The following is a 115,343-nucleotide window of genomic DNA, read 5'->3' as shown; positions in this document are numbered from 1 at the left end:
GCCCCAGCCCGGTTACGGTTTCCCGCCGCAGGCCCCGCACCTGCCCGCGCAGGGTGCCCCGCTCCCTCCGCAGATCCCCCAGCAGCCGGCCCGGGCCACGCCCAACCTGCCCGCTCCGGCCGCTCCGCACCAGCAGCCGCAGCCGCAGCAACAGCAACAGCAACAGCAACAGCCCGAGGCGTACCAGCCCCAGCAGCCCGCCCCCCAGGCCCCGCCCGTCGATCCGCGTACCGGCGCCGCCTGGCCCACGCCGGTGACCCATGACCAGCGTGAGCGTTCCGTGCCGGGCGCTCCGCTCGGCTACACGGCCGCGGTCGAGCTCTCCTCCGACCGGCTGGTCCGGGGCAAGCAGAAGGCGAAGAGCAGCCGCAACCCCTCCGGTGCCTCCCGATTCAAGCTGGGCGGCAAGAAGGAGGAGATCGAGCGGCAGCGCAAGCTGGAGCTGATCCGCACCCCGGTGCTGTCCTGCTACCGGATCGCGGTCATCAGCCTCAAGGGCGGCGTCGGCAAGACCACGACGACGACCGCGCTCGGCTCGACCCTGGCCACCGAGCGGCAGGACAAGATCCTCGCCATCGACGCCAACCCGGACGCCGGTACGCTCGGCCGCCGGGTGCGCCGTGAGACCGGGGCCACCATCCGCGACCTGGTCCAGGCGATCCCGTACCTCAACTCGTACATGGACATCCGCCGCTTCACCTCGCAGGCCTCCTCCGGTCTGGAGATCATCGCCAACGACGTGGACCCGGCGGTCTCCACGACGTTCAACGACGAGGACTACCGCCGGGCGATCGGCGTCCTGGGCAAGCAGTACCCAATCATCCTCACCGACTCGGGCACCGGTCTGCTCTACAGCGCGATGCGCGGCGTGCTGGACCTCGCCGACCAGCTGATCATCATCTCGACGCCGTCCGTCGACGGCGCGTCCAGCGCGTCCACCACGCTGGACTGGCTGTCGGCGCACGGCTACGCGGATCTGGTGCAGCGTTCGCTCACCGTCATCTCCGGTGTCCGCGAGACCGGAAAGATGATCAAGGTCGACGACATCGTCCAGCACTTCGAGACGCGCTGCCGCGGTGTGGTGGTCGTGCCGTTCGACGAACACCTGTCGGCGGGCGCCGAGGTCGACCTGGACATGATGCGCCCGAAGACGCGCGAGGCGTACTTCAACCTCTCCGCGCTCGTCGCCGAGGACTTCCAGCGGGCCCAGCAGCAGCAGGGGCTGTGGACGGCGGAGGGCAGCAACCCGCCGCCGCAGTTCGCCCCTCCGATGCCCGGACAACAGCAGTACACACCTCAGCAGCAGCCGTACCCGGGGCAGCCGCAGCCCGGACAGCCCCAGCAGCCGTACCCGCCGCAGCCGCAGCCCGGACAGCCGCAGCACCCCCAACAGCCGTATCCGCAGCAGCCGTACGGAGGACAACCGCCGTACGGGGGACAGCAGCCGTACGGCGGCCAGCAGCCTCCGCAGCAGCAGGGCGCGGCGCCGCAGCAGCCCTATCCGCCGCACCCCGGTCCGGGTGCGCAGCAGAACGGCTGGCAGCAGTCACCGCCCTCCCAGGCGCAGTCGGGCGCGAACCCGGCCGGACCGGCTCCGAGGGCCCCGCACGCCGATGGCCAGGCACATCAGCCCGGACAGCCGGAACTGCAAGGTCCCGTTCCGCCGGCAGGCCGGCAGCAGTACCCTCCGCAGCCGCCGCCGGCGCCTCAGCAGTAAGGCAGTAGAGGTCTAAACCAATGAGGGCTCGCACCGTTCCCACGGTGCGGGCCCTTCTTGTATTCCCGCAGACCACACGCGGTTTGGTGGACCGTTGACGTGACTCGACCGGCGCTGATAAACCTTCGCTTCACCAGCTGGCGAACCAGAGATCTGCCCGCCTTCACCGTGCGAGTCAAGACGCGAGGTCTACGTCCTATGGTCACAAGATTCCCCCCACGCTCTCCCCGCACACGGGGCCGCGTGCGCATCCTCCTTGCCTCCGGGGCCGCCGCGTTGGCGCTGGCCGCCGGATCGGTCGTCCCCGGCAACCCGGTCGGTCCCGCCGCGCAGGAGGCACAGGCGGCCGACGGGAAGTCGACGCTCACGGTCGCGGTCGCGCAGAGTGTCGACTCCCTGAGCCCGTTCCTCGCGCAGCGGCTGGTGTCCACTAGCATCCACCGGCTGATGTACGACTACCTCACCAACTACGACGCCAAGGACAGCCACACGATCCCCGCGCTCGCCACCGAGTGGGAGGCCTCGGCGGACAAGCTGACGTGGACGTACACCATCCGGGACGACTCGAAGTGGTCGGACGGCGAGAAGGCGACCGCCGAGGACGCGGCGTGGACCTTCAACAAGATGATGACCGACGAGGCCGCCGCCACGTCGAACGGCAGTTTCGTCGGCAACTTCAAGACGGTGACCGCGCCGAGTCCGGACAAGCTGGTCATAGAGCTGAAGCAGCCTCAGGCCACGATGACGGCGCTGGATGTGCCCATCGTTCCCAAGCACGTCTGGGAGAAGGTCGGCGACTTCTCGAAGTTCAACAACGACACGAAGTTCCCGATCGTCGGCAACGGGCCGTTCATCCTGACGGACTACAAGGTCGACAGCTATGTGAAGCTGAAGGCCAACAAGGACTTCTGGCGGGGCGCTCCCAAGTTCGACGAGCTCGTCTTCCGGTACTACAAGGACCAGGACGCAGCCGTCGCCGCCCTCCGAAAGGGTGAAGTTTCCTTCGTGGCCGGCAGCCCGAGCCTGACGCCCGCGCAGGCCGCGTCGCTGAAGACCGCCGAGAACATCAAGGTGAACGATGCCCCCGGCCGGCGCTTCTACGCACTGGCCACCAACCCCGGCGCGCAGACCAAGGACGGCAAGAAGTTCGGCGACGGACATCCGGCGCTCCTGGACCAGAAGGTCCGTCAGGCGCTCTTCATGAGCGTCGACCGCACGACCATCATCGACAAGGTCTTCCAGGGCCACGCCATAGAGGGCGAGGGCTACATCCCGCCCCGCTACGGCTCGTACTTCTGGAAGCCGACGGCCGAACAGAAACTCGCCTACGACCCGGCGAAGGCCGGTGCGCTCCTCGACCAGGCGGGCTACAAGAAGAACGGCGCGGGCAAGCGGGCCGGCAAGGACGGCAAGCCGCTCGACTTCCGCATCCTGTGCCACGCCACGGACCCGAACGACAAGGCGATCGGCAAGTACCTCCAGGAGTGGTGGGGCGACCTCGGGGTCGGCCTGAAGGTCGACTGCCGGGACAACGTCTCCGACCCCTGGTACGCGGGTGAGTACGACCTCGCCTTCGACGGCTGGTCCGTCAACCCGGACCCCGACTTCGTGATGTCGATCCACACCTGCGCCGCGCTCCCGTCCAAGGCGAAGGAGTCGGCGGCGACCGACAACTTCATCTGCGACAAGCAGTACGACGCGCTGTACGCGAAGCAGCTCGCGGAGTACGACCCCGCCAAACGGGCTGACCTCGTCAAGCAGATGGAGTCGCGGCTGTACGACACGGGGTACATGAATGTCATGGCGTACCCGAATGCTGTCGAGGCCTACCGCACCGACCAGATCAAGTCCATCACGACGATGCCCTCCGATGCGGGGAACATCTTCGGCCAGGACGGTTACTGGAGCTGGTGGTCGGCGGTCCCGGCCTCCGGTGCGTCGGGCGGTTCGTCCGGCGACAGCGGCAGCTCCACCGGAGTCCTCATCGGTGTCGGAATCGCCGTAGTCGTCCTCGCCGGTGGCGGGCTGCTGTTCGCCATGCGTCGTCGTTCCACCGCGGAAGACCGTGAATAGTCCATGAGCACAGAAAGCACTCCCGCGCTCCTGAAGAGCGCGGCGGGCGTGGACACTGTGCAGGCCGACGGCCCGGCTCCGGCCGGGCCGTCGGCCCGCAGTCCGCGTGCCCGCAGCACGACCGCCTATCTCCGTTATGCGGCGGGCAAGCTGGCCGGTGCGGCCGTCTCGCTGTTCGCCGTGCTCGTCACCAGCTTCTTCCTCTTCCGGATGATCCCCGGCGACCCGGTCAAGCAGATGACGGGTGGCCGGCAGGTCTCCACCGAGCAGATCGCCGCGATGCGCCGGGAATTCGGGCTGGACCTGCCGCTCTGGCAGCAGTTCACCCAGTACTGCGGCAAGGCCCTGACCGGGGACTTCGGCACGTCCTACCAGTTCCGCGCACCCGTCATGGACAAGATCTCCGAGGCGCTGCCCGCGACGCTGCTGCTCACCGGTACCGCCTTCGTGATCTACACGGCGATCGGCATCTGGCTGGGTGCCAGGTCCGCCTGGCGCAACGGCTCGGCCGGGGACCGCTTCCACACGGCCTTCGCCCTGACGCTGTACTCGGTGCCGTCGTTCTGGCTCGGCCTGCTCCTGATCGTCACCCTGTCGGTGGGCATCGGCCCGATCCCGGGTCTCTTCCCGACGGGCGGCATGGAATCGGGCAACTCCAGCGGCTTCGGCTACGTCCTCGACGTCGCCCACCACCTGGTCCTGCCGGTCGTCACCCTCGTCGCCGTCGAGTACGCGCGCACCCTGCTGGTGATGCGCTCCTCGCTGCTCGACGAGATGGGCAGCGACTACCTGACGACGGCACGGGCGAAGGGGCTGCGCGACGACCTCGTACGCCGCCGTCATGCCGTACCGAACGCGATGCTGCCGACGGTGACGCTGCTCTTCGTCAACCTGGGCCACACCGTCGCGGGAGCGATCCTGGTGGAGACGGTGTTCTCCTGGCCCGGCCTCGGCGGGCTCTTCTACCAGGCCCTGAGCGTGCCCGACCTGCCACTGGTGCAGGCGCTGTTCTTCGTCTTCGCCGCTGCGGTGATCCTGATGAACACGCTCGCCGATGTGATCTATCCGCTCCTCGATCCCCGGGTGGGCCGATGACGACCACGACCGACGCGGTGAAGACCATCAGCCCGCGTGCCCTCACCCGGGCCCGGAGGCGTCATGCCGCCGCCCGCTTCTGGCGTGAGTACCGCAGCCACCGGGCCGGCCTCGCCGGCCTTGCCGTGCTCGCGCTGATCGCCCTGATCGCGTTGTTCGCCCCGCTGCTGGTGGGAGCGGACTCGCAGAGCGTCACCCAGGCGCCGGGCGGTCCAATGGAGTCGCCAAGCGCCGAATTCCCGCTCGGAACCGACCAGTTCGGCCGCAGCCTGCTGGCCCTGCTCGTGTGGGGGACGCGGGTCTCGCTGACCGTCGGCCTGCTCGCCGCGTTCCTCACGGTGGCCATCGGGACCGTGGTGGGCATCACGGCGGGTCACTTCAAGGGCTGGTACGGGAACGTCGTCATGCGGGTCACCGACTGGTTCCTCGTGATGCCGACCCTGGTGCTGGCCATCGCGCTGGCCACGGTGCTCTCGCGGTCCGTCTGGACGACGGTCCTCGCCATCGGCGTGACGACCTGGCCGACGACGGCGCGGCTGGTCCGTGCGCAGACGCTGTCCGTGGAGTCACGTCCGTACATCGAGCGCTCCAAGGCGCTCGGCGGGGGCCACGGCCACATCATGTCCCGGCATGTGCTGCCCAATGTGATGCCCCTGGTGCTCGCCCAGACCACGCTGGTGATCTCCATGGCCATCCTCACCGAGGCGACCCTCGCCTTCCTCGGGCTCGGCGATCCGACGATCGTCTCCTGGGGCGGGCTGCTCCAGGACGCCCGTGAGGCCGGGGCGGTCAGCTCCGGCAACTGGTGGTACCTCGCTCCGCCCGGACTCGCCATCGCTGTCGTCGCCCTCGCGTTCACGCTGTGCGGCCGCACGATCGAGTCCGTGCTCAACCCCAAGCTGGGGGTGACCCGTTGACCGCTGTGAAGACAGAGACAGTTAAGGAACCGGAGACCCGGCAGCCGTTGCTCGACGTCAGGAACCTCCACATCACCTACGGCGCGGGAGACTCCGCCGTCCCCGCCGTACGGGGCGTCGATCTGCGGGTCGAGGCGGGCCAGAAGCTCGGTATCGCCGGGGAGTCCGGCTGCGGGAAGTCGACGCTGGCGCTCGCGCTGCTGCGGCTGCTGCCCGCGACCGCGACCCTCAGCGGCCAGATCCTGCTGGACGGTGAGGACGTCCTCACCATGAAGTGGGGCCGGCTGCGCGCGGTGCGCTGGGCGGGGGCGTCGATCGTCTTCCAGGGCGCGATGCACTCGCTGAACGCCGTGCACCGGATCGGGGACCAGATCGCCGAGCCGATCCTGCTGCACAAGAAGGCCACCCCGGCCGCCGCGCACAAGCGGGCGGGCGAACTGCTGGAACAGGTGGGGCTTCCCGCCGCGCGGGCCGACGCCTATCCCCACGAGCTGTCCGGCGGGCAGCGCCAGCGCGTGATGATCGCCATGGCGCTGGCCTGCGACCCGCGGCTGATCATCGCCGACGAGCCGACCACCGCGCTCGACGTGATGATCCAGGCCCAGATCCTGCGGCTGATCGAGCAGCTCGTCGCCGACCAGGACCTCGGGCTCATCATGATCAGCCATGACCTGGCGGTGCTCTCCGACACCTGCGACCGCCTGTCGGTGATGTACGCGGGCCGGATCGTCGAGGAGGGTCCCGCCAAACAGGTGTACGAGAACGCCAGGCACCCGTACGGCAACGCGCTGTCGGCCGCCTTCCCCCGGATCGGCGACCTCACGTCCCGGCACGCTCCGCGCGGTCTGCCGGGCGACCCGCCGGACCCGTCGGCGCTGCCGTCCGGCTGTACGTTCCATCCGCGCTGCCCCGTGGCACTGGACTCCTGCGCCACCGAGGAACAGGAGCTGCGGCCTGCCGGTGAGGACCGGCGGGCGGCCTGCGTGCTGATGGACCCGGATGCCGTCACGACGCCCCGGCCGCATGGCGGCGACACGGCAAGGAGCACCACATGACCGCCACTCCCCCGGCCCCCCTGCTCAGCGCGGAGGCCCTGAGGGTCGCCTTCCCCGGACGGCGCGGGGCGGCGACGGCGCGTGCCGTCGACGGCGTCGACCTCGACATCCGGCCCGGCGAGATCGTCGCCCTGGTCGGCGAGTCCGGCTGCGGCAAGACGACGCTCGCCCGCTCCCTGCTGGGCCTGGTGCCCGCCACGTCCGGCCGGGTCACGTTCGGCGGCAAGCCGCTCGACTACTCGGGGCGGGCCCTCAAGGCGTACCGCAAGCGGGTGCAGCTGGTGCTGCAGGACCCCAGCGGCTCCCTCAACCCCCGGCACACGGTGTACGACGCGGTGGCGGAGGGCCTGCGCATCCACGGGTACACGGGCGACGAGCGGACCGCGGTGGCGGGGGCGCTGGCGCGGGCGGGGCTGCGGCCCCCTGAGCGGTTCTTCCTGCGGTATCCGCACGAGCTGTCCGGCGGTCAGCGCCAGCGCGTGGTGATCGCGGGCGCACTGGTCCTGGAGCCCGAGCTCATCGTCGCGGACGAGCCGGTGGCGTCGCTGGACGCGTCGGTGCGCGGCGAGATCCTGGCCCTGCTGCTGCGGCTGCGCGACGAGCTGGGCCTGTCTGCGCTGGTGGTCACGCACGACCTGGGGCTGGCGTGGAACATCGCGGACCGGGTGGCGGTGATGTATCTGGGCCGGATCGTCGAGACGGGTGACGTGGAGCAGATCCTCACGGCACCCCGGCACCCGTACACGCAGGCGCTGCTGTCCGTGCTGCCGGAGGCGGAGGGCGACCCGGTGATCCTGACCGGGGAGCCGCCGGACCCGTCGAAGGTGCCGTCGGGCTGCCGTTTCCATGCCCGCTGCCAGGTCCTCGCGTCGGGCGAGGCGGAACGCGCGGGGGTGGCGGACGCGTGCCGCACGAAGGACCTGCCGGTGCTGGAGGGCGGGGGCCGGACGCAGGTGGCCTGCCACTGGGCGGCGGCGAAGCCCGAACCTGCTTCGGCCGGGGGCTGAGTCCGGCCGGCGGCCGGAGCCGTGCCGAGCGGGCGGGGCTGCCCCGATCCGTGCTCAGGGACGGTGGTGGATCGTTCCGGTCAGTTCGGCCAGCGGGCGGCCCGTACCGCCCCAGCGGTGCTGGATGATCTCGGCGGCGATGGAGACGGCCGTCTCCTCGGGCGTACGGGCGCCGAGGTCGAGGCCCACGGGTGAGGCGAGGCGGGCCAGTCCCGCCTCGTCCACCCCGGCGTCGCGGAGCCGTTGGATCCGGTCCTGGTGGGTGCGCCTGCTGCCCATCGCACCGATGTACGCGGCGGGCGTGCGCAGCGCCGTGGCCAGCAGCGGCACGTCGAACTTCGGGTCGTGCGTCAGCACGCAGATGACCGTGCGGGCGTCCACCGCGGTCGACTCCAGGTAGGTGTGCGGCCACGCGCAGACCACCTCGTCGGCCGTGGGGAAGCGCTCCCGGGTGGCGAAGGCCGGCCGTGCGTCGCAGACCGTCACCCGGTAGCCGAGGAAGGAACCGATGCGTGCCGTGGCCGCCGCGTGGTCGATGGCCCCGAAGACGAGCATGCGGGGTGCCGGGGCGTACGTCTGGACGAAGACGGTGACGTCCTGCATCCGGCGTTCGCCGTGCGGGCCGTACCGCTGGACTCCGGTGGCTCCCTGGGCGAGGAGCCCGCGCGCGTCGTCGGTGACGGCGGCGTCGAGCCCTTCGTCGCCGAGCGAGCCGGTGGCCCGGTCGGCCAGGACCGTCCGCGCGGCGCCCGCGGGTGCCGTTCCGGAGACGACGGTCGCGACCGCCACCGGCTCCCCGCGTGCGATCGTGTCGACAAGCCCGCGCAGCCGGTCGCGGCCGTCCGCCGTGGTGTACGGCCGCACCAGGACGTCGATCGTGCCGCCGCAGGTCAGTCCGACCCCGAAGGCCTCGTCGTCGCTGATGCCGTACGTCCGCAGCAGCGGGACACCCGTGGCGAGCGCCTCGGTGGCGGCCTCGTACACATCGCTCTCGACGCACCCCCCGGAGACGCTGCCCGCCACCGTCCCGTCGGCGGAGACCGCCATCACGGCACCGGGCGCACGCGGTGCGCTGCCCCGGACCGCCACGACCGTGGCCAGGGCGAAGGGCGTACCGGCGTCGTGCCAGGCGCGCAGTTCCGACAGCAGTTCACGCACGGCGGACGACCTCCCGGCTCGACGGTCCTCCTCCGACGATGCCCCGGGGCGCCGCCGGGCGCACCGCGGGGAGCGTCAGGCCGGGTCGTACGCGGCGATCAGCTCGCCGCACCGCTTCACGTCGGCGGCCATCGCCACGAGCAGGTCGTCGATCGAGTCGAACTTCAGCATGCCGCGTACGTACGCGAGGAAGTCGACCGCGACGTGCAGCCCGTACAGGTCGAGGCCGACACGGTCGATCGCGTACGCCTCCACCGTCCGCTCCGTGCCGTCGAACTGCGGGTTCGTGCCGACGGAGATCGCGGCGGGCATGGCCTCGCCGTTCACGGTCAGCCAGCCCGCGTAGACCCCGTCGGCGGGGATCGCGGTGTGCGGGAGGGTCTCCACGTTCGCCGTCGGGAAGCCGAGCTCGCGGCCGCGCTGCGCGCCGCGCACCACGATGCCCTCCACCCGGTGCGGGCGGCCGAGGATCTCGGCGGCTCCCGCCACGTCGCCTTCGGCGATCAGCCGGCGGGTGAGGGTGGAGGAGAACGGCTCGCCGCCGCCCGCGTCCCCGCTCACGAAGAGGTCGATGACCTCGACGCGGTAGTCGTACGTCGCGCCGAGCTCGGCCAGCAGCGCGACGTTGCCCGCCGCCCGGTGCCCGAAGCGGAAGTTCGGGCCCTCGATGACCAGTTGTGCGTGCAGCTTGTCGACGAGGACCTTCGCGATGAAGTCGGCGGGCGCCAGCTTCGAGAACTCGGCCGTGAACGGCAGGATCAGCACCGCGTCCACGCCCAGGTCCGCCATCAGCTCGGCACGCCGGTGGTGCGGGGCGAGCAGCGGCGGGTGGGTGCCGGGGCGCACGACCTCGCTGGGGTGCGGGGCGAAGGTGACGGCCACGGAGGGAACCCCGAGCTCACGCGCCCGCTCGACGGCCCGGCCGATGATCAGCTGGTGCCCGCGGTGCACTCCGTCGTAGGAACCGATGGTGACGACGCTGCGACCCCAGTCCTCGGGGATGTCCTCCAAGCCGCGCCAGCACTGCACTGTGACCGCTCCTCGCCCGAACCTGTGTACGTGTGTATGTCCATTACGCAGGTCTAAGACTGCCATGCTCACGTCCTGCCGCCTGCATCGGCATCGGCAACCCGGACTGTGATCTGTCCATCGTTTCCATCGTCCGTCGGGCGCCGGGGCCCACGACGGCCGCCCACTCCTGTGGGGCGTCGTCGAGCCAGCCGGTGACGAGCGCCGCGAATCCGGGCACGTCACGGGCGAGTTCGACCAGCCCGCGGTCGAAGCGGGCGGCGCCTTCGGTCGTGCGTGCGAGGAGCATCCCGGTACGGTGCACCAGCGCCCTCGTGCGGACCTCGGGGCGCCGTCCGGAGCCCCCCGCGGCGGCCCGGAGCAGCGCGCAGAGCACCTCGGGGTCCCTGCCGGTGTCCTGCTCGAAGTCCAGCAGTACCTCCAGCAGCTCGGCCCGCAGCGGGCGCGAGGCCGCGCTCCCCGGGGCGGCGAGCACCCGGGCCAGGGCGGCGCGTACCGGCGGCGGCGCGGGTCGGTCCCGCAGCAGCCCGGTCACCAGGGGCAGCAGCAGCGCGCGGGCGGCCGGGCTGTGCTCCAGCCGCAGCTCGACGTACGCGGCGGCCTGCGCCCCGTCCGCGGGGTGGCTGTCGATGTACTGCCGTACGAGGCCGGGGGCGTGCAGGGCGAGGGCGGGGGTGTCCAACCCCGCCAGCGTCCGCAGTACGTCGTCGGCGGCCTCCCCGGGCAGCGAGAGCCTGGCCCCCAGGGCGGCGATCACCGGCTCCGGGAACTCCGGGAGCACCTCGGCCAGCAGGGCCACGGGCAGTCTGGGGTCCCCGGCGGCGAAGACCCGCAGGGCCTGGGGCAGGTAGCGGCCCCGGGTCCTCGGGTCGCGTACGAGGAGTGTGAGCGCCGGGGCGTGCAGGACGGTGTCGTCGGGCCGGGCCAGCAGGACGAGCGCGGAGCCGCGCAGCAGGGCGCGGTCGGTCTCCGTGATCGCGAGGCCCGCGGTGAGTGTGGCGTGGAGCGCGGCGGCGGCGCGCCGTTCGGGGCGCTCCTCGTCGCGTGCCCACCGGTCGACGGCCCGGCAGAGCGCGGAGGGCTCCTCCTCGGCGAGCGCGGTGAGGAGTTCGGCGGCGCGCGGGTGGCCGGAGTCGACGAGCGCCTCGGTCAGGTCGTCGACGGCGAGGTCGCGGCGGGCGTACAGGAGGGCCTGTGCGGCGGCGGCCACGGTGAGCCGCATCCGCCCGCCGTCGCCGACGGGCTGCGGGCTCGCGTCGGCGGTCAGCGGGGTCTCGTCGGTGAACCATCGGCAGAGCAGCGGCTGCACGGTCCGCGGGTGGACGGTGAGGCGCCGGGCCACGGCGTCCAGATACCGCTCGCCCCCGTCGGCCCGCGCGAAGGCTTCGGGGCGCGGGGCGCCGTCGGAGTGTGCATAGCCCCCGGAGTGTGGAGAACCCCCGGGCCCCGGGGAACCGCCAGGCCCCGGAGATCCCCCGGGCCCCGGAGAACCTTCATGGCGCGGAGAACCCTCGGTGCGCGAAGTGCCGACCGCGCCTGCGGAGCCTTCGGCGCGCGGGGCGCCGTCGGCGGGCACGAGCCTGCGGAGCAGGTCGATCCGGTCGTCCTCGGGCAGCCGGATCCGCCGCCAGAACCACGGCCCGAACACGGCGTACGGCCCGAGCCCCGCCGGTCCGCCACCGGCCCGGGAACGCCGGGTGATCCGTCCGGTGAGCACCCGCAGCACCCCGAGGTACGGCCGTGCGTCGGGGACCCGCAGGAGGCTCTCCCGCAGCAGATGGGACGCCCACCACGAGGCGTCGGCGGGCCGGACCGCCGTACCGGCGTCCTCCGCCGCGGGCAGCCGGTCCATCGCCTCGATGAGGTCGGCCATCCGGTGGGCCGGCGCGGCCGTTCCCTGGCGACGCTCCAGCAGGAGCATCGCCTGGATGACCGGGCCGATGCGGTGACGCGGGACGGGGAGGTTGCGGGGTTCCGCCTCCGGATCCTCCGGCGGGGCGACCGACCGCAGCGCCCCCACGCCCCGGGAAGGCCCGGAAGGCCCGGCGGGCACGAGTGCGCTCTCCGTGTGCCAGCGGTGCACCAGGGAACGCAGCGCGGCGTCGAGGTCCAGGTGCGCGCCCTGGAGCCAGTCGCCCAACTCCTCGTGGGCGAAGCGGTATCCGGCGCCCGCCGGGGCCAGCAGTCCCTCGGTGAGGACGGCGGGTGCCCACCCCGTGCGCCAGGGGAAGATCTCCTCGAACGTGGCCCGGTCCAGCTCTCCCTGGCCCGGCCCGAGGCAGCGCCGGGCCGCCTCGTGGACCTGGCCCGCCACCTTGGCCGCGAGCCTGCGGACCGCGGTGCCCCGGAGCCGGGGCTCGGCCTCCGCCCCGATACGGACGGCGATCCGGACGCACGCCAGGTCCAGGTGGGCGGCGAAGACCTCCTCCGTGCCGGGCCTGCCCGGCACGTCGGGCGGCAGCGCCGCCCGCACCTCGGCGAGCAGCCGCAGGGTGAGCGGATGCCGGTCGTGGCCCGGGGCGATGGCGTCCGGCGGAATGCCGTACCGCTGCCTGGCCCGCTCGGCCTGGTCCGCGGTCAGGTCGCCCAGCCGGACGGCAGGCGGCAGACCCCGGGCGGGCCGTTCAGGGTGGTGCAGGGCGTCCGAGGCGTAGAGCGCGCCGGCGGTCTCCCAGTGCTCCGGGCGGCAGGCGACGACCATCCGCGCCCCGTGCGCGCGCAGCCACGCGGCCGTTCCCCGGGTCCATTCGGCGAGCCGGTGGGCCAGCAGCGGCGGCATCTCCTCGGGGCCGTCCACGACGACGAGCAGCGGGTTCCCGGACGCGGCGGCGAGGCGGGCCACCCGCTCAGGGGTGGCCGTCGTCATGTCGCCCCGGGCCCCGGCCGCGGTGACGATCCGCCCGGAGCCCCGGAGCGCACGCGTCATCGCGTCGGCGACCGAGGTGTCGCCGGCGTGCAGATCGGCGCCGCGCAGCCAGAGCGTGAGCGCCGGCACCGGCCCGCCGGCCCGGCGGCCGGCCAGCGCGGCCAGTTCGGTGGTACGGCCCGTCCCCGGACCTCCGACGAGGCCCAGAACGGGCCCCGTACCGGTCTCGAAAGCGGTGAACTCCGCTCCGACGTGCGGGCGTTCGACCGCTTCCACGCTTCCCTGCCGGCCCGTGTGGCCGAGCGAGGTCGCGGTCAGCTGGAGGGCACCCGCGAGGTTGAGGTCGCAGCCGTATCCGGGGACCCCGCCCGCGTTGCGGCGCAGCAGTTCGGCGAGCGGACCTTCGGCACCCCGGCCGTGCTCCCGGCCGACGAGCGGCACCGCGAGCCCCGCCGCCTCGTGACCGGCCGTGAGCGCGGTGGAGAGCACACCCAGGACGGCCCCGGTGCGTGGGTCCGTCACCGGCCCGCCGACGGCCGCCCCACCCGACCGGAGCGCGTCGCGTCCGTCCGTGCCGAGGGCGAGTTCCAGCACCTCGCCCATCGGGTGGCTGCGCCCGCCCTCCGCGTACGTCGCCGGGGTAGTGCCGAGCACCCGCGCCTCCCGCCAGCCGTGGGCGGCGATCCGCACGTAGGTGCCCGTCCCGACCCGGTCGCGTACGGCGATGGGCAGCGGCTCCGCACCGAGGACCTCGGGCCCTCCGGTGCGCAGCAGGGCGAGCCCCAGACCGGGCAGCGCGGTGATGTCGTCGGGCCCGACCGGGCAGGTACGGCCGTCCGCCGCGTGCAGCACCAGGGCCGTGGCGGAACCGACGGCCTGATGGCTGGTGACGACCGTCCCGCGGTCGTCCGCGACGAATCCGGTCCCTCGCGGCCGGCCGGCCTGATCGCAGATTTTTACCAGTTCCGACCGGTCCCCGCTACCCATGGTCCGACGGTAGATCCCGGGTGGTCGGTACGAGAAGCGCGAGAGGCCGAAGCGCCCCCCTCACACCCCTCCGTCACTCCGAGCGCCCGTCCATCGGGGTGAATCCGCGGCAACCCGTGGACAGGAATGGTCGCGGGAGGGGGATCGTGGAGCGGGCACCGGGGGGTCTGCCCGCTCCACGATGGACCGGCCCTCTCAGAGGGTGGTCCTCAGGCGAAGACGGCGAGGCTCCTGGCCTTGCCCTTCTGCTCCTCGACAAGTACCAGGAAGGTCCCGTCTGGTCCGAAGACCCCGACCGGCCCCGGCGGATACGCCGGCATGTCGACCCGAACACCGTTGAGCAGCAGCTTGGCGCGCTTCTCGTCGACGTCCCAGCGGGGGAACGCCGAGGCCGCGGCCTCGGCCACCGGCATCACGGTCAGCTCCTGCTGGTGCTGCTCCAGCGTCCGGGCGGCGTCGATCCCGTACGGGCCGACCCGGGTGCGCCGCAGCGCGGTCAGGTGCCCGCCGACGCCGAGTCCGGCGCCGAGGTCGCGGGCCAGGGCGCGGATGTACGTGCCCGAGGAGCAGACGACGGAGACGACCAGGTCGACGACGGGGGTGCCGTCCTCGGCGACCGCCTCGCGGACGTCGTAGACGCGGAAGGACGAGATGGTCACCGGACGGGCCGGAATCTCGAACTCCTCGCCGCCGCGCACCCGGGCGTACGACCGCTTGCCGTCGATCTTGATGGCGCTGACCTTCGACGGCACCTGCATGATCGGGCCGCTCAGCGCGGCCACCCCGGCGTCGATGCCCTCACGGGTGACGCCCGAGGCGTCGGTGGACGAGGTGATCTCGCCCTCGGCGTCGTCGGTGACGGTGTCCTGGCCGAGCCGGATCGTACCGAGGTACTCCTTCTCGGTCAGGGCGAGGTGACCGAGCAGCTTGGTCGCCCTCTCGACGCCGAGCACCAGGACACCGGTCGCCATCGGGTCCAGCGTGCCGGCGTGGCCGACCCGCCGGGTCCGGGCGATGCCGCGCATCTTGGCCACGACGTCATGCGAAGTGAAGCCGGACGGCTTGTCGACGATGACAAGTCCGTCCGGCGTTTTGTTCTGCGTCATGCGGAAGGTGAACCCTCGCCGTTCTCGTCCTCGTCCTCCGGCTTGCGGTACGGGTCCGCGTCACCGGCGTACGTGGCGCCCGAGGAGGCCTCGCGGACCTTGGCGTCCGAGGCCCGTGCCCGGTCGAGGAGGTCCTCGATCGCCTTGGCGTTGTCCGGCAGGGCGTCCGCCACGAAGGCGAGGGTCGGGGTGAACTTCGTCCCCGCCGCCGCGCCGACCGCCGAGCGCAGGATGCCCTTGGCGCTCTCCAGCCCGGCCGCCGCGGACGCCCGCTCCTCGTCGTCGCCGTAGACCGTGTAGAAGACCGTGGCCTCCCGCAGGTCGCCGGTGACCCGGGTGTCCGTGATGGTCACATGCGTGCCCAGACGCGGGTCCTTGATACCGCGCTGCAGTTTCTCGGCGACCACCACCTGGATGAGGTCTGCCAGCTTCTTTGCCCGCGCGTTGTCGGCCACTGGTCCGTCTCCTTCTTGAACGTGCTCAGTCTTCTTCGTCGTTGTGCAGCCGCCGCCGTACGGACAGCAGCTCCACCTCCGGCCGGCCGGCGATCATCCGCTCGCACCGGTCGAGTACGTCTGTGAGGTGCCCGGTGTCCCCGGAGACCACGGCAAGACCGATCCGGGCCCTGCGGTGGAGATCCTGGTCGCCCGTCTCCGCGACGCTCACCCCGAACCTGCGGTGGATCTCGGCGACGATCGGGCGGACGATGGAGCGTTTCTCCTTCAACGACCGTACGTCGCCGAGGAGCAGATCGAAGGACAGTGTCCCCACATACATGTATGTCCGGATGTCCCGCCGGTTCGGGTTCGGGGGCTGTGGCCGGTGCCGGGGCGCCCCCGGACCGGCACAGCCACGCCCCGCCGTCACTCGGCGGGAACACCCGAACCGTACACGGAACGGCCGGGGCCGATCGACGGAAATACGACCCGTCGACCGGCCCCGACCGTGCAGGAGAGTCCGGGGGTCACCCCCCGGGGTTCCCCGTGGATCAGCCTCGCGGCTTCTCGCGCATCTCGTACGTCGCGATGACGTCGTCGATCTTGATGTCGTTGAAGTTTCCGAGGTTGATACCGCCCTCGAAGCCTTCGCGGATCTCGGTGACGTCGTCCTTGAAGCGGCGCAGACCGGAGATGTTGAGGTTCTCCGCGATGACCTTGCCGTCGCGGAGCAGGCGCGCCTTGGTGTTGCGCTTGACCTCGCCGGACCGGACCAGCACACCGGCGATGTTGCCCAGCTTGGACGAGCGGAAGATCTCGCGGATCTCCGCCGTACCGAGCTCGACCTCTTCGTACTCCGGCTTGAGCATGCCCTTGAGGGCCGCTTCGATCTCTTCGATCGCCTGGTAGATGACCGAGTAGTACCGGACGTCCACACCTTCGCGGTCGGCCATCTGCGCGGCACGCCCTGCGGCGCGCACGTTGAAGCCGATCACGATGGCGTCGGAGCCGGTCGCCAGGTCGATGTCCGACTCGGTGACCGCACCCACACCGCGGTGCAGGACCCGGATGTCGACCTCTTCACCGACGTCGAGCTGGAGCAGCGAGGACTCGAGAGCCTCCACCGAACCGGACGCGTCGCCCTTGATGATGAGGTTGAGCTCCTGGACCAGACCGGCCTTGAGCGCCTCGTCCAGGTTCTCCAGGGAGAACCGGACACCCTTGCGGGCGAAGTTGGCGTTGCGCTCACGAGCGGCACGCTTCTCGGCGATCTGACGGGCCGTACGGTCCTCGTCGACGACCAGGAAGTTGTCGCCGGCACCCGGGACGTTGGTGAGACCGAGCACGAGGACGGGGGTCGAGGGACCCGCTTCCTCGACGTTCTCGCCCTTGTCGTCGAGCATCGCGCGGACTCGGCCGTACGCGTCGCCGACCACCATCGTGTCGCCGACCCGCAGCGTGCCTCGCTGGACCAGGACGGTCGCGACGGCACCGCGGCCGCGGTCGAGGTGGGACTCGATCGCAATACCCTGCGCGTCCTGCTCCGGGTTGGCCCGCAGGTCGAGCGAGGCGTCGGCGGTGAGGACGACGGCCTCCAGAAGAGCCTCGATGTTGAGGCCCTGCTTGGCGGAGATGTCGACGAACATCGTGTCGCCGCCGTACTCCTCGGCCACCAGACCGAACTCGGTGAGCTGACCGCGCACCTTGGTCGGGTCCGCACCCTCGACGTCGATCTTGTTGACCGCGACCACGATCGGCACGTCGGCCGCCTTGGCGTGGTTCAGCGCCTCGATCGTCTGGGGCATCACACCGTCGTTCGCCGCCACCACGAGGATCGCGATGTCGGTGGACTTCGCACCACGTGCACGCATGGCGGTGAACGCCTCGTGACCCGGGGTGTCGATGAAGGTGATCCGGCGGTCCTCGCCGTTGACCTCGGCGCCGACCTGGTACGCACCGATGTGCTGCGTGATGCCGCCGGCCTCGCCCGCGATGACGTTCGTCTTGCGGATCGCGTCCAGCAGTCGGGTCTTACCGTGGTCGACGTGACCCATGACGGTCACGACCGGCGGACGGGAGACCAGGGCCTCTTCGCCGCCCTCGTCCTCGCCGAACTCGATGTCGAAGGACTCGAGCAGCTCGCGGTCCTCCTCCTCGGGGCTGACGATCTCCAGGACGAAGTTCATTTCGTCCGCGAGCATCTTCAGCGTCTCGTCGGAGACGGACTGCGTGGCAGTGACCATCTCGCCGAGGTTCATCATCACGCCGACGAGCGACGCCGGGTTGGCGTTGATCTTCTCGGCGAAGTCGGTGAGGGAAGCACCGCGCGACAGCCGGACAGCCTGTCCGTTGCCACGGGGCAGCATGACGCCGCCCACCGACGGGGCCTGCATGGCCTCGTACTCCTGGCGCCTCTGCCTCTTCGACTTGCGGCCACGACGCGCGGGACCGCCGGGACGGCCGAACGCACCCTGTGTGCCACCACGGGCACCCGGGCCGCCGGGACGTCCACCGAAGCCGGGACGACCGCCGAAGCCGCCGCCGCCACCGGGACGGCCTGCGCCGCCACCGCCACCGGGACCACCGGGACGGCCTGCGAAACCGCCGCCACCGCCACCGGGACCGGCCGGACGGCCTGCGAAGCCGCCGCCACCGGGACGACCGCCGCCGCCACCGCCGGGACGGCCTGCGCCGCCACCGCCGCCGGGACCACGGCCACCGCCACCGGGGCCACCGCCGGGACGCGGACCCGCAGCGGGACGCTGCGGCATCATGCCCGGGTTCGGACGGTTACCCGAGGGGGCACCTGCGCCGCCGCCGGGACGCGGGGACTGCGGACGGGGCATGCCGCCCGGGGACGGACGTGCGCCACCCTGACCCTGCGGGCGCGGGGCGCCGCCGGGACCACCCTGGGGGCGCGGGGCGCCGGGGCGCTCCTGACCGCCGCCGGGGCGCGGGGCACCGCCGGGACGGGGCGCCTGGGGGCGCGCCATGCCGGTGGAGCCGCCGGAGGTGAAGGGGTTGTTACCGGGGCGGGGACCCGCCGGACGTGCGCCGCCGGGGCGCGGTGCGCCCTGGCCTGCGGGACGTGCCGGACGGTCGCCGCCACGCTCGCCGCCACGACCGCCGTCACGCTCGCCGCCACGGCCACCGTCACGCTCGCCACCGCGGCCACCGTCACGCTGACCGCCGGCCGGAGCCGGACGGGCGGGGCGGGGACCCGGGGTGGCACCCGCGGGACGCGGGGCCTGGGGCTGCTGGGGTGCGGCCGGCTGAGCCGGTGCCGGAGCCGAGAACTCGGCGGCGGGCACCGGAGTGACCGGAGCGGGCTTGGGAGCCGGCTTCGGACCCGGACGCGGGCCTGCGGACGGCGCGGAGGGCGCCGCGGGGGTGCTGCTCTCAGGAGCCTCGGCGGCGGCCGGCTTGGGGGCCGGGGCGCCGGGCTTCGGGGCAGCGGGACGTGCCGCAGCGGCCGGGGAGGGCGCTGCGGGCTTCGAGGGGGCGGCCTTGCGGGGCGCGCCAGGCTTTGCAGCGGACTTGCCGGCGTTTCCACCGGGACCCTGCAGTGCGTCAGTCAACTTGCGTACGACCGGCGCCTCGATGGTCGAGGACGCCGAACGGACGAATTCACCGAGTTCTTGGAGCTTGGCCATGACGACCTTGCTCTCAACCCCGAACTCCTTGGCGAGTTCGTATACCCGGACCTTAGCCACTTCGCTCCTTTTAGGTCCGGGTTACCGCCGGACCGTCGCTACTTCATGGGCGTACTCATCGCGTACTCATCGAGTGCTCATCGCAATCTCGACCTACTTCCAACTCGCGAGGTACCTGACCGCACGGGGACCCGTGCCGTTCACTTTTCTTGCGGTGTCACCCGCTCGACGAACCGCTGCAGTGCCGCGGAATCGAACGGCCCCTTGGCCTTGAAGGCCCGGGGGAATGCCCGGCGGCGGACCGCCAGGTCGAGACAGACAGAGACCGGGTGCACATACGCACCCCGGCCGGGCAGCGTACCGCGTGGATCAGGGACGACTTCTCCCCCGTCCACCACGATGCGCAGCAGCTCGCTCTTGGCCGCCCGCTCCCGGCATCCCACACAGGTTCGTTCGGGGCAAGCGCGGGCGTGCGTCCGGCCAGACACGTTTAAGTCTACCTCCCCGCACCGACCTCACCCCTTTGGGGCAAGAATCGAACGGATGTTGTCGTGATCTCAGCGGCATGACGCCTCGATCTATTCCTTCGGGCACCCCGGAGGAACCGCCGGAGCGGGCCCTTCGGACGTCCGTGTCTCAGCCGCGCTCGGACCGCTCCCGGGCGCGCTCGGCGCGCTCACGGTCGGCGATGTCGCGCTCCTCACCGGTCTCGGTGTCCGGCCGGATGTCGATCCGCCAGCCGGTGAGCCGGGCGGCGAGGCGGGCGTTCTGGCCCTCCTTGCCGATCGCCAGCGACAGCTGGTAGTCGGGCACCGTCACCCGTGCGGAGCGGGTCCCGAGGTCCACGACCTCGACCTCGCTCACCCGTGCGGGTGACAGGGCGTTGGCGACCATCTCGGCCGGGTCGTCCGACCAGTCCACGATGTCGATCTTCTCACCGTGCAGCTCGGCCATGACGTTGCGCACACGGCTGCCCATCGGGCCGATGCAGGCGCCCTTGGGGTTCAGGCCGGCCCGGGTGGAGCGTACGGCGATCTTGGTGCGGTGGCCGGCCTCGCGGGCGATGGCCTCGATGACGACCGATCCGTCCGCGATCTCCGGGACCTCCAGCGCGAAGAGCTTCTTCACGAGGTTGGGGTGGGTGCGCGAGAGCGTCACGGACGGACCGCGCACACCCTTGGCCACCCGTACGACGTAGGTGCGCAGCCGCAGGCCGTGGGTGTACTCCTCGCCCGGCACCTGCTCCTGCACGGGCAGGATCGCTTCCAGCTTGCCGATGTCGACGAGGACGTTCTTCGGGTCCTTGCCCTGCTGGACGAGGCCCGTGACGACGTCGCCCTCGTGTCCGGCGTACTCACCGAACGTCCTGTCGTCCTCGGCGTCGCGCAGCCGCTGCAGGATGACCTGCTTGGCGGTGGTAGCGGCGATACGGCCGAAGCCGGACGGGGTGTCGTCGAACTCCTTGGGCTCCTGGCCCTCCTCAAGATCGGCCGGGTCCTCCTTCGCCCACACCACGACGTGGCCGCCGGCGTCCAGCTCGACGCGCGCCCGGCGGTGACTGCCCTCGGTGCGGTGGTACGCGATGAGGAGGGCCGACTCGATCGCCCCGACGAGCACGTCGAAGGGGATCTCCTTGTCCTGCGCCAAGCCCTTCAAAAGCTTCACATCGATGTCCACGGCTACGCCTCCTCTTCCTTCTTGTCCTTGCGGTTGAATTCGATCTCCACGCGCGCCTTGGCGATCTCGTCGAAGACGACACGGCGCGACGTGGGCCTGCGGCCCTTGACGCCCGGCACCTCCAGGTCGATTCCCTCGTCGTCGACGGCGAGGATGCGGACCACCAGCTCGTCGGCCGGTTCCCCGGTGTGCAGGCTCAGCTTCACCAGTCGGCCGATGGCGCGTACGTAGTGGCGGTGCTCGGTCAACGGGCGGTCGGCGCCCGGAGAGCTCACTTCGAGGACGTACTCGTCGTCGCCCATCGCGTCTGTCTCGTCGAGGGTCTCGGAGATCGTGCGGCTCAGCTCGGCGCAGGTGTCGAGCTCCACGCCGTCCTCGGAGTCGACGATGACCCGCAGCACCCTCCGGCGGCCCGCCCGGGACACCTCGATCTCTTCGAGATCCAGGTCCTTGGCGCTGACGAGCGGTTCGAGCAGCCCGCGCAGCCTCTCGCTCTGGGTGGTGCTCATCCGGGTGACTCCTCGGCCGCGTGTGCTGTTGTGGGGATCGTCGCGTGTCAGGTCAAAGGGTATCCGGTCCGCAGGGGTGTTGCCGTCCGCCTCCCGCCGGACCGCGGGTACGCTCAGCCGCGGTGATCATTTCGGGACAGGATCTGTCAGAAACCAGATCGAAGGAGACAAGTGCGGCGCACGGGGACGACGCGCAGGAACGCGCTCACCAGCACGGGAGCGGTCGCCCTGGGCGCGGTACTGACAGGGTGCGGTAGCGGCGAGGGGTCGGGAACGGCACGCCTCGGGTCCGGCTCCACCGGCGCACGGACCGCCTCGCTGCGTGCCGAGACGGCGCTGCGGACGGCCGCCGCCCGCGCCAGCACCGCACTGCTCACCCGGTACGAGCAGGTGGCGGCCCTCCATCCGACGACGGCGGCCGGACTCGCGCCGCTCGGGGCCGCCGTGCGCGAACACGCCTCGGCGCTCTCCGGGAGCGTGGCGAAGAAGCCCGCCCCCGCGGACCCGAAGGCCGCCGCACCCCCGGCTCCGCCCGCGGACCCGAAGGCCGCCCTGAAGGAACTGGCTGCCGAGGAGCGGCGGGTGGCCGACGAACGCGCCAGGACCCTGGTGAAGGCCGGACCCGAGCTGGCCCGGCTGCTGGCCTCGGTCGCCGCCGCCGGAGCGGTCCACGCGTACCTGCTGACCGAGCTGGCCAAGGAGACCTCGTCATGACCGACGGTACCGGGCAGGACGACGGCAAGGGCCCGCTGACGGCCGCGCAGGCGGCGCTGGCCGCGGAGCACGCCGCGGTGTACGGCTACGGGGTACTGGGCGGCCGTCTGGAGGGCGGCCGGCGCACCGACGCGAAGACGGCCCATGACGCGCACCGGGCCCGCCGTGACGCGCTGGTACGGACCGTCCGTGACCTGGGCGGTACGCCGGTGGCGGCGGACGCCGCGTACGCTCTGCCGTTCGCGGTGCCGGACCCGTCGGCCGCGCTGCGGCTCGCCGCCGTGCTGGAGGACCGGGTCGCGGGCGTCTACTCCGATCTCGTACGGGCTGCCGAGGGGCCGCTGCGGCGGGAGGCAGCGGGCGCGCTCCGGGAGGCCGCCGTGCGCGCGGTTCGCTGGCGCGGCACCGGCGTAGCCTTTCCGGGGCTCGCCGAGAAGGCCGCGGCAGATCCGTCGGACGGAACGGCGGAGGCAGGCGCCACGGGCGCCACGGGCTGAAGCAGGATCGGAAAGGGAACAAGGCACGTATGGGTTTCGAACCGCCGCAGCGTCTGGTGCGAGCGCTCGGCGAGACGTGCGGGGACGCCGCCGCGGCCGACTGGCTCGGGCGGCTCCCCGCACTCACCGGCGAGGCGCTGTCCGCCGAGGGGGTCACCCTCGACCGGGTGGTCGCCCCGGGCGGACGCAGCAGCCTCGTCCTGCTGGTGACCCGGCCGGACGGCACGGCGGCCGTCCTGAAGATCGCCCCGCCCGCCGCCGCGCCCGCCCCGGAGCGGGCGGCGCTCGCCCACTGGAACGGCTGGGGTGCGGTGGAGCTGCTGGCCCCCGCGCCCACCGGCGGCTCGCTGCTGCTGGAGCGGCTGCACCACGAGGTGTCCCTGCGTTCCCTCCCCGAGGCGAAGGCCCTGCTGGAGGCCTCGGGCACACTGCGGCGGCTGTGGGTCGAGCCGCCGGCCGGTCACTCCTTCGAGACGGTCGCCGAGCGGACCGCCCGGCGGACGGAGCCGATGCGGGAGGCCGCGGCGGCGGACCCGGAGCTCGGACCACTGGTGTCCTCGGCGCTGGAGGCCCGTGAGGAGTTGGTCGCGCACTCCCCCGAACTCCTGCTGCTGCACGGCAACTTCCGGCAGAGCAAGGTGCTCTCGGGCGAGCGTGCTCCGTGGCTGGCGGTCGGTCCGGAGCCGCTGGTGGGTGAGCGCGCCTACGACCTGGCCAGGCTGGTGCGCGACCGGGTCGAGGATCTGATCGCTTCGCCGGGCGGCGCGGCGACGGCACGGCGCCGGGTCAAGAAGCTGGCGGACGCGCTGGAGGTGGACCAGTCACGCCTGCGGGGCTGGACGCTGTTCCGGGCCGTGGAGTCCGGCACGCGTGCGCTGTCCGTGGGCCGCAGACAGGACGGGGAGCTGGCACTGGAGTTCGCCGGCTGGCTGTAGCACGGCCGCCGGGAGGCCGTGGCACGGGACGCGGCGGCTGCGGCACGACGCGTGGTGTGTGCGGCACGACGCGCAAAGGGGCCCCCACGGCTGTGGGGGCCCCTTTGCGTTTCCGCCGGGTGCGGGTCAGCTCCGCGCGGTCAGGCGGGCGATCGCCTCGTCGACGGTGAGCTCCTCGCGCTCGCCCGTACGCCGGTCCTTCAGTTCCAGGACGCCCTCGGCCGAACGGCGGCCGGCGACGAGGATCTGCGGGACGCCGATGAGCTCGGAGTCGGTGAACTTCACGCCGGGCGAGATGCCCGGGCGGTCGTCGACCAGGACACGGACGCCCGCGGATCCGAGCTTCTCGGAGACGTCGAGGGCCAGTTCGGTCTGGAGCGCCTTGCCCGCGGCGACGACGTGGACGTCGGCGGGCCCGATCTCACGGGGCCAGCACAGGCCCTTGTCGTCGGCGGTCTGCTCGGCGAGGGCGGCCACCGCACGGGAGACACCGATGCCGTACGAGCCCATCGTGACGCGGACGGGCTTGCCCTGCTGGCCGAGGACGTCGAGGGAGAAGATGTCGGCGTACTTGCGGCCGAGCTGGAAGATGTGGCCGATCTCGATGGCGCGGTCCACCCGCAGGCCGGTCCCGCAGTTGGGGCAGGGGTCGCCCGGCTGGACGACGACCACGTCGAGCTGGTCGTCGACCTCGAAGTCACGGCCCGCGACGACGTTCTTCGCGTGCTTGCCCTCCTTGTTGGCACCCGTGATCCAGGCGGTGCCGGGGGCGATGCGGGGGTCCGCGATGTAGCGGACCTTCTCCAGGCCCTGCGGGCCGACGTAGCCGCGCACCAGGTCGGGGCGGCCCACGAAGTCCTCGGCGGTGACGAGCTCGACGACGGCGGGGGCGAGGTGCTCGCCGAGCTTGCCGAGGTCGACCTCGCGGTCACCGGGCACGCCCACGGCCACGATCTCGCCGTCGACCTTGACCAGGAGGTTCTTCAGGGTTTCGGAGGCCAGGACGCCGAGGTGGGCGGCCAGCGTCTCGATGGTCGGGGTGTCGGGGGTGTCCAGCTCCTCGACGGGGCCCACCACGGAACCGTCGGCGGGGGCGGCCTTGAAGGTCACGGCCTCCGTGTTGGCGGCGTAGTCGCAGTTCGGGCAGTCGACGAAGGTGTCCTCGCCGGCCGGGGCGGGCGCCAGGAACTCCTCGGACGCCGAGCCGCCCATGGCACCGGAGACGGCGGAGACGATGCGGTGGTCGAGGCCGAGGCGCTCGAAGATCCGGATGTAGGCGGCGCGGTGCGCCTGGTACGCCTCGACGAGCCCCTCGTCGGTGGTGTCGAAGGAGTACGAGTCCTTCATCTGGAACTCACGGCCGCGCAGCACTCCGGCGCGGGGGCGGGCCTCGTCGCGGTACTTGGTCTGGATCTGGTAGAGGATCACGGGCAGGTCCTTGTAGGACGAGCACATGTCCTTGACGACCTGGGTGAAGATCTCCTCGTGGGTCGGGCCGAGGAGGTATTCGGAGCCCTTGCGGTCCTTGAGCCGGAACAGCAGGTCGCCGTACTCGTCGTACCGGCCGCTCGCCTCGTACGGCTCCTTGGGGAGCAGTGCGGGCAGCAGGACCTCCTGGCCGCCGATGGCGTCCATCTCCTCGCGGACGACGCGGGTGATGTTCTCCAGGACCTTCTTGCCGAGCGGGAGCCAGGTCCAGATACCGGCTGCGGTGCGACGTACGTATCCGGCCCGGACGAGGAGCTTGTGGTTGAGCGTCTCGGCGTCCGCCGGGTCGTCGCGCAGTGTCTTGATCATCAATCGGGACATGCGCTGGACCTGGGCCATGATGAACTCCTGCTCGGAAGGGTGGTGGGCCCGAGGTTAGCCGTGTGCCCCGCGCGGGCGGAAATCGATTCGTTCAGGGGCGGCGCAGCGGAAGGGGCGCGCCCATCACCGCGTAGGGCATGGGAGCGCTGGGGAAGAGCACCTGCCGGGCCAGGTCCTGGTAGCCGAGGGCGCGGTAGAGACCCCGGGCGGGGCTCTCCGTGTCGATGGCGGAGAGGATCGAGCGGGGCTGTCCGACGGCGTCCGTGATGGTGGTGATCAGGCTGCGGCCGATGCCGCGCTGCTGGAACTCCGGGTGGACGTGGAGTTCGGTGATCACGAACGAGTCGTCGAGCCACCGCTCGGAACCGGTGGCGCGCAGGTACGGCTCGACGACGGTGGACCACCAGTGGGCGCGGTTGTTCGGCAGGCCGTAGACGAATCCGACGAGCCGCCCGTCAGGGGTCGTGGCACCGAGTGCGCGGGCCTGCGGGTGGTCGAGGTGCCGGAGCACGATATGGCGGCGTACGTCGATCTCGTCCTGGGAGAGGCCGAAGGCGACGGCCTGCACCGCCAGGGCCTCGTCGACGTGCGCGACGAGGTCGAGCGGTCCGACCACGATGTCGGGGGCCCCGGAGCCCCGGGGGGATGCGGGGGTTGCTGCTGCCATGCCGGAACCCTACTGGCCGGGCCGCCCGGTCAGAACAGCACGCTCATGAACGCACCGGTCTCGCGGAAGCCGACGCGGCTGTAGGCCCTGCGTGCGGCGGTGTTGTAGTCGTTGACGTACAGGCTGACGACCGGTGCCACATCGGCCAGCGCGTAGCGCAGGACGGCTGCCATTCCCGTCTCGGAGAGGCCACGGCCGCGGAATTCGGGGGCGACCCAGACGCCCTGGATCTGGCAGGCCCGGGGGGTGGCCGCGCCGATCTCCGCCTTGAAGACGACCTTGCCGTCCTCGATCCGGGCGAAGGAGCGGCCGGTGCCGATCAGCTCGGCGACCCTCGCCTGGTAGAGGAGCCCGCCGTCACCGGCGAGCGGGGAGATGCCGACCTCCTCGGTGAACATGGCCACGCACGCCGGCATGAGCACCTCCACCTCGTCCTTGCGGATGCGGCGGACGAGGGGGTCGGGCGCGACCTCGGCGGAAGGGCTCTCGGTGACCATGAGCGGCTGGTTGGGCCGGACCTCGCGGGCGGGCCCCCAGCTCGGTTCGAGGAGCCGCCACAGCTGGGCGGTGGGACCGGCGGGGCCGACGATGGACGAGCAGCGGCGTCCGGCCCGCCGGGCACGGTCGGCGAAGGCCCGGACGGCATCGGGGGTGGCGCAGATGGGTACGAGATTGGCGCCGGAGTAGCAGAGCGAGCGCAGTCGGCCGTCGGCGTACCAGCCCCACATCTCGCCGCCGAGACGCCAGGGATCAAGGCCCGCGACCTGGACGCGGGACATCACGAACGCGTTGTCCACGGGTTCGCTCTCGAGGATCGCGAGCGCGGCGGGGAGCTCGCTCGGGTCGAGGACCCGGGTGGTGGTCTGCGTCAACACTGGGGGGCCTCACCATATGGTCTGCTGATTTCCGCACTGTACCCAACAAGGCTGAGAGGCGCCGCCCGCACGGGATGCGGGTGGGCGGCCGGCCGCGGACACGGCTGTGCCCCGCAGGGCGGGCCCTGCGGGGCACGGTGTCGGGTGGGGTCAGCCCGCGATGGAGACCTGGGGCTCGCCGGAGGCGATGCCGTCCTTCTCCATCTGCTCGGCGATCTTCATGGCTTCCTCGATGAGGGTCTCCACGATCTTCGACTCCGGGACGGTCTTGATGACCTCGCCCTTCACGAAGATCTGGCCCTTGCCGTTGCCGGACGCGACGCCCAGGTCCGCCTCACGGGCCTCGCCGGGGCCGTTCACGACGCAGCCCATCACGGCGACCCGCAGCGGGACCTCCATGCCCTCCAGTCCCGCACTGACCTGGTCGGCCAGCTTGTACACGTCCACCTGCGCGCGCCCGCACGACGGGCACGACACGATCTCCAGACGCCGCTGCTTCAGGTTCAGCGCCTCGAGGATCTGCAGACCGACCTTGACCTCCTCCGCCGGAGGGGCCGACAGCGAGACGCGGATCGTGTCCCCGATCCCCTCGGAGAGCAGCGCGCCGAACGCCACGGCGGACTTGATCGTCCCCTGGAACGCGGGGCCGGCCTCCGTCACACCCAGGTGCAGCGGGTAGTCGGACTGCGCGGCCAGCTGACGGTAGGCGTTCACCATCACGACCGGGTCGTTGTGCTTCACCGAGATCTTGATGTCCCGGAAGCCGTGCTCCTCGAACAGCGACGCCTCCCACAGCGCCGACTCCACCAGGGCCTCCGGCGTCGCCTTGCCGTACTTCTTCAGCAGTCGCGCGTCCAGGGAGCCGGCGTTCACGCCGATGCGGATCGGCGTCCCCGCGTCACCGGCCGCCTTCGCGATCTCCTTGACCTTGTCGTCGAACTGCTTGATGTTGCCCGGGTTCACCCGGACCGCCGCGCACCCCGCGTCGATCGCGGCGAACACGTACTTCGGCTGGAAATGGATGTCCGCGATCACCGGGATCTGCGACTTGCGGGCGATCGTCGACAGCGCGTCCGCGTCGTCCTGGGTCGGGCACGCCACCCGCACGATCTGACAGCCGGACGCCGTCAGCTCCGCGATCTGCTGCAGCGTCGCGCCGATGTCCGACGTACGTGTCGTCGTCATCGACTGCACCGAGACCGGTGCGTCCCCGCCGACCGCCACCGACCCGACCTGGATCTGACGGCTGACCCGTCGTTCGGCGAGCTTGGTCGGAACGGCCGGCATTCCGAGAGAAATCGCAGTCATGCGCTGTGCATCCCCAAGGTGTGGATCGAGGTCCCGAGAACGGCGGGCTCCAGGCTTCGAGGTTACGGCACCGGACGTATACCGGGCGCACCCCGTCGGCAAGTCACCCCGGCGGTGAGTGGCCGGACAGCATCTGTATGTCCGGCCGCCACCCGTGGGACACGAGAGGTATCAGGTGATCTTGACGGGGTTCACGATGTCGGCGACCAGCACCAGCAGCGTGAAGCAGATGAAGATCCCGGCGACGACATAGGCGACCGGCATCAGCTTGGCCACGTCGAACGGTCCGGGGTCGGGGCGCTTGAACACCCGGGCGATGTTGCGGCGCAGGGATTCCCAGAGCGCGCCGGCGATGTGCCCGCCGTCCAGCGGCAGCAGGGGCAGCATGTTGAAGAGGAACAGCGAGAGGTTGAAGCCGGCCAGCAGGAACAGCATCATCGCGATCTGGTTCTGCGCGGGGATGTCGAGGTTCATCACCTCGCCGCCGATCCTGGCCGCGCCGACCACACCGACCGGGGAGTCGTCGGCGCGCTCGCCGTCGCTGAAGGCGGCATTCCACAGGTCGGGGATCTTGGACGGCAGCGCGATGATCGAATCGACGCCGTTCTCGATCATGTCGCCCATGCGGACGACCGAGTCGCCGAAGGAGAGCGGCAGGATCTCCGTGTCGGCGGCGAAGCCGAGGTAGCCGGCGGTGATGTATTGGTCGGGGACGACCTGGCCGTCGGCGTCCTTCTTCGCGACGGCGTTCTTCCTCAGCACGGCGTTCAGGGTCTGTTCCCTGCCGTCGCGCTCCACGGTGATGGTGGCCGGGCCGACGGTCTGCCGGATCCGGTCCGAGAGGGTCGCCCAGTCGTCGATCTTCCGGCCGTCGAAGGCGACGATCTTGTCGCCCTCCTGCAGTCCGGCCGCCTTGGCGGGCGAGACCGGGTCGGAGGCCTTGCAGGTGTCGCGGTTCTCGCTCTGCGCGATCACGCACTGCTGGACGCCGGCGACCTCGGTGGTCTGGGTCTGGAAGCCGAAGGTCATGGCCACGCCCATGAAGATCGCGACGGCCAGGACCAGGTTCATGAACGGTCCGGCGAACATCACGATCACGCGCTTCCACGGCTTGCGCGTGTAGAAGAGTCTGCTCTCGTCGCCCGGCTGGAGCTCCTCGAAGGCTGCGGACCTGGCGTCCTCGATCATGCCTCGCCAGGGGGAGGTGGAGCGCGCCTCGAGCCGTCCGTCGGCTCCCGGCGGGAACATGCCGATCATCCGGATGTAGCCGCCCGCGGGGATGGCCTTGATGCCGTACTCGGTGTCGCCCTTCTTGCGCGACCAGACCGTCGGGCCGAAGCCGACCATGTACTGCGGCACCCGGATGCCGAAGAGCTTGGCGGTCGAGAGGTGGCCCAGCTCGTGCCACGCGATCGAGAACAGCAGGCCCACGGCGAAGATGGCGATCCCCAGGGTCGTCATCAGAATCGTCGTCATACTCATGCGCGCGCCTCCGCTGTCGCTTCCGCCGAGAGTTTCCTGGCCCGGGACCGGGCCCAGGTCTCCGCTTCGAGGACGTCCGCGACCCTCAGTGAAGTTCCCGTGGCGGGGGTGCCGTGTTCGGCCACCACAGCTGTGACCGTATCCATGATTCCGTTGAAGGGCAGCCGTCCCGCCAGGAACGCGTCCACGCACTCCTCGTTCGCGGCGTTGAACACCGCGGGTGCCGTGCCGCCGAGCGTGCCCACGTGCCGGGCGAGCCCGACGGACGGGAACGCCTCGGTGTCCAGCGGGAAGAACTCCCAGCTGGAGGCCTTCGTCCAGTCGAAGGCGGGGGCCGCGTCGGGGACGCGCTCGGGCCAGCCGAGCCCGATGGCGATCGGGCCGCGCATGTCGGGCGGGGTGGCCTGGGCGAGGGTGGAACCGTCGGTGAACTCCACCATCGAGTGAACGTACGACTGGGGGTGGACGACGACCTCGATCCGGTCGAACGGAATGTCGTAGAGAAGATGCGCCTCGATGACCTCCAGTCCCTTGTTGACCAGGGTCGCCGAGTTGACGGTGATGACCGGGCCCATGGCCCAGGTCGGGTGCGCCAGGGCCTGCTCGCGGGTGACGTCGGCCAGCTCGCTCCGGGTCCGGCCGCGGAACGGCCCGCCGGACGCGGTCACGACGAGCTTGCGCACGTCGGCGCGCTTTCCGGCGGCGAGGGCCTGGAAGAGCGCGGCGTGCTCGGAGTCGACCGGGATGATCTGGCCGGGGGCCGCGAGTGCCTTCACCAGCGGTCCGCCGACGATCAGCGACTCCTTGTTGGCGAGGGCGAGCGTGCGGCCCGCCTCCAGCGCGGCGAGCGTGGGGGCCAGGCCGATCGAACCGGTGATCCCGTTGAGCACGGTGTGGCAGTCGCTCGCGGCGAGTTCCGTGGCGGCGTCGGGCCCGGCCAGGATCTCGGGCAGCGGCTCCGCGGTGCCGTACCGCGCGCTCAGGGCCTCGCGCAGCGCGGGCACCTTGTCCTCGGCGGCGACCGCGACCGTACGCACCCGCAGCTGACGCGCCTGCTCTGCGAGGAGCTCGACCCGGCCGCCCGCGGCGGACAGCGCCGTGACACGGAAGCGGTCGGGGTTGCGCAGCACCAGGTCGATGGCCTGGGTGCCGATGGACCCGGTGGAGCCGAGGATCACAAGGTCCCGGCGTCCGTCCGCGGCGTCGAATACGAGATGCGGATCGGCGAGGGGTACGGGGCTGTCGCTCATGCCCCCCATTGTTGCCGCATCGGCTGTGCGCTCCGACAGTGCGTCCCCGTCGGCGCGTGGCTCAGGCCCGTGTCGCACGGAATTTCCTCCACTGGGCGGCCATGACGTCCTGCGGGACCCCGCCGATGTCCTTCGTGCCCAGGATCTCGGCGCGGAAGGCGAGCGTGGTCGAACCGGAGCGCACGACGGTGAGGTACTCGTACAGCCTGAGCTTCCCCTTCACGTCGAGGACGGTGAAGCGGTACGCCTTCGCCTCGTCGGCCTCGTCCGCGAAGGCGGGCAGTGCGGTGGGTTCGGCCTTCTCGTACGTGGCCCGCGCGACGGCCCGCTCCTCGGTCAGGCCTCCGGCGCACTCCCGGCCTGCCCGGTCGAGGGCGGGCTCCTGCTCCCGGACGTGCAGGAGGTCGAGGTCCCGGTGCTCGCGGGTCTCCTCGCCGAGCAGGGCGTCGATGCCCCAGCCTCCGGCGATCACCACGTCGGCTCCGGCCCGTCGGAGCACGGACAGGATGGCCAGGACATCGTTCCGGGGCATCATGGGCGCAGGGTAGGTGCCGCCGCCGTCCGGTCGCACGGCGTTTTCCCGTCAGCCGGAGAACTCCGCGAACGCCTCGTGGAATCCGGGGAACGTCTTGCGTACGCAGCCGGGGTCGTCGTAGCTCATTCCTGGTGCGCGCAGTCCGGCGACCGCGAACGACATCACGATGCGGTGGTCGCCGTGGGTGGCGATCTCGACGGGGCGGGGCGTGCCGGGGTGGATCTCGATCCAGTCGTGCCCGGTGTGCACGGTGATGCCCATCCGCCGCAGGTTCGACGCGCAGGCCTCCAGCCGGTCGCACTCCTTGACCCGGGTGTTGGCCACGTCCTCGATGCGTACGGGTGAGGTGGCGTACGGGGCGATCGCGGCGAGGGTGGGCATCGTGTCGGAGATGTCACGCATGTTGACGGTGAGGCCGCGGAGGGATCCGGTGGACCGGACCGTCGTCGCGTCGGCCGTGGTGCGCACCTCGGCGCCCATGCGGCGAAGGACGTCGGTGAAGCGCAGGTCGCCCTGGAGCGCGTCCGTGCCGAGGCCGGGGACGGTGACCTCGCGGCCGGTGAGGGCCGCCGCGGCGAAGAAGTAGCTCGCGGTGGACGCGTCGGGCTCGACGGCGTACGTGGTGGCGCGGTAGCCGCCCGGAGGGACGGTGAAGGTGTTCCCCTCCCGGACGACCTCGACACCGAAACTGCGCATCATCGAAAGGGTGATCTCGATGTACGGGGCCGACACGAGCTCCGTGACGTCGATCCGGAGCCCTTCGGCGGTGAGCGGTCCGAGCATGAGCAGGGCGGTGAGGTACTGGGACGACTCCCCCGCGTCCAGGGTCAGTTCGCCGCCCTTGACGCCGGACGCCTCGATCCGCAGCGGGTGGTGGCCCTCCGCGCCCTCGTGGCGCAGGTCGACGCCGAGGGTCCGCAGGGCCTCGGTGAGCGGGGCGAGGGGGCGCCGGCGCATCTGCGCGGAGGCGTCGAAGCGGTACGAGCCGGTGGCCGCGGCGGCCACGAGCGTCGGCAGGAAGCGTGCGGTGGTGGCCCCGTCGCGGCAGTGGACCTCGGCGTCGGTGACGGCGGGACCGGAGGGGCGGCCCTCGATGTGCCAGCGGTCCGGCTCGCGCGTCACCTCGTATCCGAGGCGGGTCAGCCCTTCGGTGAATCCCTCGGTGTCGTCCGAGTGCAGGGGCCTCAGGAGGGTGGTGGTGCCGTTCGCGGCGGCGGCCAGGAACAGGGCGCGGGCGGTGACGGACTTGGAGCCGGGGATGTTGGTTATGGTCACGGGCACACATCTTGCCGTGCGGCGGGCGCACCCGCGGGGCGAATCCGGGCAGTGGACGCGCCCCGCGGGGATGCCGGTTCAGCGGATGGGGCGGTGGACGTTCTCCCCGGTGGCCGGGCCGGGGGTGGCGTCGGCGATCCAGGGGCCGTCGCCGCTGGGGTCGATGACGCCGTCCTCCAGCCAGGTGTACGTACCGGAGAGGACTCCGTCGACCACCCGCCGGTCGATGTCGTCGGTGTTGGACCAGAGCCGGTTGAAGAGCTCCTCCACCCGGATGCGGGACTGCCGGCAGAACACATCGGCGAGCTGGTACGCCTCGCGGCCGTGGTCGTCGTTGACCCGCAGGTGTTCGGCGCGGACGCAGGCGGCGCTCATCGCGAAGAGTTCGGCGCCGATGTCGACGATCCGGCCGAGGAAGCCCTGCTTGGTCTCCATGCGGCCCTGCCAGCGGGACATCGCGTAGAAGGTCGAGCGGGCCAGCTTGCGGGCTGAACGTTCGACGAACCGGAGGTGGGTGGAGAGGTCGGGGTGGCCCTGGATGCGGAACTCGGCGTACGCGCCGGGGAGCTGGCCGGGTCCGCCGACCAGCTTGGGGAGCCAGCGTGCGTAGAACCCGGCAGCGTTGGCGCCCGCCCTCGCCTTGTCGGAGAACGGCTTGTCGGGGTCGATGATGTCCCCGGCCACCTTGAGGTGGGCGTCGACGGCCTCGCGGGCGATCAGCAGGTGCATGATCTCCGTGGAGCCCTCGAAGATCCGGTTGATCCGCATGTCGCGGAGCATCTGCTCGGCGGGGACGGCGCGTTCACCGCGGGCGGCGAGCGAGGCGGCGGTCTCGAAGCCTCGTCCGCCGCGGATCTGGACCAGCTCGTCGGAGATGAGCCAGCCCATCTCGGAGCCGTACAGCTTGGCCAGGGCGGCCTCGATGCGGATGTCGTTGCGGTTCTCGTCGGCCATCTGCGAGGAGAGGTCGACGACGGCCTCCAGGGCGAAGGTGGTGGCGGCGATGAAGGAGATCTTCGCGCCGACCGCCTCGTGGCGGGCGACCGCCCTGCCCCACTGCTCGCGGACCGCCGACCATTCGCGGGCGATCTTCAGGGACCACTTCCCGACGCCGACACACATGGCGGGCAGCGAGAGGCGGCCGGTGTTGAGCGTGGTGAGGGCGATCTTGAGACCTGCGCCCTCGGGTCCGATCCGGTTGCCGGCCGGCACCCGGACCCTGTGGAAGCGGGTCACCCCGTTCTCGATGCCCCGCAGCCCCATGAAGGCGTTGCGGTGCTCCACGGTGATGCCCGGGGAGTCCGCCTCGACGACGAAGGCCGTGATGCCGCCCTTGTGGCCCTCGGACCGCGGGACGCGGGCCATGACGACGAGCAGGTCGGCGACGACGCCGTTGGTCGTCCAGAGCTTCACCCCGTCCAGGACGTAGTCGTCGCCCTCGGGGACGGCCGAGGTCGCGAGCCTGGCCGGGTCGGAGCCGACATCGGGTTCGGTGAGGAGGAAGGCAGAGATGTCCGTGCGGGCCAGACGGGGCAGGAAGGCGTCCTTCTGCTCCTGGGTGCCGAACATCTTCAGCGGCTGCGGTACGCCGATGGACTGGTGGGCGGAGAGCAGCGCGCCGAGCGAGGGGCTGGCCGAACCGACCAGGGCCAGCGCCTTGTTGTAGTAGACCTGGGTCAGCCCCAGGCCTCCGTACTTGGTCTCGATCTTCATGCCGAGGGCACCGAGTTCCTTGAGGCCGTTGACGACCTCGTCGGGAATCCTGGCCTCGCGCTCGATGAGCGCCCCGTCGATGCGGGTCTCGCAGAATTCGCGCAGCCGGGCGAGGTAGGCCTCGCCTCGCCGTACGTCGTCGGCGGGTGGCGCGGGGTGCGGGTGGATCAGGTCGAGCCGGAAGCGTCCGAGGAAGAGTTCCTTCGCGAAGCTCGGCTTGCGCCAGTCCTGTTCGCGGGCGGCCTCGGCCACCTGCCGTGCTTCACGCTCGGTGACCTTGGGAGCCTGAGGGGTGTCGGATGGGGCGGACATGAGGAGCTCACCTCGCCGCGAGTCGGGGTAGGGGTCTGGCCGTACGCGTGCCGATCGGTACCACTCGTCCGTATCTACCCGATCCGCGTCGGCCCCACCACCGTGCGGCGGAACCGCTCCGCCGGTCGGGCGACCTCGTCGGAATCCGAGGCCGCCCACGGCCGGGCGAATCGTGGGTGGTCTCCCCGGGATGTGACTCGGTCGAAGACGTACGTGGTGCCCAGGATCGCCGCGTGCTCCAGCACATCCTCCAGGGGATCATCGATCTGCCCGGTCTGGATGAGACCCACCCGGGGCGCGTTGTGCGAATTGGTGTGCGTCTCGTCGGCGTGGGCAGACCCGGCGGACAGTCCGGCGGCCATCAGCGCGGTGCAGCACCCGATGGTTCCTCGGAGCAGCGACCGCGTCCGGTGTGACTTCATGTGGTGTGATGCCCTCTGGACCGACCACGACGTCCAGGCGCACACCACAGGAACCAAGCACCTGCACCACCCGCTCGTCGGCGACCTCACCCTCGACTACGTCGTCCTCGCCGCCGAGGACGACCCCGAGCAGAGCCTCGCCAGCTACTCCCCCGAACCCGCCTCAGCCTCCGCCGAAGCACTCGGCATACTCGCCAGCTGGACCAGCACATCCAACACCGCGCCCGCTCCGGAACAGACCCACAACCCGCCCAACTGATCTCTTGACGATGGTCGTAGGGCCAGGTGGCCAGAGCCGTGGGGCCGTCGCAAGACGGCCCTGCGTGAACGTTCGAGGGCTGCCCGCCCGAGTTCACGGGTAGACCGCACGAGACCGGTTGCAATGCCGGTCCTAGACGGATGGCCGTCTCCCCGGCCGCCGCGAGGCGACCGGGCGACAGACCCCGGCGTACAGCCCGACTCGTCTGCCGCTCAGGTCTTCCTGGCCGTATGAGATGGACGTAACGGTCCGGAAGTTCCCGAGCCTCCACGTCAGGGATGACGCCGACCACCCGCGCTCCTGTCGAGCTCACCGTCACCCCTCTCAGTCTGCGGGGGCGGCTCTGTCCGCCTCGCTGAGCGGCATCACAGGATCCACGACAGAGCCCGTGCCGCAACTCGGCTGGCTCTTTGCGGAGTTGTACGAGTTCGGCCGCTCGGCGGTGGTGAGCAGTCGAGCCGGCTGCCGCGGTCGGCCTCGGCCTGGCGGACCCGTAGCCGCAGTGCTGCCTTGTGGACACCGAGCTCCCGGGCCACCTCGGCGACCGGGCGTCCAGAGATCTGTACTTCACGGACGGTTCCCAGCGTGCGCCGGGTGTGGGGTTTCCGCCATGTCGGAATCTCGCCATGCATGAGTCGATCGCAGGCGACGTCAATTGGGCGAGAGTACGGCAGGACCCACCCTCACTGTTCACCCAGGAGTTACGCATGTCCGATCACCGTGGCGGCCTCCGCCCGGTCAGCGCCCTTGCCGCTCTGGTCTTGTTCGCCGCCCTCCCGACGCTCGGGACCGAGGCCGCTAGAGCCGACGACCCGCCCCCCGCCGTCGCCACGACACCCGAAGGCCAGGCGCGGACCATCACGCTCGTCACCGGCGACGCGGTCACGGCGCACGTCACTGCCAACGGCCGCCTGGCCGACGCACGCCTGCGGGACGCCTCAGGACAGGACGCCCTGTTCACGACGTTCACCGACGCCGGAGGCACCTACGTCTTCCCGGCCGGGATCGAGGCCCAGATCGACGCCGGCACGGTGGACCGCGACCTGTTCAACATCACCAAGCTGCTCGCCGACGGGTACGGGGACGACAGCAGCGAAACCCTGCCCGTGATCGTCACCTACCCGACCCCGCAAGAGGCTGAGAAGCTTGCGAAGGACGCACCGGCCGGAGCCGACGTCACCTCGCAGCTTTCCGTCATCCAGGGCGCGGCCGTTCGGGTCCGCAAGGGCCACGCCGCCGGTGTCTGGCGCTCCATAGCCCCGGCGGGCACGCCGCTGGCTGCGCAGAACGGCACCACCTCGACGCCGTCGGTCCAGCGCCTGCCGGCTGCCCGGATCTGGCTGGACGACGTCGTGCACTCCTCCGACAAGGGTGGCGACACCCTCAGCCCGACGGTGCCGCGCACCGGCGCCGACGTCGCCCACCAGCTCGGCTACGACGGCTCCGGCGTGAGAGTTGCTGTCCTCGACACGGGCTACGACACCGGTCACCCGGACTTCGCCGGCCGCGTGGTCGCCGAGCGCAGCTTCATCGGTGGGCAGGGCGTCATGGACCGCCACGGCCACGGGACTCACACGGCCTCGACACTCGCCGGGACGGGTGCCGCATCGCAGGGCACGTACGCGGGGATGGCGCCAGGCACTGACCTGCTCATCGGCAAGGTGCTCGACAACGCGGGCGCGGGGTACACCTCCGGGATCATCCAGGGGATGCAGTGGGCCGTCGACAACGGTGCGAAGGTGGTGTCGATGTCACTCGGCGCCGTCGGCGCCGCGTGCGAGGGCCCCAGCGTCGATGCCGTCCAAGCGCTCAGCGACCAGGCGCTCTTCGTGATCGCGGCCGGCAACTCCGGCCTGCCCGGCTCGGTGTCGACGCCGGGGTGTGCACCCGCCGCGCTCACCGTCGGCGCCGTGGACCGGCACAACGACACGGCGTCCTTCACCTCGCGCGGCCCGGTTTTCGGCGGCACCGCCGCCAAGCCGGACATCGCGTCGCAGGGCGTCGACGTGGTCGCCGCCCGCGCCGGCGGCCGGGGCGACCTGGCATACGTCTCCTACTCGGGCACCTCGATGGCGACCCCGCACGTCGCGGGCGGCGCGGCGCTCGTGCTCGACGCCCGGCCCGACCTCACCCCGGCGGAGGTCAAGAAGGTGCTCACCTCTTCGGCCGACGACACCGGCGCGGACGTGCTGGAGCAGGGAGCCGGCCCGATGGACGTGGGTCGCGCCGTCACCCAGCAGGTGGTCGCGCAGCCCAACCTGCAACTTGGCGAGTTCTCCTACCCGCAGAAGTCGCTCCCCGTCACGGAGGCATCGGCCACCTTCACCAACCTCGGCAGCACGCCCGTCAAGCTGAAGCTCCGGGTCGAGGAGCTCGTCGGTGGGGACGGCGCGACCCCCGTGCCCGACGCGATGGTCCTGCCGGTCGAGAGCCGGCTGACGGTGGGCGGCGGCCAGGACGCCCCCGTCAAGCTGCGGATCGACCCCCGGCTGCCGGTCAAGGATGTCGCCTACGGCACGGTCACCGGCCGACTGGTCGGCACCGCAGAGGGTGTCCAGGTCGAGGTGCCGTTCACTCTTCACCTCGAGGAGCCGTCCGCGGACGTGACCGTCGTCGGCATCGACAGGTTCGGCAACCCAGCGGCCTCACCGTCCACGTGGGACCTCATAGACCCGGTCCGCGGCCAGGCGAAGCACCTCGGGTTCGGCGCCAAGGGCACCGTCACCACGCGGTTGCCGCTCGGCAGGTACACGATCGCCTCGGATGTCATGACACGTGACGAGCCCACCAATGCCAGCGGTGTGACGTCGCTGGCGTTCCTCGCCCGGCACAACCTCAAGATCGACGGCGACACGACGATCACCCTCGACGCGCGCGACGCGCGCCGGCCGAGGTGGCGGACGGACCGGCCCAGTCAGTCGTTCGGGTACACAGTCGGCTACACCTACGACCTGACCGGCAACGGCATCATGCAGTCGAGCTTCGCCACCGCTCCGTCGTACGTCGACGCCGTCTACACCGACTCGGAGGGGCCGCAGGACGACCGGTTCACGTCCGGTCTGACGACCCGCGCGTACGCACCCCGGGCGACGGTCTCCACCCAGGCCGGACCGTTCGACTACTGGTCGGTGGCGCAGACTCCGCCGCTGCACGGTCAGGGCGAGGCGCCACTCGTCGCGGTCGACTGGGCCACGGTCCTCGACCAGGACCTGACCGGGAAGGTCGCACTCGTCGCGGCCAAGGGGTCGTGGCCGGTCAACAGGATTGCCCAGGACGCCGCCCGGGTGGGCGCGGTCGCGGTGATCGTCCACTACCCGGACATCGTCGGCAAGGTGACTCCGACGGGAGGCACCGGGGCACCGATCCCCGTCATCAGCGTCCGCTCCGACGAGGGCGCACGGTTGGCAGCCGCGGTCGCCGCCGGCCCGGAGGTACTGCGCTGGTCCGGAGAGCAGCCGGAGACGAGCCCGTACGTCTACAACCTCGCGTGGCTCACGAGCGGCACGGTGGCTGCGGGAGTCAAGCAGGTGAACGACAGTGACCTGTCCGCCCAGCGGGCCGGCTACTACACCCAGGGCGACAGCCGCACCCTCTCGACCGACATGCGGTTCAAGATCCCCGGAATGTCGAGCTCGCTGTACGCAGCCGGCAGCACCGTCGGGGTCCTCGCACCCGCCGAGCGAACCGACTACTTCACCGCGGATCCCGATGTCGCCTGGACCAGCATCGTGGCGCCCGCAGTCTTCAACGCCGGTGGGGCTTTCGACGGCCCGCGGACCCGGACCGCCGGCCAGGAGACGACGACCTGGTACAAGGTGCCCAGTGGGATGTCTCTGTCGACCGCCGGCACCTCACTGTTCCGACGCGACACCAACCGACTGCTGGTGAGCGTCCCGTGGTTCGCCGACGCCGGCGGGCACGACGCCCTCGGCGCCTCCCCGGACAGCCGCCTCCTGAACGTCAACGTCGACGGGAAGCCGGCCACGTACGAGAACGGGGCGATCTCCCTGCCCGATGACGAGGCCACCATCACGGCCCGGGCGGCCTGGCAGCGGCCGGTCGACCAGGGTGCCATCCGTTGGTCGATCGGGATCGCCCAGGAGACGGCATGGACGTTCCGCACCAGCGCTGCGCGCCAGGGGGCACAGGACGCCCCGGTGCCCGTTCTCGATCTGCCGCTCCAGCTGACCAACACCGTCTCCGGTGGCACCGCCGTACCGATCCGGCTCTCGGCCGTCACCGACGCATCCAGCGGAAAGCCCGTCCCGATCACCCGGACGAAGGTCATGTTCGCAGCCGGATCGCAGAGCTCGGTGGCGGGAATCCCCGCCGGCGACTGGACCGAGCTGTCGGTCACCGGCACCGGCACGCAGAAGATCGCCACCGTGCCCGGGGTGCCGGCAAGCAGTGGCTATGTCCATCTGAAGGTGGAGCTCACGACCGCTGACGGCGCCACCGTCACCCAGACGTTGGTCCGCGCCTACGGTCTGGACTGAGCGATACGAGGAGCAGCCCCGGACTCGTATCCCGCGGTGCTCGAGTACACCCGCCACGAGTGGCGGACTACTGAGCGTGCTCCTTGACCGTCAGCGTTCTGTGACGTCGAACCTGTTCCTTGCTTCGGCACGGGCCGCGACTCCGGCAGGGCGGTGGGCACGCGCCGGGCGTCTGAGGCTGCGGCTGCCCTGCGGGAGACGAACAGGACCGGCCGGAGCCCCCGCACCGTGGGCTCCGGCCGGTCCGTTCCCCGTCCGGGCTACAGGGCCAGGCCGGTGAGGACGAGCACCCGCTCGTAGGTGTAGTCGTCCATCGCGTACCGCACGCCCTCACGGCCCACGCCGGACTGCTTGACGCCGCCGTACGGCATCTGGTCGGCGCGGTACGAGGGGACGTCGCCGATGACCACGCCGCCGACCTCCAGGGCGCGGTGGGCGCGGAACGCGGTCTGCAGGTCGTGGGTGAAGACGCCCGCCTGCAGCCCGTAGTCGGAGGCGTTGACGGCGGTGAAGGCCTCGGCCTCACCGTCGGTCCGCTGCACGGACAGGACCGGGCCGAAGACCTCTTCGCAGGCGATCCTGGAGTCGGCGGGGAGGTCGGTGAGGACGGTCGGGGCGTAGGTGGCCCCGTCGCGCTTGCCGCCGGTGAGCAGTGCCGCTCCTGCCGCCACGGCCTCGTCGACCCAGGACTCGACACGGCGGGCCGCGTTCTCGTCGACCAGCGGGCCGACATCGGTGGCCGCGTCGGAGGGGTCGCCGGTCACCAGCGCCTCGACGGCCGCGACGATCTTCGGGACGAGCCGGTCGTAGACCGAGGTGTCGGCGATGACGCGCTGCACCGAGATGCAGGACTGGCCGCCCTGGTAGTTGGAGAACGTCGCGATGCGGGTCGCGGCCCAGTCGAGGTCCTGTTCGGAGGCGTAGTCGGCGAGGACGACGGCCGCGCCGTTGCCGCCGAGCTCCAGGGTGCAGTGCTTGCGCGGCACCGACTCCATGATCGAGTAGCCGACCGGTCCTGACCCGGTGAAGGAGATCACGGGCAGCCGCTCGTCCTTCACCAGGGCGGGCATCCGGTCGTTGGGCACGGTCAGGACGGACCAGGAGCCGGCCGGGAGGTCTGTCTCGGCGAGCAGCTCGCCCAGGACCAGGGACGAGAGGGGGGTGGCCGGGGCGGGCTTGAGGATGATCGGCGCGCCGACGGCGATGGCCGGGGCGACCTTGTGGGCGCTCAGGTTGAGCGGGAAGTTGAAGGGCGAGATGCCGAGGACGGGGCCGCGCGGGAAACGCCGGGTCAGCGCGAGGCGGCCGGTGCCACCGGCGTCCGTGTCCAGCCGCTGGGCGTCGCCGCCGTTGAAGCGGCGGGCCTCCTCGGAGGCGAACCGGAAGACCGAGACGGCACGGCCGACCTCGCCCCGGGCCCACTTGATGGGCTTGCCGTTCTCGGCGGAGATCAGCTGGGCGATCTCCTCGGTGCGCTCGGTGAGGCGTCGTACGACGTGGTCGAGGGCGGCGGCCCGCACGTGGGCGGGGGTCGCGGCGAACTCCTCGCGGACGGCGTACGCGGCGGCGACGGCCTCCTCGACCTGGGCCTCGGTCGGCACGCCGACCGTGCCGACGAGCCGGCCGTCCCACGGGTTGGTGACGTCGAAACTGTCCTCGCCGGTGGCCCGTCGGCCGGCCAGCCAGAAGGCGTGGGTGGAAGTCATGGCGGTTCCGGCCCTTCGGGGGTGGTGAACGAGATCGCGGGCACCACGGGGGCGCCCTCCTCCCCACCGTAGGACGCCCGGGCGCGGATGGCGTTTGTCCGGCGTGGAGCGGAGGGGGGCGGCGACGCGCCGGTTTGTCGAGGGGGACGGACGGTGCGGTGGGCCGCTGGAAGGGGCGGACCTGGGCCCGGGGTGCGCCGCGGGAGGACGAGCGCACCGCCGGGTGCGGCGGAGGCCGAGCAGCGGGGGCCGCCGGGGGCCGTCGACACCGCGGAACGGTGCGCCGGTACCGGGCCGCCGGAGGCGGGCACGCCCGACAGCGGGACCGCCGCAAGCGGACGCCCGGCGGAACCGAGGGCGCGCGGCGGGAGCCCCGGAGGCGGGCGCAACGCACAGCAAGAGCCCCGGAAGCAGGCGCAACGCACAGCAAGAGCCCCGGAAGCAGGCCCTGGCGGCATCAGCCGGGGCCCGGGGGTCGTCAGCCGGAGCCCAGGTTTCATCCGTCGGGGCCCGGGGGTCGTCCGTCCCGGCCCGGGGCCCGTCAGCCGGAGCCCAGGATTCATCCGTCGGGGCCCGGGGGTCGTCCGTCCCGGCCCGGGGGTCGTCCGCCGGGGCCCGGGGGTCGTCCGCCGGGGCCCGGGGGTCGTCCGCCGGGGCCCGGGTGGTTCACGGTGTGCCTGAGGAGGCCGCAGTCGTCTTCAGGGCGAGCCACAGCTCCATCCGGACGTCCGGGTCGTCCAGGGACCGGCCCAGGATCTCCTCCACCCGGCGCATCCGGTAGCGCAGGGTGTGGCGGTGGACGCCCAGGTCCGCTGCGGCCGCGTCCCACTGGCCGTGCCGGGAGAGCCAGGCGCGCAGCGACGCGACCAGGTCGCCGCGGCCCTTCGCGTCGTGTTCGTTCAGGGGCCGCAGTATCCCGTCGGCGAAGGCCCGTACGGCGTCGTCGGCGAGGAGCGGCAGGACCGAGCCCGCCGCGAGCTCCTCGTGCTCGACCAGGGCCCTGCCCCGCCGGCGGGCGACGGAGAGGGCCTGCTCGGCCTGCTTGTACGCGGCGGCCACGGCGATCGGGCCCGACGGGGCGGACAGGCCAACGACCACGTCGCCGTCGTCGTTGCCCGGCTCGCGCGCCGGGCGGTCCTCCTGCGCCAGGGCGTACGCCGCGCTGGCCGCGACCGCCGCACCGCCGTCCGCGGCCAGCACCACGATCCGTTCGCCCTCGGGCACCAGCAGCAGCGTCTCGCCGGACCGGGCCGCCGCGGCCTCCATCGTCTCGGCGAGCAGCTCGGGGACGGCCGGCTCGGGCGCCTCCGCGATCAGCAGCCGGAAGGGGGCGTCGAGCAGATCCCCGTACAGGTCCCCGGCGACGGCCCGGGCGTGGTCGGACTGCCCGGCCAGCAGCATCCGCAGGACCGCCGCGCCGAGGCGCTGCTCGGCGCCCTGGAGTGCGCGGGAGCGGGCCGTGGTCAGGGTCAGCAGGGCCACCGCCGAGTGCACCGCGTACCGTTCGGCCGTGCCCAGTGCCGCCCCCGTGCCGACGGCCAGCGCGCCGCGGGCGCGGCGGCCGGTGCCCAGGGACTGGAGCTCGACCCGGTCGTCGGCGTCGCCGACGACGACGCTGGCCGGGGCGGGGCGGTCGCGCAGACGTTCCACGTCGGGGGTGAGCCGGGCGGCGCGGCGGGCCGCCCAGTCGGGTGCGGCGGCGACGACGGCGCCCGAGGTGTCGTACAGCGCGGCCCAGCCGTCGACGTGCGCGGCGAGGCGGGTGAGGAGTTCGGCGGGACCGTCCCCGGCGAGTGCGGCCCGGGTCAGCTCGCGCTGGGCCTCGAAACCGGCGGTGACGGCCCGGTACTGGTCGGCGGCGATCGCCGCGGACACCGCCTTGCTGATGGCCAGGAACGGCGTACGCCGGGGCACTTCGAGGAGCGGCAGGCCGGCTTCCTCGGCCGCGTCGACCAGGGCCGGCGGGATGTCCTCGTAGGTGACGCCGACGGCGAAGCCGAGCCCGGCGACTCCGGCGCCCACCAGCCGCCGCACGTACCGGCGCATCGTGGCGGGGTCCTCGGCGTCGAGGTTGGTCGCGGTGACGAGGAGCAGCTCACCGCCCTCCATGTACGGGACGGGGTCGGCGAGCTCGCTGGCGTGCGCCCAGCGGACCGGTGTGCCGAGCCGGTCCGCGCCCGCCCGGACGGTGAGCTTGAGCACCGAGTGCTGGACGAGCGAGGCGAGAGTGGGGGGCATGGGACAGCCGGACCTCTGGGAGTCGATTGCGCCGTCCCGTACAGACGGCCGCAGGCGATTCTGCCAGGGCGGCAGGGTCCTCGTCACCGGCCCGGGGGTCAGCCGCCCAGCTCGACCAGCAGCGGGGGCGCGTGCTCGCCGTCCACCGTCGTCAGCGAGAGCACGGCGTGTCCGGCGGGCAGCGAGTACGCAAGCTCGGAGGCCGACCAACGCTCCCGTTCGACGCGCCGCACGGTCACGGCGTCCCTGGTCACGGCCTTGCCGGTGACGAGTTTACGCAGGCCGTGCAGGGCGCGGGTGAACGGCTGGTCCGCGAAGACCGCGTGCTGGGCGACCTCCCGGGTCTCCACCCACTCCTTGCCCCAGACCTCCGCGAAGCGCTTCCCGTCCCAGGTGGTGACTCCGGAGAAGGCCATGCAGCAGCCGACCGCGCCGAGCAGCGCGGTGTGCAGGCTCTCGGGCACGTCGTCGACGGTACGCAGGGTGAGGACGGCGCCCGCGTTGACGGAGCGCAGTCGCCGGACACCCCGGACCGTCTCGGCGGTGACGGTGTGCGTGGCGTCGTCCAGGACCAGGCAGACGAAGAGCGACCGGTCGGTGCGGGCGGCGGCGATCGCGGTGAACTGGGCGAGGACGAGCCGGGCCAGCAGCCGGGACGCCTCGGCGTGCGCGCGTTCGGGGAGGTCGATCCTGACCCGCAGGGGCAGGTGTTCCAGGGACCGCAGCGAGAAGGGGCGGGCCTGCGGCCCGGTGGCGAAGAACGACGCGAAGGCGGGGCGGTCGAGCAGCGCGATCCGGTCGGCGAGCACGGATCCGGGGTCGCCTGACCCGCCCTTCTGCCGGGTGCGTGCCTCCAGTTCGCGGAGCATCGCCTGGTGGGCGCCCGCTCCGAGGGCCTCCCGCAGCTCGTCGATCGCGTCCTGGTCGCCGTCGAGGAGCTCGCGGAGCGCGGGCACCCCGGGAAAGTGGCCGTGGACCGCGCGGTAGGGGCCGAGCAGCTGGGCGAGCACGGTGGCGGCACGCCTGCTGTCCAGGTTGGTCACATCGCCGACGAGCCCCTCCGCGAGCACGCCCGCGGCCTCGTCGGGGTCGGTCGTGCCGCCGTACAGGTCGAAGTCGTGCACGGAGGCCGGGTCGCCGATCCGCACCACGACGTCGTACGCGTCGTCGGGGCCGAGCTGTCCCCCGGTACCGCCGACGGCGAGCACTGCCGCCCGCCCGGCGAGGGCCTGGAGGGCGAGGGACTCGACGACCGGCCGCACCAGCCGGTCGGACTTGCCGGCCCCCGGCGGTCCGACCGCCAGCAGAGAGGTGCCGAGCAGGGCGGGTTCCAGCGCGACGCCCGAACCGCGGCGGGCGTACGGGTTGTGCGGGTCCTCGGCGCAGCCGCCGATGCGGACCTGGCCGGTGAGCAGGTCGTGGCGGGCGGTGCGCCGCGGCAGGTCGCGGGCGCCGGACGGGTGCAGAGCGGCGGCGCCGCCGGTGCGGAGCACCGCCTCGGTGAGCGCCGCCAGCCGGTCGGGGTGCGCCCGGCCCACGGTCCAGGCATGGCGCAGGCGCGCGACGTCGACGTCGTTCATCCGGCCGGTGCGCACCTCGGCGGTGAGGGCTTCGGCGGCGTCGGTCTGCCCTGCCGCGCGAAGTTCCGGCCACTGTTCGGGGGTGGCTGCCTCCGGGGCCGCGGACGGGGCCGGCGGGGCGGCGGAGCGGCCCTTGAGGCGGTCGCCGGTCAGCTCGCGCCAGCGGCCGAGGCGGGCGAACGGCCAGAGCACTCCGAGGGCGATCAGTGTGTAGATCACGTTGACCACGGTCTGGCTCTGGAAGACCTCGCCGCCCGCGACCGAGGCGACGAGGATCAGCACCGGCCTGACGACCGGCACGGCGTCCTTCCAGACGAGGAACTGGGCGAGCGCGCCGGCGGCGGCCGTCGCCAGGGCGAGGAAGGGCTGCCCGCGTACGGCGACATGGCGCCGGAAGATCTCGGACCAGTTTCCCAGGCGTCCGCACCCGTAGACGAGGAGACCGAAGAGGACGGCCTCGTAGACCGTGAGGGCGTCGGAGCCCTCGATCGTCCTGGGGCCGCCGAACGTACCCGCGTACCACCAGTCCCCCGGGGTGAAGAGCTTCAGCGGCACGAGGCGGTAGGGGATGTAGCCGTTGCGCCACAGAGACCACAGGAGCAGCCCGCAGAGCGCGGAGATCAGCACGCCCACCAGCAGGGAGCGGTCGGACACCCCTTCGGGCTTCTCCGGCGGGCGCGGGGTGTGTCCGTACCGCCAGACGCCGGGTTCCCTTACGGGGCGCGGGGTGCGCAGCCATTCCGCCAGGCTCGGGCCGGGCGCCGGGGCGTGCCCGGGGGGCGGTGCCGCCGGACGTGGCGGTGCGGACGGCGGTGGTCCCGCCGGGCGGGGCACCGCCGCGCCCGTGCCGCGTGCCTCGTACATGCCTTCGGTGTCCATGAACCGCCGCCCCCTGACCAGCCAGGTCCCGCCTTCTGCACCGGCCAATCTAGTGCCAGGACAGGGGGAGTTCAGCAATGCGGCCGGATGGCGTCGGTGGCGGCCGTGCGGTGTCGTCGTCCGGTCATCTGTCCGTGGCGGACAAGGACACGCCCCCACCACTCCCGATCGGAGCATGCCCGCGGCCCGTACCCGCCCCTAGCCTGCAGAAAGAGAAGCGTCCGAAACACCCCCAGGAGCCCCGCATGTCCGACATTCCGCAGGAGCGCCGCCTCGTCACCGCCATTCCCGGCCCGAAGTCGGTGGAGCTGCAGGCTCGCCGTGTCGCGGCGGTCGCCGCGGGCGTGGGTTCCACGCTGCCGGTGTTCACCGCCCGGGCGGGCGGCGGGATCATCGAGGACGTGGACGGCAACCGGCTGATCGACTTCGGTTCCGGTATCGCCGTGACGTCGGTGGGCGCCTCGGCCGAGGCGGTCGTGCGCCGCGCCTCGGCGCAGCTCGCCGACTTCACCCACACCTGTTTCATGGTCACGCCGTACGAGGGGTACGTCGAGGTCTGCGAGCAGCTCGCGGAGCTGACGCCGGGCGACCACCCGAAGAAGTCGGCGCTGTTCAACTCGGGCGCCGAGGCCGTCGAGAACGCCGTGAAGATCGCCCGCGCCTGGACCAAGCGGACCGCGGTCGTCGTGTTCGACCACGGCTACCACGGCCGCACGAACCTGACGATGGCGCTGACGGCGAAGAACATGCCGTACAAGCAGGGCTTCGGTCCGTTCGCGCCGGAGGTCTACCGCGTCCCGGTGGCGTACGGCTACCGCTGGCCGACCGGTGCCGAGAACGCCGGTGCCGAGGCGTCCGCGCAGGCCATCGACGAGATCACCAAGCAGATCGGCGCGGACAACGTCGCCGCGATCATCATCGAGCCGGTCCTCGGCGAGGGCGGGTTCATCGAGCCGGCCAAGGGCTTCCTGCCGGCGATCGCGCAGTTCGCGAAGGACAACGGCATCGTCTTCGTCGCGGACGAGATCCAGTCCGGCTTCTGCCGCACCGGCCAGTGGTTCGCCTGCGAGGACGAGGGCATCGTCCCGGACCTGATCACCACGGCGAAGGGCATCGCGGGCGGTCTGCCGCTCTCCGCGGTGACCGGCCGCGCCGAGATCATGGACGCCGCGCACTCCGGCGGCCTCGGTGGCACGTACGGCGGCAACCCGGTGGCGTGCGCGGGCGCGCTCGGTGCCATCGAGACGATGCGCGAGCTGGACCTGAACGGGAAGGCCAGGCGCATCGAGGAGGTCATGAAGGGCCGCCTCGCCGAGCTCCGGGCGAAGCTCCCGAACGGCGACATCATCGGTGACATCCGCGGCCGTGGCGCGATGATCGCGATCGAGCTGGTGAAGTCCGGCACCAAGGACCCCGACGCGGCCGCCGCGGGGGCACTGGCCAAGGCCTGCCACGCGGAGGGCCTGTTGGTGCTGACCTGCGGCACGTACGGCAACGTCCTGCGTTTCCTGCCGCCGCTGGTCATCGGCGAGGACCTGCTGAACGAGGGTCTGGACATCATCGAGGGGGCCTTCGCCCGGATCTGATCCGGGCGGGCGGGGCGGGACCGGGTCGGCGCGGTCGCGGGCCGGGGCCGGTCGTGGGCCGTGGGCCGGCGCGAGGCCGGTCGTGGGCCGGCGCGGGGCCGGTCGTGGGCCGTTTTCGGCGGCAATGACCGGCACCCCGGTGAGGGCCTGTGAAGAAGGTGTGCGGGGGCAATGGCGGGTTACCGTGGGCGCTGTCGGACCACCCTTCCCCTGACGTACGGTTTCCGCAGATGAGAGAAACACCCCGCTCGCAGGAGACTGCGAGCGATGCCGGGCCGGGGCTCCCCCCGCACCGACCCGGCCGTGCCCTTGCGCACACCGCTGGAGCTTCGGGCTCCGGAACTCCTCACCGATCGGATGGCCGCTCGCCCCACACCCCCCGGGGCGCGCGGCAAACCGATCCGACCGGCCACCCCGGAACAATCCCCCCTGTTCCCCGGTGGCCGGTTCTTCTCGTTCTCCAGGTGTCGGCGCTGCTGGCGGTCTTCGCGGTGGTCACCTGGCAGGTCGTGGCCGACGGCCCCCTGCTCGGCCCCGACGAGCGCCTCGGGCTGGAGCTGGCCGGGCGCGGGCCGGCCCGGCTCACCGACCTCTTCGCCGATCTCGGCAACATGGAGGTCGCCGTTCCGGTGCTGGCGTGCGCGGTCCTCTTCGCGTGGTTCCGCGGTGCCCGCCGGGCGGCGCTGTACGCCGTCGCGGCCATGGCGGCCGTACCCGCGCTGGTCGTGCCACTCAAGCTGTGGACGGACCGGCAGGGCCCGCTGACGGAGGCCACCGGCTACTACCCCTCGGGCCACACGGCCACGGCGGCGGTGGCGTACGGGGCGGCGGCCCTGCTGCTCGCGCCGTACGGGGTGCGGCGGTCATGGATGATGCTCGTCGCCGCCGTCCTGCTCACGGCGACGACGAGCACCGGTCTGGTGCTGCGCGGCTACCACTGGCCGCTGGACGTGCTCGCCGGCTGGTGCCTGGGCGCGGTACTGGTGCTCGCCCTGCGAGCGGCACTGCGGGCGGTCAGGTCCGGCCGTAGTGGTGCCGCGGGCGGTCAGCTGCCGAAGTAGGCGTCGAAGTTCTTCGAGAACTCCCAGTTGTTGAAGCGGTCCCAGTTGATGGACCAGGTCATCAGCCCGCGGAGCCCGGACCAGGTGCCGTGGGTCTGGTACGCGCCACAGTCGGTCTTCTTCGTGAGGCAGTTCAGCGCCTTGGTGACCTCGGCGGGCGAGGTGTGACCGTTGCCCGCCTGGGTGGAGGCCGGGAGGCCGAAGGCGACCTGCTCGGGGCGCAGCGCCGGGAAGACCTTGGCCTGGTCCCCGGCCACGGGGAAGCCGGTGAGCAGCATGTCGGTCATGGCGATGTGGAAGTCGGCGCCGCCCATGGAGTGGTACTGGTTGTCCAGGCCCATGATGGACCCCGAGTTGTAGTCCTGGACGTGCAGCAGGGTGAGGTCGTCGCGCAGTGCGTGGATGACCGGCAGGTAGGCGCCGGCGCGCGGGTCCTGGCCGCCCCAGGGGCCCGAGCCGTAGTACTGGTAGCCGAGCTGTACGAAGAAGGTCTCGGGGGCCATGGTGAGGACGAAGCCGTCGCCGTACTTGGCCTTGAGGGTCTTCACCGCGGAGATCAGATTGACGATGACGGGGGTCGTCGGGCTGCGGAAGTCGGTGTCCCCGGTGTTCAGCGAGAGCGAGTGGCCCTCGAAGTCGATGTCCAGGCCGTCGAGTCCGTAGGTGTCGATGATCTTGCTGACGGAGGAGACGAAGGTGTCGCGAGCGGCGGTGGAGGCGAGCTGCACCTGTCCGTTCTGGCCGCCGATGGAGATCAGCACCTTCTTGCCGGCGGCCTGCTTGGCCTTGACTGCGGCCTTGAACTCCGCCTCGGTCTCCACGCCCGGGCACTCGGCGGCGGGGCAGAGCGAGAAGCGGATGTCGCCGGAGGTGACGGACGTCGGCTCGCCGAAGGCGAGGTTGATGACGTCCCACGAGTCGGGCACGTCCGCCATCCGCGTGTAGCCGGAGCCGTTGGCGAAGCTGGAGTGCAGGTAGCCGACGAGGGCGTGGGCCGGGAGGCCCCCGTCGGTGCCACCGCCGCCCGCGGTCGTGGTGGCACCGACGGCGGCGGACCTGGCGGACTCCCCCGCGGCGTTGGCCGCGGTCACCTGGAAGCTGTACGCGGTGGACGCGGCCAGTCCCGTCACGGTCGCCGAGGTGCCGGTGGTGTCGAGGACCTTCGTACCGTTGCGGTAGACGTGGTAGCCGGTCGCTCCGGAGGACGCCGTCCAGGACAGCGGGACCGAGGACGAGGTGGCCGTCCCGGCGCGCAGCCCGGTGGGCGCTGCGGGCACGACGACGGGATCGCCGCCGGGACCGGTCAGGGTGAGGTCGTCGGCGTAGTAGGCCGGAGTGCCGTACCAGCCGTGGGTGTAGACGGTCACGGAGGTGGTGGCCGGCCCGGTGCGGAACGTGGTGGTGAGCTGCTTGTACGCACCGGCGGACTGGGTCCAGGCCGAGACGTCGGTGGTGCCGGTGCCGGAGGCGCCGAGGTAGACGTAACTGCCCTGCACCCACGCGCTCAGCGTGTACGCGGAGTCGGGCTTCACCGTCACGGTCTGGGAGCACCTGGCGTTGTCGCTGCCGGCCGGGGTCGCCTTCAGCGCCGACGTACCACTGTGCACGGGCGTGGTGACGGCGGCTCCGCTTCCGCCCGTACAGCTCCAGCCGTCGAGTCCGGCCTCGAAGCCGCCGTTGCGCGCGAGGTCGGCGTCGGCCGCACCGGCGGCCGGCGCCGAGGCGACCAGTCCGCCGACGGCGAGCAGGGCAGCCGAGAAGGCGGCCAGAAGTCCGGAAAATCGGACGGGTGGTCCGGTGCGTTCCACAACAGCCTCCGTACAGGGGGGAATTGAGTGGGGCCGCGCACAACATGGTCCAGACCAATGCGGTTGTCAAGACCTCTGGCAGTACGTCACCCCTCACCTCCCCCGGCGTCATGGGCTCCGCGGGCGGCCGCGGCCTCGTGCATCGCGAGCTCCAGGAGGGCCGGGTCGGTGAGGGTCCCCGACCCGTCCGGCTGGATCACCCAGCGCACCCCGCCGACCGTGCGGCCCGGGTCGGGGATGACGATCCAGGTGCCCGGACCCGCACCGCGGACACCCGCGCCGAGCCAACGCGCCGCCGTACCCGGCGGCACGAAGAAGCCCATGCGGGAATCCCCGAAATCGGCGAGCACCGGTCCGGGCCGGTCGACGAGCCGGGTGAGCACGTCGAGCGTCGGATAGCCCAGCTCGCCCGGAAGGATCAGTACGTCCCAGCGCTTTCCGGCGGGAAGGAGCGCGATCCCCTGGGGACTGCGCTCCCACTCCCACCTGCGCGCGTCCGGATCCGGTGCGACCGATACCAGCCATTCGACTGCGGCTTTCGCCCCCGTGGCGGTCATGGACTGCCTCTCCTTCCCCGTGGGCACCGACGGGGTTCCGCCGGTGCGTTCACGGGGGAGAGAGGGATTGGCCCGGATCATGACGCGGCTTCGGCTACTCATCGGCAGTGAGCTGGGTCACGCCGTCACGGCTGCTCAGGGACCGAGAACCAGGCCGCCCCGTCGTCCCTGCTCAGCTGTCGAAACCGAGCCCCATCCGGTCCATGGCGCGCAGCCACAGGTTGCGGTGCCCGCCGTGGCTGTCCGCACGGGCGAGCGACCGCTTGGTGAGTTCGATCCCCGTCCAGGCGAACGGCTCGGGCGGGAACGGCATCGGTTTCGAGCGGACCATTCCGAGAGCGGTGCGTCCCGTCTCCTCACCGGAGAGCAGGTCGAGCATCACGTCCGCCCCGAATCGGGTGGCTCCGACGCCCAGTCCGGTGTATCCGGCGGCATAGGCGACCCGCCCGCGAAAGGCTGTTCCGAAGAATGCGGAAAAGCGGGAACAGGTGTCGATCGCACCGCCCCAGGCATGACTGAAACGCACTCCGGAAAGCTGCGGAAAACACTCGAAGAACTGCCCGGCGAGTTTCAGGAACGTCTCCGGACGCTGGTCGAGCGTGGAATCAAGACGCCCGCCGTAGGGGTAGATCGCGTCGTATCCGCCCCACAGGATCCGGTTGTCCGAGGAGATCCGGAAATAGTGGAACTGATTCGCGCTGTCGCCCAGGCCCTGGCGATTTCCCCAGCCGATCGAGGCGAGCTGTTCCACGTTCAGGGGTTCGGTCATCAGCGCGTAGTCGTACACCGGGACGGTGTACGGGCGCACCCGCTTGACCAGCGACGGGAAGATGTTCGTCCCGAGGGCCACATCGCGGGCGAAGACCCTGCCGTAGGGGGTGCGCACCGCCATGCCCGCGCCCGACCGGGCGAGTTCCAGGGCCCGGGTGTGCTCGAAGATCCGCACGCCCAGGCTCAGGCAGGCCCGCTTCAGCCCCCAGGCGAGCTTCGCGGGGTGCAGCATGGCGACCCCTCGCCGGTCCCACAGGCCGCCCAGGAAGGTCGGTGAGTCGACCTGGGCGCGGACCTGGTCCCGGTCCAGGAACTCCACCCCCGAAAAGCCGAGCTCCTGGGTCCGGCGGTGCCATTCCCGCAGCTCGTCGAGCTGGTGCGGCTCGGTGGCCACATCGATCTCGCCGGTCCGCTCGAAGTCGCAGTCGATGGAGTAGCGGGCGACGGCCGCCTCGATGGCGTCGAGGTTCCGGCCGCCCAGCTCCTCCAGTTCCCCGATCTCCTCCGGCCAGCGTTCCAGTCCGTTGGCCAGGCCATGGGTCAGCGAGGCGGCGCAGAATCCGCCGTTGCGGCCCGAGGCGGCCCAGCCCACCTCGTGTCCCTCGACGAGCACGACATCGCGCCCAAGGTCCCGTTCCTTGGCGAGCAGCGCGGTCCACAGTCCGCTGTAGCCGCCGCCGACGACGAGGAGGTCGCACCGTTCGTCGCCGGTGAGCGCGGGGAGCGCTCCGGGCTTTCCCGGGTCGTCGAGCCAGTAGGAGAGGGGGCGTGCGTCGGAGAGTGAATGTGCGGCAGTACGCATGGCGTCCGGGGCCATGGTTTCCAACTCCTTAGAGGTGCCTATTTTCCTGCTCTGCTCTTCCGCCGGTTCGCTATGAGCTGGCCGAGGAGCACCACCGCCACGGCGAGGACGAACATGGCCGTCCCGATGACGTTGATCTGTACGGGTGTTCCGCGCTGCGCCGATCCCCAGACGAACATGGGGAACGTGACCGTGGAACCCGCGTTGAAATTGGTGATGATGAAGTCGTCGAAGGAGAGCGCGAAGGCGAGCAGCGCTCCTGCGGCGATTCCGGGGGCGGCGATGGGCAGGGTCACCCGGAGGAAGGTCTGCACGGGCCCGGCGTAGAGATCGCGGGCCGCCTCCTCCAGCCTCGGGTCCATCGACATCACACGCGCCTTGACCGCCGTCACCACGAAGCTGAGGCAGAACATGATGTGTGCGATCAGCACGGTCCAGAAGCCGAGCTCGGCGCCCATGTTGAGGAAGAGCGTGAGCAGCGAGGCGGCCATGACGACCTCGGGCATCGCCATCGGGAGGAAGATCAGCGAGTTGATCGCGCCGCGCGCCCGGAAGCGGTAGCGGACCAGCGCGAAGGCGATCATCGTGCCGAGTGCCGTCGCGCCGAGCGTCGCCCAGAAGGCGATCCGCAGCGAGAGCGAGAGCGAGCCGCAGAGGTCGGCGACGCCGCAGGGGTCCTTCCAGGCGTCCAGCGAGAAGCGCTGCCAGGCGTAGTTGAAGCGCCCGTTCGGCTTGTTGAAGGAGAACACCATCACGACGACGTTGGGCAGGATCATGTAGGCGAGGGTCAGCAGACCCGCGATCACGACCAGGTTCCGGCGAAGCAGGCGAAGTACGGCCATCAGACCAGGTCCTCCGTCCCGGAGCGGCGGATGTAGACGGTGACCACGAGCAGGACGACCGCCATGAGGATGAACGAGAGGGCGGCCGCGGTCGGGTAGTCCAGGACGCGCAGGAACTGCGTCTGGATGACGCTGCCGACCATCTTGGTGTCGGTGGAGCCGAGCAGTTCCGCGTTGACGTAGTCGCCGCTGGCCGGGATGAAGGTCAGCAGGGTGCCGGAGACCACCCCGGGCATGGACAGCGGGAACGTCACCTTGCGGAAGGTGGTGGTGGGGGTGGCGTACAGGTCGCCCGCCGCCTCGTGCAGCCGGCCGTCGATCCGCTCCAGCGAGGTGTAGAGCGGCAGGATCATGAACGGCAGGAAGTTGTACGTCAGACCGCAGACGACGGCCAGCGGGGTGGCCAGGACCCGGTTGTTCTCGGTCCAGCCGAGCCAGCTGGTGACGTCCAGGACGTGCAGGGTGTCCAGCACGTCGACGACCGCGCCGCCGTCCGCGAGGATCGTCTTCCAGGCGAGCGTCCGGATCAGGAAGCTGGTGAAGAACGGCGCGATGACCAGCACGAGCACCAGGTTGCGCCAGCGGCCGGCCTTGAAGGCGATCAGGTACGCGAGCGGATAGCCGAGCAGCAGGCACAGGAGCGTGGCGGAGCCGGCGTAGAGCAGGGAGCGGACGAACTGCGGGTAGTAGTCGGCGAAGGCGTCCCAGTACGTCCGGAAGTGCCAGGTGACCTCGAAACCCTTCTCCAGGGATCCGGTCTGCACGGAGGTCGACGCCTGGTAGACCATCGGCAGCGCGAAGAAGACGAGCAGCCACAGGATTCCGGGGAGCAGCAGCCAGTACGGGACGAGCCGCCTGCGGGTGGACCGCTTGCGGACCACCGGTTCGGTGGCCGGCGCCGGTGGCGCGTCGGTGACGCTCACGCGGCGTCCTCCACGCTCTCCACACCGGCGTCCATCGGCTGGTCGGCGTCCAGGCCGAAGGTGTGGGCCGGGTTCCAGTGCAGGACGACCTCGGCGCCCGGGACGAGCCGGGTGTCCCTCTCGATGTTCTGCTCGTACACCTGCAGCGCCTTGCCCGCGGGGCTCTCCACGACGTACTGGGTGGAGACGCCGATGAAGCTGGAGTCGATGATCCTTCCGGTGACGCGGTTACGGCCGTCGGGTATGGACTCCGCCTCGTCGGCGTGGGCGAGGGAGATCTTCTCGGGACGGACGCCGAGGAGCAGCTTGCCGCCGGTCGTCACCTCGGCGGGACATCGCCCGGCGGGCAGCCGTACCGTTCCGCCGCCGGCGGCGGCGACGATGTCGGTGGCCGCCGAGACGACGTCGCCCTCGATGAGGTTGGAGGTTCCCAGGAAGTTCGCCACGAAGGTGGTCCGCGGGTTCTCGTAGAGGTCGGCGGGGGCGCCGAGCTGTTCGACCCGGCCGCCGTTCATCACCGCGACGGTGTCGGCCATGGTCATGGCCTCCTCCTGGTCGTGGGTGACATGGATGAAGGTGATGCCGACCTCGGTCTGGATCCGTTTGAGTTCGAGCTGCATCTGGCGGCGCAGCTTGAGGTCCAGGGCGCCGAGGGGCTCGTCCAGGAGGAGGACCTGGGGGTGGTTGATGAGGGCGCGGGCCACGGCCACGCGCTGCTGCTGGCCGCCGGAGAGCTGGTGCGGTTTGCGGTGGGCGAAGTCGCCGAGCTGGACGAGCTCCAGCATCTCGCCGACCTGCTTCTTCACGGACTTGATGCCGCGGCGGCGCAGCCCGAAGGCGATGTTCTCGGTGACGTCGAGGTGCGGGAAGAGCGCGTAGCTCTGGAAGACGGTGTTGACGGGCCGTTTGTACGGGGGCAGGTCCGTGATGTCCGTGCCGCCGAGCGAGACCGTGCCGGTGGTGGCCTCCTCCAGGCCCGCGATCATCCGCAGGGTGGTGGTCTTGCCGCAGCCGGACGCGCCGAGCAGGGCGAAGAAGGAGCCCTGCGGGACGGTCAGGTCGAGTGGCTGCACGGCGGTGAAGGAGCCGTAGGTCTTGCTGATCCCGGTGAGTCGGACGTCGCCGCCCGCTGTCTGCCGCTGTGTCATGGGTCGCAGTCCCAGTGGTGTCGGGGGAGTTCGGGAGGAAGGGGGGGGACGGGCCGAATCGGCGCCGTGGAGCGTACGGGCAGATCGGGCGCCGATGAAGGGACGGGCCGCTCAGGGACCGGCCCGGTCAGGCGCCGATCAGCTTGGCGAACTTCTCCTCGTACGCCGTCTCTTCCTCGGCGCTGAGCGAGCGGAAGGAGCGCGACTTCGCGGCCATCTCCTTGTCCGGGAGGATCAGTGTGTTGGAGGCCATCGACTCGTCGATCTTCGCGAGTTCCGCGGCGACCCCGTCCACCGGACAGACGTAGTTGATGTACGCGGCGAGCTGGGCGGCGACCGGGGGCTCGTAGTAGTAGTCCATGAGCTTCTCGGCGTTGGTCTTGTGCCGGGCCCTGGCCGGGACCAGCATGTTGTCGCTCGACGTGATGTAGCCGGCGGCCGGGATCGTGAACTTGATGTCCGGGTTGTCGGCCTGGAGCTGGATGATGTCGCCGGCCCAGGCGACGCAGGCCGCGATGTCGCCCTTGCTGAGGTCCGCGGTGTAGTCGTTGCCGGTGAAGCGGCGTATCTGTTTCTTGTCGACGCCCTTCTGGATCCGGCCTATCGCCGCGTCGTAGTCGGCGTCGGTGAACGAGCCGGGGTCCTTGCCCATGTCGAGGAGGGTCATGCCGACCGAGTCGCGCATCTCGGAGAGGAAGGAGACCTTGCCCTTGAGCTTCGGGTCGTCGAGCAGCTGGGTGACGGAGTCGACCTTCCGGCCGCCGGTCGCCTTCTCGTTGTAGGCGATGACGGTGGGTATGCCGGTCCAGGGATAGGAGTAGGCGCGTCCCGGGTCCCAGTCCGGGCTGCGGAACTGTGCCGAGAGGTTGGCGAACGCGTGCGGCAGGTTCGCCGGGTCGAGCTTCTGCGCCCAGCCGAGCCGGATGATGCGCGCGGCGAGCCAGTCGGTGACGATGATCAGGTCGCGGCCGGTGTCCTGTCCCGCGGCGAGCTGCGGTTTGATCTTCCCGAAGAACTCGACGTTGTCGTTGATGTCCTCGGTGTACTTGACCGTGATCCCGGTGCGTTTCGTGAACGCCTCCAGGGTCGGACGGCTCTTCTCGTCCTCACCGACGTCCATGTACTCGGTCCAGTTGGAGAAGGTGATCCGTTTCTCCTGGGCCGAGTGGTCGTCCGAGGCCGCAGCGGCGCCCCCTTCCCGCTTCGCGGGCGGGATGCCGCACGCGCTCAGCGTGCCGAGGCCGCCGAGCGCCAGCGCGCCCATGCCCGAAGCACGGAGAAGTGAACGGCGGGTGAGGGCACCCCTGCCGCCTGCCAGGCTGCGCCTCATGGCCGCCAGCTGTGGCGCGGAGAGGCTCTCGGCCTCGTACTCCTGCATACGCGTTGCCCTTTCGGGTGGGTGGGGCCGCCGGGTGGCGGCCTGCTATCGGTCCCCGAAGACGGTGCGGTGCCAGTCCTTCGCGGCCACCGCGGTGTTGTCGTACATGACGTGCTTGACCTGTGTGTACTCATCGAACGAGTACGACGACATGTCCTTACCGAAGCCGCTGGCCTTGTATCCGCCGTGCGGCATCTCGCTGATGATCGGGATGTGGTCGTTGATCCACACGCAGCCCGCCCTCAGCTCACGGGTGGCGCGGTTCGCCCGGTACAGGTCGCGGCTCCAGGCGGAGGCGGCGAGCCCGTAGGGGGTGTCGTTGGCGAGGCGGATTCCCTCGTCGTCGGTGTCGAAGGGCAGGACGACCAGGACCGGGCCGAAGATCTCCGAGGTCACGATCTCGCTGTCCTGGGCGGCGCCCGTGATCAGGGTCGGCCGGTAGTACGCCCCCTCCGCGAGGTCGCCGCCGGGGGCCTCGCCGCCGGTGACGACGGTGGCGTACGCCCGGGCACGCTCGACGAACCCCGCGACCCGGTCGCGCTGCTGACGGCTGATCAGCGGGCCGAGGTCGGTGGACGGGTCGAAGGGGTCGCCGAGCCGTACGGTCTCCATGAGTCCGGCGACGCCCGCGACGAAGGCGTCGTACAGCGGCCGCTGCACATAGGCGCGGGTGGCGGCCGTGCAGTCCTGGCCGGTGTTGATGAGGGCTCCGGCGACCGCCCCGTTGACCGCGGCGTCGAGGTCGGCGTCGTCGAACACGAGGAACGGCGCCTTGCCGCCGAGTTCCAGGTGGAGGCGCTTGACGGTGGTGGCGGCGATCTCGGCGACCCGCCTGCCGACCGCGGTCGAGCCGGTGAAGGAGGTCATCACGACGTCCAGGTGGCCGACGAGGTGTTCGCCGGCGTCCCTGCCCGCCCCGGAGACGATGTTGATCACGCCGTCGGGGATGCCCGCCTCCGTGGCGGCCTGCGCGAACATGAGCGAGGTCAGCGGGGTGATCTCGGCGGGCTTCAGCACGACGGTGTTGCCCGCGGCGACGGCCGGCAGGATCTTCCAGGCCGCCATCTGGAGCGGGTAGTTCCAGGGCGCGATGGAGCCGACGACCCCGAGGGGCTCACGGCGTACGTAGGAGGTGTGGTCGCCGCTGTACTCGCCGGCCGACTTCCCTTCCAGGTGGCGGGCGGCGCCCGCGAAGAACGCGGTGTTGTCGACGGTGCCGGGCACGTCGAACTCGGTGGAGAGCTTGACCGGCTTGCCGCACTGCAGGGATTCGGCGTACGCGAAGTCCTCGGCCTGCGCGGCGAGTACGGCGGCGAAGCGGTGCAGCAGTTCGGACCGCTCGGCGGGAGTGGCGCCGGACCAGCCGGGGAACGCCCCACGGGCCGCGGCGACGGCCGCGTCCACCTCGTCGGTTCCGGCCAGTTCGTAGCGGTACACGGTCTCGCCCGTGGCGGGGTTCACCACCTCCTGGTGGCGCCCCGACGTGCCGGGCCGCAGCCGTCCGCCGATGTACTGCGCACCGCCGGCGAAGCGGTCCTGCATCTGGAAGCCGTTACCCATGACGCTCTCCTGGGCCGTCCCCGCAGAACGGGAGCGGCGTAGCTTCTTCTTGAATTGAGTGCCGATCCTGACAGAGAGGACCTCCACCAACAAGTGATTCCGTTGTTTCCTTTTGGTTACGCGACGGAATCTGTCGACGATGTGTCGCGCGGTTGCGGAAATCCCCGTACGGACTGTCAGTGGTGGATGCCAGACTCGGCTGTCATGGAGCAGAGTTGCATGGACGGCCTTCTCGCTCGGGCGGCACGCGGCGAGAGCGTGAAGTACCTGGCGTTCTGGGGGCATCGGCCCCGTCCGGACGGCCGGCTCGGTGAGAGCTGTCTCAGCCAGTGGTGGCCGGCGCCGTTCACGGTGGATTCGGTGACCTACGCGTCGGCCGAGCACTGGATGATGGCCGGCAAGGCCCGCCTCTTCGGTGACGCGGAGGCCGAGGCGCAGGCCGTGGCCGCGAGCAGCCCGGCGGCGGCGAAGAAGGTGGGCCGGCTGGTCCGGAACTTCGACGACGGCGTGTGGATACGTGAGCGGTTCGGCCTGGTGGTGGCGGGCAGCGTGCACAAGTTCGGGCAGGACCCCGCGCTGCGGGCGTACCTGCTGGGCACGGGGGAACGGGTGCTCGTCGAGGCGAGCCCGATGGACCGGATCTGGGGCATCGGGCTGGCGAAGGACGATCCGCGGACCGGGGACCCGGCGGCCTGGCGGGGGCTGAATCTGCTGGGCTTCGCGCTCATGGAGGCGCGTTCACGGCTGCGCGCGCGGTGAGACGGCGCGTGGCGGGGTCCGGGACGCGTGGTCCCTGACCCCGCCACGAGTGGCGGTTCTCCTCCGGTCAGCGCGTGGCGCCGACGACCAGCGAGGTGGGGTACGGGTCGTAGGAGTCGTCGAAGTCGTCGCTCTCGGCGTTCGTGGCCGCCCAGATGATGAAGCCGAGGATCACCGAGCCGAGGACCACACCGACGGAGCCGAGGATGATCCCGGCGATCGCCATGCCCCGGTTGGTGGCCTCACCGCGCTTGGCACGGCCGAGGCCGATGATGCCGAAGATCAGCGCGAGGATCCCGAGGATGATGTTGACCCCGTAGAGGCAGAAGCCGACCACCGCGACGATGCCGAGCACCATCGCGGCGGTCCCGAGGCCGTTCGCGGGCGCCGGGCCGCCCCAGGCGGGCTGGCCGCCGTAGCCGGGGTATCCCGGGTAGCCGCCGTACGGGGCCGCGGGCGGGGTGGGCGCGGGGTAGCCGTACTGGCCGGCGGGCGGCGCAACGGGTCCGTTCGGCATCATGGTGTGGCCGGGGCCGTTCGGCGCGACGGGCGGCGGCGGTATGTCGGCCTGCGGCGGGCCGAATCCTCCGGCCGCACTCGGTATCGGTCCGCGGCCCGGGTCGGCGCTGGGCATGGACGTGACCGTCTGCTGGTCGTGCACGGTCGGCGGACGGGCCTCGGACTGCTTGCCGAGGTCCACCCTGCTGTCCGGCGGCGCCCACGGATCGCGTGGCGCGGCCCCGCCCCCGGGCTGCTGCGTGTTGTCTGACATGGGCCTCCCCCATCGTGGTCCCGCCATGCTACGGCCCGCCTCCGGGCCGCCGGGCCCCGCCTACGATGATCGGTGCAGCCGGTGTGCCCGGCCGATATCAGAGATCCGGGAGAATCCGATGAACGACCTGCACCCCTTCATCGCGGGGCTGCCCAAGGCCGAGCTCCACGTCCACCACGTCGGTTCGGCCTCGCCCCGCATCGTGGCGGAACTGGCTGCCCACCACCCAGACTCCAAGGTCCCCACGGACCCGGAGGCGCTGTCGGACTTCTTCACCTTCACCGACTTCGGCCACTTCATCGACGTCTACCTCTCGGTCGTGGACCTGGTCCGCACCCCCGAGGACGTCCGGCTGCTGACGTTCGAGGTGGCCCGGGACATGGCGCGGCAGAACATCCGCTACGCGGAGCTGACCATCACCCCGTTCAGCTCGACCCGCCGGGGCATCCCCGAACAGGGCTTCATGGAGGCGATCGAGGACGCCCGAAAGGCTGCCGAGGCGGAGCTGGGCGTCGTCCTGCGCTGGTGCTTCGACATCCCGGGCGAGGCCGGTCTCGAAGCCGCCGAGGAGACCACCCGGCTCGCGGTCGGCCTGCGGCCCGAGGGGCTCGTCTCCTTCGGTCTCGGCGGACCCGAGATCGGCGTGGGCCGCCCGCAGTTCAAGCCGTATTTCGACCGGGCGATCGCCGAGGGTCTGCACTCCGTCCCGCACGCCGGGGAGACCACGGGCCCGCAGACCGTCTGGGACGCGCTGACCGTGCTGCGCGCCGAGCGCATCGGCCACGGCACGAGCTCCGTCCAGGACCCGAGGCTGCTGGCACACCTCGCCGAGCACCGCATCGCGCTGGAGGTGTGCCCAACGTCGAACATCGCCACCCGCGCCGTCGCCGACATCGAACAGCACCCGTTGAAGGAGATGGTGGAGGCAGGCGTCCTCGTCACCGTCAACAGCGACGACCCGCCCATGTTCGGTACCGACCTCAACAACGAGTACGCGGTGGCCGCACGGCTGCTCGGCCTCGACGAGCGCGGTCTGGCCGGCCTCGCGAAGAACGCCGTCGAGGCGTCGTTCCTCGACGCGGCGGGGAAGCGGACACTGGCCGCCGAGATCGACACGTACACGACGAACTGGCTGGAGGCTCCCCCCGCCGGGTGACCCCGTGGTCACAATGGACCCATGGCCCTCACCGTCACCGCCGTGGCCCACCGCGGCGATCCGTACCGTGCCCGCGAGAACACGCTCCCCTCGATCCGGTCCGCCGTGGATCGGGGGGCGGACGCGGTCGAGATCGACGTCCGGGTCACCCGTGACAAGGTGCCCGTCCTGCTCCACGACTCCACCCTGGAACGCCTGTGGGGCCATGACGTCCGCCTGGACCGGGTCGATCACCGGGAGCTGGTGGAGATGACCGGCGGCGGGATCCCCACCCTGCGTGAGGCCCTGGCCGCCGCCGGTGCCCACCGGCTCATGATCGACCTGCCGGGCTCGACGGACGCGTCCGTACGGGCGGTCACGGGCGTGGTCCGCGAGTGCGGGGCGGACGGGCGCGTGTACTACTGCGCGGACACGGACGCGATGCTGCGGGTGCGCGCGGCGGACCCGTCCGCCGAGATCGCGCTGACCTGGACGACACTCGCCCCGCCCCGGCCCGTCCTGCTCGACGCGGTGCGGCCGCACTGGCTGAACTACCGGTTCGGCCTGGTGAGCCGCGAGCTGACGGACCGTATCCACCGGGACGGTCTGCTGGTCTCCGCCTGGACGGCCGACACCGGACGCACCATGCGCCGGCTGGTCGCGTACGGCGTCGACTCGATCACCACCAACCGGATCGACACCCTGCGCGCCCAGTTGGCCAAGTCGCCGTCCCGCGCCACCTCTTGATCGGTCCGGCATCATGGGTGCCGCATCACGCGTGACGCACCGGACCGGCACCAGAGGAGCAGACGTGACCGACCCCCGCACGGCACCCGCCCGAATCCGTTCCGACATCGCCCACAACGCCCGGGTGTGGAACTACTGGCTGGGCGGCCGGGACAACTACCCCGTGGACCGCGTGGTCGGCGACCGGGTCACCGGCATGTATCCCAGCATCGGCGAAGTGGCCCGCGCCGACCGTGCGTTCCTCGGCCGGGTGGTGCAGCATCTGGCCGGGGACGTCGGCATCGGCCAGTTCCTGGACATAGGAACCGGTCTGCCGACCGCGGACAACACCCATGAGGTCGCCCAGCACACGGCGCCCGACGCCCGCGTCGTCTATGTCGACAACGACCCGACCGTGCTCGCGCACGCGCGCGCCCTGCTCACCAGCTCGCCCGAGGGAGCCACCGAATACCTCGACGCGGACGCCCGCGACCCGGAGCGCATCCTGCGGGCCGCGGCGCGGACCCTGGACCTGCGGCGCCCGGTCGCGGTGATGATGCTCGGCATCCTCAACTTCGTCCTGGACACGGACGAGGCACGGTCCGTCGTGGACGGGCTGATGGGCGCGCTGCCGTCCGGCAGCCACCTGGTGCTCACCCACCCCACGCTGGAACTGGGCGGCGAGGGCAACGAGGCCGCGATGAGCTTCTGGAACAAGAACGCAACCCCGCCGATCACCGCCCGCAGCCGGTCCGAGTTCGCCTCGTTCCTCGACGGCCTCGACCTCCTGGACCCGGGCATCGTGTCGTGCGCGCACTGGCGCCCCGACGGCGGCCCCCGGCCCGCTCCGGTGGCCCAGTTCGGCGCGGTGGGCCGGAAACCCTGATGCGGGTGCCGGGGAACCGGTGGGTCCGGGGAACCGGTGGGTCCGGGGAACCGGTGGATGCCGCGCCGGTCCGGGCCGTCGATGCCGGTGTGACGCTGCCGGGGCGGGCCGCCGTCTCCATGCCGTTCGCGGCGCCCCGCTCGGCCGCCCCGCCGGCCGGACGAGTCAGGCCGGCACCGGGACGGGCTCCACCCGCACCGCTTCCAGTCGCTTGATCATGCGGTGGACGAGCAACAGCGGGATGACGCCGAAGACCCCGAAGGACATGTCGATGACGGTCCACCAGAAGGGGATGTCCCGGATCGGCCCGCAGATGAGGGCCAGCGGGATGATCCCGGCGCAGGCGATCATGCCGAATTCGATGACCCAGATGTTGCGGACCGGATCGCGGTAGGGGCCGTAGAAGGCGACGGCGATGACCAGGTGGGCGAAGGCCAGCCAGTCGGTGCCGTAGAGCACGAAGGGGTGGTTCGCGTCGGCCTCGTCGAGACCGGTCCGGACCCTGGTGATCCACTCCATCAGCGCCGGGAAGTGCTCGGGGACGGGTGAGACGGGGGACTGCAACAGGTCCTCCGCCCAGCGGAGTTCGTGCACCAGCGGGAAGGCGGTCAGACCGCTCAGCACCAGGCAGACGATGAAGACGACCAACCACACGCGTATGCGCCGCAAGAGGGCTCGCTCGCTCATGTCCGCAGCGTACGCCCATCATGAACACGTTCAAAAGTGGGGGGTGGCGCCGCGCCCGACGGCCTGCCGGGACACTCGCCTCCGGCCCTTCGGCGGCTCAGAGGCCGACGATGGAGTTCCACTCGTCGGCGAAGCCGGTGCGCTCCTTTGAGGTGACGTCCCGGGCGATGGCCAGCCGTCGGCGCATCGCGTCGTCCGGAAGATCAGCGGGTCCTCGGGGAGCGCGGCAGTCTCCTCGTCCTTCGAGGAGGCCTCGATCTCCCGGGCCGCCGGGAGATCCTGGCAGACGTAGTTGACCCAGGCGGCCGGCTCGGCGGCGGCCTCCGGCTCGTAGTAGTGGTCGACGAGCCGCTCCGCGTTGCGTCCGTGGCGGGCCAGGTTGGGGATCACGAGCGATTCCGCCCGGAGTTCGGCACCCTCCTCGGGCGCCACGAACTCGATGCGGGGTTGTCGGCCTGCGGCTGGATGACGTCCCCCGAGTACGCCTGGCAGGCGAGCACATCGCCGTCGGCCAGGTCCTTGATGTAGTCGTTTCCGGTGAGGCGGCGGATGTGCCCGGAGCTCACGTGCTTCTCCACCTGATCGAACATCTCGTGGAAGTCGTCGGCGGTCCACCGGGTGACGTCGGCCCCGTTGCCCTGCATGAGCAGTGCGAACGCCTCGCCGAGCCAGGACAGGAGTGTGACCCGGCCGCGCAGGTCGTCCGCCCGGAGCTCGCCCGTGTGTGGATCTCCCGGCCGAGCCTCGCGCGGCTGTAGGCGATGCCGGACTGCCACGGCACGCTGCACAGCCGCCCCTCGTCGAAGGCGGGCGGACGCAGCTGCGGGTCCAGGTACCTGGCGACGTCGGGCTGCCGCGACCGGTCCATCTCCTGCACCCGGCCCAGCCGTACGAACCGGGCGGCCATCCAGTCGCTGACGACGACGAGGTCCCGGCCGGTCTGCTGGTGGTTCATCAGCGCGTGGCAGATCTTCCCGAAGAACTCGTCGTTGTCGTTGATCTCCTCGGCGTACGTGACGGAGATCCCGGTCCTCCGCGGGGAGCGTCGAGCGTGGGCCGCCTGGACTCGTCGGCGGTGTCGATGTAGAGCGGCCAGTTGGCGAAGTGCAGCGAGCGGTCACCGGCCGAGCCGTCGGGGCCGGAGCGGTCCCCCGGTTCCACATACGCGGCGGGCACCCCGCAGCCGGCCAGGGCGGCACCGGCCGCTCCGGCACCGAGGCCGCGCAGCAGGGAACGACGGGACGTGAGGTGGTCCGGAATCGAGCGCACCCGCGCAGGATGCCGGTCCGGCGGGGCGCCGGACAACGGACCGGCCGTCCAGCGGAACCGCCCCGGCCTGCACATCCTGTCGATGACACCGGACGCGTCGGAGGAAGGCCCCCGGGAACGCGGACGGCCCCGGGCCGGAGCCCGGGGCCGTCCCGCACACCGCGCGCCGGTCAGTCGTCCAGCGACGTCATGACGTGCTTGATCCGGGTGTAGTCCTCGAAGCCGTACGCCGAGAGGTCCTTGCCGTAGCCGGACCTCTTGAAGCCGCCGTGCGGCATCTCGGCGGCGAGCGGGATGTGGGTGTTGATCCACACACAGCCGAAGTCGAGGTTCTTCGACATCCGCATCGCGCGGGCGTGGTCCTTGGTCCACACCGAGGAGGCCAGCGCGTACTCGACGCCGTTGGCGTACGCGAGCGCCTGGGCCTCGTCAGTGAAGGACTGGACGGTGATGACGGGTCCGAAGACCTCGTGCTGGACGATCTCGTCGTCCTGCCGGAGGCCGGAGACGACGGTCGGGGCGTAGAAGTACCCCTTGTCGCCGACCCGGTGGCCGCCCGCCTCGACCTTGGCGTGCGCGGGGAGCCGCTCGATGAACCCGCTGACCTGCACCAGCTGGTTGGCGTTGTTGAGCGGGCCGTACAGCACGTCCTCGTCGTCCGGCAGGCCGGTCTTCGTGTCGGCCGCCGCCTTGGCGAGTGCCGTGACGAACTCGTCGTGGATGGACTCGTGGACCAGGACGCGGGTCGCGGCCGTACAGTCCTGGCCGGCGTTGAAGTAGCCGGCGACGGAAATGCCCTCGACGGCCTTGGCGATGTCGGTGTCCTCGAACACGACGACGGGCGCCTTGCCCCCGAGCTCCAGGTGGACCCGCTTGACGTCCTTGGCGGCGGACTCGGCGACCTGCATGCCGGCCCGCACCGAGCCGGTGATGGAGGCCATCGCCGGGGTCGGGTGCTCGACCATCGCACGGCCGGTCTCCCGGTCGCCGCAGATGACGTTGAAGACGCCCTTGGGCAGGATCTGTCCGATGATCTCGGCGATCAGCACGGTCGACGCCGGGGTGGTGTCGGACGGCTTGATGACGACGGTGTTGCCCGCGGCGAGCGCCGGGGCGAACTTCCAGACGGCCATCATCATCGGGTAGTTCCACGGGGCGACCTGGGCGCAGACGCCCACCGGCTCGCGGCGCACGATCGAGGTCAGGTTCTCCATGTACTCACCGGCCGAGCGGCCTTCGAGCAGCCGGGCGGCGCCCGCGAAGAAGCGGATCTGGTCCACCACCGGCGGAACCTCTTCGGTGCGGGTGAGCTCCAGCGGCTTGCCGGTGTTCTCCGACTCGACCGCGACGAGGTCCTCGGCCCGCTCCTCGAAGGCGTCCGCGATCTTCAGCAGTGCCTTCTGGCGCTCGGCGGGCGTCGCGTCGCGCCAGGCCGGGAACGCGGCTGCGGCAGCGTCCATGGCAGCATCGACGTCGGCCTGCCCGGAGAGCGGCGAGGTCGCGTAGACCTCCTCCGTCACCGGGTTGACCACGTCGATGGTCCGCCCGTCCGCGGCGTCCCGGAACTCTCCGTTGATGTAGTTGCGCAGACGGCGCACCTCGGTGGTCACAACCACCCCTCCTGTCGGCTGTCCGATGGGTGAGACATCCACCCTAGACGCTCCGGTGACGCTTTCGACATACCCACCCGCCGCGAACTTCGGATTCAGTTACATCAAGGTGCCCAGACAACGAATTTCATCGATTCAGGCTTGCCAGACAGACGAGTCGCGGTGCAGAGTGGGGGCGTGGCCAGTCGTAGCGCAGACTCCAGGACCGGGAACGGATCGTCACCGACGGTCGATGCCGTCTCCCTCGCGATCATCGAACAGCTCCAGGAGGACGGCCGTCGGCCGTACGCCGCGATAGGCAAGGCGGTGGGCCTGTCCGAGGCGGCGGTGCGCCAGCGCGTGCAGAAGCTGCTCGACCAGGGCGTGATGCAGATCGTCGCCGTCACGGATCCGCTGACGGTGGGGTTCCGGCGTCAGGCGATGGTCGGTGTCAACGTCGAGGGCGATGTCGATCCCGTCGCCGAGGCCCTGGCGGCGATGACCGAGTGCGAGTACGTGGTGATGACCGCGGGCTCCTTCGACCTGATGGTGGAGATCGTCTGCGAGGACGACGACCACCTGCTGGAGACGATCAACAAACGCATCCGGGCCGTACCCGGTGTGCGCTCCACCGAAAGCTTCGTCTACCTCAAGCTCAAGAAGCAGACCTACATGTGGGGAACCCGATAGCCGTGAGCAAGGACCTCAGCCGGACCGCGTACGACCACCTGTGGATGCACTTCACCCGCATGTCGGACTACGAGAACGCGCCCGTTCCCACCATCGTGCGTGGCGAGGGCACCTACATCTACGACGACAAGGGCAAGCGCTACCTCGACGGTCTCTCCGGCCTGTTCGTCGTCAACGCCGGACACGGCCGCCACGAGCTCGCCGAGACGGCGTACAAGCAGGCGCAGGAGCTGGCCTTCTTCCCGATCTGGTCGTACGCCCACCCCAAGGCCGTCGAACTCGCCGAGCGGCTCGCGGACTACGCTCCGGGCGACCTCAACAAGGTCTTCTTCACCACGGGCGGCGGCGAGGCCGTGGAGACGGCCTGGAAGCTGGCCAAGCAGTACTTCAAGCTCAAGGGCAAGCCGACCAAGTACAAGGTCATCTCGCGTGCGGTCGCCTATCACGGCACCCCGCAGGGCGCCCTGTCGATCACCGGACTGCCCGCGCTCAAGGCCCCGTTCGAGCCGCTGGTGCCCGGCGCGCACAAGGTGCCGAACACCAACATCTACCGCGCGCCCCTCTTCGGCGACGACCCGGAGGCCTTCGGCCGCTGGGCCGCCGACCAGATCGAGCAGGAGATCCTCTTCGAGGGCGCGGACACCGTCGCGGCCGTCTTCCTGGAGCCCGTGCAGAACGCCGGCGGCTGCTTCCCGCCGCCGCCCGGATACTTCCAGCGGGTGCGCGAGATATGCGACCGGCACGACGTGCTGCTCGTCTCCGACGAGGTCATCTGCGCCTTCGGCCGGCTGGGCACGATGTTCGCGTGCGACAAGTTCGGCTACGTACCGGACATGATCACCTGCGCCAAGGGCATGACGTCGGGCTACTCCCCCATCGGCGCCTGCATCATCTCCGACCGGCTGGCCGAGCCGTTCTACGAGGGCGGCAACACCTTCCTGCACGGCTACACCTTCGGCGGCCACCCGGTCTCCGCCGCGGTCGGTCTCGCCAACCTCGACATCTTCGAGCGCGAGGGCCTCAACCAGCACGTCCTGGACAACGAGAACGCCTTCCTGACCACGCTGCGGAAGCTGCACGACCTGCCGATCGTCGGCGACGTCCGCGGCAACGGTTTCTTCTACGGCATCGAGCTGGTGAAGGACAAGGCGACCAAGGAGACCTTCACCGACGAGGAGACCGAGCGCGTCCTGTACGGCTTCCTCTCCAAGGCGCTGTACGAGAACGGTCTGTACTGCCGGGCCGACGACCGCGGTGACCCGGTCGTCCAGCTCGCCCCGCCGCTGATCTCCGACCAGTCGACCTTCGACGAGATCGAGGGCATCCTGCGGGCCGTCCTGACGGAGGCCTGGACGAAGCTCTGACCGACGCCGCGGCCACCGGCAGCACCGCTTCCGGCAGTCATTTCATACGGTCCCTACGGCCCGGATCCACCCGTTCGAGTGAGAAGGGGTGGATCCGGGCCGCGTGCTGTCCCGACACCCCGGTCCGACTCCCTAGCGTGCCGAGTGACCGATCGGCCCTGTCTTCGTTCCCCCGATCGGGGGACGGGAAATCTGATCTGAACCGAGGTGTACGCCATGGTGGCCCCGCCGGACAACGACGTGATCTGGGCTCGTTCCCTGCACCACACCCACAACGGATCCCCGGGGCTCGGTGGTGTCTCCCTCGGGGTCCGCGACAGCGAGGTCCTCGCCGTGACCGGTCCGCGCGGGAGCGGCAAGACGACGCTGCTGCACTGCCTCTCCGGCCAGTTGGTGCCCCAGCAGGGCGAGGTCTGGTTCAACAGCGTCCCCGTGCACACCATGGGCCCGCGGCTGCGCGAAAAGCTGCGCCGCGACCGGTTCGCCTGGATCGCCGCCGAACCCCAGCTCGTACCGGAGCTGACCACCTGGGAGAACGCGGCCCTGCCCCTGCTGCTGCGGGGCGTCTCGCACCGGGCGGCGAAGAAGGCGGCGACGGAGTGGCTGGAGCGCCTGGACATCGGCGCACTCGCCAGGAAACGGCCGCACACCCTGCTCCAGGCACAGCGGCAGCGGGTCTCCGTGGCCCGTGCGCTGACCGCCGCACCGACCGTGCTCTTCGCGGACGAGCCCACGGCGACGCTGCACCGGGCGGAGCGCTCACAGCTGCTGCGCACGCTCACCACGGCGGCCCGGTCCCACGGCATCACGGTCGTGCTCGCCACCCATGACGCGGAGGTCGCCACCCTCGCCGACCGTGCGGTCTCACTGCTCGACGGCCGCCGTGTCACCACCGTCGCCCTGCCCGCCGTGTCCGATCCGGAGGGCCGGTCGGCGTGCTCGCTCTCCGTCTGACCCGCGGATCCCGTCCCCTGGTCCTGATGCGGCGGCTGCTCCTCGCCGCGGCATCGGCCGGCGTCGGATTCCTGCTGCTGTGCACCCTGGGATACGCCTCCGGGCACCCGGCGCACACCTCCGGTTCCGTCCTGCGGCTGCTGTGGTGCGCCGTGCCGCTGGCCGCGACCGTCCAGTTCGCGGTCGCGGTCGCGCGGACGGACCCGAGCACCCGCCCGCGCCCAGGGCTCTTCGACGCCGGGCTCGGGCCGGTCCGGCTGACCGCGCTCGCGGCGGTCTCCACCGCGGTGTCCACCACGCTGGGTTCGATGGTGGCGCTGCTCTTCTTCCTCCACCTGCGGGGCGATCTGACGGGGCTGCCGTTCGACGGCGGCGCGGCCGAATTCCTGGGCGCGGGAACCCCGTTGCCGCTGGCCGCGGCGCTCACGCTGCTGGCCCTCGTGCCGCTGGTCTCGGCGGCGGCCAGTGGACTCGCCCTGCGTTCCCGGCCGGCCGCGCCGTCCGAGGCCCAGGAGACCGAGGACCTGCTCGCCCCGGCGCCCGCGCCGACGGGGCTGCCGTGGGGCGTGGCGCTCACCGCCGCAGGCCTGGCGGTCGAGGCGTACACGAGCCGCGGCTCGGCGGGCACCCCCTTCCCGCTGCCCGGCCGGCTCGACTCCACCCCGGCGGGCGTGCTGGCCGGCTGGACCCTCACCGCGATCGGTCTGGCCATGGCAGGTCCGGGCCTCACGTACCTGTGCGGGCGGCTGCTCCAGGCCGTGCGCCCCGGGGCCGTACGGCTGCTGGCCGGCCGGGTCCTGATGGACGAGGCGTCCCGGATCGGGCGGCCGCTCGGGGTTGTCTGCGCGGTGGTGTCCGGGGTGATCGCGGCCTCGGTGCTGTACACCGGAGGCCCGCGCCCCTTCGGCCCCCTCACCGCGCTCGGCGCCGCACTCGTCCTGGGCTGCACCCTGGCGACGCTCCTGACCTCCGCCCTGGAGGCGAAGCAGGCCCGGGCCCGAACGGCCGGGACCCTGCTGCGGATGGGCGCTCCGGCCTCCGCCCTGCGCACCGCCACCGCCCTGCGCGCGGCGATGCTGCTGGTCGTGTTCGCCCCGCTGACCTGGGTGATCGCGGAGCTGGCTGCGCTGCCGCTGACGGGGTGACGGCCCTGTCGGCCGATCCGTAGCATGGCGGCGTGGAGAACCCGGACGAGAACACCTGCGCATCCGGCGTCGAGATCGAGACGCTCGCCGCTTTCGACCTGGCCGTCGCCGCAGGGACCCTGACAGGTCATCGGGTCCAGTCCGTCGACCTGACGGACCGCGGCGCGGCGCTGCTCGCGACCGACACCCGGGGCGCGGTCTTCCTCGGCTGCCGGATGGATTCCGGCGCGGAGGCGAAGATACGGGCGGACGGGGCCTTCGTCTTCCCGCCCGTGCCCGGGCTGCCCTTCGACCCGTACCGCGGTCTGCTCTACACCCCCGACGCGTTGTACGAGGGTCTCGCGGACGGTGGTTACGAGGTGACGCCCGACGCGCACGCGTACCGCTGGTTCCAGCGGACGAAGTCCGACGGTGACGTCTTCTCATCGATGCTGCGGGCGCTCCACGACGACGCGGTGTCCGACGCCCTGGACGAACACCTCACCGGTGCACGGGTGGTGGGTGTCATGGGCGGCCACGCGATGGCGCGCGGCACCGAGGCGTACCGGGAGGCCGCCGTGCTGGGCAGGGCCCTGGCCCGCAGTGGTCTGACCGTGGCGACGGGCGGTGGGCCGGGGGCCATGGAGGCCGCCAACCTGGGCGCCTACGCGGCACCGCACTCCGACGCGATGCTGGTCAAGGCCTGCGAACTCCTCGCCTCCACGCCGTCGTTCGACCCGTCGGTGACCGACTGGGCGACGGCGGCCTTCGCCGTACGGGAGCGCTGGCCCGCCGGGGGTTCCTCGGTCGCGATCCCCACGTGGTTCTACGGCCACGAGCCGCCGAACGCGTTCGCCGACCACATCGCCAAGTACTTCGCGAACGCCCTGCGCGAGGACGGGCTGCTGGCCCGCTCGACCGCGGGTGTGATCTTCCTGCCCGGCGCGGCCGGGACCGTGCAGGAGATCTTCGACAACACGACACCGAACTACTACGAGTCGCGTTCGGCCCCCACGCCGATGGTGCTGGTGGGCCGCGCGCACTGGACGGAGAAGCTGCCGGCCTGGCCGCTGCTGAGCGCGCTGGCGGCGGGCCGGGCGATGGAGTCACGCATCGCACTGGTCGACACGGTCGACGAGGCCCCGGAGGCGCTCGCCCGCCTGACCGGCTGACGCGCCGTCCTGCCGCCGATCCGGCGACCTGGTGACCCGCTGACCTGCTGACCCGCTGACCGTGAGGATCAGTGCGGGCCGGCCGGGGGCAGGACCACGGTCTCCGCCGCGTCGAACGTCACGCCGACCACGGCGCCCTCGTCCGGCGTGTCCCGCAGCCCGCACTCCGCCTCCAGGGCGGGCCCGTCGCCGGGGTGCAGGGTCACGGCGACATGGTGGCCCCGGAAGGTGCGCGGGCCCACGGTGCAGCGCAGCCCGGCCTCCGGCCCGCCGATCCGTACCCCGGCGGGCCGGACGAGCAGCTCGCACCGGCCGGCGGGCGAACCGTCCGGCACCGGCACCTTGCCCCAGACTGTGTCCGCGGAGGTGCCCGCCACCGTCGCCTCCACCACGTTGTCGAAGCCCAGGAAGCGGGCGACGAACGCGGACGCGGGCCGCTGCCAGACCTCCAGCGGGGTGCCCACCTGGGCGATCCGGCCGTCCCGCATGACCACCACCCGGTCGGCGAGGGCGAAGGCCTCGCCCTGGTCATGGGTGACCGCGAGCACCGTCGTACCCAGCCGGCCGAAGAGAGTGCGGAGTTCGACGACGAGGCGTTCGCGCAGGCTGCGGTCCAGCTGCCCCAGCGGCTCGTCCAGCATCAGCAGTTTCGGGCGGGGCGCCAGCGCGCGGGCGAGGGCCACACGCTGCTGCTCGCCGCCGGACAGGGCGGCGACGGCCCGGCGACCGGCGCCGGGCAGGCCGACCAGGTCGAGGAGTTCGTCGGCCCTGCGGTCACGCTCCGCGCGGGAGACTCCGTGCATCCGCAGCCCGAAGGCGACGTTCGCCCCGGCGTCCCGGTGCGGGAACAGCTGGTGGTCCTGGAACATCAGGCCGAGCCCGCGCCGGTGCACGGGCACCGAGGCCTGGTCGGCGCCGTCCAGGAGCACCCGTCCGCCGTCCAGCCGTTGCAGCCCGGCGACGACCCGCAACAGCGTCGACTTGCCGCTGCCGCTCGGACCCAGGACACAGACGATCTCGTGGTCGGCGACCTCCAGGTCCACAGCGTCCAGTGCGGTCCGCTCCCCGAAGCGGACCGTGGCCGAATCCAGTGCCAGCATCTAGAACTCCCCGGATCGGTCGGTACGGACACGTTCGAGCAGGAGCAGCGACACCGCGCAGACGAGCATCAGGATCGTGCTGAGGGCCATCGCCTGCCCGTAGTTGAGCTCGCCGGAGCGCCCCAGCAGCCGCGCGACCGCGACCGGCAGGGTCGGGTTGTCGGGGCGTGCGATGAACACCGTCGCGCCGAACTCGCCCAGCGACACGGCGAACGCGAACCCGGCGGCCACCAGCAGCGCCCGGCGCACCAGCGGCAGGTCGACCTCGCGCCAGGCCCGCAGCGGTGAGGCACCGAGCACCGCCGCCGCCTCCCGCAGCCGGCCGTCGACCGCCCGCAGGACGGGCAGCATGGTGCGTACGACGAAGGGGACGCCCACGAGCGCCTGGGCGAGCGGGACGAGGATCCAGGACGTACGCAGGTCGAACGGCGGTTCGTCGAGCGTGATCAGGAAGCCGAAGCCGACGGTGACCGCGGACACCCCGAGCGGCAGCATCAGCAGCGCGTCGAAGCCGCGCACCAGCGGTCCCGCCCGCCGGGTCAGGGCAGCGGCGGCGAGGCCGCCGATCACCAGGGCGATGCCGGTCGCGACCAGCGCGTACCGCAGCGAGTTCCCGATGGCTTCGAGCGGCGGGACCAGGAAGGTGGAGCCGCTCGCGTCGGCGGACTGCAGGGCGCGGTAGAAGCCGAAGCCGTATCCGCCGGAGGTGCCCAGGGAGCGTTCCACCAGCACGCCGAGCGGCACCACGATCAGCAGCAGGATCGTCAGCAGCACCCCGCCGAGCAGCGCCCGCTGCCCGAATCCGCGCGGCGGGCGGGCGGTCTGCGCCGGGTCGACCAGCTTCAGCGCCGTCTCCCTGCGCCGTACGGTCCAGGCATGTACGGCGAGGATCCCGCCGACCGCGGCGAACTGCACCAGGGTCAGCACGGCGGCCGTCGGCAGGTCGAGCAGCTGCGCGGTCTGCCGGTAGATCTCCACCTCCAGCGTGGAGTACGCGGGACCGCCGAGGATCTGGACGACTCCGAAGGAGGTGAACGTGAAGAGGAAGACCATCAGGGCGGCGGCGCCCACGGCCGGCGCCAGCGCGGGCAGGGTCACCCGCCGCCAGGCGGCGAGACGTCCGGCGCCGAGTACCCGGGCGGCCTCCTCCTGGCGGGGGTCGAGCTGCGACCACAGGCCGCCCACGGTCCGTACGACGACCGCGTAGTTGAAGAACACGTGGGCGAGGAGGATCGCCCAGACCGTGGTGTCGAGCCGGACGCCCCACAGTTCGTCGAGGAATCCGCCGCGCCCCAGCACCGCGAGGAACGCCGTGCCCACGACGACGGTCGGCAGGACGAACGGCACGGTCACGACGGCGCGCAGCAGGTTCTTGCCCGGGAAGTCGAACCGGGCGAAGACGTAGGCGCCCGGAAGCGCGATCAGCAGGGTGAGCCCGGTCGACGCGAGCGCCTGCCAGGTGGTGAACCAGAGGACGTCGGCGATGTCCGGCCGGCTCAGCACCTCGCCGATCCGGCCGAACTGCCAGACGCCGTCCGCCTTCAGCCCCCGGCCGACGATCGCGACGACGGGGTAGGCGAAGAACAGCGCGAAGAACGCGACGGGCAGGGCCATCAGGCCGAGCCGCGCCGCGTTCCCCCCGCGCGCGGGACGCGTGACTACTTCACGACGAGCGAGGACCATGACTGGACCCACTGCTCACGGTTCTTGGCGATCTTCTCCGGGGCCACCGTCGTCGGCTTGTCGACGGTCTCACCGAACTTCGTGAAGAGCTCCGGCAGCTTCGCGTCCTTCGCGACCGGGTTCACGAACATGTTCAGCGGCATGTCCTCCTGGAACTGCTTGCCGATCAGGAAGTCCAGCAGCGCCTTGCCTCCGGCCTCGTTCTTCGCACCGTCCAGCAGGCCCGCGAATTCGATCTGGCGGAAGCAGGTGCCGGTGGCGACCCCGGTGGGTGCCTCGGTGGGCTGCGGCTCGGCGTACAGCACCTCGACGGGCGGGCTGGAGGCGTAGGAGACGACGAGCGGCCGGTCGGCCTTGGTCTTCTTGCCGCCCGCGGAGCCGGAGAACTCCTCGTTGTACGCCTGCTCCCAGCCGTCTACGACCTTGACCCCGTTGCTCTTCAGCTTCTTCCAGTAGTCCTGGTAGCCGGTCTCGCCGTAGGTGGCGACCGTGCCGAGGAGGAAGCCGAGGCCGGGCGAGGAGGTCGCGGCGTTCTCGGTGACGAGGAGGTTCTTGTACGCGGGCTTCAGCAGGTCGTCGAAGGACTGCGGCGGGTCGAGCTTCTTGTCCGCGAAGTACTTCTTGTCGTAGTTGACGCAGATGTCACCGGTGTCGACGGGCGTGACGCGGTGCTCGGCGGTGTCGAGCTGGGTGTCCGCCGCGACCCGGTCGAGGCCCTTCGCCTCGTACGGCGTGAACAGACCGTTGTCCAGGGCGCGGGAGAGCAGCGTGTTGTCGACGCCGAAGAACACGTCGCCGCGCGGGGAGCCCTTGGTCAGGATCTCCTGGTTGAGCGCGGCACCGGCGTCACCGCTCTTCAGCACCTTGACCTCGTAACCGGTCTCTTTCGTGAACGCCTTCAGGACGGCGTCCGAGGCGTTGAAGGAGTCGTGGCTGACCAGGGTGACGGTCTTGGAGCCCTCGGAGCCCGAGGCGTCGTCGGTGCCGCCACAGCCGGCGAGCACGGTGACGCCGAGCGCGGCGGCGAGCGCCGTCGCGGCGTACTTCGTGGTGGTGTTCATGTGATTCCTCCTGGAGATGACCAGGAAGAGACGCGGCCCCGACCGCTCCGTGAGCGGGCAGGGCGCAACAGCTTGAGTACTGTCCGAACTTCCTACCCGGAATGACCCGGGCGAGGTTCAGAGGGTCTGCGGCCGACCTGTCCTCGGTGCCGCACTCTCAGCGCTGTGGCGCTCCCCTGTCGGAATATGAAGTTGATTTTCGGACCAGGCTACACCGGCCGATTCCGGCTGGTGAACCGGCCGTATCGGTGCGACGCGTCAGGCGTACCGGCGAGACGCACCGCTCTTTGGCGGCCCGGCCGACCGGGCTCCGCCTGACCGGTACGGCCCGGGCTCGCCGGGCCGTACCGGGTCTCAGCGCTCGGAGGCGGCGAGCTGTCCGCAGGCTCCGTCGATCTCCTGGCCCCGGGTGTCCCGGACCGTGACCGGCACGCCGTGGGCGGCGATCGCGTCGACGAACGCCTTCTCGTCCTCGGGCCGTGAAGCGGTCCACTTCGACCCGGGCGTCGGATTCAGCGGGATCAGGTTGACGTGGACCCGCTTGCCCTTGAGCAGCCGTCCCAGCCGGTCACCCCGCCACGCCTGGTCGTTGATGTCCCGGATCAGCGCGTACTCGATGGAGATGCGCCGGCCGGACTTGTCCGCGTACTCCCACGCCGCGTCCAGGACCTCCCGGACGTTCCAGCGGGTGTTCACGGGGACGAGGGTGTCACGCAGCTCGTCGTCGGGGGCGTGCAGCGAGACGGCGAGGCGGCACTTGAAGCCCTCGTCGGCGAAACGCAGCATGGCCGGCACCAGGCCCACCGTGGAGACGGTGATCCCGCGCTGCGAGAGTCCGAGGCCGTCCGGCTCCGGGTCCGTCAGCCGTCGGATCGCCCCGACCACCCGCTTGTAGTTGGCCAGGGGCTCGCCCATGCCCATGAAGACGATGTTGGACAGCCGCGCGGGTCCGCCCGGAACCTCGCCGTCGCGCAGCGCCCGCATCCCGTCCACGATCTGGTGCACGATCTCGGCGGTCGACAGATTGCGGTCGAGGCCGGCCTGCCCGGTCGCGCAGAACGGGCAGTTCATCCCGCACCCTGCCTGCGACGAGATGCACATAGTCACCCGGTCCGGATAGCGCATGAGGACGGACTCGACGAGCGTCCCGTCGTGCAGCTTCCAGAGCGTCTTACGGGTGGTGTCGTCGTCGCAGCTGATGTGGCGCACCACGGACATCAGGTCCGGGAACAGCGCCTCGGCGAGCTTCTCCCGCGACCCGGCCGGGATGTTGCTCCACTCGGCCGGGTCGTGCGCGTACCGCGCGAAGTAGTGCTGCGACAGCTGCTTGGCGCGGAAGGGCTTCTCGCCGGTCGCGGCGACTGCTTCCTTGCGCTCGTCGGGGGTGAGGTCGGCGAGGTGCCGCGGCGGCTGCTTGGCTCCGCGGGGCGCGACAAACTGGAGTTCTCCGGGCTTAGGCATGGTTCTTCCAGTGTCGCAGACATACGAGTAAGGGCCCGCCGCCCTGTGGACAACGGACCCTCAACCGAAAAACCGCAGGTCAGGCGGCATGCATACGGAGCCTGATCAGCTGGATCCGACGAACAGCACCAGCAGCAGCCAGACGACCGGCGCGGTCGGCAGCAGCGAGTCGAGCCGGTCCATGATGCCGCCGTGGCCCGGCAGGAGCGTGCCCATGTCCTTGATGCCGAGGTCCCGCTTGATCATGGACTCGCCCAGGTCGCCGAGCGTGGCGCTGGCCGCGACGGCGAGACCCAGCAGGAGCCCCTGCCACCAGCTGCCGTCGTCGATCAGGAACTGCATGCAGAGCGCGCCGGCGGCCATCGCGAAGCCGATCGCACCGAACAGGCCCTCGCGGGTCTTCCCGGGACTGATCCGAGGTGCCAGCTTGTGCGTGCCGAAGCGCCAGCCGACGGCGTACGCGCCGGTGTCGGCGACCACCGTGAGCAACAGGAAGGTCAGCACCCGCCACGAACCGTCGTCCGCGGTGAGCATCATGCTGACGAACGTCGCCAGGAACGGCACGTAGAACACGGCGAAGACACCGGCCGTGACGTCCTTGAGGTATCCCTCCGGAGGCTCCGTCATCCGCCAGACGAGGACCGCGAGCGCCGTGAGCGCCATGGCCACCCACGCACCCTCCGCGCCCCGCACGTAGCCGGCGACCACCATGGCGGCGCCACCGACGGCGAGCGGCACGAGAGGGGCGTTGATCCCCTTGCGTTCCTTGAGACGGGAGGTGAGTTCCCAGAGCCCCACCACCACCGCGAGCACGACGACACCGACGAAGACGGCCTTGACGATGAAGAGCGACCCGGCGACGAGCGCGCCGAGCCCGAGGCCGACCCCTATCGCGGCACGCAGATCACGCCCCGCGCGCTTCTTCTGCGGCGGGGGTGACGGCAACGGGGTGGACATGGGCTCCTGCGGCTTCTCGTCACGGAACAGGGGGCCGCTGACACGCGCGACGGCGTCCCCGTTCCGGTCGTCACGGTCGTCAGCGTCTCTACCTGCGTCGGGAACGTCCGGCACGATGGGCATGGGCCGAGTCTGCTGGGCGCCGTGCACATCGTAGGCAGGACCCGCCGAAGCGGCCCCCATCTCGGGCGCACCCCAGTAACCGGCTCCCTGCGGGGCGCCCCAGGAAGAGTCGTTCATCAGACCTCGAGCAGCTCGGCTTCCTTGTGCTTGAGCAGCTCGTCCACCTGTGCGACGTACTTCGCGGTGGTGTCGTCGAGCTCCTTCTCCGCGCGACGGACCTCGTCCTCGCCGGACTCCTTGTCCTTGACGAGCTTGTCGAGCGTCTCCTTGGCCTTGCGGCGGATCGCCCGGATCGAGATCTTGGAGTCCTCGGCCTTGGTCCTGGCGACCTTGATGTACTCCTTGCGGCGGTCCTGGGTGAGCTCCGGGAACGTCACTCGGATGATGTTGCCGTCGTTGCTCGGGTTGACGCCGAGGTCGGAGTCACGGATCGCCTGCTCGATGTTGCGCAGCGCGGTCTTGTCGAACGGAGTCACCACGGCCATCCGCGGCTCGGGAACCGAGAACGAGGCCAGCTGGTTGATCGGGGTCAGCGCGCCGTAGTAGTCGGCGACGATCTTGTTGAACATCGCCGGGTGCGCACGGCCGGTACGGATCGCCGCAAAGTCCTCTTTGGCGACCACGACGGTCTTCTCCATCTTCTCCTCGGCCTCGAGGAGGATTTCTTCGATCACCACGTGCTCCTGCGTGTCTTGGGTGGACCCGGCATCGTCGGGCCCTGCGGATCCTGCGTCGCGTCCTCACCTGCACGGTGTCCGACCGGCAGGCCGTTGTCCATCCTTTGGGCCGTCAGGCCCGGGTGCTCCGGTCGCTCACGAGCGTGCCGATCTTCTCACCCTTGACCGCACGGGCGATATTGCCCTCCGCGGTCAGCTCGAAGACGAGGATCGGGAGCTGGTTGTCGCGGCAGAGCGTGATCGCGGTGGCGTCGGCGACCTTGAGGTCGCGGGCGATGACCTCGCCGTACTCCAGTGCGTCGAACTTCACCGCGCCGGGGTTGGTCCTCGGGTCGGAGTCGTAGACCCCGTCCACCCCGTTCTTGCCCATCAGGAGCGCCTCGGCGTCGATCTCCAGGGCGCGCTGGGCGGCCGTCGTGTCGGTGGAGAAGTACGGCATCCCCATACCGGCACCGAAGATCACGACACGCCCCTTCTCCATGTGCCGTACGGCACGGAGCGGGATGTAGGGCTCCGCGACCTGGCCCATGGTGATGGCGGTCTGGACGCGCGAGTCGATGCCTTCCTTCTCCAGGAAGTCCTGCAGCGCCAGGCAGTTCATGACCGTGCCGAGCATGCCCATGTAGTCGGACCGCGCCCGGTCCATGCCGCGCTGCTGGAGCTCGGCGCCACGGAAGAAGTTGCCGCCGCCGATGACGATCGCGATCTCCGCGCCGTCTCGTACGACCGCGGCGATCTCGCGGGCGATGGCGTGCACGACATCGGGGTCGACACCGAGACCCCCGCCGCCGGCGAAGGCCTCGCCGGACAGCTTCAGCATGAAGCGTCCGGAAATCTTGCCGTCGTCGCGCTTGTGGTCACCCTGTGTGGCGTCCGCGCCCTTGTTCATGGAGATTCTCCTCGTGCACATACGAAGAAGGCCATTGCCGTGGGTCTGTTGTCCCTCAGCGGCAATGGCCTCCTCGTCAGTTCTGCGGTCGTCCGGCATGGGTGCGGCCGACGACTGCACCAGACCCTATCGGGGTCCACCGTTGTTCGCGGACGGACTCAGATGCCGACCTTGATGCGCGCGAAGCGCGTCAGGCTGACGCCGGCCTCGTCCAGGACCTTCTGGACCGACTTCTTGTTGTCCTTGGCGAACGCCTGCTCCAGGACGACGACGTCCTTGAAGAAGCCGTTGACGCGACCCTCGACGATCTTCGGGAGGGCGGCCTCGGGCTTGCCCTCCTCACGCGAGGTGGCCTCGGCGACACGACGCTCGTTCTCGACCGTCTCGGCCGGGACCTCGTCGCGGTTGAGGTACTTCGGCGCGAAGGCGGCGATGTGCTGCGCGACGTCCTTGGCGACCTCGGCGTTCTCCTTGTCCAGCTGGACGAGGACGCCGACCTGCGGCGGGAGGTCGGGCATCGTGCGGTGCATGTACGCAGCCACGAAACCGCCGGTGAACTGCGCGAAGCGGTCCAGGACGATCTTCTCGCCGAGGTTGGCGTTGGCCTCGTCCACGTACGCCTGGACGGTCTTGCCGGCCTCGATCTCCGAGGCGAGCAGCGCCTCGATGTCGGCCGGGGAGGTCGCGGCAACGTGCGCGGCGAGCGTGTTGGCGACGGTCTGGAACTTCTCGCCCTTGGCGACGAAGTCCGTCTCGCACTTCAGCTCGAGCAGGACGCCGGACGTCTTGTCCTCGGAGATGAGGGAGACGACGGCACCGTTCTCGGCAGAACGGCCTTCGCGCTTGGCGACGCCCTTCTGGCCCTTGATACGGAGCGCCTCGACGGCGCCGTCGACGTTGCCGTCGGCCTCGTCGAGCGCCTTCTTGCAGTCCATCATGCCGGCGCCGGTGAGCTCGCGGAGCTTCTTGACGTCAGCGGCGGTGTAGTTCGCCATGAGTCTGTTTTCTCTCTCGAAGTCTGAAAGATCTACGGGTGAACGGCGGGGGCGGTGCCTGCGCACCGGCCCCCGCCGTCTTCAGCCGTGACTGACGGGTGTCAGGCCTGCTCGCCGTCCGCGGCCGGAGCCTCGGTCTCGGCGGCGGGGGCCTCGGCAGCCGGGGCCTCGTCCTGCTCGGCAGCGGCGGCGGCCGGCTCGGCGTCGGCGGCCTTCTCGGTCTCGGCGGAGGACTGAACCTCGGCGTCGTCCTTCTTCTCGCCCTCGAGCAGGTCGCGCTCCCACTCGGCGAGCGGCTCGCCGGCGGCCTTCTCGCCCGGCTTCGAGTCACCGGTGGCGGCACCGGAACGGGCGATGAGGCCCTCGGCGACGGCGTCGGCGATCACGCGGGTGAGCAGGGTGACGGAGCGGATCGCGTCGTCGTTGCCCGGAATCTTGTAGTCGACCTCGTCGGGGTCGCAGTTGGTGTCGAGGATCGCGACGACCGGGATGTGGAGCTTGCGCGCCTCACCGACGGCGATGTGCTCCTTCTTGGTGTCGACGATCCAGACGGCGCTCGGCACCTTCTGCATCTCGCGGATACCACCGAGGGTCTTCTCCAGCTTGGCCTTCTCGCGGGAGAGGACCAGGAGCTCCTTCTTGGTGAGGCCGGAGGCGGCCACGTCCTCGAAGTCGATGAGCTCGAGCTCCTTCAGACGCTGAAGGCGCTTGTAGACGGTGGAGAAGTTGGTGAGCATGCCACCGAGCCAACGCTGGTTGACGTACGGCATGCCGACGCGCGTCGCCTGCTCGGCGATGGCCTCCTGCGCCTGCTTCTTCGTACCCACGAACATGATGGAGCCGCCGTGGGCGACGGTCTCCTTGACGAACTCGTAGGCGCGGTCGATGTACGACAGCGACTGGAGCAGGTCGATGATGTAGATGCCGTTGCGCTCGGTGAAGATGAAGCGCTTCATCTTCGGGTTCCAGCGACGGGTCTGGTGACCGAAGTGGACGCCGCTTTCCAGCAGCTCCCGCATCGTGACGACGGCCATGGCCGTACTCCTTGAGGTACTCGGTTATCGCGACCGCAGGATTGCTGTCGCGCCTGACGCCCCGACGCGCCGTGCCACGAGGGACCGAGGAGCGCGGCCACCTCCACAGAGAGGGAGGTGGCGGGGCGTGCGAAGTCGACCCGGTGACCCGGATCGCCAGAAGAAGTGTACGGGACCCGTCGGGTGCCGGGTGACGGCGATGTCCACAACGGGTCGGCTGTCCACAGATCCGGACCATGATCCCCGCGGAACGGGCGGCCGGGAGATCGTTCCGTCATGCACCCCACACCTGGAGCCATCCCGCGCATGCCCTGCGCCGGCCCGCCCGCGCGGCGGGTCGCGACGGCCCTGCTGACCGTGCTGACGGCACTGCTCGTGGTGCTGTCGGGAGGGTTCCGCACCGGGGCGGCGGCCGCACCACGGATGCCCGCACCGGTCGACGACCGGGCCTGGCCGCTCGCCGGGCGGCCCCTCGTCGTACGGGGGTGGGAGCCGCCCGCCGGTCCGTACGGGCCGGGCCATCGCGGCGTCGACCTCGCCGCCCCGCCGGGTACACCGGTGCGGGCCGCGGCCCCGGGCCGGGTCGTTTTCGCGGGGCAGGTGGCGGGGCGCGGGGTGCTCTCCGTCGAGGTGGCCGGGAGCGGCGAGCCCGCGCTGCGCTTCACGTACGAGCCGGTCCTGGCGCGGGTCGGGAAGGGCGACGAGGTGGTCGCGGGGCAGGCGGTGGGGATGACGGGGCCGGGGCCGTCCCACTGCGCGTCCGGCTGTCTGCACTGGGGGCTGCGGCGCGGCGACGTCTATCTGGATCCGCTGTCACTGCTCCCGCCGTCACTGCTGCACAGGGGGCCGTCCCGGCTGCTGCCGGTGTTCGGCGTACCGCTGCCGGGGACCGCCCCAGCCCGGCGCACGGCCGGTCCCGGCATGAGCAGGCATGGCACGGCGGGCTACGGAAGGCGGGCGCACTCACCGGCGGGGTACGGGCCGCTGGCGCACTCACCGGCGGGGTACGGGCCGCTGGCGCACGCGTCGGCGGGATACGGGCCGCTCGCGGTGCTGCTCCTGGCGACGGCAGCGTGGGGTACGGGCCGGCTCAGCCCCGTACGCCGCGCAGGACCATGGCCACGGCGGCGTCGGCGACGAGGCCCGGCTCCTCCGCACCCAGCTCGATGCGGCGAACCGCCGCGTCCACGGAGCCCTGCAACAGCATCGCGGCGAGCCTCGGCTCGGTGTGGCCCAGATCGCCCAGGGCCTCGACGATCATGGCGATCAGTCCGCCGTGCGCGGCCCGGATCTTCTCCCGCGCGCCCGCGTCCAGCTCGCTCGCCGAGATCGCGACGACGGCCCGGTGCCGCCGGTCCCCGACCAGACCGAGCTGTCGGCGCACATACGCCTCGATCTTCTCCTCGGGGCTGTCGGCCCGGCCCATCGCGCTCTCGACCTCGGCCGCCCAGACGGGGAAGTCGACGGCGCAGAGCTCCTCGACCACGGCCGCGCGGGAGCGGAAGTACTCGTAGACGGAGGACCTGGCGAGGCCCGTGCGCTCGGCGAGAGCGGGGAAGGTCAGCGCCTCCGTACCGCCCTCGGACAGCAGGGAGCGCGCGGCGTCCAGGAGGGCGCCGCGCTGCATGGTCCGGTGCTCGGCCACGGAGGCCGCTCGAATCCTGGGCACGCCTCCACTCTACGGCGGCAGGTGTCCGGCGGGAGGTGCGTGTCCGCGATCGGGTGGCCGAAGCCGCCCGGGCTCAGCGTCCGGCGTCGGCCAGTTTCGCGCGGAGCTGCAGCACCGACTTCGTGTGGATCTGGCTGACACGGCTCTCGGTGACCCCGAGGACGTTGCCGATCTCGGCGAGGGTGAGTCCCTCGTAGTAGTAGAGGGTGACCACGGTCTTCTCCCGTTCCGGGAGGGTGTTGATGGCGCGGGCGAGCAGCCGTCTCAGCTCGCGGTCCTCGGCGACCTCGACCGGGTTGTCGGCGGCGGTGTCCTCGAGGGTGTCCATCAGGCTCAGCCGGTCGCCGCTCTCACCGCCGACGTGCAGCAGTTCCTCCAGCGCCACCACGTTGGCGAGTGACAACTGGCTGAAAACAGCGTGCAGTTCCTCCAGCGCGATGCCCATCTCCGCGGCGACCTCGGCCTCGGACGGCGTACGCCGCAGCTGGGCCTCCAGCGTGGCGTAGGCGCGTTCGACGTTGCGCGCCTTCTGCCGCACGGACCTCGGGATCCAGTCCAGTGCCCGCAGTTCGTCGATCATCGCGCCGCGGATCCTGGTGATCGCGTAGGTCTCGAACTTGATGGCGCGCTCGATGTCGAACTTCTCGATGGCGTCGATCAGCCCGAAGACCCCCGAGGAGACGAAGTCCGCCTGCTCCACGTTGGACGGCAGGCCCACACTCACCCGGCCCGCCACGTACTTGACCAGCGGCGAGTAGTGCAGGATCAGCTGCTCCCGCAGCCGCCCGTCCCCCGTGGTCTTGTAGGAACGCCACAACTCCTCCAGCGAGGAAGGGGCTGGAGGGCGCACAGTGCCACGCGCAGCCGGTGGTACTGCCGCGCGGTCAGACCCGGAGGTGTGCTGGGGCATGTGGTGCCTTGAGCCGTTCTGCCGTGAAGTGCTGGGACGTGTCTCTGGGGCGGATTCCTTGTGAGCGTAGCGTGACTGAAGTGTTGCGGTGCGCGCCGGACAATGGATCCGCGCTGTGTGATTCCGTTTCATTTCCTCCGTCGTCGGACACGGCCGGCCCTCCGGTCCGGCGCCGTTCACCAGCTCCGGAGGCCCGACCAGGCACCGCCGAGGTCGTCGGCATACCTTTTCACCCGAATGCCCCGGGTCAAGTACCGCCTCGCCGCGCGTCCCCATTGCGTGTCGGTCCCCGCGTCAACCGCCATCCGTCGCCCTCGCGTTCGACGAACCCCAGTGAGTGCAGTTCGTACAACCGCCCGAGTGCTTCGTCCGTCGAGGTCCCCGATCCACGGGCCACGTCCCGCCCGCGGATCGCCCCCTGCCCGGGCAGCGCGTCCAGGACCCGTGCGGAGACGTCGTCGAGCAGGTCCCGTGGCAGCACGGGGCCCCTCCGGACGGGGGCGAGGTCGCCCATCTCGCCCACCAGCTCGCAGATTTCGGCGGCGTCGGTGACCAGGACGCCCTCGCCCCGGAGGAGTTCATGGACCCCGGCCGACAGCCCGCTGGTGGCTGGCCCGGGCACCCCCATGGTGAACCTGCCCAGCCGCTGCGCGTTCCTTGCGGTGACCAGCGATCCGCTGCGGAATTCGGCCTCCACCACGACCGTCCCGCGGGTGAGCGCAGCGATCACCCTGTTCCGGAGGATGAATCTGCTGCGCGTCGGATGGTCCGACGGCGGCAACTCTCCGATGACCAGTCCCTGTTCCACCATCCGTCCGATGAGCTCGGCGTGCCCCCGGGGGTAGGCGACGTCCACCCCGCAGGCCAGCACCGCCAGGGTCGCCCCGCCCGCGGCCAGCGCCCCGCGATGGGCCGCGCCGTCGACCCCGAACGCGGCGCCGGACACCACCACCCAGCCACGCTCGGCCAGCCCCGCAGCGAGGGTCGCCGCCATGTGCGCCCCGTACGGTGTGCAGGCCCGGGCGCCGACCACGGCGACCGAACGCAGCGCCCACAACCGCAGGTCCGGCCGACCGCGCACCCAGAGCCCGATGGGCCGCGCGTCACCCAGGTCGTCGAGCTGGGTGGGCCACTCCCGGTCGCCGGGACAGACGAACCGCGCGCCTGCAGCGGCCGCGTCCGCGAGGTCCCGGCCGGGGTCGGCCGTCGCGGCCCGCAAGCGGAATCCGCCGAGCCGCGCGGCGGTCATCCCCCTCAGCGCCCGCGCCGAGCCGTCCCCGTCGGTGAGACGCCGTATCAGCTCGCTGGCGCCGGTCTCCCGGAGCCAGCGGCCTCCTCGTTCGTCCCCCGGCTCGAACACGCGGGTCAGGGCGGCCCGCGCCATCCGCTCACGGTCACTGACGGCCTGCGCGATGCCGGAGGCCGGCGGTTCGCCCGCAACAGGCAGACCGGGGACGGGGACAGGGACGGGGACGGGGACGGTGGGGGAACCCTCGACGGTGCGCATACCCGCAGTCGGCAGGCCGTCGGCGCGCGGGCCGTTCACCGGGCACCGGCGTGCATCGGGACGCCGCGATGGATGCCGGTCCGCAGCTCCAGGGCCACCGCGATGTCGGAGGCGTCCGGGCGGTCGGCCGCTCTCAGATCGGCCACCGTCCACGCCACGCGCAGGACCCGGTCCAGGCCACGGGCGGTGAGGATGCCCCGCTCCATGTCCCGCTCGGCCGCCATCAGCGCCCCGGGAGCCGCGAGCAGCCGGGTGCGGAGCTCATGGCCAGGCACCTCGCTGTTGGTGGTCCAGGAGGTGCCCGCCAGCCGTTCGGCGGCCCGTACCCGGGCCTGCCGCACCCGGTCGGCGACCTCGGCCGAGGTCTCCCCCCGGACGCCACGCCCCATCAGGTCCGCCCGGTCGACCGGCTCGACCTCGACCCGGAGGTCCACCCGGTCCAGCAGCGGGCCGGAGAGCCTGGCCTGGTACCGGCGGATCACCGAAGGCGGGCACTCGCAGCCCGCACCGATCAGTGTGTGCCGGCCGCACGGGCAGGGGTTCGCGGCCAGGATCATCAGGAACCGGGCGGGCAGCCGCACCACCCCCGCCGCCCGGGCGACCACCACGTGCCCGGATTCCAGGGGCTGGCGCAGCGCGTCCAGTGCCCGCGCCGAGAATTCCGGGGCCTCGTCCAGGAAGAGCACGCCCCGGTGGGCCAGCGAGACCGCTCCCGGCCGCGGCAGGCCGTTGCCACCGCCCACGAGCGACTGCATCGTCGCCGAGTGGTGCGGTGCGCAGTAAGGCGCCCTGGTGACCAGGGGTTCGCCCGGCGGGAGGATGCCCGCCACCGAGTGGACCGCCGTCACTTCGAGGGATTCCTGCCGGGTCAGCGGCGGCAGGATCGCCGTGAGCCGCTCGGCCAGCATGGTCTTCCCCGCACCGGGCGGCCCCGAGAGCATCAGATGGTGCCCGCCTGCCGCCGCGACCTCCAGCGCCTTGCGCGCCCTGGCCTGACCTGCGACGTCCGCCAGATCGGGCCGGTGCCCCGCACCGGCGGCACCGAGCACGGCGAGTCCCGCGCCGACGCCCGCACCCGGCAGCATCAGCCCGGCCGGCCTGGCGTCGGGACGGCCCCGGTCGGCGCCGGGCTCGTCCGGCACCGGTTCGTCGCCGAGCACGGCGATCAGCTGGCGCAGGCTCCGTACGCCGAGGACGGAGACGCCCGGTACGAGGGCGGCCTCCCCCGCGGTGTGCTCGGGAACGACGACCTGGCGATAGCCCGCCTCCGCCGCCGCGAGCACCGCGGGCAGCACCCCGCGCACCGGGTGCACCCGGCCGTCCAGCCCCAGCTCCCCGATCATCACCACATCGGCGATCGCCGCCGGATCGATCCGCTCCGCCGCACCGAGAACCGCGCACGCGACGGCGAGGTCGAATCCCGATCCGCTCTTCGGCACGGAGGCCGGGGACAGCCCTACCGTGAGCTTCTTCTGCGGCCACTCGGCCCCGGAGTTCACCACGGCGGCCCTGACCCTGTCCCGGCTTTCCACCAGGCTCTTGTCCGGAAGCCCGACCAGCGTGAACGCCGCCACGCCCGGCTCCAGGTCGGCCTGGACCTCCACCACCACACCCTCGACGCCCACCAGCGCCACCGAACACGCCCGCGCGAACCCCATCAGGCCACGCCCCGCACATGCTCGACGACCGGCGCCCCGCGCCTGGGCAGGACCACACCGACCAGATCGATCCTGACCCCGCCCGGTGGCGGTCCGCCGTGCCGGTCGAGCCAGACCTCGGCGAGCCGCCGCAGCCGGTCGGCCTTGGCCGGTGTGACGGCCTCCATCGGATGCTCGAAGGATCCCGCCCTTCGGGTCTTCACCTCGCAGACGACCACCGCGTCGCCGTCCCTGGCCACGATGTCGATCTCTCCCGTGCGACAACGCCAGTTGCGTTGCAGTACGGACATGCCAGCGTCGGCCAGCAGCCGTGCCGCCACGTCCTCGCCGTACCGCCCGAGTGCCCCCCGTGCGTTCATATCGGCACCACCTCCGGTACCGACTCTGACGCGCCCCGCCCGATCTGTTGGATCTTGGTGGATAACCCGGTCGTTGTGTATATCCCGGCCACCCGGACGAGTGGGACAGCCCGGACGGAGGCCCGCGTGAGGGCGGATCAACCACTCGGAAGCCGACCTGGCGCGCCACCGAACCCTCTGAGCCGCACCGGTCGGTCTCACCCTGCCTGCGGCCAAGCCGGGCAGGCGAGACCGAGCCGTGGGCAAGGAGCGGGGCGCCGGTGCGGAGTCTCCACAGGATCGTGTCGACCACCTGGTGGTGATCAACGCCGTCTGCTGCCTCGCCTCCGCTCTCCCGCGGGGGCAGCAGTGGCTCGATCCGTGCCCGGGCCCCTTCTGTCAGCTCTCACCGCGCCCCACCACCCGGCCGTGTTCACCAGCCGCGGGCCGGAACCTCTACGGGAAAGCCGGATGCCCGGATTCAGCTGCCCGGAAGTTCGAGATCGCTCTTGTTGAGCTCCTCGATGTTCACGTCCTTGAAGGTCAGCACGCGCACCTGCTTGACGAACCTGGCAGGCCGGTACATGTCCCAGACCCACGCGTCCGCCATGGAGACCTCGAAGAAGACCTCGCCCTGGACCGAGTGCACCTGCATCTCGTAGTCGTTGGTGAGGTAGAAACGCCGCTCGGTCTCGATCACGTATTTGAACAGACCGACGACGTCGCGGTACTCCCGGTAGAGCTTCAGCTCCATCTCGGTCTCGTACTTCTCGAGGTCCTCGGCGCTCATGGCATGTTCCCCTTCAGCCGTGCGTCCCCCCATTGTGCGTCAGCCACCCGCGCCCCTGGCCTATTAGACGATTTCGGGGGCGAGAACCAGCGGAACGCGTGGGGAACCCTCGTCGAGCAGCGTGCGCAGCAGCCCGGCGAGCCTGGTCGGGTACACCGTCTCACGCGTCGTGAGAAGTTCGGCGGAAGTCCACCACCTCAGACCGGCAACACTGCGCCGCTCCAGTTCCGTGAGGCCCTTCTGGTCCGTGGCGGTCTGTGCCGTTCGAGCCAGGAAGTACCACTCGTCCTGGTCCCAGCGCCGCCCGTCGAACGGGAACGAGCAGATCCGGGTCCACAGCACGGGGCCGAGCTCGACGTCCGTGATGCCCGTTTCCTCGGCGAGCTCGCGCAAGGCCGCGTCCTCCCGGCTTTCGTCGCCCTCCAGGCCGCCGCCCGGTGTGAACCACCAGCTCGTCGCCGGGTCCGCGGGCTCGAAACCGTGGAGCAGCAGAATCCGGTCGTCAGGGTCCAGGAGCACGACCCGTGCGACCTTGCGTGCCTCAGCGGTCACCGGAGGAGACCCCCGGCCGCTTCCTGCGGGCGGAACGGGCCGCGAGCGGCCCGTAGGAGGCCCCGCCGAGGATGAGGAGCACGCCCACCACCAGGGCCCCGATCTGCAGCGGCAGCGGCCCGCTGGACGACACCCCGCCGGGCAGCGCCGCGAAGGCCGCCGGCCGGTCGAGCATGCCGTTCATGGGCCAGGCCACGGCATCCACCCGTGCCTCCACGGCGCCGCGCGGTACCGAACCCTGCCCCGGGTCCTCCAGGTGCACCCGCGAGTCCATCGAGGTCGCCCGCTCGTCCCCGAGGAGGAAGAGCTGCCCGTCGGGCACCTCGGCGGTGAAGTTCTGGACGGAGGCAGGGCCCCCGCCGTCGGTCGGGACGAGCGCGGCCCCGCCCTTCGCCCGCAGATACGGTTCTTCGATGGGATTGCCGTTGACGGTCAGCCGTCCGTCGGCGTCGCAGCAGGCGACCTTGTCCCCGCCCACTCCGACGACCCGCTTCACCATCGGCACGTCGCCCCAGGTCGAATCCGTGAAGACGACCACATCTCCGCGCCGTACGTCGGCGCCCTCTATCCGCTGCGCGAGCACCCGTTCCCCGGCGTTCACCGTCGGGGACATCGAGTCCGTCGGCACGGTGTACGGCTTGTACACCATCGCTCCCCAGGCGAAGCCGCCGAGGAAGAGCACACAGCCGACGGCCACGGCCAGGTTCGACAACGTGTTGCCGAGCCGACCGCGGCCGCCATCCGTACGTCCTGTTCCACTCATCCCAGCGCTCCCCGTCGGAGATCGACAATCGCTGATCCGAGTCGGCACCCTACCCGTCGGTACGCCCGCTGGTCAGCCTCCGGCGACGCCAGAACACGAGGGGCAGCGCTCCGGCTACACCGAGTGCTCCCGGCACCACGGCCGCCGCGGCGTTCAGCCCCGGCTGGTCGAAGGTGCTCGGGACCGGCAGGGTCGCCCAGCGGTTGACCGGCCATGCGATGACGATGGCCCGTCCGACGACCTCGTCCGTGGACACCGTGCCCTGTCCGGGCAGTTCCTGGTGGTAGCGGGAGTCCAGCGAATTCTGGCGGTGGTCACCCATCACCCAGATCCGGCCCTCGGGCACCTTGATCGGCCCGAAGGGCTCGTCGTCGCAGGCACTGTTGCCCTCGAAGATGAACGACTTGTCGTCCAGCGCCTTGCCGTTGACCGTCACCGGCCCGTTCTTCTTGCACTGCACGGTGTCGCCACCGATCGCGATCACACGCTTGATCAGGTCCTTCTCCTCGGCGGACGGCATCAGTCCGATGAAGCTCAGGAACTTCTGCACCGCGTTCGGTTCGGGCGTCGCGGTGTCCTCCAGCCAGCCGCCCGGGTCGTGGAAGACGACGACCTCGCCGCGCTCGGGCTCCGAGCCGAACCACGGCGTCAGCTTGTCGACCAGCACCCGGTCGCCCCGCTGCAGCGTGTTCTGCATGGAGTCCGAGGGGATCGAGAACGCCTGCACCAGGAACGTCTTGATCAGCAGCGCGAGAATGAGCGCGATGCCGATGAGGATCGGCAATTCCTTCCAGAAGGAGCGCGGCTTCTTCTGCGCCGTACTGCCGCCCCGGGAGTCGTCGTCACCCTCCGCCTCCACCGGGATCCCGCCGTTCGAGGGCCGGTCCTCGGGTTCGTCGTGTCCGGATCGTGCGCCGACCGCCAAATCCCCCACATCCACTCCTCACTCCGTGCCACCGCCCACGCGCGATTCGGCGCAGGCCCACCACTCCCATAACGAGCGGGAGTTCCGCAGGGGTCGGGAGCAGGACCATTCCGTTGCGATCCTGGGAGGACACACTATTCGACGGGACCGCCCCAGCCGTCGTCCCGGCGCTCCCGTCGGGGACCGAGGCGAACGTTCCGGGCTCCTCGAGCCTCCGCCAGTGACCAAACGGCCAGGCGATCACGACAGCCCGCCCCACGACCTCGTCCTCCGAGACCGTGCCCTCGCCCGGTTCGTCGAGGTGAAACCGGGAGTCGGCCGAATTGGACCGGTGGTCCCCCATCACGAAGATGCGGCCCTGCGGAACCTTTACCTCGAATTGGAGCGTGGACGGCTCGTTGCCGGGATGCAGGTAGGGCTCGTCGAGCGGTACGCCGTTGACGGTGACCTTGCCGTCCGTGCCGCAGCACTTCACGGTGTCGCCCCCGACGGCCACCACACGCTTGATCAGATCCTGCTCGTCGTCGGAGGGCAGCAGTCCGATGAACGTCAGGAGTTCCTTGACCTGTTTGACGCCGACCGGCGGGTCCTGGGTGTCGGCGTTCTCCTGCTGCAGCCAGCCGCCGGGGTCCTTGAAGACGACGACGTCACCGCGCTGCGGTTCGGAGCCGAACCACGGTGTCAGTTTGTCGACGAGTACCCGGTCGCCGATCCGGATGGTCTGCTCCATCGATCCGGACGGGATCACGAAGGCCTGCACGAGGAAGGTCTTGAGCATCAGGGCTATCAGCAGCGCCACCAGGACGAGGAGCGGTATCTCCTTGATCGCGGACCTGCGCCGACGACGCTTCACCTTGCGGGCCAGTTTGCGGCGTTCGGCCCGGGTCGGCAGCGAGCGGGCCGTGGTCGGCCGGCTCCCGGTGGGCAGCGGAACGTCCGTGCCCGGTTCTCCGCGCCTGCGCCCCCGGTTACCCATGCGAGGCGCCCGGCGGCCGTATGCCGGTGAAGGCACCGGTGCCCTCCAGGGAGCCGATCCTGCCGAGCGGCCAGCCCAGCCAGTCGACGCGCCCGATCACCCGCTCTACGGGCACCATTCCGCCTCCAGGCTGTCCCAGGTGGTCGCGGGAGTCACGCGAGTTGCCGCGGTGGTCGCCCATCACCCACAGCGTGCCGTCGGGCACCACGATGTCGAAGGCGACCTCGGACGGCTTGCCGCCCGGGTACAGGTACTCCTCGTCCACCGGGCTGCCGTTCACCTCGAGCCTCCCCCGCTCGTCGCAGCAGACCACGCGATCGCCCCCCACGCCCACCACCCGCTTCACGAAGTCGGTCTCGGCGGGTTCGGCCAGCCCCAGGGACGCGGCCGCCCCGCTCAGCAGGGCGGTGACGGGGTTCTCGTCGGGCGACTCCTGCACGAAGGAGCCGGTGCCGTCGAAGACCACCACGTCACCACGCCGTGGCTCGGAGCCGAAACGGTACGCCAGTTTGTTGACGAGCACCCGGTCCCCCACCTTCAGCGTGGGTTCCATCGAGCGGCTGGGAATGAGGAAGGGCTGCAGCACGAACGCGCTGAACAGCAGCAGGGCGACCGTGCAGAGCATCCCCAGGAACACGGCCCGCCCCCAGGACATCGTCTCGGCGGCGCGGTCCGTGACATGCGCGAAGCGCGACCCCTCCTCCGTCCCGTCTGCGGGGGCGGAGGAGCGATCGCGCTCCGTGTGCTGTGCTTCCGTGTCCATCGGAGCCGGATTCTATCCGGCTGCGCTGTGGACGCCGGAGGGGAATCAGCGGTCGCGCTTCTCCTTGATCTTCGCGGCCTTGCCGCGCAGCTCACGGAGGAAGTACAGCTTGGCGCGACGGACGTCACCGCGGGTGACGAGCTCGATCTTCTCGAAGATCGGGCTGTGCACCGGGAAGGTGCGCTCGACGCCGACGCTGAAGGAGACCTTGCGGACCGTGAAGGTCTCGCTGACGCCCGAGCCCTGGCGGCGGATGACGATGCCCTTGAACTGCTGGATACGGGAGCGGTTGCCCTCGATCACGCGCACGTGGACGTTGACCGTGTCACCGGGGCGGAACGCCGGGAGGTCGGTACGGAGCGAGGCGGCGTTGACGCCATCGAGCAGGGAAGCCATGTTGTCTGCTTTCTTCGCCGATGCCACAGGTCATCGACGGGAGAGGGTGAAGTTCGGATGCTGATCGCATCGGGCGGGCGTCGTTCCCCCTGTGGCAGGGGCGCACGCCGGACGTACAGCGGACCTATTCTTCCACGGCCTCGGGCCTTCGCCAAAATCGTCCGCCCGGCTCCGGGGACCAGCCGAGGATGGAGAGGATCTCGCGGTCCTTCTTGTCGAAGCCCGCGGCGTCGCGACGCTCGATGAGATCGGGCCGGTTGAGGGCGGTACGGCGGAAGGCCTCGTCCCTGCGCCAGCGGGCGATCCTGCCGTGGTGACCGCTGAGCAGGACGTCCGGAATACCGCGCCCGCGCCACTCGGGGGGCTTCGTGTACACCGGCCCTTCGAGCAGGTCGGCCATGGCCCCGGGCGCGAAGGAGTCGTCCCGGTGCGATTCCGCGTTGCCGAGCACTCCGGGCAGCAGCCGGGCCACCGCCTCCGTGATCACCAGGACGGCGGCTTCCCCGCCGGCCAGGACGTAGTCGCCGATGGACACCTCGACGACCGGCATCCGGGTGGCGTACTCCTCCGTCACCCTGCGGTCGATGCCCTCGTACCGCGCGGGGGCGAAGATCAGCCACGGCCGTTCCGAGAGCTCGACGGCCAGCTCCTGGGTGAACGGCCTCCCGCTGGGTGTGGGCACAACGAGCACCGGGGAGTGCGCCCCGGCCTCGTAGCCGTCGGCCAGCGCCTCGTCGAGGGCCTCGCCCCACGGCTCGGTCTTCATGACCATGCCGGGGCCGCCGCCGTACGGGGTGTCGTCCACCGTGTTGTGCCGGTCGTACGTCCAGTCCCGCAGGTCGTGGACCTGCACGTCCAGGCTGCCCCGGGAGCGCGCCTTGCCGACGAGCGAGACGTTCAGCGGTTCCAGGTACTCGGGGAAGATCGTGACGACGTCGAGCCGCATCACGCGTCGCCCTTCGTGGCCGCGTCGCCGTTCGTGTCGGCCGCCGTACCGTCTCCCCCGTCGGCGGCCTCGTCCTCGTCCTCCGCGTCACGCGTGGACGCGACGACGGCCTCGCTCTCGTCGATCAGGCCGGGCGGCGGTGTGATGACGGCCCGCTGCTCCTCCAGATCGATCTCGCTGACGATCTCCTCGACGAACGGGATCATCACCTCGCTGCCGTCCGGACGCTCCACGATGAACAGGTCCTGGGACGGCAGATGCGTGATCTCGGTGATCCGGCCGATCTCCGTACCGTCCGCGAGGACCACGTCGAGGTCCATCAGCTGGTGGTCGTAGAACTCCTCGGGGTCCTCGGGAAGTTCCTCCGGGTCCACGTCGGCGATCAGCAGGGTGTTGCGGAGCGCCTCGGCCGCCGTACGGTCCCGTACGCCCGCGAACCGCAGCAGCAGCCTGCCGCTGTGCACCCGGCCGGCCTCGATCGTCAGGGGCCCCGTCTCCGCCGGCTCCGTGGCCAGGACGGCCCCGGGCCCGAGCCGGAGCTCGGGCTCGTCGGTGCGCACCTCGACGGTGACCTCGCCCTTGATGCCGTGGGCGCGACCGATCCGCGCAACTACCAACTGCACGCTACTTCTCCCGGTGATGATGTAGGGACGACAAAGGCCGGGGACGGCTCGAAAGCCCTCCCCGGCCCCGGCCGGTGTTCAACTCTTTCAGCGAACCTGGTCCACATCGACGAGGTCGACACGGATACCACGACCACCGATGGCACCCACGACGGTACGCAGGGCGCGCGCGGTGCGGCCGTTACGGCCGATCACCTTGCCGAGGTCGTCAGGGTGAACCCGGACCTCGAGCACACGTCCACGGCGCAGGTCACGCGAGGCGACCTGCACATCGTCGGGGTTGTCGACGATGCCCTTCACGAGGTGCTCAAGAGCCTCCTCGAGCATGCTCAGGCCTCGGTCGACTCGGTGGACGCGGCAGCGTCGGCCGCCTCGTCCGCCTTCTTGTCCGACTTCTTGGCCTTCTGGGTGATGGCCTCACCCTTGGCCTCGTCGCCGTCCGAGGTAAGGGCCTCGAACAGGGCGCGCTTGTCGGCCTTGGGCTCCGGCTGCAGCAGCGGCGCGGGGGCCGGGAGGCCCTTGTGGGCCTGCCAGTCACCGGTGAGCTTCAGGATCGCGAGGACGGGCTCGGTCGGCTGGGCGCCGACGGACAGCCAGTACTGCGCGCGCTCTGCGTTGACCTCGATGCGCGAGGGGTTCTGCACCGGGTGGTACAGGCCGATCTCCTCGATGGCCCTGCCGTCACGGCGGGTACGGGAGTCGGCGACGACGATGCGGTAGTGAGGCGAACGGATCTTGCCCAGACGCTTCAGCTTGATCTTGACTGCCACGGAAGTGGTGTCTCCTGGTCTATGACGTGGTTGGGCACAACAAGATGCCACGTGGGGTTGCGGTACTCGGAGTGCCCGACGGACGCGTCAGCCGGAGGAGAGAGGGGTCCTATGCGACTGTCGAGTACAGCTAGCCATTGTGCCACACCACATCGGGTCACCCCACCGCGACCGCCGCTTCGGGGATACGGAACGGCTTGCCGCACCCGCCGCAGACGATCGGCGCCTGGGCGAGGACCGAGGGAACGACGCGGACATTGCGTCCGCAGTCACAGACGGCCTTGACCCGCACGCCTCCTCCGGAGGAGCCGTGCCGGGCGGCGGGGCCGCGGAAGGAACGCTTGGTGTCGGCGGCGGTGGCCACGGTGTGCGCCTTGAGCGCACGCTGGAGCCGTTCCATCGTCGGGCGGTATCTGCGTCTGGCCTCGGGATTCAGCGTCACCAACGAGAATCCGCTGCTGGGGTGGGGCTCCTCGGCATGGTCGAGGCCCAGCTCCTCGGCGATCGCGAGGAAGCGTCGGTTGTGGTAGCGGCCGGCCCGCGAGGTGTCCCGGACACCTCGTGCGGCGGCGATGCCGTGGACTGCCTCGTGGAGCAGTCGTTCGAAGGAGAGCTCGGCGCCACAGGCGGACGAGGACTCTCCGATCAGGGACTCTGGCGCGGCAAGATCGGGCAGCTCGGAGTGGTACCGCTGAATGTCGGCCCACGCCTGTGCCAGCTCTGCGGCAAGTACAGGTGGTGTCGTGCTCACGTCGTGATAACGAGCCTGAGGGCTCCGGTGTTCCTATTCCGGGGCATCCCAAATAATTTGCACGTACCAGTCAGTTGCCGCTGATGCGTCCGGAGGAGGGCGGGTGCGCAGATCTGCGGAGAAGTCACACAGCTCACACCAAGACGGTACGTAGCGTGTCGTACGCGCCGACCGTGGACGGGCACCCGCGAGCGACATTACCCGGCCCGGAACGACCGCCACGAACCCGTGCCGCACCGGGCCCGGAGCCCTCGACGTGCTGCGTCCCGCGTGTCGGGTAAGACTGTGAGGAGCGAGCAGCAGGCGTGCCGCTCCCGGCACCCGCCACCACGACCGGGAAGCCGGGGCGCACGACCGGGGCGCGCGAGCAAATGCCATCCGGCCCGGCCAGCCCCTGGACGGGACAGCGGATGCGGAGTTCTCTGACATACGGGGACTGTGGGCGCGCGGAAAGGCGGCGCGCGCACGGCACGGCAGGCACGGAGCGCGGCACACGCACCATGTGACGCACGGAGCACGGCGCACCTGTACATGGGGGACCTCACTCGGGCACGACCGACCTCTCGGCGGATTGGGGCGCATTCCATGACACCAACGCTCGTCCGGCACCACAGGTATGCGGACTCGTCCGCCACGGTGGACGCCGGTACCCGTGCCCGTGACTGGGCCGAGATCCAGGAGCGCATGCTGGCACCGCTCTACGAAGCGGTGTTCGAACGGCTCGAAGTCGGAGCCGGCACCCGGATGCTCTCCATCGGCTGCGGTTCCGGGCTGGCGCTGCTGATCGCGGCGTCCCGCGGGGCGCGCGTCACCGGCTGCGACACCGACCGTGAACGGCTCGCCCTGGCGCGCGAGCGCCTCGTGTCCGGTCCGGGGCAGGATCCGGCCGGAGCGGCCCCGCCGTCGCGGGCGAGGCTCGTGGACGGCGTCCCGTCGGCGGCGGCTCCGGCCGGGGACGCGCCGTACAACCTGCTCACCGCGTTCAATCCGATCGGCTGCGCGGACGGTGACTCCGAGGGGCTCGCGCCCGCTCTCAGCTCCGCAGTCCCGCTGGCCGCGCGAGGGGCCACCGTGGTGCTGACCGGCTGGGGACCGCCGGAGCGCTGCGCCACCGCACCGGTGCTCCGGGTGGCGGCCCGCCTCGCCGAGTCGTCGCGTACCGCGCGCTCCGGGAGCGGCTGGCGCCCGGCGTTGCGGGACGACCTGGAGGAGGTGGCGGCGCGGGCCGGGCTGAAGCCGGACGGCTCGGGCCGGGTCTCCTGCCCGTTCGGTTACGCGGACATGGACAGCGCGGTGCGCGGTCTGCTGTCGACCGGACTGTTCGACGCGGCGATCCGGGCGACGGACCGTTCGCAGGTGGAGAAGGAGGTCGCCGAGGCGCTGCATCCGCACGTGCGGCCCGACGGCACGGTCTGGATGCCGAACGTCTTCCGCTATCTGGTGTGCGTGGCCTGACGGGGCCGTACGGCACGACGAAGGGGCGCCCCGCCGAGCGGGGCGCCCCTTCCGTGTCCGTGGCAGGCCGGTCAGCCCATGAACTTCTTGAACTCGTCCGGCAGTTCGAAGTTCTTGTCCTCCTGGGCCGGCAGCCCGAAGGCGCCGCCCTGCGCCGCCGCCTGCTCGCGACGGGCGGCCGCGGCCTGCTCCTCGGCCTTCCGCTTCATCGGGTTGCCGCTCTTGCGCTTGCCCTTGGCCTGCTTGACCTGCTTCTTCTGACGGCCGGGGCCGCCACCCATGCCCGGCATGCCGGGCATCCCGGGCATCCCGCCGCCCTGGGCCATCTTCGACATCATCTTGCGGGCCTCGAAGAACCGCTCGACGAGGTTCTTCACGGCGGAGACCTCGACACCCGAACCCTTGGCGATGCGGGCCCGGCGCGAGCCGTTGATCACCGTGGGCTCGGCGCGCTCGTGCGGGGTCATCGACTTGATGATCGCGGCCGTGCGGTCCACGTCCCGCTCGTCGATGTTGCTGATCTGGTCCTTGATCTGCCCCATGCCGGGCAGCATCCCGAGCAGCTTGGAGATGGAACCCATCTTCCGGACCTGCTCCATCTGTGCCAGGAAGTCGTCGAGCGTGAAGTCCTTGCCCTTGCTCGACGCCAGCTTGGAGGCCATTTTGGCGGCCTCTTCCTGACTGAAGGTCTTCTCCGCCTGCTCGATCAGGGTGAGCAGGTCGCCCATGTCGAGGATGCGGGACGCCATGCGGTCGGGGTGGAAGGCGTCGAAGTCCTCGAGCTTCTCACCGTTCGACGCGAACATGATCTGCTTGCCCGTGACGTGGGCGATCGACAGGGCGGCACCACCGCGGGCGTCACCGTCGAGCTTGGAGAGCACCACGCCGTCGAAGCCGACGCCGTCACGGAAGGCCTCGGCGGTGTTGACCGCGTCCTGGCCGATCATCGCGTCGACGACGAAGAGGATCTCGTCGGGGCTGACGGCGTCGCGGATGTCCGCGGCCTGCCGCATCAGCTCCTGGTCGATGCCGAGGCGGCCGGCGGTGTCGACGATGACGATGTCGTGGATCTTGGTCCTGGCGAACTCGATGGAGTCCTTGGCGACCTTGACCGGGTCACCGACGCCGTTGCCGGGCTCCGGCGCGTACACCGCGACACCTGCGCGGTCGGCGACGACGCTCAGCTGGTTGACGGCGTTGGGGCGCTGGAGGTCACAGGCGACGAGCAGCGGGGAGTGGCCCTGGCTCTTGAGCCAGAGACCGAGCTTTCCGGCGAGGGTCGTCTTACCGGCACCCTGCAGACCCGCGAGCATGATCACGGTCGGCGCGGTCTTGGCGAACCGGAGCCGCCGGGTCTCGCCACCGAGGATGCCGACGAGCTCCTCGTTGACGATCTTGATCATCTGCTGCGCCGGATTCAGCGACTGGGAGACCTCGACCCCCCGCGCCCGTTCCTTGACGTTGGCGATGAAGGACCGGACGACGGGCAGGGCGACGTCGGCCTCGAGCAGGGCGATACGGATCTCGCGAGCCGTGGCGTCGATGTCCGCCTCGGACAAGCGGCCCTTGCCCCTGAGGTTCTTGAAAGTCGCGGCAAGGCGGTCGGAGAGAGTATCGAACACGGCGCTCGTCGGTCCTCAGGGTCGGGGGTGGGTGGCAGGTCAATCGCCCTCCAGGGTATCCGGACCCCGCCGAACGCAAAGACCTCGCCCATTTCTCGTGACGAACGGCCAGGTACCGGCCTCCGTCACGCATGACGAAAAGAGCCAGTGCCGGGGTCACCCCAGCGCCTTCTCCACCTCCCTGGCCACCTCCGTCGCCCGTTCCCTGGCCAGCGGGGCGCCGTCCGCGTCCGTGACGTAGAAGGCGTCCACCGCGTTGGCGCCCAGCGTCGACACATGGGCGCTGCGGACCCGTACGGCGGTCTGTTCCAGCGCCCGGCCGATCCGGTGCAGCAGACCGGGGGCGTCCTGGGCTCGTACCTCGATCACCGTGGCGAGCCGCGAGCCCGCCGCCGCGACGGTGACCCTGGGCGGCGGCGCCTTGACCCCGCGCCGCCTCGGATAGGCGGCCTCACGTTCGGCGAGGCGGGCCCGGATGTCCAGGGAGCCGTCCAGGGCGCGTACGAGGTCGGCGCGGAGCCTGGCGGCCTGCGGGAGGGATCCGTACTCGGCGGCGACCCGCCAGCTGAGCACCAGCAGGTCGGCCGGGTCGCCCAGCTCGGTGGGGAGCTCGACGGAGCGCAGATCGGCTGCGCGGACGGTGAGGCGGTGCAGCGCGAGGACTCCGGCCGCCGCGGGCAGCACCCCGGGGCGGTCCGGCAGCGCGATGAGGAGTTCGACGCCGACGGGTTCCGGTTCGCCGTCCTCGGGGACGGCTTCGGGGTGGGTGTGCAGGGAGAGGACGGGCTCGCCGGTGCGGAGCGCCTCGACGGCGAGGCGCTCCTGCTCGGCGCTGGGCGCGAGCGGTTCCGGTTCGGCGGGCTCCTCGCCGGCGAGGAGCGCGGCGACGCGTTTGACCAGGTCCGTGACGAGTGAGGCGCGCCAGGAGCTCCACGCGGCGGGGCCGGTGGCCAGCGCGTCGGCCTCGGTGAGGGCGTGCAGGAGTTCCAGCGTGGAGGCGCTGCCCACGGCGTCGGCGACGGACCGCACGGTCGCGGGGTCGTCCAGGTCACGCCGGGTGGCGGTCTCGATGAGCAGGAGGTGGTGGCGTACGACGGTGGCGACGACCCCGACGTCCTGCTTGTCGAAGCCGATGCGGGCGGCCATGTCGCGGGCGATGACCTCACCGGCGACGGAGTGGTCCCCGGGCCAGCCCTTGCCGATGTCGTGGAGCAGGGCCGAGACCAGGAGGAGGTCGGGGCGGCCGACGCGGCGGGTCAGGGAGGCGGCGCGCACGGCCGTCTCGACGAGGTGGCGGTCGACGGTCCAGGTGTGGACGGGGTTGCGCTGCGGCCTGCAGTGCACCCGCTCCCAGTCGGGCAGGAGCCGGGTGATGATGCCTTCCGCTTCCAGTGCCTCCCAGACGCCGACGGTGGGTTCGCCGGCACCGAGCAGGGTGACGAGCTCCTCGCGGGCCTCCGGGGGCCACGGCACGGGCAGGGGCTGGGCGGCGGTCCTGAGGTGGCGTACGAGGTGGCGGGAGAGCGGCAGTCCGGCCTCGGCCGCCGCGGCGGCGGCCCTGAGGGTGAGGACGGCGTCCTTCTCGGGGCGTGCGGTGCGTGCGAGGACGACTTCGCCGTCCGCCTCGACGACGCCCTCGGCGAGCGGGGTGCGTTCCGGGGCGGCCTTGGCGCCGCCGCCGAGGATCGCCCGCAGCCGGGGGCGTACGGAGCGCGCGCGCAGGACGCGGTTGACCTCGCGCCAGGTGACGTCGGTGGCGTACGAGACCGTCCTGGCGGCCTCGTACACCTGCCGCAGCAGGGCGTCGGAGTCGAGGAGGCCGAGGGCTCCGGCGACCTGGTCCTGTTCCTGGAGGGCGAGGCGGTCGGTGGCCCGGCCGGTGGTGAGGTGGAGGGCGTCGCGTGCGTCGAGGAGGGTGCGGCGGGCTTCGGCGAGTCCTTCGCGGGGGGCGTCCGCGACCCAGGAGGCGGCGACGGCGCGCAGGGCGGTGGCATCGCGGAGACCGCCGCGGGCCTCCTTCAGGTCGGGCTCCAGGAGGAACTGGAGCTCACCCATGCGTTCGGCCCGTTCCCGGCAGAGTTCGTCGAGGGCGGGGAGGCGTTCGGGGGCCTGGTTGCGCCAGTCCGCGAGGATCGTGGTGCGCAGTCCCGCGACCAGGCCGAGGTCTCCGGCGACGGGGCGCGCGTCGAGCAGTCCGAGCTGGACCTTGAGGTCCTCCCTCGCGGTCGAGCGTGCTTCGCCGGGGGTGCGTACGGAGTGGTCGAGGGCCAGCCCGAGGTCCCAGACGGGGTACCAGACGCGGTCGGCGAGTGCCGCGATCGCCGCGGCGCCGGCGCTGCCGTCGTGCAGGAGCAGGAGGTCGAGGTCGCTGCGCGGGGAGAGTTCGCCACGGCCGTACCCGCCGACGGCGACGAGGGCCGCGCCCCGGACGCCCGACTCCTCGGCGGCCGTGGTGAACAGCGCGGTCAGCCAGTCGTCGGTGAGGCGGGCGAGGGCCGCACGGCGCGGCGGCCCGGACTGCGTCTTCTCCTGGAGAAGGCGCAGCCGGGCCGCCGCGTAGCCGCTGGGTCCCGAGTCCTCGGATTCGGTGGTCACTTCGGTGCTCGTCACCCAGCTGCCTTTCCGTTCACTGGAACCGTCGGTCAGAGTGCGTCCGGGCCGCGTTCGCCGGTCCGTACGCGGATCGCGGTCTCGACCGGGACGCTCCAGACCTTGCCGTCACCGATCTTGCCCGTACGGGCGGCCTTGACCACCACGTCGATGAGCTGTTCGGCGTCCTCGTCCTCGACGAGGACCTCGATGCGGATCTTCGGTACGAGGTCGACGGTGTACTCGGCGCCCCGGTAGACCTCGGTGTGTCCGCGCTGCCGCCCGTAACCGCTGGCTTCCGTGACCGTCAGGCCCTGGACGCCGAAGGCCTGGAGGGCCTCCTTGATCTCGTCCAGCCTGTGTGGCTTCACGACTGCGGTGATGAGCTTCATGCGTCCACCTTCTTGTTCGTCGGGGCTGCCGTGGCGCCGGGCGCCGGAGGTGCGGTGCGCGTGGCCGCGCCGCCGCCGGCGCCGCTGAAGTCGTACGCGGTCTCGGCGTGTTCGACCTGGTCGATGCCCGAGATCTCGTCGTCCTCGGAGACGCGCATCCCGATCGTCTTGTCCAGGATGAAGGCGAGGACCGCGGAGACGACCAGAGAGTACGCGAGGACCGCGAACACTCCGACGGCCTGCTTGCCGAGCTGGTCGAGGCCGCCGCCGTAGAAGAGGCCCTTGGCGTCGGACTGCACTCCGCCGGTGGCGAAGAAGCCGACGAGGAGGGAGCCGATGACGCCGCCGACGAGGTGGACGCCGACGACGTCCAGGGAGTCGTCGTAACCGAGCTTGTACTTGAGGCCGACGGCCATGGCGCACAGGACACCGGCGATGACACCGATCGCGATGGCGCCCAGCGGGCTGACCGCACCGCCTGCGGGGGTGATGGCGACGAGACCGGCGACGGCGCCGGACGCCGCACCCAGGGTGGTGAAGGAGCCGTGGCGGATCTTCTCGTAGGCGAGCCAGCCCAGGACTGCCGCACCGGTGGCGACCTGGGTGTTGACGAACATGACCGCGCCGACACCGTCGTCGTTGCCGAGCCACGAGCCGGCGTTGAAGCCGAACCAGCCGAACCACAGGAGCGCGGCGCCGAGCATGACGAGCGGCAGGCTGTGCGGCCGCATCGGGTCCTTCTTGAAGCCGACCCGCTTGCCGATGACCAGGATCACGCCGAGCGCCGCGGCACCCGCGTTGATGTGGACGGCCGTACCACCGGCGAAGTCGATGACACCCAGCTCGAAGAGCCAGCCGCCGGCGCCCCAGACCCAGTGCGCGACCGGGAAGTAGACGACGGTGACCCACAGCGCGACGAACAGCGCCCAGGAGGTGAACTTGACCCGGTCGGCGAGGGCACCGCTGATGAGGGCCGGGGTGAGCACGGCGAACATCAGCTGGAAGACGGAGAAGACGTAGATCGGGATGGTGTAGCCGTCCCAGAGCTCCGTGACGCCGATTCCGCTGAGGCCGACGAAGTCCGAGCTCCAGCCGATGACTGAGCCGACGTCGGTGCCGAAGGTGAGACTGAATCCGTAGAGAACCCACAGGACCGTGACGATCCCGAGGCTGATGAAGCTCATCATCAGCATGTTCAGGGTGCTCTTGACGCGGACCATGCCTCCGTAGAAGAAGGCCAGGCCCGGGGTCATCAGCATCACCATCGCGGAGCAGATGAGCATGAACCCGGTATTGGCGGCAGACAGCGTCGGGGCGTCTGCGGCAAGCGTCGTGATGCCTGGGGGCATCGGCGTCTCCTCGTCGTCGGTGCGGCCACGTGCGGGGGTGCGGGACCACGGTGAAAAGGTGCGGGCCGGTTATGCGCCATGAGATTCGCGCAGCACGGTTTCCACGAATGCCGCACGATGTTTCACCGCAGTGACGAAGGGGCGCGATGTGTTACGTCCGAATGAATCGCGAGTGTCGGAGCCGTTGTGCTGCCTACCATGCTGCCTGCGCCGCATACGGTGCCGCGGGGACCCCGAAAGCGTGAACCGGCCACGGCGGCCACCCGCTGACCTGGCAACGGGGGAGCCGAGTCGGGCTGTACGGGATGGCTGTCGTGGCCGGTGGCAGGAGTGCCGGTCAGACCGCTTCGGCGGTCTCCGGGAGCTGTTCGGTGAGCAGGTCGGTGAGCCGCGCGACCGCGGGTACGTCACCGAAGTCCCTGGCAGCGGTGTCGACGGTCTTGCGGAGCCGGGTGTTGACGCGCTCCGACCTGACCTTCCTGGCGACCCTCAGGGCCTCGGTGGCCGGCACGGTCGACTCCTCGGGCTCGCGCTTGAGGAGATGGACGGTCGCCATGCCGATCAGATTGAGCGCGTAGGACCTCTGGTGCTCGTCGTCGTCGCTGAAGAGCTCGACGGCGCGGGACATGGCGGGCTCGGCGAGCGAGGCGTACGTGGGGCTGCGGCCGGCGACATAGGCCAGGTCACGGTAGGAGTGGGCGTTCTCCCCGTGCAGTTCGGCGTCGGAGAAGAAGCGGATCCAGTCGGGCTCGGGCTCGCCGTCGAGCACGGCGTCGGCGAAGGTGTCCTCGGCCATCCGTACCGCTCGTTTGCACTTGCTGGGCTGGCCCATGTTGGCGTACGCGCGCGCCTCCATCGCATACAGCATGGCCTGGGTGCGCGCGGTGGCGCAGTCCCGGCTGCCGTACTGGGCGAGATGGATGAGTTCGAGTGCGTCGTCGGGCCGTCCGAGGTGAATCATCTGGCGGCTCATGCTGGACAGGATGTACGAACCCAGTGGCTTGTCACCGGCCTCCTTGGAGGCGTGCAGGGCGAGCACGAAGTACTTCTGGGCGGTGGGCTGGAGACCCACGTCGTAGCTCATCCAGCCCGCCAGTTCGGCCAGTTCGGCCGCGCACCGGAACAGGCGCCGGGCGGTCTCCGCGGGCTGGGGCTCCTGCAACAGGTCGGTGACCTCGTGGAGTTGGCCGACGACGGCCTTGCGGCGCAGTCCGCCGCCGCACTGCGCGTCCCACTGGCGGAACATCGCCGTGGTGGACTCCAGCAGGTCCAGCTCGGGCCGGGAGAGCCGCGAGGGGCGGCTCTCCGTGGACATCTGCGCCGGCTCGGGCTGCCCCGACGGGGCGACGGGCACCAGCCAGCGCTGCATCGGCTCGATGAGGGTGGGGCCCGCGGCCAGGGCGAGGGAGCTGCCGAGGAAGCCCCGCCGGGCCAGCATGAGGTCGCTGCGGGAGAACTCGCTGAGCAGCGCGACGGTCTGCGGGCCTGCCCAGGGCAGGTCCACCCCGGCCACCGAAGGCGACTGGTGGGCGGCGCGCAGCCCGAGGTCCTCCACGGCGACGACCGCGCCGAAGCGTTCGGAGAAGAGCTCGGAGAGGATGCGCGGGATCGGCTCGCGGGGCTGTTCGCCGTCGAGCCAGCGTCGCACCCGGGAGGTGTCGGTGCTGACGTGGTGCGCGCCCATCTGGCGTGCCCGCCGGTTCACCTGGCGTGCGAGCTCGCCCTTGGACCAGCCGCTGCGCACGAACCACGATCCCAATTGCCCGTTGGGGCGCTTCCCGGCATTCGTCTCGCCTGCGCCGCTGCCACTCACTGGAACGCCCCCATCCCGCTGAAACCTGTCGCGCGAACCTCTATCAGAATGCCGTGCATCGACGCTGCCCGTACGGACGTTGCGCGCCGTCGAACAGAGAAACGGGTTGCCTGGGGCATACCCGTCGGCGCATGCAATTGCAGGGTTCGGGTACCGACGGTAATCCTACGATCACCGCCCCGGCGAGGGCGATTGGTGAAACGCCACCATTCGCCACCCCTTCGGATGAACCCGCTCGGCACGGTCCGCGATTCACTTGACATGCCGCGATCAGAGGTAAGCGTGTGAAGCATTCGGGGGCGCGCGGCAGAGTCGCGTACCCCTTGAGGCCCGCTCCGCGTGCCGCAGGGTCCGCGGTGACGACGGAGGACGTTCAGTGCCTCCAGGTCGTAACCACCGGTGAGTCGGACCCGTTGGAGGGGGCATGGGCTTCACGATCGGCGGCATCCGCGAGATGCGTCCCGGCTCGCGGCGGCGCGGCCGTGCGGCGGCCGGGGCGACCGCTGTGGCGGAGTACACGGGGCTGTGGGGCTGGGCGGTGGCACCGGGTGTGCGGGCCTCGGCCGGAGTCTGTTCGTGCGGCGACGCCCGCTGCCTCGCCCCCGGCGCCCATCCGTTGGACTTCGCCCGTGAGGTACCGGCGGGCGCCGCCCTCGACGTCGCCGCGGACGCCTGGGCGGAGGTGCCGGGAGCCTCGATGCTGCTTCCGGTGGGCCGTACCTTCGACGTGCTCGACGTCGCGGAGGCCGCCGGCCGGAACGCCCTGGTCCGGATGGAGCGGATGGGACTGCCGCTGGGGCCGGTGACGGTGACGCCGACCGGCCGGACGCAGTTCTTCGTCGCTCCCGGGGCCGCGAACGGTCTGCCCGGGCTGCTCTACCGGATGGGCTGGGACGACGCGGACCTGGATCTGCGGGCGTTCGGCCCGGGCGCGTACATCACCGCTCCCCCCTCCGACCTCGGCGGGCTCGGCCCGGTCCGCTGGCTGCGCCCGCCGGTCCCGGACACGGCGGTGACTCCTCCGCAGGCACGGCTGCTGCTCGGCACCCTGGCGTACATATGCCACCGCTCGTGATGCCGGAAGGGCGGTGGACCCTCCTCGGGTCCACCGCCCTTCCGTCGTACGCGGGAGTGTCCGCGGTCAGTCGCCGATCAGCGCGTCGACGAAGGCCTCCGGCTCGAACGGTGCCAGGTCGTCCGGCCCTTCACCAAGGCCGATGAGCTTCACCGGTACGCCCAGCTCGCGCTGGACGGCGATCACGATGCCGCCCTTGGCGGTGCCGTCCAGCTTGGTGAGGACGATGCCGGTGATGTCGACGACCTCGGCGAACACCCGTGCCTGGACGAGTCCGTTCTGCCCGGTCGTGGAGTCCAGGACGAGAAGGATCTCGTCGAGCGGCCCGTGCTTCTCGACGACCCGCTTGACCTTGCCGAGCTCGTCCATGAGGCCCGTCTTGGTGTGCAGACGGCCGGCGGTGTCGATGAGCACCACGTCGGCGCCCTCGGCGATGCCCTCCTTCACGGCGTCGAAGGCGATCGACGCCGGGTCTCCGCCCTCGGGCCCGCGGACCGTCCGGGCGCCGACGCGCTCGCCCCAGGTCTGGAGCTGGTCGGCGGCCGCGGCACGGAAGGTGTCCGCCGCGCCGAGCACGACGCTGCGGCCGTCGGCGACGAGCACCCGGGCGAGCTTGCCCGTCGTGGTCGTCTTGCCGGTGCCGTTGACCCCGACGACCATCACGACGCCGGGCGTCTCGGCGCCTCCCTCCGTCCTGACCGCACGGTCGAGGTCGGGGCCGAGCAGGGCGACGAGCTCCTCGCGCAGCAGCGCGCGCAGCCCTTCGGGGGTACGGGTGCCGAGGACACGGACCCGCTCACGGAGCCGCTCCACCAGCTCCTGGGTGGGGGCGACGCCGACGTCGGCGGTGAGGAGCGTGTCCTCGATCTCCTCCCAGGTGTCCTCGTCGAGGTTGTCGCGCGACAGGAGCGTGAGCAGCCCCTTGCCCAACGAGTTCTGCGAGCGGGCGAGCCGCGCGCGGAGCCGTACCAGACGGCCCGCGGTGGGCTCGGGGACCTCGAGCGCGGGGATCTCCGGCTCGATGACCACGGGGGCTTCCCCGACCGGAGTCCCGTCGCCGGGGGGACCGACCTCCTCGATGGTGCGCCGCGCTTCGTCGCGCGGCGCCTCGGCTTCCTCACCGGCGTGGGGTTCGGCGGGAGGAGTGATGGTCGGCGTGCTCGACGGCGCCGAGGGCGGCAGCTGCTTCTTCTTGCGGCTGCTGACCACGAGCCCGCTGATCAGGCCGACCGCGACCAGGGCGATGATGACAGCAAGGATGACGATTTCCATAACCTGTCCAGTATCGGCCACGGCCGTCGTCCGGGCGCGGTTCCCGGGTTCCGTCCGACCGGACGGAAGGGTGTTATGCGCCTTTTGGTGGTAAAGGTACGCTACTGCCCGTGGAGAACCGAGGCCTGGATCCCGTCCCCGAAACCGAGCGCACCGGCCGGGTCCGCACTCTCTTCTTCACCTGGGTGGCGGCCAACACGACGGTGCTGCTGCTCACGGTGGGTGCGGGACTCACCGTCTTCGACGGGCTGAACTTCTGGCAGGTGCTGGCCGTCGCGGCCACGGCACCCGTGCTGTCCTTCGGTCTGGTCGGCCTCGTCTCGGTCGCCGGGAAGCGGGGCGGCGCCCCGGGCATGGCCCTCTCCCGGGCGGCTTTCGGACAGCGCGGCAACCTCTTCCCCGGAGCCCTGCTGTGGGTGGCCCGCTGGGGCTGGGAGTCGGTCAACGCGGTCACCGGCTCCTACGCCCTGCTGGCGGTGCTCAACCTGCTGTTCGATGTCCGGAGCACGAGCACGCTGATGCTGGTGACCCTCACCTCCTTCGTCGCCTGCAGCTTCCTGGTCTCGGGGCTCGGCATCAGGGCACTGCGGGTGTGCTGTCCGGTCTCCGCCTACCTCTTCGGGGGCGCCAGCCTTCTCGTACTCATGCACCTGATCGGCTCGACGCAGTGGCGGGCGGTCCTGGACCGGCCCGCGGGCACGGTGGCGATGACGATCGCGGGAATCGGGACGCTGGCCGCCGGGGGCATCAGCTGGGTTCCTTCCGCCCCGGACTTCGCCCGCTATCTGCCGCGTTCCGCGTCCGGCCGGGCGATGGTCGCCGCGACCGTGGGCGGAGCGCTCGTCACGGTGCTGCCGATGGTCATGATGGGCGCGGTGATGGCGGTGGGCACACCGGACCTGGCCGTCACGAAGGATCCGGTGTCCTTCATCGGCGCGCTGCTGCCGGTGTGGATCGCCGTGCCGTACCTGCTCATCGCCGTCGTCGGCATGGTGCTGATCAACGCGATGTCGATGTACTCAGCCGGATTCACCGCGCAGACGCTCGGCTTCGCCATCCCCCGCGCCTGGGCGGTGGGCGTCAACGCCACGATCAGCCTGCTGCTCGGCGGACTGCTGATGCTGGTGGCGACCAGCTTCATCGACACGTTCGTCTCGTTCCTGACGCTGCTCGGCGTGACGTTCTCCGCCTGGATCGGGGTGTTCGGCGTGGATCTGCTGCGTGGGCGGACGTACGACTCCGCGGCGCTCATGGACACCACGCCCCGCAGCGCCTACTGGTACGCGTCCGGCTACTGCTGGCAGGCCATGACCGCCTGGGCGACGGCCCTCGTGGTGGGGCTGCTGTTCACCGGGGTCGAGTGGTTCACCGGGCCGCTGGCCACCACCTGGATCGGGCGGAGCGGGCTGGGCTGGGCCGCGACGATGGTCGTCGCGGCGGGCGTGTACGCGCTGCTGCCGCGCCCGGCCGACCGCACGGGCGGCGAGCCCGTGGCCTTCTGAGGTGACGGCGGGCAGACCACCGCATGTACGGTCCGGCGCCGCACCGCCGACACAACCTGCCGACGCGGTACGCCCTGCCGACGCGGTACAACCTGCCGGCGCGTACACCCCGGTACAGCACTGCCCCGGTCCGGCATGGGCCGGACCGGGGCAGTGCCCGGTTCCGAGGAGAGGGGCAGCGGGGATCAGCCCATCTCCTCCAGCGCCTTGCCCTTGGTCTCCTTCACGAACTTGAGCACGAAGGGGATCGAGAGCACGGCGAAGCATGTGTAGATGATGTAGGTACCCGACAGGTTCCAGTCGGACAGGCTCGGGAAGCTCGCGGTGATCGCCCAGTTGGCGATCCACTGCGCCGAGGCGGCGACGCCGAGGGCTGCCGCACGGATGCGGTTCGGGAACATCTCGCCGAGGAAGACCCAGACGACGACACCCCACGACAGTGCGAAGAAGAGGACGAAGACGTGGGCGGCGATCAGGGCCACCGTGCCCTGCGTGGTCGGGAGTTTGCCGTCCACCAGGTCCGCGGAGAAGGCCCACGCCTCGAAGGCCAGCGCCACGGCCATACCGACCGAACCGATGAGCGCGAGCGGCCGGCGGCCCACCCGGTCCACGAGGATCATGGCGATCACCGTGCCGATGATGTTGATGATCGACGTGGTGAAGGAGTAGAAGAACGAGTCGGTCGGGTCGATGCCGACGGACTGCCACAGCGTCGCGGAGTAGTAGAAGGCGACGTTGATGCCGACGAGTTGCTGGAACACGGACAGGCCGATGCCGACCCAGACGATCGGCAGGAAGCCGAAGCGGCTTCCGAGCAGGTCGCTGAACTTCGACTTGTGCTCGCGGTGCATGGCCGTTTCGATCTCGTCGACCCGCGCGTCGAGGTCGACGTTCTTGCCCTCGACCTCTTCCAGGATCTTCCGGGCCCGGTCCTTCTTGCCCACGGAGATGAGGAAGCGCGGCGACTCGGGGATCGCGAACGACAGCAGACCGTAGAGGATGGCGGGCACGACCATGACGCCCAGCATCCACTGCCAGGCCTCGAAGCCGCCGATCTCGCCGCGCTGGTCGCCGTCGGCGATCTGCAGGATGCCGTAGTTGACCAGCTGCGAGATCGCGATGCCGATGACGATGGCGGCCTGCTGGAAGGAGCCCAGGCGGCCGCGGTAGGCGGGCGGCGAGACCTCGGCGATGTAGGCCGGGCCGATGACCGAGGCCATGCCGATCGCGAAGCCGCCGATGATGCGCCACATGGCGAGGTCCCACAGGGCGAACGGCAGCGCGGATCCGACAGCGCTGACGGTGAACAGCACCGAGGAGATCTGCATACAGCGGATGCGGCCGATGCGGTCGGCGATGCGTCCCGCCGTGGCCGCCCCGATCGCACAGCCGATCAGGGCGATGGCGATGACCTGGGCCAGTGTTCCCGAGCCGATGTCGTACCGGTCACGGATCGCCTCGACGGCACCGTTGATCACGGAACTGTCGTAGCCGAAGAGGAAGCCGCCCATGGCCGCGGCCGCCGTGATGAAGATGACATGGCCGAGATGGTCCGGGTGGGCCTCCCGGGCTCCGGGCTCCGGTCCGCGCGGTGTGCTGGTCACATGAAACTCCTGGTGCCTGGCCGCAACGTCAGGCGTGGGGGGTGAGCCCTCCCAGTGGCGCACAACTTACGGCTGACCACCACTTGAAGGTAAAAACAACTTTGCTGAGGTTATGCGTTCAAGTTTCGAAGTCAAGACTTGGGTGAACTCGGAACGAGCAGACAAGTACCCAGGAACCCACAAAAGGTATGTTCAGGTATTGAAGATTTGGTGAAGGGTGAGTGACCACACCTCACCCGGCACGGCAGGCCGTCAGCGCAGGCGCTGGCTGATCACCTTGGAGACCCCGTCACCCTGCATGGAGACGCCGTACAGCGCGTCGGCGACCTCCATCGTCCTCTTCTGATGCGTGATCACGATGAGCTGGGAGCTCTCCTGGAGCTCCTCCATCAGCCGGATCAGACGCTGCAGATTGGTGTCGTCGAGCGCCGCCTCGACCTCGTCCATGACGTAGAAGGGACTCGGCCTGGCCTTGAAGATGGAGACCAGAAGGGCAACGGCCGTAAGGGATCTCTCGCCTCCCGACAGCAGCGAGAGCCGCTTGACCTTCTTGCCCGGCGGCCTGGCCTCGACATCCAGTCCGGTCGTCAGCATGTTGTCCGGATCGGTGAGGACGAGCCGGCCCTCCCCGCCGGGGAAGAGACGTGAGAAGACGCCTTCGAACTCGCGGGCGGTGTCCCGGAACGCCTCGGTGAACACCTGCTCGACCCGTTCGTCGACCTCCTTGATCACCTGCATCAGGTCGGCCCGTGTCTTCTTCAGGTCTTCGAGCTGCTCGGAGAGGAACTTGTGCCGCTCCTCCAGCGCCGAGAACTCCTCGAGGGCGAGCGGATTCACCTTCCCGAGTTGCTGATACGCCCGTTCGGCCGCCTTGAGCCGCTTCTCCTGCTCCGCCCTGACGAACGGCTTCGGCTGGTTGCGCGGGTGCTCCGGGTCCTCCGGAAGCTCCTCGCCGTCGGCGGCCGGGGACGGTGGGACCAGCTGGCCGGGCCCGTACTCGGCGGCCAGCCCGGCCGGCTCCACACCGAACTCCTCCAGCGCCTTCGTCTCCAGCTGCTCCACGCGCAGCCGCTTCTCGGCGCCGAGCACCTCGCCGCGGTGCACCGAGTCGGTCAGCCGGTCGAGCTCGTTCTTGAGGTCGCGGCCCCGGCCGCGCTCGGCTGCCAGCTCGCGTTCGCGTTCCGCCTTCGCGGCCTCGGCCGTGGCCCGTTCCTCCCCGGCCCGTACGACGGAGACCTCTACGTGGGCGAGCAGCTGACGGGCGCCGGACGCCACGGCGGCGGCCACGGCCGCCTCGTGGCGCAGCCGGGCGCGGCGCTGCTCGGCGCGGGTGCGGGCCTCACGCTCGGCGCGGGCCCCGCGGTCGAGGGCGTCGGCCCGCCCGGCGAGTCCCTTCACCCGTTCCTCGTGGGTACGGACCTGGAGGCGGGCCTCCATCTCGGTCTGGCGCGCGTTGGCACCGTCGGCGGCGAGCCTGTCCCGTACGGAGGTGTCGGGTTCCTCCTCGACCGGGGTCTCCTCCGCGACCAGCAGGCGTTCCGCGAGCTCCTCCGCCTCCTCGGTCGCCCGCTCCAGCGCCTCCTGGGCCCTGGCCGCCGAGGCGGTCGTCCGCTCGGCCTCCCCGGCGGCGCCCCTGGCCTGCCCGGCCAGCCGGCCGAGCTGCTGGGCCACCCCGGACTTCTCCCGCTCGGCAGCCCTGCGCCGGTCCCCCAGCTCCTCCACACGGGCGGCCCCCTCCTGGCGCCGTCCGGCGGCGAGCCGCTGGGCCCCCGCGAGCTCCTCGCACCGCACGACGAGCTCGGCCAGCTCGGCGGCGGCCTCGTCGACCGAGGCCTGCACCTCCAGCAGGCTGGGCGCCCCGGCGGATCCGCCGTGCGCGAAGTGCGCGCTCAGCACGTCGCCCTCGCCGGTCACGGCGGTCAGCCCGGGATGGGCGGCGACCAGGTCCTCGGCGTCCGCCAGGGTGCCGACGACGACCATGTCGCGGACCAGCAGCCGTACGGCCCCCATCAGTTCGGCGGGGCCCCGCACCAGGGAGGAGACGGCGGGCGCGTCCGGTCCCGCCGCGGCGACGGCCGGAGCGGGTGCGTCCTGCCCCTCGGCGGCGACGCCCGGGCCGGCCACGGCCGGAACCGGTTGCCGCAGCCGCACCTCTTCGCCCGTGGTGCCGTGCTGCGGGGCCCCCGGCCCCTGCACGGGCACCTGGCCCAGGGCCGGCGCGGGATCCGGCCCGTCGGCCTGCCCCGGTACCTGCCCGGCACCCGTACCCGCCGGCAGCAGTGCCGCACGGCCCGCGTCCTGCTTGCGCAGCAGCCGGATCGCGTCGGCCGCCGTGGCCGGGTCCCGTACGGCGATCGCGTCGGCGGCGGCGCCGAGCGCGGCCGCCACCGCGACCTCGTACCCGGAAGCCACGGTGAGCAGCTCGGCGGCCGGCCCGAGCAGTCCCGGCAGCCGGTCCCCCGCGCCGAGCAGGACTCCGGTGCCGTCCTTGCGGCGCAGCCCCAGGGAGAGCGCCTCGTGGCGGGCGGCGACCGCGGCGCGCTTCCGTTCCGCGGCGGTGGCCGCCTCCCGTGCGGCGCCGAGCGCCGACTCCGCCTCGGCGAGCTCCCGCTTGGCCGTGTCGTGCCGCTCCGCCAGCTCCGCGTCGCCCGCGTCCAGTCCGTCGACCTCGGCCTTCAACTGCTCGTACTCCTCCTGCGCGGCGACGGCGCGCTCCCGTGCCTCGTCGCGGGAGGCGGCCAGCCGGTCGATCTCGGCCTGCGCCGAACCGGCGCGGCTGCGGGCGGCGTTGACCTGCCCGTTCAGCCGGGCGAGCCCTTCGCGCCGGTCGGCGATGGCACGGGCGGCGTCCTTGAGCCTGCGTTCCTCGGCGGCCAACTCCCTTTCCAGCTCGGCCCGGTGCGCGGTCGTGTCCTCCAGCGCGTGTTCCGCGGCCTCCAGCGCGGCCTCCAGCTCCGCCTCCTGCTCACGGATCCTGGCTGCCTCGCGCTCCATGTCCTCGGGGTCCCGCCCGCGCCGCTCCTCCTCCGGGGCGGCGGTGGCGCTCTTGACCCGGGCGTCGGCGAGCGAGATCGTGCCCCGCACGCGCTCGGCCAGCTGCGAGAGTTCGTACCAGGTCTGCTGGGCGCGCTGCAGCCTCGGCGCCAGCCGCCGTACCTCGTCCTCCAGGTCGGCCTCGCGGGCGAGCGCCGTCCTGAGGGCGGCCTCCGCGGCCTCCCGGCGCTGCTTGAGGGCCGCTTCGTCGGCGATCTCGCTGCGCAGCGCCTCCCTGAGGCTCACCAGGTCGTCGGCGAGCAGCCGCAGCCGGGCGTCCCGCAGGTCGGCCTGGATGACGGCGGCCCGGCGGGCCACGGCCGCCTGCCGGCCCAGGGGCTTGAGCTGGCGCCGGAGTTCGTCGGTCAGGTCCTGGACGCGGGCGAGGTTGGCGCCCATCGCCTCCAGCTTCCGCAGCGCCTTCTCCTTGCGCTTACGGTGCTTGAGCACACCCGCCGCCTCCTCGATGAAGGCGCGGCGCCCCATCGGATCGGCGTGCAGTACGGAGTCCAGCCGGCCCTGCCCGACGATGACGTGCATCTCGCGGCCGATACCGGAGTCCGAGAGGAGTTCCTGGATGTCGAGCAGCCGGCAGGTGTCGCCATTGATCTGGTATTCGCTGCCACCGTTGCGGAACATGATCCGGGTGATCGTCACCTCGGCGTACTCGATGGGCAGCGCACCGTCGGAATTGTCGATGGTCAGCGACACTTCCGCCCGGCCGAGCGGTGGCCTTCCGGTGGTGCCGGCGAAGATCACGTCTTCCATCTTGCCGCCGCGCAGGCTTTTGGCCCCCTGCTCCCCCATGACCCAGGAGAGCGCGTCCACCACATTGGATTTACCGGACCCATTGGGCCCGACGACGCAGGTGATCCCCGGTTCGAACCGCAGGGTCGTGGCGGAGGCGAATGATTTGAAACCACGCAGGGTCAGGGCCTTGAGGTGCACGCCGCCGGACTCTACCTTTCACTCTCGGTTTCGCTGATGAAGGTGCAGGGCACATCAGACGGTAAGCGAAGAGCGATACATCGGGGGCGGACCGGGGAAAGAAAGAAGGGACGCCGAAGCGTCCCTTTTGATCTCGCACAGTTGAATCTCACACAGTCCTGCGTGACGGATCGCGGACGGACCGGATCACGAGCAGTCCACGGCTTTCGAGGACTGCGGTGCGTTCCAGGACAGCGATCCGTGACGAAGACATTCCAGTGGTGATCTCAAGCGGCTGGCACGAGCAGCCCGACCGGCCCCGGCGGGGCGATGGGTCAGGTCAGCGCGGGCTCCGCCTGAGGTACGTCGATGTCGATGCTGTCGAGCAGCGACTCTTGGTGCTGGGCGGCGGCATTGAGCGCGTCGTTCTCGTCCTGGATCCGTACGAGCTCGGATTCCAGGTCCTGGACGCGCTGCTGGAGCCGTCGCATCTCGGCGAGGAGTCGCGGGTCGGAACCGCCGACGTAACCGAGAAGCGCCTTTGCCATGAGGATGGTCCTCCACACTGAGTGACCGACCGATGCGGTGTGGG

95 protein-coding genes, 2 pseudogenes and 1 riboswitch (1 of these 98 running past the window's edge) are annotated in these 115,343 nt (G+C 71.1%); of the genes and pseudogenes, 26 read left to right on the top strand and 71 right to left on the bottom strand.

Features of this window, described 5'->3' with window-relative positions; all coding sequences use genetic code 11:
* From OG524_RS26930 to OG524_RS26905, 6 genes are all read left to right on the top strand, one after another.
* A protein-coding gene (locus OG524_RS26930) for an SCO5717 family growth-regulating ATPase (protein ID WP_405811809.1) crosses the window boundary here: on the top strand, positions 1–1,717 show its 3' portion. The gene continues 1,097 nt to the left of window position 1, outside the view; 1,717 of the gene's 2,814 nt are visible here — the last part of the coding sequence; the start codon falls outside the window, past its left edge; it ends in the stop codon at positions 1,715–1,717.
* 198 nt (positions 1,718–1,915) lie between these two features.
* Entirely contained in the window at positions 1,916–3,790 is a 1,875-nt protein-coding gene (locus OG524_RS26925; protein ID WP_405811808.1) for an ABC transporter substrate-binding protein, read from the top strand.
* 3 nt (positions 3,791–3,793) lie between these two features.
* Positions 3,794–4,885: an ABC transporter permease gene (locus OG524_RS26920; protein ID WP_405388287.1), complete on the top strand. Its 1,092-nt coding sequence runs from the start codon at positions 3,794–3,796 to the stop codon at positions 4,883–4,885.
* Positions 4,882–5,802: an ABC transporter permease gene (locus OG524_RS26915; RefSeq protein WP_405388288.1), complete on the top strand. Its 921-nt coding sequence runs from the start codon at positions 4,882–4,884 to the stop codon at positions 5,800–5,802. The genes OG524_RS26920 and OG524_RS26915 overlap by 4 nt, the downstream gene beginning before the upstream one ends.
* Complete coding sequence (locus tag OG524_RS26910) at positions 5,799–6,857, top strand: ABC transporter ATP-binding protein (RefSeq protein ID WP_405811807.1); 1,059 nt, start codon at positions 5,799–5,801, stop codon at positions 6,855–6,857. Before OG524_RS26915 ends, OG524_RS26910 begins: the two co-directional genes overlap by 4 nt.
* Complete coding sequence (locus tag OG524_RS26905) at positions 6,854–7,864, top strand: oligopeptide/dipeptide ABC transporter ATP-binding protein (RefSeq protein ID WP_405388290.1); 1,011 nt, start codon at positions 6,854–6,856, stop codon at positions 7,862–7,864. The genes OG524_RS26910 and OG524_RS26905 overlap by 4 nt, the downstream gene beginning before the upstream one ends.
* Before the next feature lie 54 nt (positions 7,865–7,918).
* Here OG524_RS26905 and OG524_RS26900 read toward each other — a convergent pair whose 3' ends face one another.
* The 10 genes from OG524_RS26900 to rimP form a co-directional block, all read right to left on the bottom strand.
* A complete protein-coding gene (locus OG524_RS26900; protein WP_405388291.1) occupies positions 7,919–9,022 on the bottom strand; it encodes an XdhC family protein in 1,104 nt (367 codons plus the stop codon).
* 75 nt (positions 9,023–9,097) lie between these two features.
* Positions 9,098–10,051 carry a bifunctional riboflavin kinase/FAD synthetase gene (locus tag OG524_RS26895; RefSeq protein ID WP_405811806.1) on the bottom strand — a complete coding sequence of 318 codons (954 nt, stop codon included), beginning with the start codon at positions 10,049–10,051 and terminating at the stop codon, positions 9,098–9,100.
* Positions 10,052–10,094: 43 nt separating this feature from the next.
* Positions 10,095–13,904, bottom strand: coding sequence for a trypsin-like peptidase domain-containing protein (locus OG524_RS26890; RefSeq protein WP_405811805.1), 3,810 nt, complete (start codon positions 13,902–13,904; stop codon positions 10,095–10,097).
* A gap of 209 nt (positions 13,905–14,113) precedes the next feature.
* Complete coding sequence (gene truB / locus OG524_RS26885) at positions 14,114–15,010, bottom strand: tRNA pseudouridine(55) synthase TruB (protein WP_384500997.1); 897 nt, start codon at positions 15,008–15,010, stop codon at positions 14,114–14,116.
* Positions 15,007–15,465: a 30S ribosome-binding factor RbfA gene (gene rbfA, locus OG524_RS26880; RefSeq protein WP_104789492.1), complete on the bottom strand. Its 459-nt coding sequence runs from the start codon at positions 15,463–15,465 to the stop codon at positions 15,007–15,009. Before rbfA ends, truB begins: the two co-directional genes overlap by 4 nt.
* Positions 15,466–15,490: 25 nt before the next feature.
* On the bottom strand, positions 15,491–15,787 hold the full coding sequence (locus tag OG524_RS26875; RefSeq protein WP_405388294.1) for a DUF503 domain-containing protein: 297 nt from the start codon (positions 15,785–15,787) through the stop codon (positions 15,491–15,493).
* Positions 15,788–15,998: 211 nt separating this feature from the next.
* On the bottom strand, positions 15,999–19,160 hold the full coding sequence (infB, locus tag OG524_RS26870; RefSeq protein ID WP_405388295.1) for a translation initiation factor IF-2: 3,162 nt from the start codon (positions 19,158–19,160) through the stop codon (positions 15,999–16,001).
* A gap of 140 nt (positions 19,161–19,300) precedes the next feature.
* Positions 19,301–19,588, bottom strand: a complete 288-nt coding sequence (locus OG524_RS26865; protein WP_405388296.1) for a YlxR family protein — start codon at positions 19,586–19,588, stop codon at positions 19,301–19,303.
* Positions 19,589–19,736: 148 nt separating this feature from the next.
* Complete coding sequence (gene nusA, locus OG524_RS26860) at positions 19,737–20,777, bottom strand: transcription termination factor NusA (protein WP_405388297.1); 1,041 nt, start codon at positions 20,775–20,777, stop codon at positions 19,737–19,739.
* Between the two features lie 2 nt (positions 20,778–20,779).
* Positions 20,780–21,286 carry a ribosome maturation factor RimP gene (gene rimP, locus OG524_RS26855; RefSeq protein WP_405811804.1) on the bottom strand — a complete coding sequence of 169 codons (507 nt, stop codon included), beginning with the start codon at positions 21,284–21,286 and terminating at the stop codon, positions 20,780–20,782.
* A 171-nt stretch (positions 21,287–21,457) separates the two neighbouring features.
* Here rimP and OG524_RS26850 point away from each other — a divergent pair, with 171 nt between their 5' ends.
* From OG524_RS26850 to OG524_RS26840, 3 genes are read left to right on the top strand one after another with little or no spacing between them, the layout of a single operon-like run.
* A complete protein-coding gene (locus OG524_RS26850; protein ID WP_405388299.1) occupies positions 21,458–22,000 on the top strand; it encodes a hypothetical protein in 543 nt (180 codons plus the stop codon).
* Positions 21,997–22,497: a ferritin-like domain-containing protein gene (locus OG524_RS26845; protein ID WP_405388300.1), complete on the top strand. Its 501-nt coding sequence runs from the start codon at positions 21,997–21,999 to the stop codon at positions 22,495–22,497. The genes OG524_RS26850 and OG524_RS26845 overlap by 4 nt, the downstream gene beginning before the upstream one ends.
* 29 nt (positions 22,498–22,526) lie before the next feature.
* Positions 22,527–23,432 (top strand): aminoglycoside phosphotransferase family protein, encoded by a 906-nt coding sequence (locus OG524_RS26840; RefSeq protein WP_405388301.1) that lies wholly within the window; start codon positions 22,527–22,529, stop codon positions 23,430–23,432.
* A gap of 126 nt (positions 23,433–23,558) precedes the next feature.
* Here OG524_RS26840 and OG524_RS26835 read toward each other — a convergent pair whose 3' ends face one another.
* The 10 genes from OG524_RS26835 to OG524_RS26790 form a co-directional block, all read right to left on the bottom strand.
* Positions 23,559–25,259 carry a proline--tRNA ligase gene (locus OG524_RS26835; protein ID WP_405811803.1) on the bottom strand — a complete coding sequence of 567 codons (1,701 nt, stop codon included), beginning with the start codon at positions 25,257–25,259 and terminating at the stop codon, positions 23,559–23,561.
* Between the two features lie 73 nt (positions 25,260–25,332).
* On the bottom strand, positions 25,333–25,908 hold the full coding sequence (locus tag OG524_RS26830; protein ID WP_405388303.1) for a GNAT family N-acetyltransferase: 576 nt from the start codon (positions 25,906–25,908) through the stop codon (positions 25,333–25,335).
* A gap of 29 nt (positions 25,909–25,937) precedes the next feature.
* The gene (locus tag OG524_RS26825) at positions 25,938–26,783 is read right to left on the bottom strand and encodes a GNAT family N-acetyltransferase (protein ID WP_405388304.1); all 846 of its coding nucleotides are present in this window, start codon (positions 26,781–26,783) and stop codon (positions 25,938–25,940) included.
* 150 nt (positions 26,784–26,933) lie between these two features.
* Positions 26,934–28,091, bottom strand: a complete 1,158-nt coding sequence (gene ispG / locus OG524_RS26820; protein WP_405388305.1) for a flavodoxin-dependent (E)-4-hydroxy-3-methylbut-2-enyl-diphosphate synthase — start codon at positions 28,089–28,091, stop codon at positions 26,934–26,936.
* A gap of 171 nt (positions 28,092–28,262) precedes the next feature.
* Positions 28,263–29,573, bottom strand: coding sequence for a M50 family metallopeptidase (locus tag OG524_RS26815; protein ID WP_405388306.1), 1,311 nt, complete (start codon positions 29,571–29,573; stop codon positions 28,263–28,265).
* The gene (gene dxr, locus OG524_RS26810; protein ID WP_405811802.1) at positions 29,570–30,823 is read right to left on the bottom strand and encodes a 1-deoxy-D-xylulose-5-phosphate reductoisomerase; all 1,254 of its coding nucleotides are present in this window, start codon (positions 30,821–30,823) and stop codon (positions 29,570–29,572) included. The genes OG524_RS26815 and dxr overlap by 4 nt, the downstream gene beginning before the upstream one ends.
* A 61-nt stretch (positions 30,824–30,884) precedes the next feature.
* Entirely contained in the window at positions 30,885–31,358 is a 474-nt protein-coding gene (locus OG524_RS26805) for a nucleotidyltransferase domain-containing protein (RefSeq protein ID WP_405811801.1), read from the bottom strand.
* Between the two features lie 48 nt (positions 31,359–31,406).
* The gene (gene aroA, locus OG524_RS26800; protein ID WP_405388309.1) at positions 31,407–32,633 is read right to left on the bottom strand and encodes a 3-phosphoshikimate 1-carboxyvinyltransferase; all 1,227 of its coding nucleotides are present in this window, start codon (positions 32,631–32,633) and stop codon (positions 31,407–31,409) included.
* Between the two features lie 78 nt (positions 32,634–32,711).
* Complete coding sequence (locus OG524_RS26795; RefSeq protein WP_405388310.1) at positions 32,712–34,658, bottom strand: acyl-CoA dehydrogenase family protein; 1,947 nt, start codon at positions 34,656–34,658, stop codon at positions 32,712–32,714.
* Between the two features lie 74 nt (positions 34,659–34,732).
* Positions 34,733–35,080 carry a hypothetical protein gene (locus OG524_RS26790; RefSeq protein WP_405388312.1) on the bottom strand — a complete coding sequence of 116 codons (348 nt, stop codon included), beginning with the start codon at positions 35,078–35,080 and terminating at the stop codon, positions 34,733–34,735.
* On the opposite strand from OG524_RS26790, the gene OG524_RS26785 reads away from it, so the two are divergent.
* Positions 35,079–35,339, top strand: coding sequence for a hypothetical protein (locus OG524_RS26785; RefSeq protein WP_405811800.1), 261 nt, complete (start codon positions 35,079–35,081; stop codon positions 35,337–35,339). The genes OG524_RS26790 and OG524_RS26785 overlap by 2 nt on opposite strands.
* A gap of 365 nt (positions 35,340–35,704) precedes the next feature.
* On the opposite strand, the gene OG524_RS26780 is transcribed toward OG524_RS26785, so the two are convergent.
* Complete coding sequence (locus tag OG524_RS26780) at positions 35,705–35,971, bottom strand: transposase (RefSeq protein WP_405388314.1); 267 nt, start codon at positions 35,969–35,971, stop codon at positions 35,705–35,707.
* A gap of 75 nt (positions 35,972–36,046) precedes the next feature.
* Here OG524_RS26780 and OG524_RS26775 point away from each other — a divergent pair, with 75 nt between their 5' ends.
* Positions 36,047–39,835 (top strand): S8 family serine peptidase, encoded by a 3,789-nt coding sequence (locus OG524_RS26775; protein ID WP_405811799.1) that lies wholly within the window; start codon positions 36,047–36,049, stop codon positions 39,833–39,835.
* Between the two features lie 260 nt (positions 39,836–40,095).
* Here OG524_RS26775 and OG524_RS26770 read toward each other — a convergent pair whose 3' ends face one another.
* The 3 genes from OG524_RS26770 to OG524_RS26760 form a co-directional block, all read right to left on the bottom strand.
* Entirely contained in the window at positions 40,096–41,541 is a 1,446-nt protein-coding gene (locus OG524_RS26770; RefSeq protein WP_405388316.1) for an aldehyde dehydrogenase family protein, read from the bottom strand.
* Positions 41,542–42,207: 666 nt separating this feature from the next.
* Positions 42,208–43,779 (bottom strand): PucR family transcriptional regulator, encoded by a 1,572-nt coding sequence (locus tag OG524_RS26765; RefSeq protein ID WP_405811798.1) that lies wholly within the window; start codon positions 43,777–43,779, stop codon positions 42,208–42,210.
* A 98-nt stretch (positions 43,780–43,877) separates the two neighbouring features.
* Entirely contained in the window at positions 43,878–46,238 is a 2,361-nt protein-coding gene (locus OG524_RS26760) for an ATP/GTP-binding protein (protein ID WP_405388318.1), read from the bottom strand.
* Positions 46,239–46,483: 245 nt separating this feature from the next.
* Between OG524_RS26760 and gabT the strand changes: the two genes are divergently transcribed.
* A complete protein-coding gene (gabT, locus tag OG524_RS26755) occupies positions 46,484–47,824 on the top strand; it encodes a 4-aminobutyrate--2-oxoglutarate transaminase (protein ID WP_405811797.1) in 1,341 nt (446 codons plus the stop codon).
* 464 nt (positions 47,825–48,288) lie between these two features.
* The gene (locus tag OG524_RS26750) at positions 48,289–48,885 is read left to right on the top strand and encodes a phosphatase PAP2 family protein (protein ID WP_405811796.1); all 597 of its coding nucleotides are present in this window, start codon (positions 48,289–48,291) and stop codon (positions 48,883–48,885) included.
* Here OG524_RS26750 and OG524_RS26745 read toward each other — a convergent pair.
* From OG524_RS26745 to OG524_RS26710, 8 genes are all read right to left on the bottom strand, one after another.
* Positions 48,870–50,693: a chitinase gene (locus OG524_RS26745; RefSeq protein WP_405811795.1), complete on the bottom strand. Its 1,824-nt coding sequence runs from the start codon at positions 50,691–50,693 to the stop codon at positions 48,870–48,872. The genes OG524_RS26750 and OG524_RS26745 overlap by 16 nt on opposite strands.
* A gap of 86 nt (positions 50,694–50,779) precedes the next feature.
* Positions 50,780–51,250 (bottom strand): hypothetical protein, encoded by a 471-nt coding sequence (locus OG524_RS26740; protein WP_405811794.1) that lies wholly within the window; start codon positions 51,248–51,250, stop codon positions 50,780–50,782.
* A gap of 172 nt (positions 51,251–51,422) precedes the next feature.
* Positions 51,423–52,838, bottom strand: a complete 1,416-nt coding sequence (locus OG524_RS26735) for an NAD(P)/FAD-dependent oxidoreductase (protein WP_405811793.1) — start codon at positions 52,836–52,838, stop codon at positions 51,423–51,425.
* Between the two features lie 23 nt (positions 52,839–52,861).
* Entirely contained in the window at positions 52,862–53,665 is an 804-nt protein-coding gene (locus OG524_RS26730; protein WP_384501026.1) for an ABC transporter permease, read from the bottom strand.
* Positions 53,665–54,588 carry an ABC transporter permease gene (locus tag OG524_RS26725; RefSeq protein ID WP_405388325.1) on the bottom strand — a complete coding sequence of 308 codons (924 nt, stop codon included), beginning with the start codon at positions 54,586–54,588 and terminating at the stop codon, positions 53,665–53,667. The genes OG524_RS26730 and OG524_RS26725 overlap by 1 nt, the downstream gene beginning before the upstream one ends.
* On the bottom strand, positions 54,585–55,736 hold the full coding sequence (locus OG524_RS26720) for an ABC transporter ATP-binding protein (protein ID WP_405388326.1): 1,152 nt from the start codon (positions 55,734–55,736) through the stop codon (positions 54,585–54,587). Before OG524_RS26720 ends, OG524_RS26725 begins: the two co-directional genes overlap by 4 nt.
* A gap of 127 nt (positions 55,737–55,863) precedes the next feature.
* Complete coding sequence (locus OG524_RS26715; protein WP_405388328.1) at positions 55,864–57,114, bottom strand: spermidine/putrescine ABC transporter substrate-binding protein; 1,251 nt, start codon at positions 57,112–57,114, stop codon at positions 55,864–55,866.
* A 45-nt stretch (positions 57,115–57,159) separates the two neighbouring features.
* Entirely contained in the window at positions 57,160–58,674 is a 1,515-nt protein-coding gene (locus tag OG524_RS26710) for a gamma-aminobutyraldehyde dehydrogenase (protein WP_405388330.1), read from the bottom strand.
* A gap of 219 nt (positions 58,675–58,893) precedes the next feature.
* Between OG524_RS26710 and OG524_RS26705 the strand changes: the two genes are divergently transcribed.
* Positions 58,894–59,433: an NADAR family protein gene (locus tag OG524_RS26705; RefSeq protein ID WP_405388331.1), complete on the top strand. Its 540-nt coding sequence runs from the start codon at positions 58,894–58,896 to the stop codon at positions 59,431–59,433.
* A gap of 67 nt (positions 59,434–59,500) precedes the next feature.
* On the opposite strand, the gene OG524_RS26700 is transcribed toward OG524_RS26705, so the two are convergent.
* Positions 59,501–60,205, bottom strand: coding sequence for a DUF4190 domain-containing protein (locus tag OG524_RS26700; protein ID WP_405388332.1), 705 nt, complete (start codon positions 60,203–60,205; stop codon positions 59,501–59,503).
* A 118-nt stretch (positions 60,206–60,323) separates the two neighbouring features.
* On the opposite strand from OG524_RS26700, the gene OG524_RS26695 reads away from it, so the two are divergent.
* Genes OG524_RS26695 through OG524_RS26685 form a run of 3 tightly spaced genes read left to right on the top strand, consistent with a single transcriptional unit; the run spans position 60,324 to position 62,952 of the window.
* Positions 60,324–61,361: an adenosine deaminase gene (locus OG524_RS26695; RefSeq protein ID WP_405811792.1), complete on the top strand. Its 1,038-nt coding sequence runs from the start codon at positions 60,324–60,326 to the stop codon at positions 61,359–61,361.
* A gap of 21 nt (positions 61,362–61,382) precedes the next feature.
* Complete coding sequence (locus tag OG524_RS26690) at positions 61,383–62,087, top strand: glycerophosphodiester phosphodiesterase (RefSeq protein WP_405388334.1); 705 nt, start codon at positions 61,383–61,385, stop codon at positions 62,085–62,087.
* A 13-nt stretch (positions 62,088–62,100) separates the two neighbouring features.
* Positions 62,101–62,952, top strand: coding sequence for an SAM-dependent methyltransferase (locus tag OG524_RS26685; protein WP_405811791.1), 852 nt, complete (start codon positions 62,101–62,103; stop codon positions 62,950–62,952).
* Between the two features lie 165 nt (positions 62,953–63,117).
* Here OG524_RS26685 and OG524_RS26680 read toward each other — a convergent pair whose 3' ends face one another.
* From OG524_RS26680 to OG524_RS26670, 3 genes and pseudogenes are all read right to left on the bottom strand, one after another.
* Positions 63,118–63,639 carry a hypothetical protein gene (locus tag OG524_RS26680; RefSeq protein WP_405811790.1) on the bottom strand — a complete coding sequence of 174 codons (522 nt, stop codon included), beginning with the start codon at positions 63,637–63,639 and terminating at the stop codon, positions 63,118–63,120.
* A gap of 97 nt (positions 63,640–63,736) precedes the next feature.
* Positions 63,737–64,815: pseudogene (locus OG524_RS26675) on the bottom strand (extracellular solute-binding protein).
* 263 nt (positions 64,816–65,078) lie between these two features.
* Complete coding sequence (locus OG524_RS26670; protein ID WP_405388337.1) at positions 65,079–66,518, bottom strand: gamma-aminobutyraldehyde dehydrogenase; 1,440 nt, start codon at positions 66,516–66,518, stop codon at positions 65,079–65,081.
* A gap of 162 nt (positions 66,519–66,680) precedes the next feature.
* On the opposite strand from OG524_RS26670, the gene OG524_RS26665 reads away from it, so the two are divergent.
* The 5 genes from OG524_RS26665 to OG524_RS26645 all read left to right on the top strand — a co-directional run bounded on the left by OG524_RS26665 (position 66,681) and on the right by OG524_RS26645 (position 71,801).
* Entirely contained in the window at positions 66,681–67,187 is a 507-nt protein-coding gene (locus OG524_RS26665; RefSeq protein ID WP_405393082.1) for an Lrp/AsnC family transcriptional regulator, read from the top strand.
* Positions 67,172–68,551, top strand: a complete 1,380-nt coding sequence (locus OG524_RS26660) for an aspartate aminotransferase family protein (RefSeq protein ID WP_405388338.1) — start codon at positions 67,172–67,174, stop codon at positions 68,549–68,551. Before OG524_RS26665 ends, OG524_RS26660 begins: the two co-directional genes overlap by 16 nt.
* Positions 68,552–68,767: 216 nt before the next feature.
* A complete protein-coding gene (locus OG524_RS26655) occupies positions 68,768–69,505 on the top strand; it encodes an ABC transporter ATP-binding protein (RefSeq protein WP_405388339.1) in 738 nt (245 codons plus the stop codon).
* Positions 69,487–70,650 carry a hypothetical protein gene (locus OG524_RS26650; protein ID WP_405811789.1) on the top strand — a complete coding sequence of 388 codons (1,164 nt, stop codon included), beginning with the start codon at positions 69,487–69,489 and terminating at the stop codon, positions 70,648–70,650. Before OG524_RS26655 ends, OG524_RS26650 begins: the two co-directional genes overlap by 19 nt.
* A 32-nt stretch (positions 70,651–70,682) precedes the next feature.
* On the top strand, positions 70,683–71,801 hold the full coding sequence (locus OG524_RS26645; protein WP_405388341.1) for an LOG family protein: 1,119 nt from the start codon (positions 70,683–70,685) through the stop codon (positions 71,799–71,801).
* A gap of 68 nt (positions 71,802–71,869) precedes the next feature.
* On the opposite strand, the gene OG524_RS26640 is transcribed toward OG524_RS26645, so the two are convergent.
* The 9 genes from OG524_RS26640 to rpsB form a co-directional block, all read right to left on the bottom strand.
* Positions 71,870–72,901: an ABC transporter ATP-binding protein gene (locus tag OG524_RS26640; protein ID WP_405388342.1), complete on the bottom strand. Its 1,032-nt coding sequence runs from the start codon at positions 72,899–72,901 to the stop codon at positions 71,870–71,872.
* The gene (locus OG524_RS26635) at positions 72,902–74,515 is read right to left on the bottom strand and encodes an ABC transporter permease (RefSeq protein WP_405388343.1); all 1,614 of its coding nucleotides are present in this window, start codon (positions 74,513–74,515) and stop codon (positions 72,902–72,904) included.
* Between the two features lie 44 nt (positions 74,516–74,559).
* Entirely contained in the window at positions 74,560–75,645 is a 1,086-nt protein-coding gene (locus tag OG524_RS26630) for a thiamine ABC transporter substrate binding subunit (RefSeq protein ID WP_405388344.1), read from the bottom strand.
* 71 nt (positions 75,646–75,716) lie between these two features.
* Positions 75,717–75,833, bottom strand: a riboswitch (TPP riboswitch).
* A gap of 166 nt (positions 75,834–75,999) precedes the next feature.
* Complete coding sequence (rlmN, locus tag OG524_RS26625) at positions 76,000–77,106, bottom strand: 23S rRNA (adenine(2503)-C(2))-methyltransferase RlmN (protein WP_405388346.1); 1,107 nt, start codon at positions 77,104–77,106, stop codon at positions 76,000–76,002.
* 105 nt (positions 77,107–77,211) lie between these two features.
* The gene (locus tag OG524_RS26620; RefSeq protein WP_405388347.1) at positions 77,212–78,303 is read right to left on the bottom strand and encodes a phosphatidate cytidylyltransferase; all 1,092 of its coding nucleotides are present in this window, start codon (positions 78,301–78,303) and stop codon (positions 77,212–77,214) included.
* Positions 78,303–78,860 carry a ribosome recycling factor gene (frr, locus tag OG524_RS26615; protein WP_056791162.1) on the bottom strand — a complete coding sequence of 186 codons (558 nt, stop codon included), beginning with the start codon at positions 78,858–78,860 and terminating at the stop codon, positions 78,303–78,305. Before frr ends, OG524_RS26620 begins: the two co-directional genes overlap by 1 nt.
* 115 nt (positions 78,861–78,975) lie before the next feature.
* The gene (gene pyrH / locus OG524_RS26610) at positions 78,976–79,752 is read right to left on the bottom strand and encodes a UMP kinase (protein WP_405388348.1); all 777 of its coding nucleotides are present in this window, start codon (positions 79,750–79,752) and stop codon (positions 78,976–78,978) included.
* 158 nt (positions 79,753–79,910) lie between these two features.
* A complete protein-coding gene (gene tsf / locus OG524_RS26605) occupies positions 79,911–80,747 on the bottom strand; it encodes a translation elongation factor Ts (RefSeq protein WP_384500411.1) in 837 nt (278 codons plus the stop codon).
* 101 nt (positions 80,748–80,848) lie between these two features.
* Positions 80,849–81,781 carry a 30S ribosomal protein S2 gene (rpsB, locus tag OG524_RS26600; protein WP_405388349.1) on the bottom strand — a complete coding sequence of 311 codons (933 nt, stop codon included), beginning with the start codon at positions 81,779–81,781 and terminating at the stop codon, positions 80,849–80,851.
* Positions 81,782–82,057: 276 nt separating this feature from the next.
* On the opposite strand from rpsB, the pseudogene OG524_RS26595 reads away from it, so the two are divergent.
* Positions 82,058–82,531 (top strand): annotated as a pseudogene (locus tag OG524_RS26595) (peptidoglycan DD-metalloendopeptidase family protein); the annotation flags it as partial.
* Positions 82,532–82,871: 340 nt separating this feature from the next.
* On the opposite strand, the gene OG524_RS26590 reads toward OG524_RS26595, so the two are convergent.
* The 17 genes from OG524_RS26590 to OG524_RS26510 all read right to left on the bottom strand — a co-directional run bounded on the left by OG524_RS26590 (position 82,872) and on the right by OG524_RS26510 (position 96,118).
* A complete protein-coding gene (locus OG524_RS26590) occupies positions 82,872–83,426 on the bottom strand; it encodes a TetR/AcrR family transcriptional regulator (protein ID WP_405393083.1) in 555 nt (184 codons plus the stop codon).
* A 97-nt stretch (positions 83,427–83,523) separates the two neighbouring features.
* On the bottom strand, positions 83,524–84,360 hold the full coding sequence (gene whiG / locus OG524_RS26585; protein ID WP_405388350.1) for an RNA polymerase sigma factor WhiG: 837 nt from the start codon (positions 84,358–84,360) through the stop codon (positions 83,524–83,526).
* Positions 84,361–84,607: 247 nt separating this feature from the next.
* Entirely contained in the window at positions 84,608–85,744 is a 1,137-nt protein-coding gene (gene dprA / locus OG524_RS26580) for a DNA-processing protein DprA (protein ID WP_405393084.1), read from the bottom strand.
* A 158-nt stretch (positions 85,745–85,902) separates the two neighbouring features.
* A complete protein-coding gene (locus tag OG524_RS26575) occupies positions 85,903–87,525 on the bottom strand; it encodes a YifB family Mg chelatase-like AAA ATPase (RefSeq protein WP_405388351.1) in 1,623 nt (540 codons plus the stop codon).
* The gene (locus OG524_RS26570; protein WP_384500417.1) at positions 87,525–87,884 is read right to left on the bottom strand and encodes a YraN family protein; all 360 of its coding nucleotides are present in this window, start codon (positions 87,882–87,884) and stop codon (positions 87,525–87,527) included. Before OG524_RS26570 ends, OG524_RS26575 begins: the two co-directional genes overlap by 1 nt.
* A gap of 460 nt (positions 87,885–88,344) precedes the next feature.
* A complete protein-coding gene (locus OG524_RS26565) occupies positions 88,345–88,653 on the bottom strand; it encodes a DUF2469 domain-containing protein (protein ID WP_005311352.1) in 309 nt (102 codons plus the stop codon).
* Between the two features lie 63 nt (positions 88,654–88,716).
* Entirely contained in the window at positions 88,717–89,205 is a 489-nt protein-coding gene (locus OG524_RS26560) for an NUDIX hydrolase (RefSeq protein ID WP_405388352.1), read from the bottom strand.
* Complete coding sequence (gene lepB, locus OG524_RS26555) at positions 89,195–89,968, bottom strand: signal peptidase I (RefSeq protein WP_405388353.1); 774 nt, start codon at positions 89,966–89,968, stop codon at positions 89,195–89,197. Before lepB (OG524_RS26555) ends, OG524_RS26560 begins: the two co-directional genes overlap by 11 nt.
* Positions 89,969–90,017: 49 nt before the next feature.
* Positions 90,018–90,893 (bottom strand): signal peptidase I, encoded by an 876-nt coding sequence (gene lepB / locus OG524_RS26550; protein ID WP_405393085.1) that lies wholly within the window; start codon positions 90,891–90,893, stop codon positions 90,018–90,020.
* The gene (gene lepB, locus OG524_RS26545; RefSeq protein ID WP_405388355.1) at positions 90,811–91,869 is read right to left on the bottom strand and encodes a signal peptidase I; all 1,059 of its coding nucleotides are present in this window, start codon (positions 91,867–91,869) and stop codon (positions 90,811–90,813) included. Before lepB (OG524_RS26545) ends, lepB (OG524_RS26550) begins: the two co-directional genes overlap by 83 nt.
* Positions 91,862–92,632, bottom strand: coding sequence for a signal peptidase I (gene lepB / locus OG524_RS26540; protein WP_405388356.1), 771 nt, complete (start codon positions 92,630–92,632; stop codon positions 91,862–91,864). The genes lepB (OG524_RS26545) and lepB (OG524_RS26540) overlap by 8 nt, the downstream gene beginning before the upstream one ends.
* A 45-nt stretch (positions 92,633–92,677) precedes the next feature.
* A complete protein-coding gene (gene rplS / locus OG524_RS26535; protein WP_014048592.1) occupies positions 92,678–93,028 on the bottom strand; it encodes a 50S ribosomal protein L19 in 351 nt (116 codons plus the stop codon).
* A 124-nt stretch (positions 93,029–93,152) separates the two neighbouring features.
* Complete coding sequence (gene trmD / locus OG524_RS26530) at positions 93,153–93,974, bottom strand: tRNA (guanosine(37)-N1)-methyltransferase TrmD (protein ID WP_405812505.1); 822 nt, start codon at positions 93,972–93,974, stop codon at positions 93,153–93,155.
* Positions 93,974–94,597 (bottom strand): ribosome maturation factor RimM, encoded by a 624-nt coding sequence (gene rimM / locus OG524_RS26525; protein ID WP_405388357.1) that lies wholly within the window; start codon positions 94,595–94,597, stop codon positions 93,974–93,976. Before rimM ends, trmD begins: the two co-directional genes overlap by 1 nt.
* A gap of 87 nt (positions 94,598–94,684) precedes the next feature.
* Positions 94,685–94,924: an RNA-binding protein gene (locus OG524_RS26520; protein ID WP_014153811.1), complete on the bottom strand. Its 240-nt coding sequence runs from the start codon at positions 94,922–94,924 to the stop codon at positions 94,685–94,687.
* A 2-nt stretch (positions 94,925–94,926) separates the two neighbouring features.
* Entirely contained in the window at positions 94,927–95,367 is a 441-nt protein-coding gene (rpsP, locus tag OG524_RS26515; RefSeq protein WP_384500429.1) for a 30S ribosomal protein S16, read from the bottom strand.
* A gap of 157 nt (positions 95,368–95,524) precedes the next feature.
* On the bottom strand, positions 95,525–96,118 hold the full coding sequence (locus OG524_RS26510; protein ID WP_405388358.1) for a hypothetical protein: 594 nt from the start codon (positions 96,116–96,118) through the stop codon (positions 95,525–95,527).
* A gap of 585 nt (positions 96,119–96,703) precedes the next feature.
* Here OG524_RS26510 and OG524_RS26505 point away from each other — a divergent pair.
* A complete protein-coding gene (locus tag OG524_RS26505; RefSeq protein WP_405811788.1) occupies positions 96,704–97,573 on the top strand; it encodes a methyltransferase domain-containing protein in 870 nt (289 codons plus the stop codon).
* Positions 97,574–97,644: 71 nt separating this feature from the next.
* On the opposite strand, the gene ffh is transcribed toward OG524_RS26505, so the two are convergent.
* The 5 genes from ffh to OG524_RS26480 all read right to left on the bottom strand — a co-directional run bounded on the left by ffh (position 97,645) and on the right by OG524_RS26480 (position 105,338).
* Complete coding sequence (gene ffh / locus OG524_RS26500) at positions 97,645–99,195, bottom strand: signal recognition particle protein (protein WP_405388360.1); 1,551 nt, start codon at positions 99,193–99,195, stop codon at positions 97,645–97,647.
* Between the two features lie 156 nt (positions 99,196–99,351).
* A complete protein-coding gene (locus OG524_RS26495) occupies positions 99,352–101,805 on the bottom strand; it encodes a [protein-PII] uridylyltransferase (RefSeq protein ID WP_405811787.1) in 2,454 nt (817 codons plus the stop codon).
* Between the two features lie 32 nt (positions 101,806–101,837).
* On the bottom strand, positions 101,838–102,176 hold the full coding sequence (locus OG524_RS26490) for a P-II family nitrogen regulator (protein ID WP_014048583.1): 339 nt from the start codon (positions 102,174–102,176) through the stop codon (positions 101,838–101,840).
* Positions 102,173–103,525, bottom strand: coding sequence for an ammonium transporter (locus OG524_RS26485; RefSeq protein ID WP_405388362.1), 1,353 nt, complete (start codon positions 103,523–103,525; stop codon positions 102,173–102,175). Before OG524_RS26485 ends, OG524_RS26490 begins: the two co-directional genes overlap by 4 nt.
* Before the next feature lie 337 nt (positions 103,526–103,862).
* The gene (locus OG524_RS26480; RefSeq protein ID WP_405811786.1) at positions 103,863–105,338 is read right to left on the bottom strand and encodes a hypothetical protein; all 1,476 of its coding nucleotides are present in this window, start codon (positions 105,336–105,338) and stop codon (positions 103,863–103,865) included.
* Between the two features lie 424 nt (positions 105,339–105,762).
* Between OG524_RS26480 and OG524_RS26475 the strand changes: the two genes are divergently transcribed.
* On the top strand, positions 105,763–106,413 hold the full coding sequence (locus tag OG524_RS26475; RefSeq protein WP_405811785.1) for a bifunctional DNA primase/polymerase: 651 nt from the start codon (positions 105,763–105,765) through the stop codon (positions 106,411–106,413).
* Between the two features lie 66 nt (positions 106,414–106,479).
* On the opposite strand, the gene ftsY is transcribed toward OG524_RS26475, so the two are convergent.
* The gene (ftsY, locus tag OG524_RS26470) at positions 106,480–107,685 is read right to left on the bottom strand and encodes a signal recognition particle-docking protein FtsY (RefSeq protein WP_405811784.1); all 1,206 of its coding nucleotides are present in this window, start codon (positions 107,683–107,685) and stop codon (positions 106,480–106,482) included.
* Positions 107,686–107,795: 110 nt separating this feature from the next.
* On the opposite strand from ftsY, the gene OG524_RS26465 reads away from it, so the two are divergent.
* Positions 107,796–109,187: a purine-cytosine permease family protein gene (locus OG524_RS26465; RefSeq protein WP_405388366.1), complete on the top strand. Its 1,392-nt coding sequence runs from the start codon at positions 107,796–107,798 to the stop codon at positions 109,185–109,187.
* Between the two features lie 185 nt (positions 109,188–109,372).
* On the opposite strand, the gene OG524_RS26460 is transcribed toward OG524_RS26465, so the two are convergent.
* The 3 genes from OG524_RS26460 to OG524_RS26450 form a co-directional block, all read right to left on the bottom strand.
* Positions 109,373–110,791: a sugar porter family MFS transporter gene (locus tag OG524_RS26460; RefSeq protein ID WP_405388367.1), complete on the bottom strand. Its 1,419-nt coding sequence runs from the start codon at positions 110,789–110,791 to the stop codon at positions 109,373–109,375.
* 252 nt (positions 110,792–111,043) lie between these two features.
* Positions 111,044–114,772, bottom strand: coding sequence for an AAA family ATPase (locus OG524_RS26455; protein WP_405811783.1), 3,729 nt, complete (start codon positions 114,770–114,772; stop codon positions 111,044–111,046).
* 314 nt (positions 114,773–115,086) lie between these two features.
* Positions 115,087–115,299: a hypothetical protein gene (locus tag OG524_RS26450; RefSeq protein ID WP_018551753.1), complete on the bottom strand. Its 213-nt coding sequence runs from the start codon at positions 115,297–115,299 to the stop codon at positions 115,087–115,089.
* Positions 115,300–115,343 lie beyond the last annotated feature (44 nt).

Source organism: Streptomyces sp. NBC_01520, from assembly GCF_045040375.1.
Taxonomy (GTDB): Bacteria; Actinomycetota; Actinomycetes; order Streptomycetales; family Streptomycetaceae; genus Streptomyces.
Note: the sequence above shows the minus strand (reverse complement) of the source record. Positions and strands in the feature narration are given on the sequence as shown.

Excerpts from the sequence above, each read along its gene's own strand:
- OG524_RS26925 (WP_405811808.1), top strand. The coding sequence starts at position 1,916 with ATGGTCACAAGATTCCCCCCACGCTCTCCCCGCACACGGGGCCGCGTG.
- OG524_RS26920 (WP_405388287.1), top strand. The coding sequence starts at position 3,794 with ATGAGCACAGAAAGCACTCCCGCGCTCCTGAAGAGCGCGGCGGGCGTG.
- OG524_RS26915 (WP_405388288.1), top strand. The coding sequence starts at position 4,882 with ATGACGACCACGACCGACGCGGTGAAGACCATCAGCCCGCGTGCCCTC.
- OG524_RS26905 (WP_405388290.1), top strand. The coding sequence starts at position 6,854 with ATGACCGCCACTCCCCCGGCCCCCCTGCTCAGCGCGGAGGCCCTGAGG.
- OG524_RS26890 (WP_405811805.1), bottom strand. The coding sequence starts at position 13,904 with ATGGGTAGCGGGGACCGGTCGGAACTGGTAAAAATCTGCGATCAGGCC.
- truB (WP_384500997.1), bottom strand. The coding sequence starts at position 15,010 with ATGACGCAGAACAAAACGCCGGACGGACTTGTCATCGTCGACAAGCCG.
- OG524_RS26875 (WP_405388294.1), bottom strand. The coding sequence starts at position 15,787 with ATGTATGTGGGGACACTGTCCTTCGATCTGCTCCTCGGCGACGTACGG.
- rimP (WP_405811804.1), bottom strand. The coding sequence starts at position 21,286 with ATGAGCACCACCCAGAGCGAGAGGCTGCGCGGGCTGCTCGAACCGCTC.
- OG524_RS26845 (WP_405388300.1), top strand. The coding sequence starts at position 21,997 with ATGACCGACGGTACCGGGCAGGACGACGGCAAGGGCCCGCTGACGGCC.
- OG524_RS26840 (WP_405388301.1), top strand. The coding sequence starts at position 22,527 with ATGGGTTTCGAACCGCCGCAGCGTCTGGTGCGAGCGCTCGGCGAGACG.
- OG524_RS26835 (WP_405811803.1), bottom strand. The coding sequence starts at position 25,259 with ATGGCCCAGGTCCAGCGCATGTCCCGATTGATGATCAAGACACTGCGC.
- OG524_RS26830 (WP_405388303.1), bottom strand. The coding sequence starts at position 25,908 with ATGGCAGCAGCAACCCCCGCATCCCCCCGGGGCTCCGGGGCCCCCGAC.
- ispG (WP_405388305.1), bottom strand. The coding sequence starts at position 28,091 with ATGACTGCGATTTCTCTCGGAATGCCGGCCGTTCCGACCAAGCTCGCC.
- OG524_RS26815 (WP_405388306.1), bottom strand. The coding sequence starts at position 29,573 with ATGAGTATGACGACGATTCTGATGACGACCCTGGGGATCGCCATCTTC.
- dxr (WP_405811802.1), bottom strand. The coding sequence starts at position 30,823 with ATGAGCGACAGCCCCGTACCCCTCGCCGATCCGCATCTCGTATTCGAC.
- OG524_RS26805 (WP_405811801.1), bottom strand. The coding sequence starts at position 31,358 with ATGATGCCCCGGAACGATGTCCTGGCCATCCTGTCCGTGCTCCGACGG.
- OG524_RS26795 (WP_405388310.1), bottom strand. The coding sequence starts at position 34,658 with ATGTCCGCCCCATCCGACACCCCTCAGGCTCCCAAGGTCACCGAGCGT.
- OG524_RS26785 (WP_405811800.1), top strand. The coding sequence starts at position 35,079 with ATGTGGTGTGATGCCCTCTGGACCGACCACGACGTCCAGGCGCACACC.
- OG524_RS26790 (WP_405388312.1), bottom strand. The coding sequence starts at position 35,080 with ATGAAGTCACACCGGACGCGGTCGCTGCTCCGAGGAACCATCGGGTGC.
- OG524_RS26780 (WP_405388314.1), bottom strand. The coding sequence starts at position 35,971 with ATGCATGGCGAGATTCCGACATGGCGGAAACCCCACACCCGGCGCACG.
- OG524_RS26775 (WP_405811799.1), top strand. The coding sequence starts at position 36,047 with ATGTCCGATCACCGTGGCGGCCTCCGCCCGGTCAGCGCCCTTGCCGCT.
- OG524_RS26770 (WP_405388316.1), bottom strand. The coding sequence starts at position 41,541 with ATGACTTCCACCCACGCCTTCTGGCTGGCCGGCCGACGGGCCACCGGC.
- OG524_RS26765 (WP_405811798.1), bottom strand. The coding sequence starts at position 43,779 with ATGCCCCCCACTCTCGCCTCGCTCGTCCAGCACTCGGTGCTCAAGCTC.
- OG524_RS26760 (WP_405388318.1), bottom strand. The coding sequence starts at position 46,238 with ATGGACACCGAAGGCATGTACGAGGCACGCGGCACGGGCGCGGCGGTG.
- gabT (WP_405811797.1), top strand. The coding sequence starts at position 46,484 with ATGTCCGACATTCCGCAGGAGCGCCGCCTCGTCACCGCCATTCCCGGC.
- OG524_RS26740 (WP_405811794.1), bottom strand. The coding sequence starts at position 51,250 with ATGACCGCCACGGGGGCGAAAGCCGCAGTCGAATGGCTGGTATCGGTC.
- OG524_RS26735 (WP_405811793.1), bottom strand. The coding sequence starts at position 52,838 with ATGGCCCCGGACGCCATGCGTACTGCCGCACATTCACTCTCCGACGCA.
- OG524_RS26730 (WP_384501026.1), bottom strand. The coding sequence starts at position 53,665 with ATGGCCGTACTTCGCCTGCTTCGCCGGAACCTGGTCGTGATCGCGGGT.
- OG524_RS26720 (WP_405388326.1), bottom strand. The coding sequence starts at position 55,736 with ATGACACAGCGGCAGACAGCGGGCGGCGACGTCCGACTCACCGGGATC.
- OG524_RS26715 (WP_405388328.1), bottom strand. The coding sequence starts at position 57,114 with ATGCAGGAGTACGAGGCCGAGAGCCTCTCCGCGCCACAGCTGGCGGCC.
- OG524_RS26710 (WP_405388330.1), bottom strand. The coding sequence starts at position 58,674 with ATGGGTAACGGCTTCCAGATGCAGGACCGCTTCGCCGGCGGTGCGCAG.
- OG524_RS26705 (WP_405388331.1), top strand. The coding sequence starts at position 58,894 with ATGGACGGCCTTCTCGCTCGGGCGGCACGCGGCGAGAGCGTGAAGTAC.
- OG524_RS26700 (WP_405388332.1), bottom strand. The coding sequence starts at position 60,205 with ATGTCAGACAACACGCAGCAGCCCGGGGGCGGGGCCGCGCCACGCGAT.
- OG524_RS26695 (WP_405811792.1), top strand. The coding sequence starts at position 60,324 with ATGAACGACCTGCACCCCTTCATCGCGGGGCTGCCCAAGGCCGAGCTC.
- OG524_RS26690 (WP_405388334.1), top strand. The coding sequence starts at position 61,383 with ATGGCCCTCACCGTCACCGCCGTGGCCCACCGCGGCGATCCGTACCGT.
- OG524_RS26685 (WP_405811791.1), top strand. The coding sequence starts at position 62,101 with ATGGGTGCCGCATCACGCGTGACGCACCGGACCGGCACCAGAGGAGCA.
- OG524_RS26680 (WP_405811790.1), bottom strand. The coding sequence starts at position 63,639 with ATGAGCGAGCGAGCCCTCTTGCGGCGCATACGCGTGTGGTTGGTCGTC.
- OG524_RS26655 (WP_405388339.1), top strand. The coding sequence starts at position 68,768 with ATGGTGGCCCCGCCGGACAACGACGTGATCTGGGCTCGTTCCCTGCAC.
- OG524_RS26640 (WP_405388342.1), bottom strand. The coding sequence starts at position 72,901 with ATGCTGGCACTGGATTCGGCCACGGTCCGCTTCGGGGAGCGGACCGCA.
- OG524_RS26635 (WP_405388343.1), bottom strand. The coding sequence starts at position 74,515 with ATGGCCCTGCCCGTCGCGTTCTTCGCGCTGTTCTTCGCCTACCCCGTC.
- OG524_RS26630 (WP_405388344.1), bottom strand. The coding sequence starts at position 75,645 with ATGAACACCACCACGAAGTACGCCGCGACGGCGCTCGCCGCCGCGCTC.
- rlmN (WP_405388346.1), bottom strand. The coding sequence starts at position 77,106 with ATGCCTAAGCCCGGAGAACTCCAGTTTGTCGCGCCCCGCGGAGCCAAG.
- OG524_RS26620 (WP_405388347.1), bottom strand. The coding sequence starts at position 78,303 with ATGAACGACTCTTCCTGGGGCGCCCCGCAGGGAGCCGGTTACTGGGGT.
- pyrH (WP_405388348.1), bottom strand. The coding sequence starts at position 79,752 with ATGAACAAGGGCGCGGACGCCACACAGGGTGACCACAAGCGCGACGAC.
- tsf (WP_384500411.1), bottom strand. The coding sequence starts at position 80,747 with ATGGCGAACTACACCGCCGCTGACGTCAAGAAGCTCCGCGAGCTCACC.
- rpsB (WP_405388349.1), bottom strand. The coding sequence starts at position 81,781 with ATGGCCGTCGTCACGATGCGGGAGCTGCTGGAAAGCGGCGTCCACTTC.
- whiG (WP_405388350.1), bottom strand. The coding sequence starts at position 84,360 with ATGCCCCAGCACACCTCCGGGTCTGACCGCGCGGCAGTACCACCGGCT.
- dprA (WP_405393084.1), bottom strand. The coding sequence starts at position 85,744 with ATGGCGCGGGCCGCCCTGACCCGCGTGTTCGAGCCGGGGGACGAACGA.
- OG524_RS26575 (WP_405388351.1), bottom strand. The coding sequence starts at position 87,525 with ATGGGGTTCGCGCGGGCGTGTTCGGTGGCGCTGGTGGGCGTCGAGGGT.
- OG524_RS26570 (WP_384500417.1), bottom strand. The coding sequence starts at position 87,884 with ATGAACGCACGGGGGGCACTCGGGCGGTACGGCGAGGACGTGGCGGCA.
- OG524_RS26565 (WP_005311352.1), bottom strand. The coding sequence starts at position 88,653 with ATGAGCGCCGAGGACCTCGAGAAGTACGAGACCGAGATGGAGCTGAAG.
- lepB (WP_405388353.1), bottom strand. The coding sequence starts at position 89,968 with ATGAGTGGAACAGGACGTACGGATGGCGGCCGCGGTCGGCTCGGCAAC.
- lepB (WP_405388355.1), bottom strand. The coding sequence starts at position 91,869 with ATGGGTAACCGGGGGCGCAGGCGCGGAGAACCGGGCACGGACGTTCCG.
- lepB (WP_405388356.1), bottom strand. The coding sequence starts at position 92,632 with ATGGACACGGAAGCACAGCACACGGAGCGCGATCGCTCCTCCGCCCCC.
- rplS (WP_014048592.1), bottom strand. The coding sequence starts at position 93,028 with ATGGCTTCCCTGCTCGATGGCGTCAACGCCGCCTCGCTCCGTACCGAC.
- trmD (WP_405812505.1), bottom strand. The coding sequence starts at position 93,974 with ATGCGGCTCGACGTCGTCACGATCTTCCCCGAGTACCTGGAACCGCTG.
- OG524_RS26520 (WP_014153811.1), bottom strand. The coding sequence starts at position 94,924 with ATGCTCGAGGAGGCTCTTGAGCACCTCGTGAAGGGCATCGTCGACAAC.
- OG524_RS26505 (WP_405811788.1), top strand. The coding sequence starts at position 96,704 with ATGACACCAACGCTCGTCCGGCACCACAGGTATGCGGACTCGTCCGCC.
- OG524_RS26490 (WP_014048583.1), bottom strand. The coding sequence starts at position 102,176 with ATGAAGCTCATCACCGCAGTCGTGAAGCCACACAGGCTGGACGAGATC.
- OG524_RS26485 (WP_405388362.1), bottom strand. The coding sequence starts at position 103,525 with ATGCCCCCAGGCATCACGACGCTTGCCGCAGACGCCCCGACGCTGTCT.
- OG524_RS26475 (WP_405811785.1), top strand. The coding sequence starts at position 105,763 with ATGGGCTTCACGATCGGCGGCATCCGCGAGATGCGTCCCGGCTCGCGG.
- ftsY (WP_405811784.1), bottom strand. The coding sequence starts at position 107,685 with ATGGAAATCGTCATCCTTGCTGTCATCATCGCCCTGGTCGCGGTCGGC.
- OG524_RS26450 (WP_018551753.1), bottom strand. The coding sequence starts at position 115,299 with ATGGCAAAGGCGCTTCTCGGTTACGTCGGCGGTTCCGACCCGCGACTC.